General features: G+C 66.6%; 104 protein-coding genes and 4 tRNA genes (2 of these 108 cut by a window edge). 60 read left to right on the plus strand and 48 right to left on the minus strand.

What is annotated here, in order from left to right; all coding sequences use genetic code 11:
• Positions 1 to 567 carry the 3' portion of an outer membrane lipoprotein-sorting protein gene (locus OGL92_RS00525; protein WP_263138738.1) on the plus strand. Its footprint begins 270 nt before the window's first position, so 567 of the gene's 837 nt are visible here — the last part of the coding sequence; its start codon lies off the left edge, out of view; its stop codon occupies positions 565 to 567.
• An 18-nt stretch (positions 568 to 585) separates the two neighbouring features.
• Positions 586 to 3210, plus strand: coding sequence for an MMPL family transporter (locus OGL92_RS00530; protein ID WP_263138740.1), 2625 nt, complete (start codon positions 586 to 588; stop codon positions 3208 to 3210).
• Positions 3211 to 3339: 129 nt separating this feature from the next.
• Here OGL92_RS00530 and OGL92_RS00535 read toward each other — a convergent pair whose 3' ends face one another.
• From OGL92_RS00535 to metG, 10 genes are all read right to left on the minus strand, one after another.
• A complete protein-coding gene (locus tag OGL92_RS00535; RefSeq protein ID WP_263138742.1) occupies positions 3340 to 3750 on the minus strand; it encodes a MerR family transcriptional regulator in 411 nt (136 codons plus the stop codon).
• A 560-nt stretch (positions 3751 to 4310) separates the two neighbouring features.
• Positions 4311 to 4496, minus strand: a complete 186-nt coding sequence (locus OGL92_RS00540) for a hypothetical protein (protein WP_263138743.1) — start codon at positions 4494 to 4496, stop codon at positions 4311 to 4313.
• A gap of 107 nt (positions 4497 to 4603) precedes the next feature.
• Complete coding sequence (gene nth, locus OGL92_RS00545; RefSeq protein WP_263138744.1) at positions 4604 to 5242, minus strand: endonuclease III; 639 nt, start codon at positions 5240 to 5242, stop codon at positions 4604 to 4606.
• Positions 5239 to 5817: an Rnf-Nqr domain containing protein gene (locus OGL92_RS00550; RefSeq protein ID WP_263138747.1), complete on the minus strand. Its 579-nt coding sequence runs from the start codon at positions 5815 to 5817 to the stop codon at positions 5239 to 5241. The genes nth and OGL92_RS00550 overlap by 4 nt, the downstream gene beginning before the upstream one ends.
• Positions 5814 to 6398, minus strand: a complete 585-nt coding sequence (locus OGL92_RS00555) for an RnfABCDGE type electron transport complex subunit G (RefSeq protein ID WP_263138750.1) — start codon at positions 6396 to 6398, stop codon at positions 5814 to 5816. Before OGL92_RS00555 ends, OGL92_RS00550 begins: the two co-directional genes overlap by 4 nt.
• A complete protein-coding gene (locus OGL92_RS00560) occupies positions 6391 to 7413 on the minus strand; it encodes an RnfABCDGE type electron transport complex subunit D (protein ID WP_263138752.1) in 1023 nt (340 codons plus the stop codon). The genes OGL92_RS00555 and OGL92_RS00560 overlap by 8 nt, the downstream gene beginning before the upstream one ends.
• Positions 7394 to 8776 (minus strand): electron transport complex subunit RsxB, encoded by a 1383-nt coding sequence (gene rsxB / locus OGL92_RS00565; protein WP_263138758.1) that lies wholly within the window; start codon positions 8774 to 8776, stop codon positions 7394 to 7396. Before rsxB ends, OGL92_RS00560 begins: the two co-directional genes overlap by 20 nt.
• Positions 8773 to 9330, minus strand: coding sequence for an Rnf-Nqr domain containing protein (locus OGL92_RS00570; RefSeq protein WP_263138765.1), 558 nt, complete (start codon positions 9328 to 9330; stop codon positions 8773 to 8775). The genes rsxB and OGL92_RS00570 overlap by 4 nt, the downstream gene beginning before the upstream one ends.
• Before the next feature lie 129 nt (positions 9331 to 9459).
• The gene (locus OGL92_RS00575; protein ID WP_263138769.1) at positions 9460 to 10269 is read right to left on the minus strand and encodes a DUF4349 domain-containing protein; all 810 of its coding nucleotides are present in this window, start codon (positions 10267 to 10269) and stop codon (positions 9460 to 9462) included.
• 11 nt (positions 10270 to 10280) lie between these two features.
• Positions 10281 to 12326: a methionine--tRNA ligase gene (gene metG, locus OGL92_RS00580; protein WP_263138786.1), complete on the minus strand. Its 2046-nt coding sequence runs from the start codon at positions 12324 to 12326 to the stop codon at positions 10281 to 10283.
• Positions 12327 to 12503: 177 nt separating this feature from the next.
• On the opposite strand from metG, the gene apbC reads away from it, so the two are divergent.
• From apbC to OGL92_RS00665, 17 genes are all read left to right on the plus strand, one after another.
• Positions 12504 to 13595 (plus strand): iron-sulfur cluster carrier protein ApbC, encoded by a 1092-nt coding sequence (apbC, locus tag OGL92_RS00585; RefSeq protein ID WP_263138797.1) that lies wholly within the window; start codon positions 12504 to 12506, stop codon positions 13593 to 13595.
• Between the two features lie 270 nt (positions 13596 to 13865).
• On the plus strand, positions 13866 to 15635 hold the full coding sequence (locus tag OGL92_RS00590) for a thiamine pyrophosphate-requiring protein (protein WP_263138801.1): 1770 nt from the start codon (positions 13866 to 13868) through the stop codon (positions 15633 to 15635).
• Positions 15636 to 15731: 96 nt separating this feature from the next.
• Complete coding sequence (locus tag OGL92_RS00595; protein WP_263138805.1) at positions 15732 to 16388, plus strand: cytochrome c3 family protein; 657 nt, start codon at positions 15732 to 15734, stop codon at positions 16386 to 16388.
• A gap of 14 nt (positions 16389 to 16402) precedes the next feature.
• Entirely contained in the window at positions 16403 to 19312 is a 2910-nt protein-coding gene (locus OGL92_RS00600; protein WP_263138808.1) for a TAT-variant-translocated molybdopterin oxidoreductase, read from the plus strand.
• On the plus strand, positions 19305 to 20702 hold the full coding sequence (nrfD, locus tag OGL92_RS00605) for an NrfD/PsrC family molybdoenzyme membrane anchor subunit (protein ID WP_263138810.1): 1398 nt from the start codon (positions 19305 to 19307) through the stop codon (positions 20700 to 20702). Before OGL92_RS00600 ends, nrfD begins: the two co-directional genes overlap by 8 nt.
• On the plus strand, positions 20695 to 21222 hold the full coding sequence (locus OGL92_RS00610) for a DUF3341 domain-containing protein (protein ID WP_263138812.1): 528 nt from the start codon (positions 20695 to 20697) through the stop codon (positions 21220 to 21222). The genes nrfD and OGL92_RS00610 overlap by 8 nt, the downstream gene beginning before the upstream one ends.
• Positions 21219 to 21761, plus strand: a complete 543-nt coding sequence (locus tag OGL92_RS00615; protein ID WP_263138813.1) for a cytochrome c — start codon at positions 21219 to 21221, stop codon at positions 21759 to 21761. The genes OGL92_RS00610 and OGL92_RS00615 overlap by 4 nt, the downstream gene beginning before the upstream one ends.
• Positions 21758 to 22780 carry a hypothetical protein gene (locus OGL92_RS00620; RefSeq protein ID WP_263138816.1) on the plus strand — a complete coding sequence of 341 codons (1023 nt, stop codon included), beginning with the start codon at positions 21758 to 21760 and terminating at the stop codon, positions 22778 to 22780. Before OGL92_RS00615 ends, OGL92_RS00620 begins: the two co-directional genes overlap by 4 nt.
• Positions 22777 to 23184 (plus strand): hypothetical protein, encoded by a 408-nt coding sequence (locus OGL92_RS00625; protein WP_263138818.1) that lies wholly within the window; start codon positions 22777 to 22779, stop codon positions 23182 to 23184. Before OGL92_RS00620 ends, OGL92_RS00625 begins: the two co-directional genes overlap by 4 nt.
• Positions 23181 to 24002, plus strand: coding sequence for an SCO family protein (locus OGL92_RS00630; RefSeq protein WP_263138823.1), 822 nt, complete (start codon positions 23181 to 23183; stop codon positions 24000 to 24002). The genes OGL92_RS00625 and OGL92_RS00630 overlap by 4 nt, the downstream gene beginning before the upstream one ends.
• Positions 23999 to 24976: a cytochrome c oxidase subunit II gene (gene coxB, locus OGL92_RS00635; RefSeq protein WP_263138829.1), complete on the plus strand. Its 978-nt coding sequence runs from the start codon at positions 23999 to 24001 to the stop codon at positions 24974 to 24976. The genes OGL92_RS00630 and coxB overlap by 4 nt, the downstream gene beginning before the upstream one ends.
• Complete coding sequence (locus tag OGL92_RS00640; protein WP_263138832.1) at positions 24973 to 26601, plus strand: cbb3-type cytochrome c oxidase subunit I; 1629 nt, start codon at positions 24973 to 24975, stop codon at positions 26599 to 26601. Before coxB ends, OGL92_RS00640 begins: the two co-directional genes overlap by 4 nt.
• Positions 26588 to 27235, plus strand: coding sequence for a cytochrome c oxidase subunit 3 (locus tag OGL92_RS00645; RefSeq protein ID WP_263138835.1), 648 nt, complete (start codon positions 26588 to 26590; stop codon positions 27233 to 27235). The genes OGL92_RS00640 and OGL92_RS00645 overlap by 14 nt, the downstream gene beginning before the upstream one ends.
• Complete coding sequence (locus OGL92_RS00650; RefSeq protein ID WP_263138839.1) at positions 27232 to 27492, plus strand: hypothetical protein; 261 nt, start codon at positions 27232 to 27234, stop codon at positions 27490 to 27492. Before OGL92_RS00645 ends, OGL92_RS00650 begins: the two co-directional genes overlap by 4 nt.
• Positions 27493 to 27579: 87 nt before the next feature.
• A complete protein-coding gene (gene dcd / locus OGL92_RS00655; RefSeq protein ID WP_263138841.1) occupies positions 27580 to 28146 on the plus strand; it encodes a dCTP deaminase in 567 nt (188 codons plus the stop codon).
• Positions 28147 to 28261: 115 nt separating this feature from the next.
• Positions 28262 to 28486: a hypothetical protein gene (locus OGL92_RS00660; RefSeq protein WP_263139599.1), complete on the plus strand. Its 225-nt coding sequence runs from the start codon at positions 28262 to 28264 to the stop codon at positions 28484 to 28486.
• A gap of 65 nt (positions 28487 to 28551) precedes the next feature.
• On the plus strand, positions 28552 to 28785 hold the full coding sequence (locus tag OGL92_RS00665; RefSeq protein ID WP_263138844.1) for a hypothetical protein: 234 nt from the start codon (positions 28552 to 28554) through the stop codon (positions 28783 to 28785).
• Positions 28786 to 28830: 45 nt separating this feature from the next.
• On the opposite strand, the gene pdeM is transcribed toward OGL92_RS00665, so the two are convergent.
• The 8 genes from pdeM to OGL92_RS00705 form a co-directional block, all read right to left on the minus strand.
• Positions 28831 to 29565, minus strand: coding sequence for a ligase-associated DNA damage response endonuclease PdeM (gene pdeM / locus OGL92_RS00670; protein ID WP_263138845.1), 735 nt, complete (start codon positions 29563 to 29565; stop codon positions 28831 to 28833).
• Positions 29562 to 32093 carry a ligase-associated DNA damage response DEXH box helicase gene (locus tag OGL92_RS00675; RefSeq protein ID WP_263138847.1) on the minus strand — a complete coding sequence of 844 codons (2532 nt, stop codon included), beginning with the start codon at positions 32091 to 32093 and terminating at the stop codon, positions 29562 to 29564. The genes pdeM and OGL92_RS00675 overlap by 4 nt, the downstream gene beginning before the upstream one ends.
• 16 nt (positions 32094 to 32109) lie before the next feature.
• Positions 32110 to 33750, minus strand: a complete 1641-nt coding sequence (locus OGL92_RS00680) for an ATP-dependent DNA ligase (RefSeq protein WP_263138849.1) — start codon at positions 33748 to 33750, stop codon at positions 32110 to 32112.
• A complete protein-coding gene (locus OGL92_RS00685) occupies positions 33747 to 34772 on the minus strand; it encodes a ligase-associated DNA damage response exonuclease (RefSeq protein WP_263138851.1) in 1026 nt (341 codons plus the stop codon). The genes OGL92_RS00680 and OGL92_RS00685 overlap by 4 nt, the downstream gene beginning before the upstream one ends.
• 152 nt (positions 34773 to 34924) lie before the next feature.
• Complete coding sequence (locus OGL92_RS00690) at positions 34925 to 37468, minus strand: penicillin acylase family protein (protein ID WP_263138852.1); 2544 nt, start codon at positions 37466 to 37468, stop codon at positions 34925 to 34927.
• Between the two features lie 82 nt (positions 37469 to 37550).
• On the minus strand, positions 37551 to 38201 hold the full coding sequence (locus tag OGL92_RS00695) for a glutathione binding-like protein (protein ID WP_263138858.1): 651 nt from the start codon (positions 38199 to 38201) through the stop codon (positions 37551 to 37553).
• 174 nt (positions 38202 to 38375) lie between these two features.
• Positions 38376 to 38579, minus strand: coding sequence for an SEC-C metal-binding domain-containing protein (locus OGL92_RS00700; protein WP_263138871.1), 204 nt, complete (start codon positions 38577 to 38579; stop codon positions 38376 to 38378).
• A 3-nt stretch (positions 38580 to 38582) separates the two neighbouring features.
• Positions 38583 to 39080 (minus strand): LEA type 2 family protein, encoded by a 498-nt coding sequence (locus OGL92_RS00705; RefSeq protein WP_263138878.1) that lies wholly within the window; start codon positions 39078 to 39080, stop codon positions 38583 to 38585.
• A 113-nt stretch (positions 39081 to 39193) separates the two neighbouring features.
• Here OGL92_RS00705 and OGL92_RS00710 point away from each other — a divergent pair, with 113 nt between their 5' ends.
• Positions 39194 to 39751, plus strand: a complete 558-nt coding sequence (locus OGL92_RS00710; protein WP_263138882.1) for a hypothetical protein — start codon at positions 39194 to 39196, stop codon at positions 39749 to 39751.
• A 153-nt stretch (positions 39752 to 39904) separates the two neighbouring features.
• On the opposite strand, the gene OGL92_RS00715 is transcribed toward OGL92_RS00710, so the two are convergent.
• The 3 genes from OGL92_RS00715 to OGL92_RS00725 form a co-directional block, all read right to left on the minus strand.
• Positions 39905 to 41008, minus strand: coding sequence for a hypothetical protein (locus OGL92_RS00715; protein ID WP_263138889.1), 1104 nt, complete (start codon positions 41006 to 41008; stop codon positions 39905 to 39907).
• A gap of 136 nt (positions 41009 to 41144) precedes the next feature.
• Positions 41145 to 41606 (minus strand): YchJ family protein, encoded by a 462-nt coding sequence (locus OGL92_RS00720; protein ID WP_263138893.1) that lies wholly within the window; start codon positions 41604 to 41606, stop codon positions 41145 to 41147.
• A 5-nt stretch (positions 41607 to 41611) separates the two neighbouring features.
• Positions 41612 to 42109: a DUF6231 family protein gene (locus OGL92_RS00725; protein ID WP_263138895.1), complete on the minus strand. Its 498-nt coding sequence runs from the start codon at positions 42107 to 42109 to the stop codon at positions 41612 to 41614.
• Positions 42110 to 42294: 185 nt separating this feature from the next.
• Here OGL92_RS00725 and OGL92_RS00730 point away from each other — a divergent pair, with 185 nt between their 5' ends.
• Both OGL92_RS00730 and arfB read left to right on the plus strand, forming a co-directional pair.
• Positions 42295 to 43008 carry an OmpA family protein gene (locus OGL92_RS00730; protein ID WP_263138898.1) on the plus strand — a complete coding sequence of 238 codons (714 nt, stop codon included), beginning with the start codon at positions 42295 to 42297 and terminating at the stop codon, positions 43006 to 43008.
• A 111-nt stretch (positions 43009 to 43119) separates the two neighbouring features.
• Positions 43120 to 43533, plus strand: a complete 414-nt coding sequence (gene arfB, locus OGL92_RS00735; RefSeq protein WP_263138900.1) for an alternative ribosome rescue aminoacyl-tRNA hydrolase ArfB — start codon at positions 43120 to 43122, stop codon at positions 43531 to 43533.
• A 66-nt stretch (positions 43534 to 43599) separates the two neighbouring features.
• On the opposite strand, the gene OGL92_RS00740 is transcribed toward arfB, so the two are convergent.
• The 3 genes from OGL92_RS00740 to phhA form a co-directional block, all read right to left on the minus strand.
• A complete protein-coding gene (locus OGL92_RS00740) occupies positions 43600 to 44799 on the minus strand; it encodes an amino acid aminotransferase (RefSeq protein WP_263138902.1) in 1200 nt (399 codons plus the stop codon).
• Positions 44796 to 45152: a 4a-hydroxytetrahydrobiopterin dehydratase gene (locus OGL92_RS00745; protein WP_263138904.1), complete on the minus strand. Its 357-nt coding sequence runs from the start codon at positions 45150 to 45152 to the stop codon at positions 44796 to 44798. The genes OGL92_RS00740 and OGL92_RS00745 overlap by 4 nt, the downstream gene beginning before the upstream one ends.
• Positions 45153 to 45246: 94 nt before the next feature.
• Positions 45247 to 46032: a phenylalanine 4-monooxygenase gene (gene phhA, locus OGL92_RS00750; protein ID WP_263138906.1), complete on the minus strand. Its 786-nt coding sequence runs from the start codon at positions 46030 to 46032 to the stop codon at positions 45247 to 45249.
• A 268-nt stretch (positions 46033 to 46300) separates the two neighbouring features.
• Between phhA and OGL92_RS00755 the strand changes: the two genes are divergently transcribed.
• A complete protein-coding gene (locus tag OGL92_RS00755) occupies positions 46301 to 47866 on the plus strand; it encodes a sigma-54-dependent transcriptional regulator (RefSeq protein ID WP_263138911.1) in 1566 nt (521 codons plus the stop codon).
• A gap of 87 nt (positions 47867 to 47953) precedes the next feature.
• Here the strand turns inward: OGL92_RS00755 and OGL92_RS00760 are convergent, their stop codons facing one another.
• Together OGL92_RS00760 and OGL92_RS00765 are read right to left on the minus strand one after the other, a co-directional pair.
• The gene (locus OGL92_RS00760; RefSeq protein ID WP_263138917.1) at positions 47954 to 48415 is read right to left on the minus strand and encodes a DUF1456 family protein; all 462 of its coding nucleotides are present in this window, start codon (positions 48413 to 48415) and stop codon (positions 47954 to 47956) included.
• Between the two features lie 94 nt (positions 48416 to 48509).
• The gene (locus OGL92_RS00765; protein ID WP_263138923.1) at positions 48510 to 48875 is read right to left on the minus strand and encodes a DUF2892 domain-containing protein; all 366 of its coding nucleotides are present in this window, start codon (positions 48873 to 48875) and stop codon (positions 48510 to 48512) included.
• A gap of 194 nt (positions 48876 to 49069) precedes the next feature.
• On the opposite strand from OGL92_RS00765, the gene OGL92_RS00770 reads away from it, so the two are divergent.
• The gene (locus OGL92_RS00770; protein WP_263138925.1) at positions 49070 to 49378 is read left to right on the plus strand and encodes a hypothetical protein; all 309 of its coding nucleotides are present in this window, start codon (positions 49070 to 49072) and stop codon (positions 49376 to 49378) included.
• A gap of 75 nt (positions 49379 to 49453) precedes the next feature.
• On the opposite strand, the gene OGL92_RS00775 is transcribed toward OGL92_RS00770, so the two are convergent.
• The 7 genes from OGL92_RS00775 to puuE form a co-directional block, all read right to left on the minus strand.
• Positions 49454 to 50911 (minus strand): nucleobase:cation symporter-2 family protein, encoded by a 1458-nt coding sequence (locus OGL92_RS00775; RefSeq protein WP_263138928.1) that lies wholly within the window; start codon positions 50909 to 50911, stop codon positions 49454 to 49456.
• A gap of 272 nt (positions 50912 to 51183) precedes the next feature.
• Positions 51184 to 52536, minus strand: a complete 1353-nt coding sequence (locus OGL92_RS00780; protein WP_263138931.1) for a nucleobase:cation symporter-2 family protein — start codon at positions 52534 to 52536, stop codon at positions 51184 to 51186.
• 232 nt (positions 52537 to 52768) lie between these two features.
• Entirely contained in the window at positions 52769 to 53965 is a 1197-nt protein-coding gene (locus OGL92_RS00785; protein WP_263138934.1) for a urate hydroxylase PuuD, read from the minus strand.
• A gap of 46 nt (positions 53966 to 54011) precedes the next feature.
• A complete protein-coding gene (locus OGL92_RS00790) occupies positions 54012 to 54515 on the minus strand; it encodes an ureidoglycolate lyase (RefSeq protein ID WP_263138937.1) in 504 nt (167 codons plus the stop codon).
• Positions 54516 to 54558: 43 nt separating this feature from the next.
• Positions 54559 to 55554, minus strand: a complete 996-nt coding sequence (gene alc / locus OGL92_RS00795; RefSeq protein ID WP_263138940.1) for an allantoicase — start codon at positions 55552 to 55554, stop codon at positions 54559 to 54561.
• A 25-nt stretch (positions 55555 to 55579) separates the two neighbouring features.
• Positions 55580 to 56095: a 2-oxo-4-hydroxy-4-carboxy-5-ureidoimidazoline decarboxylase gene (uraD, locus tag OGL92_RS00800; RefSeq protein WP_263138946.1), complete on the minus strand. Its 516-nt coding sequence runs from the start codon at positions 56093 to 56095 to the stop codon at positions 55580 to 55582.
• The gene (puuE, locus tag OGL92_RS00805; protein WP_263138949.1) at positions 56092 to 57018 is read right to left on the minus strand and encodes an allantoinase PuuE; all 927 of its coding nucleotides are present in this window, start codon (positions 57016 to 57018) and stop codon (positions 56092 to 56094) included. Before puuE ends, uraD begins: the two co-directional genes overlap by 4 nt.
• Before the next feature lie 411 nt (positions 57019 to 57429).
• On the opposite strand from puuE, the gene uraH reads away from it, so the two are divergent.
• A complete protein-coding gene (uraH, locus tag OGL92_RS00810; protein ID WP_263138956.1) occupies positions 57430 to 57783 on the plus strand; it encodes a hydroxyisourate hydrolase in 354 nt (117 codons plus the stop codon).
• A gap of 81 nt (positions 57784 to 57864) precedes the next feature.
• Here the strand turns inward: uraH and OGL92_RS00815 are convergent, their stop codons facing one another.
• Together OGL92_RS00815 and OGL92_RS00820 are read right to left on the minus strand one after the other, a co-directional pair.
• Entirely contained in the window at positions 57865 to 58494 is a 630-nt protein-coding gene (locus tag OGL92_RS00815) for a LysE family translocator (protein WP_263138960.1), read from the minus strand.
• 57 nt (positions 58495 to 58551) lie between these two features.
• Positions 58552 to 59901: an NCS2 family permease gene (locus OGL92_RS00820; RefSeq protein ID WP_263138961.1), complete on the minus strand. Its 1350-nt coding sequence runs from the start codon at positions 59899 to 59901 to the stop codon at positions 58552 to 58554.
• A gap of 367 nt (positions 59902 to 60268) precedes the next feature.
• Here OGL92_RS00820 and OGL92_RS00825 point away from each other — a divergent pair, with 367 nt between their 5' ends.
• The 22 genes from OGL92_RS00825 (at position 60269) to OGL92_RS00930 (ending at position 83945) form a co-directional block, all read left to right on the plus strand.
• Positions 60269 to 61036 (plus strand): GntR family transcriptional regulator, encoded by a 768-nt coding sequence (locus OGL92_RS00825; protein ID WP_263138962.1) that lies wholly within the window; start codon positions 60269 to 60271, stop codon positions 61034 to 61036.
• Positions 61037 to 61294: 258 nt separating this feature from the next.
• The gene (acs, locus tag OGL92_RS00830) at positions 61295 to 63250 is read left to right on the plus strand and encodes an acetate--CoA ligase (protein WP_263138963.1); all 1956 of its coding nucleotides are present in this window, start codon (positions 61295 to 61297) and stop codon (positions 63248 to 63250) included.
• A gap of 1034 nt (positions 63251 to 64284) precedes the next feature.
• Positions 64285 to 65064, plus strand: a complete 780-nt coding sequence (locus OGL92_RS00835; protein ID WP_263138964.1) for an ABC transporter substrate-binding protein — start codon at positions 64285 to 64287, stop codon at positions 65062 to 65064.
• Positions 65065 to 65230: 166 nt separating this feature from the next.
• Positions 65231 to 65920, plus strand: a complete 690-nt coding sequence (locus tag OGL92_RS00840; protein WP_263138965.1) for an ABC transporter permease — start codon at positions 65231 to 65233, stop codon at positions 65918 to 65920.
• A gap of 16 nt (positions 65921 to 65936) precedes the next feature.
• Complete coding sequence (locus OGL92_RS00845; RefSeq protein WP_263138967.1) at positions 65937 to 66635, plus strand: ABC transporter permease; 699 nt, start codon at positions 65937 to 65939, stop codon at positions 66633 to 66635.
• A 13-nt stretch (positions 66636 to 66648) separates the two neighbouring features.
• On the plus strand, positions 66649 to 67761 hold the full coding sequence (locus OGL92_RS00850) for a succinylglutamate desuccinylase/aspartoacylase family protein (RefSeq protein ID WP_263138968.1): 1113 nt from the start codon (positions 66649 to 66651) through the stop codon (positions 67759 to 67761).
• Between the two features lie 28 nt (positions 67762 to 67789).
• Entirely contained in the window at positions 67790 to 68554 is a 765-nt protein-coding gene (locus OGL92_RS00855) for an ATP-binding cassette domain-containing protein (protein ID WP_263138971.1), read from the plus strand.
• 29 nt (positions 68555 to 68583) lie between these two features.
• Positions 68584 to 69570, plus strand: coding sequence for a transcriptional regulator ArgR (argR, locus tag OGL92_RS00860; protein WP_263138975.1), 987 nt, complete (start codon positions 68584 to 68586; stop codon positions 69568 to 69570).
• A gap of 458 nt (positions 69571 to 70028) precedes the next feature.
• Positions 70029 to 71246 (plus strand): aspartate aminotransferase family protein, encoded by a 1218-nt coding sequence (locus tag OGL92_RS00865; RefSeq protein WP_263138981.1) that lies wholly within the window; start codon positions 70029 to 70031, stop codon positions 71244 to 71246.
• Positions 71247 to 71359: 113 nt separating this feature from the next.
• Positions 71360 to 72376, plus strand: a complete 1017-nt coding sequence (gene aruF, locus OGL92_RS00870) for an arginine/ornithine succinyltransferase subunit alpha (protein ID WP_263138986.1) — start codon at positions 71360 to 71362, stop codon at positions 72374 to 72376.
• A gap of 103 nt (positions 72377 to 72479) precedes the next feature.
• Positions 72480 to 73520: an arginine N-succinyltransferase gene (astA, locus tag OGL92_RS00875; RefSeq protein WP_263138988.1), complete on the plus strand. Its 1041-nt coding sequence runs from the start codon at positions 72480 to 72482 to the stop codon at positions 73518 to 73520.
• Complete coding sequence (astD, locus tag OGL92_RS00880; protein ID WP_263138991.1) at positions 73517 to 74980, plus strand: succinylglutamate-semialdehyde dehydrogenase; 1464 nt, start codon at positions 73517 to 73519, stop codon at positions 74978 to 74980. The genes astA and astD overlap by 4 nt, the downstream gene beginning before the upstream one ends.
• A 109-nt stretch (positions 74981 to 75089) precedes the next feature.
• Positions 75090 to 76436 carry an N-succinylarginine dihydrolase gene (gene astB / locus OGL92_RS00885; RefSeq protein ID WP_263138994.1) on the plus strand — a complete coding sequence of 449 codons (1347 nt, stop codon included), beginning with the start codon at positions 75090 to 75092 and terminating at the stop codon, positions 76434 to 76436.
• A gap of 68 nt (positions 76437 to 76504) precedes the next feature.
• Positions 76505 to 76786 (plus strand): topoisomerase II, encoded by a 282-nt coding sequence (locus OGL92_RS00890; protein WP_263138995.1) that lies wholly within the window; start codon positions 76505 to 76507, stop codon positions 76784 to 76786.
• 38 nt (positions 76787 to 76824) lie between these two features.
• A complete protein-coding gene (astE, locus tag OGL92_RS00895) occupies positions 76825 to 77820 on the plus strand; it encodes a succinylglutamate desuccinylase (RefSeq protein WP_263138998.1) in 996 nt (331 codons plus the stop codon).
• A 116-nt stretch (positions 77821 to 77936) separates the two neighbouring features.
• Positions 77937 to 78935, plus strand: a complete 999-nt coding sequence (ltaE, locus tag OGL92_RS00900) for a low-specificity L-threonine aldolase (RefSeq protein ID WP_263139000.1) — start codon at positions 77937 to 77939, stop codon at positions 78933 to 78935.
• 163 nt (positions 78936 to 79098) lie between these two features.
• Positions 79099 to 81723, plus strand: coding sequence for an alanine--tRNA ligase (gene alaS / locus OGL92_RS00905; RefSeq protein ID WP_263139003.1), 2625 nt, complete (start codon positions 79099 to 79101; stop codon positions 81721 to 81723).
• Positions 81724 to 81854: 131 nt separating this feature from the next.
• A complete protein-coding gene (locus tag OGL92_RS00910) occupies positions 81855 to 83090 on the plus strand; it encodes an aspartate kinase (RefSeq protein WP_263139005.1) in 1236 nt (411 codons plus the stop codon).
• Positions 83091 to 83279: 189 nt separating this feature from the next.
• Complete coding sequence (gene csrA / locus OGL92_RS00915; RefSeq protein ID WP_090211452.1) at positions 83280 to 83465, plus strand: carbon storage regulator CsrA; 186 nt, start codon at positions 83280 to 83282, stop codon at positions 83463 to 83465.
• 62 nt (positions 83466 to 83527) lie between these two features.
• Positions 83528 to 83618: transfer RNA gene (locus tag OGL92_RS00920), tRNA-Ser, on the plus strand.
• A gap of 98 nt (positions 83619 to 83716) precedes the next feature.
• A tRNA-Arg gene (locus OGL92_RS00925) sits at positions 83717 to 83793 on the plus strand.
• A gap of 75 nt (positions 83794 to 83868) precedes the next feature.
• Positions 83869 to 83945, plus strand: a tRNA-Arg gene (locus OGL92_RS00930).
• Positions 83946 to 83984: 39 nt separating this feature from the next.
• Here the strand turns inward: OGL92_RS00930 and bamE are convergent.
• Positions 83985 to 84263 carry an outer membrane protein assembly factor BamE gene (bamE, locus tag OGL92_RS22195; RefSeq protein ID WP_263139014.1) on the minus strand — a complete coding sequence of 93 codons (279 nt, stop codon included), beginning with the start codon at positions 84261 to 84263 and terminating at the stop codon, positions 83985 to 83987.
• A 533-nt stretch (positions 84264 to 84796) separates the two neighbouring features.
• Here bamE and mgtE point away from each other — a divergent pair.
• The gene (gene mgtE / locus OGL92_RS00940; protein ID WP_263139017.1) at positions 84797 to 86239 is read left to right on the plus strand and encodes a magnesium transporter; all 1443 of its coding nucleotides are present in this window, start codon (positions 84797 to 84799) and stop codon (positions 86237 to 86239) included.
• Positions 86240 to 86295: 56 nt separating this feature from the next.
• Here the strand turns inward: mgtE and OGL92_RS00945 are convergent, their stop codons facing one another.
• The 3 genes from OGL92_RS00945 to OGL92_RS00955 all read right to left on the minus strand — a co-directional run bounded on the left by OGL92_RS00945 (position 86296) and on the right by OGL92_RS00955 (position 87616).
• Positions 86296 to 86622 (minus strand): Arc family DNA-binding protein, encoded by a 327-nt coding sequence (locus tag OGL92_RS00945; RefSeq protein WP_263139020.1) that lies wholly within the window; start codon positions 86620 to 86622, stop codon positions 86296 to 86298.
• 487 nt (positions 86623 to 87109) lie between these two features.
• Positions 87110 to 87295 carry a PA3371 family protein gene (locus OGL92_RS00950; RefSeq protein ID WP_263139021.1) on the minus strand — a complete coding sequence of 62 codons (186 nt, stop codon included), beginning with the start codon at positions 87293 to 87295 and terminating at the stop codon, positions 87110 to 87112.
• 84 nt (positions 87296 to 87379) lie between these two features.
• Positions 87380 to 87616: a hypothetical protein gene (locus OGL92_RS00955; RefSeq protein ID WP_263139023.1), complete on the minus strand. Its 237-nt coding sequence runs from the start codon at positions 87614 to 87616 to the stop codon at positions 87380 to 87382.
• A 676-nt stretch (positions 87617 to 88292) separates the two neighbouring features.
• Here OGL92_RS00955 and OGL92_RS00960 point away from each other — a divergent pair.
• Positions 88293 to 88367: transfer RNA gene (locus tag OGL92_RS00960), tRNA-Arg, on the plus strand.
• Between the two features lie 86 nt (positions 88368 to 88453).
• Here the strand turns inward: OGL92_RS00960 and OGL92_RS00965 are convergent.
• Positions 88454 to 90715, minus strand: coding sequence for a heavy metal translocating P-type ATPase (locus OGL92_RS00965; protein ID WP_263139582.1), 2262 nt, complete (start codon positions 90713 to 90715; stop codon positions 88454 to 88456).
• Positions 90716 to 90967: 252 nt separating this feature from the next.
• Between OGL92_RS00965 and cadR the strand changes: the two genes are divergently transcribed.
• The 3 genes from cadR to OGL92_RS00980 all read left to right on the plus strand — a co-directional run bounded on the left by cadR (position 90968) and on the right by OGL92_RS00980 (position 94273).
• Positions 90968 to 91417, plus strand: coding sequence for a Cd(II)/Pb(II)-responsive transcriptional regulator (gene cadR, locus OGL92_RS00970; RefSeq protein ID WP_263139026.1), 450 nt, complete (start codon positions 90968 to 90970; stop codon positions 91415 to 91417).
• 218 nt (positions 91418 to 91635) lie between these two features.
• Positions 91636 to 92877, plus strand: a complete 1242-nt coding sequence (locus OGL92_RS00975) for a glutamine synthetase family protein (RefSeq protein WP_263139584.1) — start codon at positions 91636 to 91638, stop codon at positions 92875 to 92877.
• 55 nt (positions 92878 to 92932) lie between these two features.
• Positions 92933 to 94273 (plus strand): MFS transporter, encoded by a 1341-nt coding sequence (locus tag OGL92_RS00980; protein WP_263139029.1) that lies wholly within the window; start codon positions 92933 to 92935, stop codon positions 94271 to 94273.
• On the opposite strand, the gene OGL92_RS00985 is transcribed toward OGL92_RS00980, so the two are convergent.
• The 4 genes from OGL92_RS00985 to flgA all read right to left on the minus strand — a co-directional run bounded on the left by OGL92_RS00985 (position 94270) and on the right by flgA (position 96857).
• A complete protein-coding gene (locus OGL92_RS00985) occupies positions 94270 to 95022 on the minus strand; it encodes a flagellar brake protein (RefSeq protein WP_263139586.1) in 753 nt (250 codons plus the stop codon). The two genes, OGL92_RS00980 and OGL92_RS00985, sit on opposite strands and share 4 nt — an antisense overlap.
• Before the next feature lie 75 nt (positions 95023 to 95097).
• Positions 95098 to 95565, minus strand: a complete 468-nt coding sequence (locus tag OGL92_RS00990) for a flagellar protein FlgN (protein WP_263139032.1) — start codon at positions 95563 to 95565, stop codon at positions 95098 to 95100.
• Positions 95566 to 95614: 49 nt separating this feature from the next.
• A complete protein-coding gene (flgM, locus tag OGL92_RS00995; protein ID WP_263139036.1) occupies positions 95615 to 95950 on the minus strand; it encodes a flagellar biosynthesis anti-sigma factor FlgM in 336 nt (111 codons plus the stop codon).
• 148 nt (positions 95951 to 96098) lie between these two features.
• On the minus strand, positions 96099 to 96857 hold the full coding sequence (gene flgA, locus OGL92_RS01000) for a flagellar basal body P-ring formation chaperone FlgA (RefSeq protein ID WP_263139045.1): 759 nt from the start codon (positions 96855 to 96857) through the stop codon (positions 96099 to 96101).
• A gap of 82 nt (positions 96858 to 96939) precedes the next feature.
• On the opposite strand from flgA, the gene OGL92_RS01005 reads away from it, so the two are divergent.
• Positions 96940 to 97872: a chemotaxis protein CheV gene (locus OGL92_RS01005; RefSeq protein ID WP_263139048.1), complete on the plus strand. Its 933-nt coding sequence runs from the start codon at positions 96940 to 96942 to the stop codon at positions 97870 to 97872.
• Between the two features lie 42 nt (positions 97873 to 97914).
• A complete protein-coding gene (cheR, locus tag OGL92_RS01010) occupies positions 97915 to 98742 on the plus strand; it encodes a protein-glutamate O-methyltransferase CheR (RefSeq protein WP_263139050.1) in 828 nt (275 codons plus the stop codon).
• Between the two features lie 82 nt (positions 98743 to 98824).
• Here cheR and OGL92_RS01015 read toward each other — a convergent pair whose 3' ends face one another.
• Complete coding sequence (locus OGL92_RS01015; RefSeq protein ID WP_263139053.1) at positions 98825 to 99295, minus strand: MaoC family dehydratase; 471 nt, start codon at positions 99293 to 99295, stop codon at positions 98825 to 98827.
• Between the two features lie 37 nt (positions 99296 to 99332).
• Complete coding sequence (locus tag OGL92_RS01020; protein ID WP_263139054.1) at positions 99333 to 100280, minus strand: alpha/beta hydrolase; 948 nt, start codon at positions 100278 to 100280, stop codon at positions 99333 to 99335.
• Positions 100281 to 100493: 213 nt separating this feature from the next.
• Here OGL92_RS01020 and fadD2 point away from each other — a divergent pair, with 213 nt between their 5' ends.
• The 6 genes from fadD2 to OGL92_RS01050 all read left to right on the plus strand — a co-directional run bounded on the left by fadD2 (position 100494) and on the right by OGL92_RS01050 (position 110307).
• Positions 100494 to 102182, plus strand: a complete 1689-nt coding sequence (gene fadD2 / locus OGL92_RS01025) for a long-chain-fatty-acid--CoA ligase FadD2 (protein ID WP_263139056.1) — start codon at positions 100494 to 100496, stop codon at positions 102180 to 102182.
• A 236-nt stretch (positions 102183 to 102418) separates the two neighbouring features.
• Entirely contained in the window at positions 102419 to 104107 is a 1689-nt protein-coding gene (gene fadD1, locus OGL92_RS01030) for a long-chain-fatty-acid--CoA ligase FadD1 (protein ID WP_263139058.1), read from the plus strand.
• Between the two features lie 602 nt (positions 104108 to 104709).
• Complete coding sequence (gene hrpA / locus OGL92_RS01035; RefSeq protein WP_263139060.1) at positions 104710 to 108933, plus strand: ATP-dependent RNA helicase HrpA; 4224 nt, start codon at positions 104710 to 104712, stop codon at positions 108931 to 108933.
• Positions 108934 to 108994: 61 nt separating this feature from the next.
• Complete coding sequence (locus OGL92_RS01040; RefSeq protein WP_263139061.1) at positions 108995 to 109348, plus strand: YkgJ family cysteine cluster protein; 354 nt, start codon at positions 108995 to 108997, stop codon at positions 109346 to 109348.
• Positions 109349 to 109753: 405 nt separating this feature from the next.
• Complete coding sequence (locus OGL92_RS01045; protein WP_263139067.1) at positions 109754 to 110014, plus strand: hypothetical protein; 261 nt, start codon at positions 109754 to 109756, stop codon at positions 110012 to 110014.
• The gene (locus OGL92_RS01050; RefSeq protein WP_263139075.1) at positions 110014 to 110307 is read left to right on the plus strand and encodes a LasR-specific antiactivator QslA; all 294 of its coding nucleotides are present in this window, start codon (positions 110014 to 110016) and stop codon (positions 110305 to 110307) included. The genes OGL92_RS01045 and OGL92_RS01050 overlap by 1 nt, the downstream gene beginning before the upstream one ends.
• Before the next feature lie 510 nt (positions 110308 to 110817).
• Here the strand turns inward: OGL92_RS01050 and OGL92_RS01055 are convergent.
• Positions 110818 to 111786, minus strand: coding sequence for a ribonuclease Z (locus OGL92_RS01055; protein WP_263139078.1), 969 nt, complete (start codon positions 111784 to 111786; stop codon positions 110818 to 110820).
• 41 nt (positions 111787 to 111827) lie between these two features.
• A protein-coding gene (locus OGL92_RS01060) for a DUF445 domain-containing protein (RefSeq protein ID WP_263139080.1) crosses the window boundary here: on the minus strand, positions 111828 to 112563 show its 3' portion. 542 nt of this gene lie beyond the right edge of the window; the window shows 736 of its 1278 coding nt (coding positions 543–1278); the start codon falls outside the window, past its right edge; it ends in the stop codon at positions 111828 to 111830.

The following is a 112563-nucleotide window of genomic DNA, read 5'->3' on the forward strand; positions in this document are numbered from 1 at the left end:
GCCTTCCACATCGAGAACCCCCACGAGGTGTTGGGCCAGGAGGACAGCCAGTGGATGTACCTGCCGGTGAGCCGCCAGACCCGGCGCATCTCCACCACCGACAAGCGCGGCTCCTTCATGGGCAGCGATTACTCCTACGCCGACCTGGACAAGACCCGGGTCAAGGATTACCGGCAGACCCTGGTCGGCGAGGAAAAGATCGCCGAGCGCGATTGCTACGTGATCGAGCGCGAGCCGGCGTCGCCGGAGGTGCTGTCGAAGACCGGCTACAACAAGCTCAAGGTGTGGATCGACAAGCAGAACTACCTGGTGATGCGCCAGGACTTCTATGACGTGAAGGGCGTGCTGATCAAGCAGATGCGCACCAAGCAGGTCGGCACCATCGACGGTATCGACAGCATCATGCTCAGCGAGACCGAGCACTTCATCAACGGCACCCGTTCGGAAATGCGCTTCAACCAACTGCAATACAACGTGCAACTGGACGACCGGCTGTTCACCCAGACCGCGATCCGCCGCGGCCTGAAGTCCGGCGACATACCGCAGTTCGCGGTTTCCTCACTGTAAGTTCCGGTACGGGCGACCATGGAAAGATATCTGGATCTAGTCGAACGCTACGCGCGGTTCATCATCTTCACCCTGTTGGTGATCACCGCGTATTTCACCTACGTGCTCGGCTCCCTGGCGACCGACACCAACCCCTACCTGCTCAAGGAAGACCACCCGGCGCGCAAGACCATCATCGATTTGCAGGGCCAGTTCACCGGCACCTTCGACTCGGTAATGGTGGCGCTGCACAACCCCGACGGCGTGTTCAACAAGGAAACCCTGAACGCGCTGTACTCGATGTCGCAATCGGCGCGCAAGGTGATCCTCAGCAACGCCGACGACGAGCGCGAACTGCGCCGCATCCTCGACCTGCACGGCGATGACGCGCCGGCGCGGGCGATGGCCGACGACATGCTCAAGGACGGCTTCACGCAGAACGACTACCAGCAGGCGAAGGCCCTGCGCGACCACGCCCGCAGCAAGGACTGGGACAGTCACGAGCAGAAGTTCCTGACCTTCCTCGCCGAACGGATCAACCCGATCCGCGAAATGGCCTCCATGGGCGACCTGGAGAACATCGTCCTCACCGACGACGGCGAACTGCTGATCCACAAGACCCTGCGCGCCTACGACATGGACCCCAAGGAGGTCGAGGCGGAAATCATGGACAACGAGCTGATGCTCGACGGCGTGGTTTCCCGCGACAAGACGGTCGCGCTGCTGGTCGCCGAGCTGGGCACCAAGCAGGACGACGCCGAGGCGCAACTGCGCGCCTACCAGATTTTCCGAGGCATCGTCGCCACCTACCAGACGCAGCATCCGGAGTTCAAGGACGAGGTGTTCATCGCCGGCATGCCGATCTTCATCGCCGCGCAGCAGGAAATCATCAACCACGACCTGGTGCTGCTGTTCCCGATCGTGTTCCTGCTGGTCACCTCGCTGCTGCTGTTCTTCTTCCGCAAGCCGCTCGGCCTGCTGTTGCCGCTGTTCAATATCCTGTTCTGCACCATCTGGACGCTGGGCCTGATGGCGCTGTGCAAGGTGCCGTTCGACCTGCTCACCAGCGTGCTGCCGGTGTTCCTCTTCACCATCTGTTGCGCCGACGCCATCCACATCATGGCCGAGTACTACGAGCAGAAGTTGGCGGGCAACAGCAACCGCGAGGCCAACCGGCAGACCATGCGCCTGATGGTGACGCCAGTGGTGTTGACCACGGTGACCACCATCGCCACCTTCGTGATCTCCACCACCACCAACATCGTCAGCATCCGCAACTTCGGCGTGTTCATGTCCCTCGGGCTGACCGCCGCGCTGATCATCTCCCTGCTGCTGATCCCGGCCTGGATTTCCCTCTGGGGGCGCGACGAGCCGCTGCGCAAGAAGGTGCACAAGGAGTCGATCATCTCGGTGCAACTGGTGCGCCTCTGCGCCTGGCTGATCACCCATCGGAAGAAGGTGCTGACGGTGTTGCTGCCGCTGATGGCGGTGCTCACGGTGCTGACCTTCTTCATCGACATCGAGGATTCCGGGATCGCCTACTTCAAGAAGGACAGTCCGGTACGGGTCTCCGACCAGTTCATCAACGCCCACGTCGCCGGTACCGCGCCGGGCTGGATCGCCATCGACAGCAAGACCCCGCGCGGCGTGCTGAACACCGACGTGGTCAAGTTCATCGATAAGCTCGACGCCTTCATCCGGGCCCAGCCGGACGTCAGCTACGGCTATTCGCTGGCGACCTACGTCAAGCGCATGAACCTGGTGCTGAACGACATGAACCCGGCCTACAAGCGGGTTCCGGACGCCAAGGAACAGGTCACCTCGGTCGATGAGGACGGTCGCCGCGAAACCTTCGAGGTGGATGGCAACGCCCTGATCGAGCAGCACGTGATGCTGTTCGAGAACGGCGGCGGTTCCGATCTGCACAACGTGCTCAACGCCGACTATTCCAAGGCCCTGACCCTGTACACCATGACGTCCTCGGTGGCCAGCGATTACCAGAGCCTGCTGGATCGCCTGGATGCCTGGCTGGCGGTGAACAAGCCGGCCAACCTGGAAGTCACCCACGCCGGCACCCCGGTGATCTGGACCGGCGTCCTGCAGGAAATCACCCGCGGCCAAGTGCTCAGCTTCACCCTGGCGACCCTGGTGGTGTCGCTGATGATGATGCTCTGGCTGAAGTCGGTGCGCCTGGGGCTGCTCGGCATGCTCACCTTGCTGGCCACCTCGGTGACCCTCTACGGCTGCATGTTCCTGTTGAAGATCCAGCTCAACATCGGCACCACGCTGGTGACCTTCCTGGTGGTGGGCGTGGTGGACTACGCGGTGCACCTGTTGTCGAGGATGAAGCTGCTGGTGCAGCAAGGCATGGACATCGACGCCTCGATCCTCCAGGCCATGCACAGCGTCGGCCGCTCCACCGTGGTCAACGTGGTGATCTTCTCGGTGGGCTTCATGGCGCTGCTGTTCTCCGAGTTCAAGCCAATCATCGATCTCGGTGCGCTGGTCGCCCTGGCGCTGTTCACCAGTGGCGTGATGACGGTCCTGGTGGTGACGCTGATCTCGCCCTGGTTCTTCGGCGCGATCATCGCCGAGCGAGACCGTGCCGGTGTGGTGCCGGCGCAACCCATCGTGCGACCGGGGGCCGGCGAGCTGCCCGTCTAATAAGACCCTTTGCTCCGCTGTACCTTGCCCACTGCTCGCGCAGTGGGCTTTTTTTCGCCTGCGTAAAAGGCGCCGAGGGCGCGCCGCCCGCTCAGCCGACGCATCGCGTCAGGCGAGCCAGCAGTCGCTTCAGGTCGTCAGGGTGGAATGGTTTTTTTCCTCTGCCTGGGCGGTATTGTTCAGGTGACATTCTTCCCGGGCGTCCTTGAGGTTTTCCTCGAAGTCCACCAGCCCTTCGTAGAGCTTGCGCATGCTGCTTATCTGGGTCAGGAGCTCCTGCTTCTTCCTCTGCACCTCGCGCTGCGCCAGCTCCCAGGGGAATTCCTGGCCGCTGTAGTCGCGAAGGATCTCCTGGAGTTCCTTGAGCCGGAAACCGAGCTGCTGGGCGCACTTGATGAAGCGCAGCACATCGACGCTTTCCTGGCTGTATATCCGGTACTTGCCCTCGCGCTGGGCTTGGGGGATCAGGCCGATTTCCTCGTAGTGACGGATGCTCTTGATCGTGGTGCCGGAGAGTTTGGCTGCTTTTCCTATGTACATGACGAATGCCGTTTTGCTGAAAATGAATCGGGTCGAACGGATAGGGGTTCGCGTCTCAGGGACATCGTGAGGGACGTGTGTGGTGGGGCGTTTTCCTCCATGAAGTGCTGGGTTCGCGACAATCTCGTCGCACCGCGCCGTACACGAGGTCGGCGCGGTCCATTGGCGTCTAGCGCCGAGTCTCGGCTAGGTCGTTCGGGTCGTGCCCGGATCGGGATGCGGATACGGCGGGTGCGCGGGCATGGCCTGTGCGGGACGTGCCGTGGGGCCATTGCAGAAGGGAAGTGCCATGGGATGTCCGTTCCTTGGTCGATGGGCTGGCAAGGCGTGCCATTGCGTCCGTTGCAGGTGTCCCGATTCGGACACGCGCGTTAAATACCCTATTCCGTGTAAGGGTACAGCCTGTTTTATGTTACGGGGTATGAATGGTTCTCAAATGAACGCTACCGATCGACACGTCGCCCCCTCGCGCTTCGACCTCGTCGCGCTCCACAAGGCGAAGAGCGCGCGCGTCGCGTCCCACAGGCCGCACAAGAAAAAGCCCCGCGTATGGCGGGGCTCTACAGGTCGAAATCGTAATCCGCCAGTTGCCGTTGTAAACGACGTTCCTCCAGCAGGTTGTCGATGACGCGGCGCTTGGTCAGGTTGGTCTTGGAAACCTCTACGGGTTTCTCCACCACCGCCTCGTCGGCGTCCTCGGCGACGAATTCGTCTTCGATCTCGATCTCGTCTTTGTCGGCGCTCATGGCATTCACTCCAGCTCACGGGGTGCTATTGGCGGACCTTATAGCGACAAAGCTGGAGAGCGTAAAAAAGATTTTTTCAATCGATCGACGAAAATTTTCCTCAAACTTCAATCGATGGCGGTCTTCTCGGGGTACTCGCAGAGGTCCTCGATCCGGCAACTGCCGCAGCGCGGCTTGCGGGCCTGGCATACGTAGCGGCCGTGGAGGATCAACCAGTGATGGGCGTCGAGGAGGAATTCCTTCGGCACGAACTTCAGCAGTTGGCGTTCCACCTCCAGCACGTTCTTCCCGGGGGCGATGCGGGTGCGGTTGCTCACCCGGAAGATGTGCGTGTCCACCGCCATCACCGGATGGCGAAAGGCGGTGTTGAGCACCACGTTGGCGGTCTTGCGGCCCACGCCGGGCAACGCCTCCAGGGCCTCGCGATCGTCCGGCACCTGCCCGCCATGGCGTTCGATGAGCAAGCGGCAGGTCTCGATGACGTTCTTCGCCTTGGCGTTGTACAGGCCGATGGTCTTGATGTACTCGGACAGCCCCTCCACACCCAGGGCGAGGATCGCCTCCGGGGTATTGGCCACCGGATACAGGCGCGCGGTGGCCTTGTTGACCCCGACGTCGGTGGCCTGGGCGGAAAGAATCACCGCGATGAGCAGCTCGAAGGGCGTGCTGTAGACCAGTTCGGTGCGGGGTTCGGGGTTGTCCTCCCGCAGGCGGCGGAAGATTTCGTAGCGTTTCGCGGCGTTCATGGCGTGTGGCTTTCGTTCGAAGACGTCAAGTGGTTGGCCAGGGCCAGCAACAGGCCCAGCAGGATGAAGGCGCCCGGCGCCAGGCTCAAGGGCGGCAGGCCGGCGAAGGGCAGGGCCAGGCCGGCATCGCGCGCCATGCCGAGCCAGCCGTTGCCGGCGAACAGGCTGCCGTGCCCCAGGCTTTCGCGGAGCAGGCCCAGCAACACTGCGAGCGCGGCGAAGCCCAGGCCGCTCTTCACCCCGGCGAAGGCGCCGACGGGGCGGGTCGCCAGTTGCAGGCAGGGCAGCGCCAGCAGGCCGAGGAAGGGACCGAGGGCCTGGCGTAGCGGATAGGCCCAGGCCTGCATCGCCAGGTCGACGAGGGCGACCAGGGTTCCCGCCAGCAGCAGGGCGGCGCCCCACTGCGCCGGGTCCGGCAGCCAGCGGCGCAGGAGCGCGAACAGCAAGCCGAAGCCACCGAATACCAGCACGCCGGCGAGGCCGAGGGCGATGGCCTTGCCGAGCAGGTCGGTGGCGCCGAGCAGGGGCGCGAGGGCCAGCCAGGGCGCCGTGGTCCACGCCGTCCAGCCTTTCATGGCGTTTCCCCGGCGAGCAGGCGTTCGCGGTGGGCGTCGAAGAAGCGCAGGGCGCGCTGCAAGGCCTGGCTCACCGCTTTCGAGGTGAGCGTGGCGCCGGCGATCTGGTCGACCCGGCCGCCTTCGGCGCGCAGTCGCCAATCGTCCGCGGACGTGCGGCCGAGGAAATCCCGTAGCCAGGCGCCCTGGCGCTCGAGGTCGGCGAGGCCGGCGGTCTCCCGTTGCGCCAGTACCCGGGCGCCGACCAGCCGGGCGTCGCGGTCGATCGCCACCCGCAGTTCGATGCGGCCTTCGTAGCCTTGCGCGGCGACCGGCAGCACCACCGCGACGGAGCGTCCGCCAAGGGTGGCGAGGTAGGCCGGGCGCGCCTCGCGGTTATCCAGCAGGCCGCCGGCGGCCAGGGCGATGGGCCGGCGCAGCGGATGGTTGTCGTAGCTGCCGGGCGGCAGCAGGTCGAGCAGGGCGCGCTCGGCGGCCGCCTGCCGCTGGGCCTCGATGCGGCCGTCGAGCCAACGGGCGGCGCCGACGCAGAGCAGCAGGCCGCAGAGGGCCACCAGCGCCAGGCCGGCGTACTTATGCATGCTCGCCCGCCTGGCGCCGTTCCAGGCGCTCCAGGGCCGGCACCGCCAGGTTCATCAGCAGGACGGCGAAGGCCAGGCCGTCCGGATAGCTGCCATAGGCGCGGATCAGGTAGGTGAGCAGACCGATCCCGATGCCGAACAGCAGGCGCGCGCGGGCGCCTCGCGGGGCGGTGACGGGTTCGCTGGCGATGAAGAAGGCACCGAGCATGCTCGCCCCGGTAAACAGGTGCAGCAGCGGCGAGCCGTGGGAGTCCGAACCGGAGCCATTCCAGCCGAACAGGCTGGCGACGAACAGTGCGCCCAGCACGCCCAGGGGAATCTGCCAGGCGATGACCCGACGCTTGAGCAGGTACAGCCCGCCCAGCAGAAAGGCCAGGTTGACTCCTTCGACGCCGCGCCCGCCGACCCGGCCGAACGCCGGGTCGCGCTGGAACAGTTCGTCGAGGGTCAGGCGGTCGTTGTGCTTGAGGCTGTCGAGCAGCGTGGCCTGGCTCCAGCCATCCACCGCCGGAGCGCCGAAACCGAAGACCTGCTGGCTGGCCGCCAGGGGGCTCCCGAAGGCATCGGGCGCGGGCCAGTGGCTCATCTGCGCGGGAAAGGCCACCAGGGCGAAGGCGTAGCCGAGCATCGCCGGATTCAACGGGTTCTGCCCGAAGCCGCCGAACAGTGCCTTGCCGAACAGGCTGGCGAATGCCGTGGCGCAGACGCTCAGCCACCAGGGCGAGCCGGCCGGCAGCGCGATCGCCAACAGCAGGGCGCTGACCAGGCCGCCGCCTTCGGCCAGCAGCGGCCTGCCGAACAGCGCCCGCTCGGCGGGCATTGGGCGCCGATGCCGCCAGTGGCGGACCAGGGCTTCGCAGGCCAGACCGCTGGCGAGGCACAAGATCAGTTGCAGCGGCACCGCCCAGCCGTACAGCCAGAACAGCGTCGCCAGGCCGGGCAGGCACGCCAGCGCCACGTCGCGCATCGCCGGGCGCGGGTCGAGGAGCAGGGCTTCAGGCCGGAGACTGGTCATGCAGGCGTCGTTCGGCTTCGGCCAGGCGCGCATGCGCCCTGGCCAGGGCGTCGGCATCCAGGGGATGGCGGTGCTGTTGGGCGCGGACTTCGGCGCGGGCGTAGGCCAGTTCGGTCTTCAGCGCGCGCAGCTCGGCGGGCATCGGCTGTTTGTCGATACGCTGCAGGCGCGGCGCCGGACGGCCACAGGCGTCCTCGGCGGCATGCAGCTCCCGCTCGGCGTCCGCCAGGGCGTGGCGCAGGCGCTCCAGTTCCGCGGCGGGCGCGGCATCCCGCTCGGCGCTGCGCAGCGCCGCGCGGCGGGTGAGCAGGGTCACCTTGGCTTTCTTCAGGTCCGCGTCGCCGGGCCCGCGGGGCGAGGGGGGGTGAAGCTGGCCGGCCAGGGCCTCGGCGCGCCGGGTCTCCTCTTCCAGGGCCTGGAGCTGCGCACGTTGCGCGGGGTCGGGCGTAGGGCCGAAGCGCTTGAGGGCCTTGAGCCATTGCGCGCGGCTCATGGCGGCGGCGATTCGCGCCTGTTTCGCGGCGTCGGGTGGGACGTCGGGCGCGACGGACGCGGCCACCGGCGGCGCCTGCTGAGCCTGTTCCCAGGCCTGCCGGGCGGCCCTGGCCGCCTCGCGCAGGGAGGCGACCTGGGCGGCCAGGGTCTCGCCGCCATGCTGCGCCCACTGCTTCTCGGCCTTGGCCAGCGCCACCTGAGCCATGGACGCTTCGATCTTCAAGCGCTTGAGGAGCGCGGAGGGCTCGGCGGCGACGCCCGGAATGCCTTGCCGCGCCTTGACCCGCGCCCGCGCCGCCTGCACCGCGTCGAGGGGCGCGTCCGCCGCCGTGGCGACGGGGGCCGTGCGGCGCAGCCGTTCCGCCCGGCGCCGCTGTTCTTCGCGTTGCAGGCGTGCCTGGCGGCGCTCGTAGCGTTCGCGGAAAAGGTCGGCCTGCTGGCGCTGTCGTTGCGCCTGCTCTGTCGGCAGCGGGAGCAGGTCGATGCAGTCCACCGGGCAGGGCGCCACGCAGAGTTCGCACCCGGTGCATTCCGCCGTGATCACCGTGTGCATCAGCCGCGCGGCGCCGACGATGGCGTCCACCGGGCAGGCCTGGATGCACTTGGTACAACCGATGCACTCGGCCTCGCGGATGAAGGCGATCTGCGCCGGGGTCGGCCCGTCGGGCGACTCCAGGGGCAGCGGCGGGCGGCCCAGCAGGCTCGCCAGGGCCTGGATGGTCGCCTCGCCGCCCGGTGGGCATTTATTGAGGGCTTCGCCGTGGGCGATCCCGACGGCGTAGGGTTTGCAGCCGGGATGGCCGCATTTGCCGCACTGGGTCTGCGGGAGCAACGCGTCGATGGCCTGGATGCGTTCGGCGCCGTTCATGCCGGTCCCCAGCCCTTGAAGCCGAGGAAGGCCAGGCCCATCAGGCCGGCCGCGATGAGGCGCAGCGGCACGCCCTGGAAGGGCGCCGGCACGTCGCCTGCCGCGCTGCGCGCGAGCAGGTCGGCGAACGCGCGCAGCACCAGCCAGAAGCCCAGCCCACCGCCCAGGCCGAAGGCCAGCGCCGCGGCGAAGCTCGCCGGGCTGGCCGCCTGCAGCAGAGCGCCGAGCCCGGCGCCGTTGGCCAGCAACGGCAGCCGGAGGCCCGCGGTCGGCCACGCCGGGCGCCAGCTTCGCAGCAGGCGCAGCACCAGGTTCGCCAGCAGGGCCAGCAGCGGCAGGGCGAACAGCGGTTGCAGGGCTTCCAGCGCCAGGGGCCGCAGCAGCAGGTGTTGCAGGGCCCAGCCCAGCGGCGCGGCGATGGCGATCAGCAGGGCGCCGGCCGGGCCGAGCACGGCGGCCGGGTCCTGGCGCAGCGAGTCGGCGGCGAGGGGCAGGCCTAGGACGAGGTTGCTGACCAGCGCGGCGCCGATCAGGGCAAGGAGGAAGTCGGTCATGCGCGCCCAGGAGGAGGAATCGCGAAGGTTCGGCCGGGCATTATCCGGGATGCGCCGGAACCGGTACAACCCGCATGCGCCGTCGTGCCGACCATCAAGGGCGATGGCTGCCGTCGCCCGGCGCGGACGTCATCGGCGCGGGCGGGTGGCCCGGCGCCAGAGCGCGCGGACCAGCAGGGCCAGGGGAAACAGCAGCAGGGCGAAGGGGATGCCGTAGCCGAGCAGGCCGAGCGCCTGGGCGGCGCCGTCGGCGAGGTTATCGAGCAGGCCATCGGCGGCGCGGGCGATGCGCTGCACGCGCCCGTCCGCCGCCGCGTCGGCGCTGAAGTCGAGGGTCAGCAGGTTGGTGGAGAGGCGCCGGCGTTGCTCGGCGGCGGTCTGTTCCAGGCCGGCGAGCTGGGTCTCCACGTCGGCGAGCTCGCGGGCCAGGGCGAGCATGTCGCTGACGCTCAGGTCGCGGCGCGCCTGATAGCCCAGCAAGGTCTCGCGCTGACGCTCCAGGCGTTCGCGCTGGCGCTGGTTGTCCTCCACCGCCTGGGCCAAGTCCTGGGCCCGGGTGCTGCGGCTTTCCAGCACGCCTTCGCCGGCGGCCAGGCCGACCAGTCCCTCGACGCCTTCTGGAACGACGCGCAGGCTCAGGCTGCCGGCGCGGTAGCGACCGCCGTGCTGTTCGACGCTCAACAGCGCGCAAGGCCCGAAGCGGTTCGTCACGCAGGCGTCGCGGGTCGCGGCCAGGCGCGGTTCGATGAGCGCCTCGGGCAGGCGGATGGCGACCCGATGCTCGTAGGCGAGGAAGGCCTCGGGGGCGCCGCGCTCGCCTTGCAGCGGCGCGGCGCCGCTGGCCGGTGCCTGCCGGTCGCCCTCGGAACAGCCGGCCAGGGCCAGCGCGACCAGCAGGGCGAACCCCGCGGCCAGGCGGCCCGGCGAAGGCGTGGCCATCGGGCGGCGGCCTACTTGACCCGTTGTCCGGGCTTGGCGCCGCTGTCCGGGCTGAGCAGATAGATCTCCTCGCCCCCGGGACCGGCGGCCAGCACCATGCCTTCGGAGACGCCGAACTTCATCTTGCGCGCCGCCAGGTTGGCGACGTACAGGGTCAGGCGGCCCTCCAGCGTGCTCGGGTCGGGGTAGGCACTCTTGATGCCGGAAAACACGTTGCGCTTCTCGTCGCCGATGTCGAGGCTCAGGCGCAGCAGCTTGTCCGCGCCCTCGACGAACTCGCACTTCTCGATCAGGGCGATGCGCAGGTCGACGGCGGCGAAGGCGTCGAAGGCGATCTCGGCGGCCAGCGGGTCCTTCTTCAGCTCGCCGTTGCCGTGCGTCTGGCCGGCACCGGCTTCGGCGGCGGCGAGGTCTTCCTTGGAGGCTTCGATCATGGCGTCGATTCTCGCGGGTTCGATGCGGGTCAGCAGGGGGGTGAAGGCGTTCAACCGGTGGTCGGCCAGGCGGGAGCCATGGTCGTCCCAGCTCAGCGGCGGCACGTCGAGGAAAGCCTCGGCGGCGGCGGCGAGCTTCGGCAGCACCGGCTTGAGGAAGATCACCAGTTGGCGGAACAGGTTGATGCCCAGGGCGCAGACGGCCTGCACCTCGGCCTGTTTGCCGTCCTGCTTGGCCAGGGCCCAGGGGGCCTTGTCGGCGATCCAGGCGTTGGCGCGATCGGCCAGGGCCATGATCTCGCGCATGGCGCGGGCGAAGTCGCGGGCCTCGTAGGCCTCGGCGATGGACGGCGCGGCTTCGGCGAACGCGGCGCTGAGCTCGGGTGCGGCGTCGCCGGCGACCAGCACGCCGGCATTGCCCTTGTGGATGAAGCCGGCGCAGCGGCTGGCGATGTTGACCACCTTGCCGACCAGGTCGGAATTGACCTTCTGCACGAAGTCCTCGAGGTTCAGGTCGAGGTCGTCGACGCCGCGGCCGAGCTTGCTCGCGTAGTAGTAGCGCAAGTATTCCGGGTCGAGGTGATCGAGGTAGGTGCGCGCCTTGATGAAGGTGCCGCGGGACTTGGACATCTTCTGCCCGTTCACCGTCAGGTAACCGTGCACGTTGATCGCGGTCGGCTTGCGGTAGCCGGCGCCTTCGAGCATCGCCGGCCAGAACAGGGCGTGGAAGTTGACGATGTCCTTGCCGATGAAGTGATACAGCTCGGCCGTCGAGTCCTTGCCCCAGAACGCGTCGAAGTCCAGCTCGGGGCGGCGCGCGCAAAGGTTCTTGAAGCTGGCCATGTAGCCGATCGGCGCGTCCAGCCAGACGTAGAAGTACTTGCCCGGCTCGCCGGGGATCTCGAAGCCGAAGTAGGGTGCGTCGCGGCTGATGTCCCATTCCTGCAGGCCGGCGTTCAGCCATTCGGCGATCTTGTTGGCCACCGATTCCTGCAGGGCGCCGCTGCGGGTCCAGCCCTCGAGCATCGCCTGGAAGTCCGGCAGCTTGAAGAAGAAGTGCTTGGAGTCCTTGAGCACCGGCACCGCGCCGGAGATGGCCGAGCGCGGGTCCTTGAGGTCGGTGGGCGCGTAGGTGGCGCCGCACTTCTCGCAGTTGTCGCCGTACTGGTCCTCGGCCGCGCATTTCGGGCAGGTGCCCTTGATGAAGCGGTCGGCGAGGAACATGCCTTTTTCCGGATCGAAGTACTGGGTCACCGAGCGTGTGGCGATGTGCCCGGCGTCGCGCAGCTTCAGGTAGATGGCGGCGGACAGCTCGCGGTTTTCCTCGGCGTGGGTCGAGTGGAAGTTGTCGAACGCCACGCCGAAGTCGGCGAAGTCGGCGCTGTGCTCGGCCTGCACGCCGGCGATCAGTTGTTCCGGGGTGATGCCTTCCTTCTCCGCGCGCAGCATGATCGCCGAGCCGTGGGCGTCGTCGGCGCAGACGTAGACGCACTGGTTGCCGCGCAGCTTCTGGAAACGCACCCACATGTCGGTCTGCACGTACTCGAGCATGTGGCCGAGGTGGATCGAACCGTTGGCGTAGGGCAGGGCGCTGGTGACGAGGATCTTGCGGGCTTCGGACATGGTGATCGGCTGCACGGGGAAACGAGGGAAGTCGGCAACTATATAGGCGCGAGCGTTTTTTTTCACCCGCGCCGGCGGCGCCGTTGCCGTGGCGATGTCCCCGCCAAGTCCGCGGCCTTTCCCGGGAAGCCCTGGGGTAGGATAGGCGCCTGTTTCGCTTAGCCTTCGGAGTGTCACATGAGTGCGATCACCCGCGCCGTGGTGGAAGCCACCCTGCGTCAGTACACCGATCCCCACCTCGACCAGGACCCGGTCAGCGCCGGTTGCCTGCGCGAGGTCGACATCCAGGGCAGCCGGGTCCGCGTGCGCCTGGAGCTGGGCTATGCCGCCGGGCTGTTCAAGAACGGCTGGGCGCAGACCCTGCGGATGGCCCTGGAAGGCCTCGACGGCGTGGACGCCGCCGAGGTCCAGGTGGACTGCCGGATCGAGGCGCACAAGGCCCAGGACCAGGTTCCGGCGCTGGCCAACGTGAAGAACATCATCGCCGTGGCCTCGGGCAAGGGCGGCGTCGGCAAGTCCACCACCGCCGCCAACCTGGCCCTGGCGCTGACCCGCGAGGGCGCGCGGGTGGGTATCCTCGACGCGGATATCTACGGCCCCAGCCAGGGCATCATGTTCGGCCTGCCGGAGGGCAGCCGTCCGCAGGTGCGCGACCAGAAATGGTTCGTGCCGCTGCAGGCCCACGGCGTCCAGGTGATGTCCATGGCCTTCCTCACCGACGACAACACCCCGGTGGTCTGGCGCGGGCCGATGGTTTCCGGCGCGCTGCTCCAGTTGATCACCCAGAGCGCCTGGGACGACCTCGACTACCTGGTGGTGGACATGCCGCCGGGTACCGGCGACATCCACCTGACCCTGGCGCAGAAGGTCCCGGTGGCCGGCGCGGTGATCGTCACCACGCCCCAGGACCTGGCCTTGCTGGACGCGAAGAAGGGCGTGGAGATGTTCCGCAAGGTGAACATCCCGGTACTCGGCGTGGTGGAGAACATGGCGGTGCACATCTGCTCCCACTGCGGGCACGTCGAGCACCTGTTCGGCGAGGGCGGCGGCGGCAAGCTGGCCGCCCAGTACGACGTCGACCTGCTGGCGTCGCTGCCGCTGTCCCTGGCGATCCGCGAGCAGTCCGACGGCGGCCGGCCGACCGCCATCGCCGACCCGGAAAGCCAGATCGCCATGATCTACCAGAACATGGCCCGCAGCGTCGGCGCGCGCATCGCCCAGGGCGGCCAGGCCGGCGCCATGCCGAACATCGTCATCAGCGACGATTGAGCCGTCGCGCCGGGCGCGGATCGCCGCGCCCGGCGCCGTTCTCCGGCCCGCAGGCATCCGCCGCGGGAACCGGCGAACCCATGCCGCCACCCGGGTTCCGGGCATTTCCTGCAACTATTTGTAACCCCGTCGAGTCCCTTCTAGCAGAGCGGGCAGCCGGTCGCGCGTTTCGCGGTTTCGCGATCCCGTCCCTGCCCAGCGGCTTCCCCGCCCCCGTGACGCCCGTCCGGCGCCGGCGCGGAAGGCCTTTCACCTGTCAGAGGAGGCAACATGAGCAAGACTGTCGGCGATCACCTGCTGGAACGGCTGAGCCAGTGGGGCGTCAAGCGGATCTTCGGTTACCCCGGCGACGGCATCAACGGCATCATGGGGGCGATGGGCCGCCACGCCGAGGACTTCGACTACATCCGCGTGCGGCATGAGGAAATGGCCGCCTTCATGGCTGGCGCCCATGCCAAGTTCACCGGCGAGGTCGGCGTCTGCATGGCCACTTCCGGGCCGGGCGCGATCCACCTGCTCAACGGCCTCTACGACGCGAAGATGGACCACATGCCGGTGCTGGCCATCGTCGGCCAGCAGGCGGCGTCCTCGCTGGGCAGCGACTACCAGCAGGAAGTCGACCTGCAGACGCTGTTCAAGGACGTCTCCGCTTACGTGGAAACCGTGGTCACCCCCGCGCAACTGCGCCACGTGGTCGACCGCGCGCTGCGCATCGCCATCGCTGAGCGGCAGATCGCCACGGTGATCATTCCCAACGACATCCAGCAGATGCCCGCGGTGGAAAGCCCGCCCCACGTCCATGGCAACGTGCTTTCCGGCACCGGGGTCCCCCAGCCGCGGCCCTATCCCCACGAGGAGGAATTGCTCAAGGCGGCGGAAATCCTCAACGCCGGCAAGAAGGTGGCGATCCTCGCCGGGGCCGGTGCGCTGGGCGCCCGCGCCGAACTCATGCAGGTTGCCGAGGCGCTGTCCGCCGGGGTGGCCAAGGCCCTGCTGGGCAAGGCCGCGCTGTCCGACGAACTGCCCTACGTGACCGGCTCCATCGGCCTGCTCGGCACCCGCGCCAGCTACGAGCTGATGAAGAAATGCGACACCCTGCTGATCGTCGGCTCGACCTTTCCCTATACCGAATTCCTCCCCGAGGAAGGCCAGGCCCGCGCGGTGCAGATCGACCTGCACGCGCGCAACCTCAGCATGCGCTATCCCATCGAGCAGTCGCTGCTGGGGGATTCCGCCGAGACCCTGCGCCGCCTGGTGCCGCTGCTCAAGCCGAAACGCCATGGCGCCTGGCGCCGGGGCGTGGAGAAGAACGTCGCGTCCTGGTGGAAGGAACTGGAAGCCAAGGCCATGGAGAGCGCCGAGCCGATCAACCCGCAACGGGTGTTCTGGGAGCTCTCGGCGCAGTTGCCGGAGGATGCCATCCTCTGCGGCGACAGCGGTTCCCATACCAACTGGTACGCCCGCGACATCCGCATGCGCGGCGAGATGATGGGCTCGCTGTCGGGCAAGCTGGCGACCATGGGCAGCGGCGTGCCCTATGCCATCGCCGCTAAGCTGGCGCATCCGCAACGACCGGTGATCGCCATCGTCGGTGACGGCGCGATGCAGATGAACGGCAATGCCGAGCTGGTCACCGCCCAGCAGTATTGGAAGCGCTGGAGCAGCCCGACCTTCATCGTGCTGGTGCTGAACAACCACGACCTCAACCAGGTGACCTGGGAACAGCGCGCCCTGGGCGGCGATCCGAAGTTCTCCGAGGCGCAGGACGTGATCGACTTCCCCTATGCGCGCTATGCCGAGATGCTCGGCTTCAAGGGCATCCGCGTGGACGATCCCGAACGGATCGCCGAGGCCTGGCGGGACGCGCTGGCCGCCGACCGGCCGGTGGTGATTGAGTTCGTCACCGACCCCAGCGTGCCGCCCCTGCCGCCGCACATCAGCCTAGAGCAGTCCAGGGCGCTGCTCGGCTCGATCCTGCACGGCGATCCCAACACCTGGGACGTGATCAAGCAGAGCGCCAAGCAATTGCTGTCGCGCTGAGCCCTGCGCGGGCGGCCAGCGCGGTCGCCGGTCGGCACGTGCCGGGGTTGAGCCCCGGCGCTTTTCACGGACGCCACTGTTCAAGGTCATGAGGCGATGGCACAGATTTTCAGCCGCGCGGCTGACACCTGGTTTCGCGTCGCCATGCTCGTCACCCTGGGGGGACTCATCGGCGTGTTCATCGTCGCCCTGCTGTTGGAGCGCTCCGACTACCAGACCGGCCGCGGCTGGGTGGTCCGGCAACCGGTGCCGTTCAGCCACCAGCACCACGCCGGCGCGCTGCGGATCGATTGCCGCTACTGCCACGCCGGGGTGGAGGACTCGCCACGCGCGGGTTTCCCGCCGACCCACACCTGCATGAGCTGCCATTCGCAACTCTGGACCCAGGCCGACATGCTCGCGCCGGTGCGCCGCAGCTTGGAGGAAAATCGGCCGCTGCGCTGGAACCGGGTGGTGGCGTTGCCCGACTACGTGTATTTCCAGCACGACGTACACGTGCGGTCGGGGGTCGGTTGCGTCAGTTGCCACGGCCAGGTCGAGCGCATGCCGCTGTTGCACAAGGCGGAGCCGCTGAGCATGAGCTTCTGCCTCGATTGCCACCGCGACCCGGCGCCGCGCCTGCGCCCGCCCGAGGCGGTCACCGACATGGACTGGCACACCGACGAGGATCGCCGTCAGCTCGGCGAACGCCTGATGCGCGAACGCCACATCGATCCCGCGCGGCTCACCTCCTGCGGCGTCTGTCACCGATGAGCGGGGCAGGGGACATGCCCTTCGACTTCGCCGCCTTGCGCGGGGAGCTCGCAGGCCAGACCGGCAAGACCTACTGGCGCAGCCTGGAAAGCCTGGCGCGGCGCCCGGAGGTGCAACACCTGCTGGAGGCGGAATTCCCCGGCGCCGCGCCGTTGCTGGACCGCCGTCGCTTCCTGCAACTGATGGGCGCGTCCCTGACGATGGCCGGGCTGAGCGCCTGCGGCGAGACCCCCGAGCAGGCGGTGCCCTACGTCGAGCAACCGGAAAACCTGATTCCCGGCAAGGCGCTGTGGTACGCCAGCGCCGTGCCCTTCGCCGGCTACGCGCAGCCGATCCTGGGCAAGACCCATGCCGGGCGCCCGACCAAGCTGGAAGGCAACCCCGAGCATCCGGCCGCGGCTGGCGCCTGCGACGCCTTCACCCAGGCGGCGATCCTCCAGCTCTACGACCCCGACCGCTCCCAGGCGCCGCGCTACAAGGGCCGCGAAAGCAACTGGGCGGCCTTCCACCGGGCGATGGCCAACCACCTGCCGCGGCTCGACGCCGTCCAAGGCCGTGGCCTGCACCTGCTCTGCGGCGCGAGTTCCTCGCCGACCCTGCAACGCCAGCTCGACGCCTTGCGCCGCCGCTGGCCCGAGGCGCGCCTGTACCACGGCGAAGCCTTCGCCGAGACGCCGCGCTACGCCGCCAGCCGCGCGGCCTTCGGGCGTGCCCTGGACACCCGCCTGCGCCTGGAGAACGCCGAGGTGCTGCTGTGCCTGGACGACGACCTGCTCGGCCCGGGGCCGCGGCAGACCCTGCACCAGCGCGGCTGGGCGCAGCGCCGGCGCGCGGCGGCGACTGGGCAGGGCGAGGCCTCGCTGTTCGTGGTCGAGGCGCTGCCCAGCCTGACCGGCGCGGCGGCCCGCGATCGCCTGCGCCTGGCGCCGTCGCAATGGCCGGACCTGGCCCTGGCCCTGGCGCAAGCCCTGGGCGAACCCCTGGCGGGCGAGCCGCGCCTGGACCCGGCGCAACGCGCCTGGATCGCCCAGGTCGCCGGGCGCCTGGCCGCGCACCCGGGCCGCGGCCTGATCAGCGCCGGCACGGGCACGCCCGAGGCGGTGCAGGCCCTGGCGCACCGGCTCAACCAGCGCCTCGGCAACGTCGGCCACAGCCTGGACTACGCCGAGCCGCTGCTGCTCGGGCATGCCGGCGAGCAACCCTGGGAAAGCCTACAGAGCCTCACCCGACGGATGCAGCGCGGCGAGGTGGAAAGCCTGCTGCTGCTGGATTGCAACCCGGTCTATGGCGCGCCGGACGAACTCGACTTCAGCGCCGCCCTGCAACGCGTCCCGCTGCGCCTGCACGCGGGTCTTTACTACGACGAAAGCGCCGCCCACTGCCATTGGCACCTGCCGATGAGCCACGCCCTCGACAGCTGGAGCGACGCCCGCGCGGTGGACGGCAGCCCGTGCATCCAGCAGCCCTTGGTGCGCCCGCTGTACAGCGCCCGCTCGTTGCACCAGATCCTCGCCGCCTGCCTCGGCGACGGCGAGGCCGACGGGCTGAGCCTGGTCCGCGAGACCTGGCGCGAGCAGGACGACGCGGCCTGGCGCGCCGGCGTGGCCCGTGGCTTCCTCGGCGGCGCGGCGCCGGCGCTACAGGTGGCGAGCGCCGCGCCGGTGGCGCTCGCGCCCAGCGCGGCGGCGCAGGCCCTGGAGTTGCAGATCCGTCCCGACCCCTGCATCTGGGACGGCCGCTTCGCCAACCTCGGCTGGTTGCAGGAACTGCCCAAGCCGATCAGCAAACTCACCTGGGACAACGTGGTCGGCGTATCGCCAGCCCTGGCGGCCCGCTACGGCCTGGCCAACGGCGATCTGCTGGAGGTCAGCCTGGACGGCCGCCGTCTGCGCGGCCCGGCCTGGATCGAACCGGGGCAGGTCGACGAGGTGATCGCCCTCTACGCCGGCTACGGGCGCAGCCGCGCCGGACGGGTCGGCAACCGGCTCGGCTACCGTGCCGCGACCTTGCTCGACGCGGCGGGCCGCGGCGAGCGCCAGGGCGCGCGGTTGGCGCCCACCGGCGAGCGCACCCTGCTGGCCAGCACCCAGACCCACCACCTGCTCGACAGTGCGTCGCCGATCCGCAGCCTGAGCCGGGCCGAGGCCGCCGCGGCGGCGCCACCGGCCGAGGAGCCGCCGACCCTGTACCGCTCGGCCGCGCCGGTCGGACCGCAGTGGGGCCTGCTCATCGACCTGGACCTCTGCACCGGCTGCAACGCCTGCGTCACCGCTTGCCAGGCGGAGAACAACATCGCCGTGGTCGGCAAGGAGCAGGTCGCCGCCGGGCGCGCCATGCACTGGCTGCGGGTCGACCACTACTACGAGGGCACGCCGGAGGCGCCGCGCTCGGCGTTCCAGCCGGTGCCCTGCATGCACTGCGAGCAGGCGCCCTGCGAGACCGGCTGCCCGGTCAGCGCCACCGTGCACGGGCCGGACGGCCTCAACGAGATGGTCTACAACCGCTGCATCGGCACCCGCACCTGCTCGTCCTTCTGCCCCTACAAGGTGCGCCGCTTCAACTGGTACGACTGGAACGCCAAGGACCTGCCGGCGCAGCAGGCGCAGCGCAATCCCAACGTCAGCGTGCGCGGGCGCGGGGTGATGGAGAAATGCACCTACTGCATCCAGCGCATCAGCGAGGCGCGCATCGAGGCGGAAAAGGCCGACCGCCCGCTGGCCGACGGCGAGGTGCGCACCGCCTGCCAGCAGACCTGCCCGGCCGAGGCGATCCGCTTCGGCGACATCGCCGACCGCGCCAGCGCGATCAGTCGCGCGCGCGACTCGGTACGCCACTACGCCCTGCTGGAAGAGCTCAATACCCGCCCGCGCACCACCTACCTGGCGCGCCTCGACGAGGGGTCGGAGGCCGGCGAGGATGCATGAGCCGCGTTCCCGCGACCTGCCGCCGGCGGGGCCGCCGTTCCACGCCACCGCGCACTTCCTCCCGGCCGACCTCAGCGACCAGGAGGTCTCGCGGCGGGTGCTGGACGTCGCCCACGCCTTTCCGCGCCCGCGTGCCTGGTGGTGCCTGTTCGGCCTCGGCGGCGTGCTGCTGGGCATCTACCTGCTGGCGGTGATCGTGCTGTTCTGGCGCGGCGTCGGGGTCTGGGGCAACAACACCCCGGTGAACTGGGCGTTCGACATCCTCAACTACATCTGGTGGCTGGGTATCGGCCATGCCGGCACCTTCATCTCCGCCTTGCTGTTGCTGCTCGACCGGCCCTGGCGCAACTCGTTGAACCGCCTGGCCGAGTTGATGACGCTGATGGCGGTGGTCTGTGCCGGGCTCTACCCGATCCTCCACCTGGGCCGGCCCTGGCTGTTCTACTGGACCATGCCCTATCCCAACAGCATGGGCCTGTGGCCGCAGTTCAAGAGCCCGACCGCCTGGGACATGTTCGCCGTGCTGACCTACCTGTCGGTGTCGCTGATGTTCCTCTACCTGGGCGCCTTGCCGGATTTCGCCGCCGCCCGCGACCGTTCGCGGCGGCGCTTCGCCCAGCTCGCCTATGGCCTGCTGGCCTTGGGCTGGCGCGGTTCGTCCCGCCACTGGGAACACTGGCGGCGCGCCTACCGGGCCATCGCGTTGCTGGCGGTGCCGCTGGTGTTCGCCGTCTCCGGCGGCTATTCGTTCCTGATGGCGCTGGGCGTCCAGGCCGGCTGGCACTCCACGGTGTTCCCGCCGTACTTCGTCGCCGGCGCGGTGTTCTCCGGTTTCGCCCTGGTGGCGCTGATCGCCATCGGTCTGCGCTGGCTGTTGCGCATCGAGATGCTGATCACCCCGCGTCACCTGGACATGCTCGGGCGCCTGCTGCTGGCCACCGGCTGGCTGACCTCGTACGGCTACTTCGCCGATGTGTTCATGGCCTTCTACTCGGGCGACCGCCACGAGATCGAGGTGACCCTGGCACGCCTCGCCGGGCCCACCGCCTGGGCCTTCTGGCTGGCCATCGGCTGCAACGTGGGGCTGTTGCAGGCGCTCTGGTGGCGCCGCGTGCGGCAGAGCCCGGCGGCCCTGGCGGCGGTCGCCGTGGCGGTGCTGGTGGGCATGTGGGCGGAGCGTTTCATGCTGCTGATCACCCCGCAGACCAGCGATTTCCTGTTGTCCTCCTGGCGCGGCTACACGCCATCGGTCTGGGAGTGGGCGCTGTTCCTCGGCAGTTTCGGCGTGTTCATCGTGCCTTTCAGCCTGTTCATCCGCTTCGTGCCGATGGTCTCGGCGTTCGAGGTCAAGCAGGCGCTGCACCGCGCGCGGGAGGTCGGGCATGACTGAGCCGCGCGGCGGGCTGCTCGCCGAATTCGCCGATCCGCGTGGCCTGGTGGACGCGGCACGGGCCGCCCGCGCCCAGGGCTACCGTCGCCTGGAAGCGTTCAGCCCGTTCCCCCTGGAGGAACTGGAAGGCGTGCTCGCGCCGCGCGATCGCCGGGTGTCCTGGATCGCCTTCGCCGGCGGTTCGTTCGGCGTGGCGCTGGGGCTGTTCATGCAGGTCGGCGGCAGCCTGGACTACCCGCTGAACATCGGCGGCCGGCCCCTGGTGGCGCTGCCGTCCTTCGTGGTAGTGAGCTTCCTGCTCGGGGTGTTTTTCGCCGCCGCGTCCGCCGTGCTGGGCATGCTGCTGCTGTGCCGCTTGCCCTTGCTGCATCACCCGCTGTTCGACGGCGAGGCCTTCGCCCGCGCCTCGGACGACCGGTTCTTCCTGCTGATCGAGGCCAGCGACCCGGCGTTCGACCCGCAGGCCACGGCCGCCTGGCTCGGCGAGCGCGCCCTGAGCGTCAGCGAGGTGACCGCGTGACCCGCCTGCGCCTGCTCTGCCTGGGCTTGACCGCGACGCTGCTGTGCGCCGGCTGCGACGACATGAGCCGCCAGCGCAAGGCCAAGGACCAGGCGCCCAGTGCATTCTTCCCCGATGGCAAGGTCGATCAGGCGCCGCCGCCCGGCACGGTGTCCCGCGAGCAGGCCGCCCGCGACGCCGCGCTGGCGCAGCGTCCGCCGCTGGACGCGGCCTTGCTGGCGCGCGGCGCCGAGCGTTACCGGATCTACTGCGCGCCCTGCCATGGCTTGGCCGGGGACGGACACGGGCTGGTGGTGGCGCGTGGCTTCCCGGCGCCGCCGGCGTTCACCGAAGAACGCCTGCGGCAGGCGCCGGACCGACACGTCCTGGAAGTGATCGCCAATGGCTACGGGCAGATGTACGGCTACGCGGCGCGGGTGCAGCCCGCCGATCGCTGGGCGATCGTCGCGCACATCCGCGCCCTGCAACTGAGCCAGCACGCACCGGTCGCGGAATTGCCGGCGGCGCAGCGCGATGCCTTGCGGGAGGTGGCGCCATGAAGGCCGCCTGGCGCCGTTCGTGCCTGGGCTTCGCCGGCCTGAGCCTGGCGATCCTCGCCCTGGTCGCCTGCTGGCACCCCGCCGCCGCGGCGGCCGGCGGCCTGGTCGGCCTGGTGGTCGGCTCGGCCCTGCCATTGGGTAGCCTGCTGCTGGCGCTGTCCTTACCCCTGGTGGACGGCGCCTGGCGCGACACCCTGGGTCCCGGCCTGCGGCGCGGCATGACCGGCCTGCCCGGGTTGTCGCTGATGGGCCTGCCGGTGTGCCTGGGGCTGGGCCTGCTCTACCCCTGGGTCGGCCAGACCGCCGAGGGCTTCCGCGGCGTCTATCTCAGCCCGTCGGCCTTCGTGGTGCGCCAACTGCTCTACCTGGCCGCCTGCCTGGGCCTGTGGCGCCTGGCCCTCGACGGCCAGCCACGGCGCTGCGGGCTGGGGGCGATCGCCCTGGTGCTGGTGTCGACCCTGGCCGCCTACGACTGGCTGATGGCCCTGGACCCACGCTTCCTGTCGACCCTGTTCGGGCTGTTGCTGATCGTGCGCCAGTTGCTCGCCGCCCTGGCGTTCGCCGGCCTGCTGGCCCTGGCGACGCGGCCCCTGGCGCGCCCCGAGGTGCTGCGCGGCTTGCTGCTGGCCGGCCTGTTGCTGTGGCTGTACCTGCATTTCATGCAGTACCTGATCGTCTGGTCGGTGGACCTGCCCGACGAAATCCGCTGGTACCAACGGCGCTCGGGGGCGGGTTGGGGCGGAGTGGGTCTGCTGCTGGGCCTCGGCCAGATACTGCTGGCCGCGGCGCTGGGCTCGCCCTGGGGCACGCGGCCCGGGGTGCTGCGCTTCGCCTGCCTGGGCCTATTGCTCGGCGGTCTGCTGGAAGCGCTCTGGCTGGTGTTGCCGGCCCTGGGCGATGCGGCCGGAGGCGCGCTCCCGGTCGCCCTCGGCCTGCTGGCCAGCCTCGGCTACGCGGCGCTGTTGGTGGCGCTGGCGCTTGGCCGGGATACGCGAGAACGAACGAAGGAGTATCGATGAGCGAGCCACGGGTCGATCCGCTTTCCCTGGCGCAAGGCCACGAACGGCAGGATGCCGAGCCCCGCGCGATCCTGCTGGCGGCGACGCTGATCCTCGTCGCGCTGCTGGCCACCGCGGTCGGGGTCGCCTATATGCTCGACGGCCTGCGCGTCCAGGACGAGCGGGCGCAACCGCCCCTGACCGACCTGGAAAGCGAGCGCCTGCGCGCCCCGGAACCGCGCCTGGAGGCCGACCCGGTGGCCGCTGGCCAGGCCCTCGCCCATCGCGCCGAACGGCGCCTGCAAGGCTACGGCTGGGTCGACCGGGCCGCCGGGGTGGCGCACATTCCCTTGTCCCAGGCGCAGGCCCTGTTGCAGGCGCGCGGCTGGCCGAACCCGGCGAAAACCCGCGAGGAACGGCGATGAACGGCCGTAGGCTGCGTGCCTGGATCGTCGCCGTGGCACTCGGCGTGCTGGCCTTATCGGCCCGGGCGGCGCCGGTGTTCGATCCTTTCACCGAAGTGGGCATCGATGCCCAGCGGCGCGGCGAGCGGATTGCCACGGCCGCGCGCTTCACCGACCAGGATGGCCGCTCCGTGGTCCTCGGCGAACTGCTGGACATCCGGCCGGTGCTGCTGGTGCCGGTCTATTACCGCTGCCCGAACGTCTGCGGCCCGGCCCTGGCGACCCTGTTCAACATGCTGGCCAACGTGTCCTATCGCGCGGGAGTGGACTACCAGGTGATCGCCTTCAGCTTCGACCCCGCGGAAACCCCCGAGGACGCCCGTCGCGAACAGGAACGTCTGGCCAAGCGCTGGCCGCAGCTGGCGCGAGCCGAGGGCGTGCGCTTCCTCACCGGCGCGGCGGCGGACAGCGAGGCGCTGGCGGCGGCCATCGGCTTCCGCTATCGCTACGACCCCGACCTGAAGCAGTACGCCCATGCTTCGGCGGTGGCGGTGCTCACCGCCGATGGCCGGCTGTCCCGCTGGCTCTACGGGCTCGGCTATCAGCCCACCGACCTGCGCCTGGGCCTGACCGAAGCCGGCCAGGGCAAGCTGGGCAGCCTCGGCGAGCAGTTGTTGCTGCTCTGCTATCACTACGACCCGCAGAGCGGCACCTACAACAGCCTGGTGATCCACCTGCTGCAAGTGGGCGGCGTCGGTACCGCCCTGGCGCTGGCGGTGTTCATCGGCGTCACCCTGCGCCGCGAGCGGCGCGCGCCGGACGAGGAGGGCGGCCGATGAGCCTCGACCGCTTCGTCAGCCTGTGGCCCGAACAGGGCTCCCATTACGCCGAGCAGGTGGACTGGCTGGTGATCGGCTTCACCGGGATGATGGCGCTGTTCGTGGTGCCGGTGTTCGTGTTCCTGTGGATCTTCGTCTTCCGCTATCGGCGCGGCCGCGCGGCCCTGCGCGATCACCGCCCGGACGGCAGCCTGAAGGTGGAAATCACCTGGATGCTGCTGCCCTTCATCGGTGCCCTGGTGCTGTTTGTGTATTCCGCGCGGCTGTTCTTCGAGGCGCGCACGCCGCCGGCCGACGCCCTGGAGATCCAGGTCACCGCCAAGCAATGGATGTGGAAGTTCCAGCACCACGGCGGCCAGCGGGAGATCAACACCCTGCACGTGCCGGCCGAGCGCGCGGTGAAGCTGACGATGATCTCCGAGGACGTGATCCACAGCCTGTTCCTGCCTAGCCTGCGGGTGAAGCAGGACGTGTTGCCGGGACGCTACACGCAGATGTGGTTCCAGGCCGAACGCCCCGGCACCTACGACCTGTATTGCGCGGAGTATTGCGGCACCGACCATGCGGCCATGGGCGCGCGCCTGGTGGTGCTCAGCCCGAGCGACTACCAGCGCTGGCTGGAAGGCGCCGGCGACGCGCCGAGCCTGGCCGCCCAGGGCGAGGCGCTGTTCCGCCAGTTCGGTTGCAGCGGCTGCCACGCCGTCGCCTCGGTGACCCGCGCGCCGCCGTTGCAGGGCCTCTACGGCCGCAGCGTGGCCCTGGCCGACGGCAGCCGGGTGGTCGCCGACGACGCTTACCTGCGCGACAGCATCCTGCTGCCGCAGAAACAGGTGGTGGCCGGCTATGCGCCGGTGATGCCGACCTACACCCACGTGATGGACGAGGAAGCGGTGGCGCGTCTGGTGGCCTACATCCGCTCGCTGGCCGACACCCCTCCCGACCCGAGCCCGCCCCATACCGAGGACCCGCAATGACCCCGACCCCGGCGACCCTGCCCGAAGCGCCGCGCAGTTACCTGGACGCCAGCCACGGCCTGCGCGCCTGGCTGTTCAGCGTCGACCACAAGCGCATCGCCGTGCTCTACATGTTGGCGGTGACATTCTTTTTCTTCGTCGGCGGCTTGGCCGCCAGCCTGATCCGCATCGAACTGGTCACCCCGGAGGGCGACCTGCTCACCGCCGATGGCTACAACCGCGCCTTCACCCTGCACGGGGTGATCATGGTCTGGTTCTTCCTGATCCCCTCGATTCCCTCGGTGTTCGGCAATTTCCTCGTGCCGTTGATGATCGGCGCGCGGGACCTGGCGTTCCCGCGGCTGAACCTGATCAGTTGGTACCTGCTGATGGGCGGCGGCCTGTTCACCCTGCTGGCCCTGGTGCTGGGCGGGGTGGATACCGGCTGGACCTTCTACACGCCGCTGTCGACGATGTTCAGCAATGGCCACGTGGTGGCGGTGATCTGCGGGGTGTTCGTCGCCGGGTTCTCGTCGATCCTCACCGGGATCAACCTGATCGTCAGCATCCACACCCTGCGCGCGCCGGGGATGACCTGGTTCCGCCTGCCGCTGTTCGTCTGGTCGATGTATGCCACCTCGATCATCCTGGTGCTGGCCACCCCGGTGCTGGCGATCACCCTGGTGCTGGTGGCGGCCGAGCACCTGTTCGGCATCGGCGTGTTCGACCCGCGCCTGGGCGGCGATCCATTGCTGTTCCAGCACCTGTTCTGGTTCTACAGCCACCCGGCGGTGTACATCATGATCCTGCCGGCGATGGGTGTGGTCAGCGAGCTGATCACCGCCTCGGCGCACAAGCGCATCTTCGGCTACCGCTTCGTGGCCTTCTCCAGCATCGCCATCGCGATCATCGGCTTCATGGTCTGGGGCCACCACATGTTCGTCGCCGGGCAGTCGATGTACGCCAGCATGGTGTTCTCCCTGCTCAGCTTCCTGGTGTCCATCCCCTCGGCGATCAAGGCCTACAACTGGACCGCGACCCTGTACAAGAGCGACCTGACCGTCCACGCGCCCTTCCTCTTCGCCCTGACCTTCATCGGCCTGTTCATCGTCGGCGGGGTGACCGGGCTGTTCCTCGCCCTGCTGGCGGCGGACCTGCACGCCCATGACACCTACTTCGTGGTGGCGCACTTCCACTACATCATGGTCGGCGCGGCGGTGGCCGGGTACTTCGGCGCGCTGCACTTCTGGTGGCCGAAGATCACCGGGCGGATGTATCCGGAGCTCTGGGGGCGGATCGCCGCGGTGATGATCTTCTGCGGCTTCAACCTGACCTTCTTCCCGCAGTTCCTGCTGGGCTACCTGGGCATGCCACGGCGTTACCACAGCTATCCGGCGGACTTCCAGTTCCTCCACGTGATGTCCTCGGCGGGCGCCTCGATCCTGGCGGTGGCCTATGCGCTGCCGGTGTTCTACTTGATCTGGTCGCTGCGCTACGGCCAGCGCGCGGCGGTGAATCCCTGGGGCGCGGCGGGGCTCGAGTGGCGCACCGCGTCGCCGCCGCCGGAGCACAACTTCACCCGCCCGGTGGTGGTGGACTTCGAGGCCTACGACTATTCGCCCGAGGCTTCCCGTGAGCCGCTCTGAGGCGCGGCCCGCCGAGCCGTTCGCGAGCCTCGCCCAGCAGGGCGAGGCCGACCGCCTGGGCATGTGGCTGTTCATCGCCAGCGAAATCATGATGTTCGGCGGCCTGCTGCTGGTGATCTGGTTCTACCGCCTGGCCCATCCGCAGGAAGTGGCCGAGGCCCTGGCGTCCATGCATTGGCTGCTGGCCAGCGGCAACACCGCCTTGCTGCTCAGCGGCAGCCTGTGCATGACCCTGGCCCTGGCCGCCGCCCGGGCCGGCGAGGCGCGGAGGCTGATCGGCTGGCTGCTGGCGGCGGCCGTGCTCGGGGCGGGCTTCCTGGTCGGCAAGTCGGTGGAATACACCCAGGAGTACCACGAAGGGCTGTTGCCCGGCTTCGGCCTGGAGTCGCCCTTGCAGGCCGGCGCGGCGCGTCTGTTCATGAACGTCTATTTCACCGCCACCGCCCTGCATGGCGTGCACATCCTGGTGGCGGTGGCCCTGGTCCTCGGCCTGGCGGCGCGAACCTGGCGCGGTGGCCTGGTGTTTCCGCAACGGGCGATCAGCGTGGAGATGATCGCCCTCTACTGGCATGCGGTGGACCTGATCTGGCTGTTCCTCTATCCCTCGCTGTACCTGGCGGGGAGGGGCGCATGAAGCGCCGGGCGTGGCTGGCTTACCTGTGCCTGCTGGCACTGCTGCTGGTGCAGATGGCGCTGGCTGGAGGGCTGAAGCCGGCCCCGGCGCTGCCGATCATGCTGCTCGCCGGCGTCCAGGCGCTGGTGCTGCTGCTCGGGCTGGTGGAGCTGCGCGCCAGTTCGGCGTTGGTGCGGGTGTTCGCCCTGGCCAGCCTGTTCTGGCTGCTGCTGATGTTCGCCATCACCCTCGGCGAACTGCTCACCCGCCAGCCCTGAACCCGCCGGGCGATGCGCTTTGCCGCACCCGGCGCATCCCGGTAAGATTCGCCCTCATCTTTTCAGCCGCCTCTCAGGACGCCCGCCATGAGCATCAAATCGGACAAGTGGATTCGCCGCATGGCCCAGGAACAGGGAATGATCGAGCCCTTCGTCGAGCGCCAGGTGCGCACCGAGGGCGCCGAGCGGCTGATTTCCTACGGGGTGTCCAGCTACGGCTACGACGTGCGCTGTGCCGACGAATTCAAGGTGTTCACCAACATCCACTCGGCCACCGTCGACCCGAAGAACTTCGACGAGCGCAGCTTCGTCGACGTCAAGGGACCGGTGTGCATCATCCCGCCGAACTCCTTCGCCCTGGCGCGCACCGTCGAGTACTTCCGCATTCCGCGCAACGTCTTGACCATCTGCCTGGGCAAGAGCACCTACGCGCGCTGCGGGATCATCGTCAATGTCACGCCGCTGGAGCCGGAATGGGAAGGCCACGTGACCCTGGAGTTCTCCAACACCACCACCCTGCCGGCGAAGATCTACGCCAACGAGGGTGTCGCGCAGATGCTCTTCCTCGAGTCTGACGAGGCTTGCGAAGTCTCCTACAAGGACCGCGGCGGTAAGTATCAGGGACAGACCGGTGTAACCCTGCCGAAGACCTGAGCGCGCCGCCCGGCGGGAGCCGACGAATAACCGGAATTATTCGCCGCCCGCGGTGCTCTACCGACGGTACCCATGAAAACCGGCACATGCTGGATAACTGTCGGAGGATCGGCGAATGAGCATCACAGGGATCGAACAAAACCTGCCAGGCATCGGCCTGGCCCAGATGGGCCTGATCGCGGGCCTGTTTCAATGCGCGAACGATTCGGTTCTGCTGGAGGGCGGCATCCCCGGCCAGCCCGGCCCGGACGGTCCCAGCGAACCCGGTGTGCCGGACCAGCCCTTCGAACCGGGCGTGCCCACCGAGCCCGACCAGCCGCCCCCGGCTCCGGTCGTCTGAGCCCGTTCGCCACGGACGCTCTTTTCGGAGCGTCCGTCCCCTCGAAGTCGCAGTAAGGAATTCCGATGAGCCTATGGAAAATCGCCTACAGCCAGGACAACAGCACCCAGGTGTTGGAAACCGAGCTGTCGCACAAGCCGGAAATGGCCGAGGCCGCCGAACTGGTGCTGAAATCGGTGCTGAAGAAGGGCGAGCTGGGTGAGAAGAAGGTCAACGACGTACCCGACGACCACCCCGAGCCCACCATCGCCCGCCTGGAAAAGCACGGGATCGTGATCACCGGCATCACCCAGGATTGACCCTGCGGCGGCTCGCCCTCTCGGGCCGCCCTTCGCCGTAACCCTTCACCGCCCGCCGCGTTCTTGCGCTTCTTCTCCCCGCTCTTCCTGCGGCGCCGTTGCCGCCTGCCGTCGCCCCCCCGTGCCCGCCACCTGCCACACGCCGCCATCCCCCACCACGTAGAGCATCCGTCCGCTTAGCGCGTCTACCGCCATGCCGCCGGTGAAATCGCCGAAGGCCGGCAGCAGGAGCAGGCCGTCGTCGAGGCAGAAGCACGGCAGGCGCAGGCGCTGGCGGCCGCGGCCTTCGAGGCGGTAGACCGGATGCAGGTGACCGGCGAGAACCCGCCGGCCGGGGCAAGGGTGGGGTTCGTGCTGCAGGGCGAAGGGGCCGAGCAGATAGGGCTCGGCGAGGGTCTCGATGGCCAGCGCGGCCGGGGGGTCGCCGGCGCGTTTGTCGTGGTTGCCGCGTACCAGGCGCATCTCCAGCCCCGCGTGGCGCGCGCGCCATTCGGCGAGAGCGGCCAGGGTCGCCGGCGCGCGGGATTCCCGCGCGTGCAGGAAGTCACCGAGGAAGATCACCTGGCTGCACGGGTAGGTCGCGAGCAAAGCGTCCAGGCGGCGCAGGTTGGTGGCGGTGGTGCCATGGGGCACCGGTTGGCCCAGGCGGCGATAGGCCGCGGCCTTGCCGAAATGCGCGTCGGCGATCAGCAGCGCGCGCCGCGCCGGCCAGTAGATCGCCTTGTCGGCCAGCAGCCAGAGTTCCTCGCCATCGAGGGCGATGGCCTGGTGGGCGTTCATCCGCGCTTCCGCGTGGTGGGTTCGGGCGCCGGGCTGGACAGCGGGTCGGTGGCTTCGGGGCCGGCCGCCCGTTCCAGGTCGCGCACCATGCGCGCGATGCGGTCGGCGAGCTTTTCCGAACTCATGCTTTCGCGGAAGCGCTCCACCAACAGCGGAAAGCCCAGCGGGGTGGGCCGCTTGATCGGCCGCACCAGCAAGTGGCGCTCGCGCAGGCGCGCCAGGCTTTGTTCCAGGCGATCCAGTTCCAGCTCCTGGCGCAGCACTTCTTCCTGGGCCTGGCCGAGCAACAGGTTATCCGGGTCGTACTGCTTGAACACGTCGAAGAACAGCCCGCTGGACGCCTGCAACTGGCGGGCGCTCTTGTTCGCCCCGGGGAAGCCGGAGAACACCAGCCCGGCGATCCGCGCGATCTCGCGGAAGCGCCGCCGCGCCAGCTCGCCGGCGTTGAGGCTGGCGAGCACGTCGTGCAGCAGGTCCTTGGCCTCGAACAGCGCCGGGGTGAGCAGGTTCGACCAATCCACCTCGGTCGCCGAGAGCAGCTCCAGGCCGTAGTCGTTGACCGCGATGGAGAAGGTCAGCGGCCGCTCCCGGGCCAGGCGCCAGGCCAGCAGGCTCGCCAGGCCGAGGTGCACGTGGCGGCCGGCGAACGGATAGAGGAACAGGTGCCAGCCCTCGCGGGACTTGAGCACCTCGGCGAGCAGGTTGGCCTCGTCGGGCAGCGCCGACCAACCCTGTTGCAACTCCAGCAGCGGACGCACCAGGCGCATCTCGGCGCTGGCGTACTCGCCGCGGGCGGCGGCGCCCAGCTTGGCCACCACGGCATCCGCCAGCTCGCTGGAAAGTGGCATGCGCCCGCCGTTCCAGCGCGGTACCGCGGCCTTGCGGGTGGCGGCGCGGCGGACGTAGACGGTCATGTTCTCGACCCGCACCAGTTCCAGGGTACGCCCGGCGAAGAGAAAGCAGTCGCCGGGCCGCAGGCGCGCGATGAAGCCTTCCTCGATGCTGCCCAGGGCGCCCCCGGTGCCGCCCTTGCTCCAGTACTTCACGTTCAGGCTGGCGTCGCTGACGATGGTCCCCACGCTCATCCGGTGGCGCCGCGCCAGGCGCGGGTCGGGAACCTGCCAGAGGCCGTCGGCATCCGGCTCGACGCGACGGTAGTCGGGGTAGGCGGTGAGCGAATGGCCGCCGTGGCGGACGAACGCCAGCGCCCAGTCCCATTCGGCCTCGCTCAGGTCGCGGTAGGCCCAGGTGGTGCGCACCTCGGCGAAGAGTTCCTGCGGACGAAAGCCGCCGCCCAGGGCGATGCTGACCAGGTGCTGCACCAATACGTCCAGCGGCTTGTGCGGCGAATGCCGCGCCTCGATCTGCCGTGCCGCCACGGCGTCGTGGGCGGCGGCGGCTTCCACCACTTCCAGGCTGTGGGTAGGCACCAGGGTGACCCTCGACGGTCGCCCCGGGGCGTGGCCCGAGCGGCCGGCGCGCTGCATCAGGCGGGCCACGCCCTTCGGCGAGCCGATCTGCAGCACCCGCTCCACCGGCAGGAAGTCCACGCCGAGGTCGAGGCTGGAGGTGCAGACCACCGCCTTCAGGCGACCTTCCTTGAGCCCCAGCTCGACCCAGTCGCGGACTTCCCGGGCCAGGGAGCCGTGGTGCAGGGCGATCAGCCCGGCCCAGTCGGGTCGCGCTTCCAGCAACGCCTGGTACCAGACCTCGGACTGCGAGCGGGTATTGGTGAACACCAGGGAGGTGGCGCTGCTCTCCAGCTCGGCGATCACCTGGGGCAGCATGCGCAGGCCCAGGTGGCCCGCCCAGGGAAAGCGCTCCAGGCTGTCGGGCAGCAGGGTATCCACCCGCAGGTCCTTGGGCGTCTGGCCCTGTACCAGGCGGCCGCCGCCCTCGGGCAGCATCACCTCCAGGGCGTGGGCCTGGTTGCCGAGGGTGGCGGACAGGCCCCAGACGATCAGGTGCGGGTTCCACGCCCGCAGGCGTGCCAGGGCCAGTTGCAGTTGCACGCCGCGCTTGTTGCCGAGCAGTTCGTGCCATTCGTCCACCACCAGCATGCGCAGCGCCCCGAAGGCTTCGCGGGCATCGGCGCGGGTCAGCAGCAGGGTCAGGCTTTCCGGCGTGGTGATCAGGGCGCTGGGCAGCTTGCGCGACTGCCGCGCGCGTTCGGCGCTGCCGGTGTCGCCGGTGCGCAGCCCCAGGGTCCAGGGGATGTCCAGTTCGGCGAGGGGGGCTTCCAGGGCCCGCGCGGTATCCGCCGCCAGGGCGCGCATCGGGGTGATCCAGATCAGGCTCAGGGGCGCGGCGGCGGGTTTGCGGCTGCGCGGCTTGCCGGCGGCGGTGAGCGCCGGCGTCGGGCGGGCGAAGCGGTTCAGCGCGGCCAGCCACACCGCGTAGGTCTTGCCGGCGCCGGTGGTGGCGTGGAGCAGGCCGGACTCGCCGCGCTTCACTGCGGCCCAGACTTCTTTCTGGAAGGCGAAGGGTTTCCAGCCGCGCCCGGCCAGCCAGGACGAGCCCAGGCTCATTCCGCGCGGGGCCCGCTCATTGCAGGAGATCCTGCAGGGTCGCCAGGGTGTCGGCATCTTCGATGCCCTTGTCGTGGCGCCAGCGCAGCATGCGCGGGAAGCGCACGGCGACGCCGCTCTTGTGTCGCTTGGACAGGGCGATGCCCTCGAAGCCCAGTTCGAACACCAGGCTCGGGGTGACGCTGCGCACCGGGCCGAATTTCTCCACGGTGGTCTTGCGCACGATGGCGTCCACCTTGCGCATTTCCTCGTCGGTGAGCCCGGAATAGGCCTTGGCGAAGGGCACCAGGCTGCGCGCCGAGGCGCCCGGCGCGGCGTCCCAGACGGCGAAGGTGAAATCGGTGTAGAGGCTGGCGCGGCGTCCATGGCCGCGCTGGGCATAGATCAACACGGCGTCGACGCTGAAGGGGTCGATCTTCCATTTCCACCAGACGCCCATGTCCTTGGTGCGGCCTACCCCGTACAGCGAGTCGCGGGCCTTGAGCATCATGCCCTCGACACCCAGGCTGCGGGAGGCTTCGCGTTGTCGCGCGAGGTCTTCCCAGTCGTCGCCGATCAGCAGCGGCGAGGGCGACAGCAGGGGACTGGCGCAAGCGGCGAGAACTTTTTCCAGGGCGTCGCGGCGTTCCTGCTGGGTACGGTTGCGCCAATCCTCGCCGCCGAATTCAAGCAGGTCGTAGGCGAGCATGCGCACCGGCACGTCCTCCAGCAGCTTGCGGCTGAGGGTCTTGCGCCCGATGCGTTGTTGCAGGAGCGCGAAGGGCTGCACCCGATCGTCTTTCCACACCACCAGCTCGCCGTCGATCACCGTGCCGTCGGGCAGTGGGTCCAGCAGCTCGTGGAGCTCGGGAAAGCGCTCGGTCACCAATTCTTCGCCCCGCGACCAGATCCACAGGCGTCCGTCGCGCTTCACCAACTGCGCGCGAATGCCGTCCCACTTCCATTCCACCAGCCAGTCCTGTGCCGGGCCGAGCAAGGCTTCGAACTGCGCGTGGGGGGCTTGCAGGGCGTGGGCCAGAAAGAACGGATAGGGCTGGCCGCCGCGCTGGGCGTGTTCGCTGGCGGATTCGGCGGCGATCAGGCGCAGGTAGCCGTCGGCGCTGGGCCGGTGCGACAGGTCGGTGTAGCCGACCAGGCGTTGCGCGACACGTTTGGCGTCCAGCCCGGCCAGGGAGGCCAGGGCACGGGTCACCAGCAGCTTCGACACACCGACGCGGAAGGCGCCGGTGATCAGCTTGATGCAGACCATCAGGCTCTGCCGGTCGAGCTGCCGCCAGAGCGGCGGCAAGCGCTCGGCCAGCTCCTCCGGCGGGCGGCCGCGCAGCGGCAGCAGGTAATCCTCGACCCAATGGGCCAGGCCCGCCTCGCTGCGGTGGTCGCTTTCCGGCAGCAACAGGGCGATGGTCTCCGCCAGGTCGCCGACCGCTTGGTAGCTTTCCTCGAACAGCCACTCCGGCAGGTCGGCGGCGGCTACCGCCAGTTCCCGCAGCAGACGCGTCGGGACCATTTGCCGGGGCCGGCCTCCGGCGAGGAAATACACCGCCCAGGCGGCGTCGGCGGGTGCCGCGTCGCGGAAGTAGTCCTGCATGGCGGCGAGCTTGGCGTTGCTCGAGGTGGTGGCGTCCAGGCGCGCATAGAGGTCGGCGAAGGCTTTCATCCGGCGTCGACCTCCTGCTTCGGGTCTTCGCTTTCCTCGTCGTCGCCGTACTCGGTGGCGAAGCCCTGGGCATCCAGGCCGCGCTCGCGCAGGTAGCGCACCAGCACGTTGACCGAGCCGTGGGTGACCATCACCCGCTCGGCGCCGGTCTGTTCGATGGCCCACAGCAGGCCGGGCCAATCGGCGTGGTCGGAGAGCACGAAGCCGCGGTCCACCCCGCGCCGGCGGCGGGTGCCGCGCAGCATCATCCAGCCGCTGGCGAAGGCATCCGAATACTCGCCGAAGCGGCGCATCCAGGTGCTGCCGCCGGCCGAGGGCGGCGCCAGGATCAGCGCCTGGCGCAGGGCCGGGTCGGCCTTCTTGAAGTCGCCGGCATACTGGGTGGCGGGCAGCCGCACGCCGCCTTCGCGGTACACCTGGTTCAGCGGTTCCACCGAACCATGGGCGAGGATCGGGCCGATGCTCGCGTCGATGCCGTGGAGGATGCGCTGGGCCTTGCCGAAGGCGTAGCAGAACAGCACGCTGGCGCGGCCCTCGGCCTGGTTCTGACGCCACCAGGCGTCGATCCCGGCGAAGATTTCCGCTTGGGGTTGCCAGCGGTAGATCGGCAGGCCGAAGGTGGATTCGGTGATGAAGGTGTGGCAGCGCACCGGCTCGAAGGGGGTGCAGGTGCCGTCGGCCTCCACTTTGTAGTCGCCCGAGGCGACCCAGACTTCGCCCTGGTATTCCAGGCGCACCTGGGCGGAGCCGAGCACATGGCCGGCCGGGTGGAAGCTCAGCCGCACGCCGTGGTGATCCAGGCTCGCGCCGTAGGGCAGGGTCTGCAGGTCGATGTCGGCGCCCAGGCGGGCGCGCAGGATACCTTCCCCGGGCGCCGCCGCCAGGTAGCGTACGCTGCCGCCGCGGGCGTGGTCGCCGTGACCGTGGGTGATGACCGCGCGCTCCACCGGTCGCCAGGGATCGATGTAGAAATCGCCGGGGGGGCAGTAGAGACCTTCGGGGCGGGCGATGACCAGATCCATAGGGGCGCCAGAAAAGGGGGCATGTTGCTATGAGCCCCGTGGCGCTGGCTAAGTTCGGCCTGTTCGCCGGCCGGCGCGGCGCGCGAAGCCAGGGACGGCCGCGCGCTCCGCGACACCCGCCGGTCCGCGCCGGCGGGTGCGCGGACCCTGGTTCAGGTCCCCGGCACCAGGATCAGGCGCTTGCTGCCATAGACCTTGTCGAGGTTCTCCGGCTTGAACGGGAAGCTCATGTAGCGGCCCTTGAGCCAGGCGTCGATGCCGTCCGCGTAGTGCCCGCTGGCCGGGTTGCCGGATTGGCCGGAGCTGTTCAGGCCGAGCATCGGCTCGTCGCGGTTGAAGTCGACGATCAGGCGCATCGCCGGGATCAGCCAGGTGTCGGCTTCGGCGGCGCCCCAATGGTAGGCGGCGACGTCCAGGGTGGTGTGGTCGCCGCCCGCCGGGTAGGGGCCGCGGTCGAGGTAGTCGCGCAAGGCGCGGATACCGGCGCGCTGGGTCGTGCTCATATAGGGCGCCAGGCGGCTGCTGTCGGAGACCCAGGTGTAGCGGTGCAGTTTGCCCCACTGCCAGGCCTTGCGGTCGCTGCCCAGGCGGGCTTCCAGGTCGTCGACGGTGGCGGCCAGGCTGCGCGCGAGGATCGTCGGCTTGTCTTCCTTCTGCGGCGTGCGCACGTCGTCCCAGAACGGGCTGTCGGGGCGTCCGAGCAGGTGGTCGGCCTGGGCCGAATAGGACAGGTCGGACGCCTGCATCAGCGCCTGCCAGGCCGGGCTGTCGTCCGGGCCCAGTTCGTCGAGGAAAATCTGCCGCGCGCTCTCCCGGAGGAACTGGGCGTAGACCGCGGCATCCGCGGAATTCGGCGCGAGCCGGCCGTCGAAGGCCAGCAGCCGCTGCAGCGCTTCGCGCGCCTTGCCGCGTGCGTCCGCCGGCAGGCTGCCAATCGCCTGTTGCAGGGGCTTCGCCATGCTCGGGTCCTGCAGCATCGCCTTGAGCTTGGCGGCGAACAGGGTGGTCTTGTCGTACTGCATGGCGATGGTGCTGGCGGTGTCCTGCTTGCCGCCGCCCGCCAGTTGCGCGATGCGTTCGGCGCGCTCCGGGTAGTGCCATGAGTTGGACAACTGCACGCCGTAGCCGCCGCTCACCGTGCGCTGGTTGGCGGTGCCCAGCCAGCCCTGGGGCGGGTCCTGGTCGTAGGGGTAGAGCATCGGGTCGGCATAGCCGTCCCAGTCGTAGCGGCCGTCCCAGCCGGGGGAGGGCAGCAGGCCCGTGCCCTCGCGGCGGTTCGGGTAGCGCCCGGTGACCTGCCAGGCGATGTGCCCGGCGTCGGCGTAGAGCATGTTCAGGCCACTGGAGCGAATCTCGCGGGTGGCCTCGTGGGCCTTGTCCACCGACTGCGCGCGTGACAGGTCGAAGAAGGCGTCGAGGCTCTTGTCCGCCTCGAAGGACATGCTCTGCAGGGCGATCCCCAGGCCGCTCTTCAGGCTCAAGGGTTGCAGCGGGTGCTTGCGTTCGCCGAGTACCGAGTTGAGCAGGGGGCCGTGGCGGGTTTCCAGGATGGTTTCGCGGATCGGCCGTTCGCCCCTGATGAAGAAGGTCTCGTGGCGTTCGACGGTGGGTTGCCAGGTGCCGTCGGCGAGGTAATAGGTGCGGTTGCCCTGGCGCTTGAGTTTTTCCAGGAACAGGTCCTGGTTGTCCCCCATGACCATGGTCATGCCCCAGGCCAGCTTGCCGTTGAACCCGGCGACGATCGCCGGCACGCCGGCCAGGGTGATGCCGGCGGCCTGGTACTTGGGCGAGCGCAACTGCACGTAATTCCACACCGAGGGCATCGACAGCGGCAGGTGGGTGTCGTTGGCCAGGATGCTCTTGCCGCCGCGGCTGCGCTGGGGCGCGATGGCCCAGTTATTCGACGCGGCCACTCCGAGCATGTCCAGGCTGGCGATCTGCCCGGCCACCTGGTCCAGGGCGGCGAGCCCGGGCATTTGCCCGCCGAGGTCGACGCCCTTGAGCTTGGCCGCTTCCTCGAAGGGCAGGGGCTCGTCGGGGTAGGTGGGGAACAACCAGCCCAGCTTGTCGGCCCCGACCTTCTGCGCCAGTACCAGGGAGGCCAATTCTTCCTGGAGGTTGACCGACAGGCCGAAGTTCAACAGGCAGAACAACATGACCGAATCTTCCGCCTTCCAGTAGGCCGGGCGGTAGCCGGCCTCGGCCAGGTCCATCGGCAACTTGTCGCGGTAGCGGAACAGGTAGGCGTTGACCCCGCGGGCATACACGTCGAAGAACTGCTTCAGGCGCGGCGAGGCGTTCTTGTAGAGCACCTCGGCGTTTTTCTTCAGGTTCACCGCGCGCATGAAGCGGTCGATTTCCAGCACCCCGGGGCCGGCCAGTTCCGCCAGGCGGCCCTCGGCCATCAGGCGCATGCCGACCATCTGGCTCAGGCGGTCGCTGGCGTGCACGTAGCCGAGGGTGAACAGCGCGTCGTAGAAGGTGTTGGTCTCGATCAGCGGCATGCCCAGCGCATTGCGCCGGACCACCGCGGTCTGCGCCAGACCCTGGATACGGAAGCTGCCCTGGTCGGGCGCCACGCTGGCCGCGTAGCGGTCCTCGACCAGGGATTGGCAACCGCTGAGGGCGACGGCGCCGGCGAAGGCGGCGGCACCGGCGAAGCGCGGGAAAACACGCGTGAGGGCGGGCGGAACCATGCTGCGGACTCTCCTGAAAGGGGCAGCGGGGGAAGCGCGCTACGTTAGTCAGCCCCCGCGTGCCGCGCAAGCGCCGCCGCGGCTACTTTTTCGCCGCCTCGGGATTGATCCGGGCGACCAGGGCATAGGCGCGGACGGTGGCCGGGCGCGCCTTGATCCCTTCGAACCAGCGCTTGAGATGGGGAAAGTCGTCGAGATTCTGTCCTTGCCATTCGTGGGAGACGATCCACGGGTAGATCGCCATGTCGGCGATGCTGTAGTCGGCGCCGGCGACGAACTCGCGATCGCCCAGGCGCTTGTCCAGCACGCCGTAGAGGCGCGCGGTCTCGTCCACGTAGCGCTTGATGGCGTAGGGAATCTTCTCCGGCGCGAAGCGGGCGAAGTGATGGTTCTGGCCGGCCATGGGGCCGAGGCCGCCCATCTGCCAGAACAGCCATTGCAGGACTTCCTCGCGGCCGCGCAGGTCCTGGGGGATGAACGCGCCGGTCTTGTTCGCCAGGTACAGCAGGATGGCGCCGGACTCGAACAGGCTCAGTGGCTCGCCGCCGTCCGCCGGCTCGTCGTCGACGATCGCCGGGATCTTGTTGTTCGGCGAGATCTTCAGGAAATCCGCCTGGAACTGCTCGTTCTTGGAGATGTTGATCGGATGGATGCGGTAGGGCAGGCCGCTTTCTTCGAGGAACAGGCTGATCTTGTGGCCGTTGGGGGTGGTCCAGTAGTACAGGTCGATCATCGAGGTCTCCACGGAGCGGGGGGCGGTGGGGTCGGATTTCGCCGACGGGTCTTGGAGTGACCCGGGCGGAACCCCTGGAGTTCAGCGGGGCGGCCCCGGCGAGCCGTTCGCGCGCCAGGGCCGCACTGGCGGATCGGGGGCGTCAGGCGCGGAGCGCCCGACGCGACGGCGGGTTCAGGCCGCGCAGCACTTCTTGAACTTCTGCCCGCTGCCACAGGGACAGGGATCGTTGCGACCGACGTCCTTCAGCGGATTGCGGGTCGGCTCGAGGGGCGCGTGGTTGCAGTGCGGACCGTGCACGTGGCCCGGGTGGCCATGGTCGTGCTCGTGGTGATCGTGGTTGCAGTCGGGTCCGTGTACGTGGGGCGTCTGGCTCATGGGTCACTCCGGGATGAACGAACCGGGGATTATCTCGCCATTCCGCCGTAGCTGCACGTACTTGCCGAACAGCAGGCCGGTCCTGATTTCGCCCTGGAGGCGGTATTGCACCGGTTCGTCGGGTCTTTCCAGCAGCTTGACGATGTAGCGCATGTGCCGCCACAGGTTGGTATGCACCGGCACGTCGAACACATGGCGGCCATTGGCGGGCACGGTGAACCAGGCGTCGGACTCGCCGGAAGCCAGCTTCACGTCGTTGAGGTAGACGGTGTAGACCAGGCCGCGCACCGGCAGGCTGACGTCATTGGGGTTGTCGACGCGAAAACGCAGGAGGAATTCCTGCTCCACCAGCCTGGCTTTCACGACTTCGACCTTGAGCAGTCGGACATCGGGCTCGACGAAATCGCCGGTGAACCAGGTGGAACATCCCGACAGGCCCGAGAAGGCGCCTAACAACATGAATAGGCTGAGAATTCTTATCGTTTGCGCCTGAAAAAACATTCCAATACTCCAACCGAGGCTCCAGTGTAACAATCAACCGCTCCGCTGCAACGTGTTGTGGGGCTAAAAAAACCTGCGCCATACTGGGCGAGGATTCGGACAGGAGTGTGACCATGAGCCGCTACGAGATCGCCTTTTCCGGGCAGCGGGTGCCCGGTGCCCAGGAAGACGTGGTAAAGGCCAATCTGGCCAAGTTGTTCCAGGCCGATGCGCAGCGCATAGCCTTGCTGTTTTCCGGGCGGCGTATCGTGATCAAGAGCAATCTGGACGCGGCTTCCGCGGAAAAATACCGGGCGACGCTGGAGCGCGCCGGTGCCCTGGTCGAGGTGGTCGATCTCGACCAGCGGATGGAGGTGGAGGACGTCGAGCTGGCACCGCCGCCCGCCGAATTGCCGGCCCGGCCCGCCGCCGCTACCGACGGCGCGGCGCCCCGCCCATTGATCGTGGCGCCACGGGACGAATACATGGCGGCCTTCGCCGAAGTCCAGGCGCCGGATTTCGGTATCGCCCCGGTGGGCGAGGATCTGCAGGACCGCAAGCCCGAGGCGCGGGCGCCGCAGCTGGACCTGTCGGCGTTCAGCCTGGCGCCGGTCGGCAGCGACATGGGCCAGGCGAAGTCCGGCCCCGCCGCCCCGCCGCCGGACGTTTCCCATCTGAAGTTGCAGGACTGAACGCATTTCCATCGCTTGTCGCCAGCCTCGCGCTGCGGCAGCCGGGGCGTTCCTCGCCCCCTAGTGTATTCGCCGTGCGACCGGCCTAGCGGCGTCGCACGGCGCCTTCGATGCACGGCTCGATCCGTACCCGCTTCCACGTGCCCGTCTGCCCTAGCCGGCGCACTTGGCCTTCGCCTGTTCTTCGGTGAGCGAGCGGATCGAGGTGTAGAACAGCGCGCAGCTCCGCGCCTTCTGGGTCACCTGCCATTTCTGCGTGCAGCCGGTCAGCACCTGCCCCGGCGCCTGGCCGGGTTGCTGGCCCATGCCGGCCTGCCAGCAGGCGGCGGTGAGATCCTGGCCCATGACCTTCAACCCGGCGTCGTCGGCCTTCTGCGGGTCGTCGTCGTAGTTCTCCGGGTCGGCGGCGTACCAGATGTAGCTGGGATGGTTGGCGCCGAGCACCGCCACCTCGGCGCCCGGGGTCGGGCTGATCTGCGCCAGGCCGAGCACCTTGACGGTGGCGCCGTACTGCTGTTTCAGCCAACTGCGCACCGGACTGCCGAAGGCGATCATCGGCAACGCGTCGGCACCCTGGCCGCGGGTGATCTGGGCGACCATTCGGGTCTGGTAGTCGGTGAAGTACCCATAGATGCCTTCAAGGTCGCCGCCGGCGCTGGCGGGCGCGGCGATCGGCGCGATGTCGACGATGGTCTGGAACGCGGCCGTGCGCGCGGGCGGCACGCCGTTCTCGACGAGCAGGTCGGCCCAGCGGTCGGTGGTCTTGGACTCCAGGTAGTCCTGCGCCTGGGTCAGCGAGTAGTCCGGCGGGAAGTGCAGCAGTTCGACGCTGCGGCGGTTCTCCAGGGCCATGCCCAGCGGCAGGAAGAAATACCAACTGTATCGCCACTTGCCGTCGGCGTTCAGCCTGCTGGCGCCCTGGAAGGCCAAGTCGCCCGCTTGCAGCAACTCGGCGAGGGGCCGGCCGTAGTCGGCTGGCACGCCGGTGAAGTTCGCGTAGAGGCCGTTGCCGTCGCGGCCCACCTTGACCTGCGCGCTGTCGTAGCCGTCGCGTGCCAGGCTTTGTCCCAGGTAATGCTCCACGGTCTGCTCCAGCGTCCAGTCGCGGTAGCAGATCACGTTGCAATTGTTGGGGTAGGCGAACAGCCGGGTGACCCGCTCGCTGCTGCCCAGGCTGACCTGGATGTCGGCGGCCCGGGCCTCTTCCGCCACGGTCAGGGTCGCCAGGCTGACGGCGACCAGGGTGAGGATGCGCATGTGACTCTCCTGTCTGGGATTGCGCCGTGCGGCGTCGGCGCGGGAAACCTGTCCAGCCCGGCGCGGCCCTTTTCTGCATCTGGGGAATGGGCGTCCGGCCCGGATGGATTTCTACACTCAAGCAGGCTTTGGCGTTTTAGAGAAAGGCGGCGCAGCATTTTTTGAATTTCTGCCCGCTGCCGCAGGGGCAGGGATCGTTGCGGCCAGCCTTGAGCGGCACGGTGGGGTCGAGGAAATACCAGTGCCCGTCCCGGCGGACGAAGGCGGAGCGCTCGCGGTGGGCATGCTCGCCCTGGCCATCGTGCCAACGCGCGGTGAAGGTGACGAAGGCGTGGTCGTCCAGGGGCTCGTGGCGCTCCACCTCCAGGCCGAGCCAAGTGCTCTGCGCGCTCCAGGCGGCGATGGCGGCGCGGTCGAGGCCGGGTCGTTGCGCCGGCAGGGTGCTGGCCAGCAGGTAATCCACTCGCCCCAAGGCATAGGCGCTGTAGCGCGAGCGCATCAGGGCCTCGGCACTGGCGGCCGGTTGCCCGGCGTGCAGGCGCCCGCAGCAGTTTTCCAGCGTTTCGCCGCTGGCGCAGGGGCAACTCGGGGAAGGCATCGGATTCACCACCAGTATTTGCCGAAGTTTTCCGGGTTGGCCCAGAACCTGGCGTTCAGCCAGTCCGGGGTCTGCTTGTAGTCGCGCAGGTCGTAGGTGAACAGGTGCAGCACCTGGTCGTCGCGCCGGAAGCGCTCGCTGGCTTGCAGGGCGAGGCCGTAGAAATCGGTTTCCTGCCAGCCGCAGGCCTGCAGGTCGGCGAGTACGGCGATGCGGCTGGCGTTGAGGTTGCGGATGCCGCCCAGCAGCTCCAGGCCGCTGCGCTTGGGCAGGTGTTCCAGGCAATCGGCGACCACCGCCAGGTCGAAGCGCTGCGCAGCGATGTCGAGCGGCAAGCGATCCGCCGGGGTGCGCGCCAGGCGGCAATCCGGATGGGCCTGTTGGAACGCCTGCACCGCGGGAATCTCGCTGGCGCCGACCTGCAACAGGCGGGCCGGCGCGTGGTGATCGAGCAGGGCGGCCAGCGCCTGTTGCGGAGTACGCGGGGAGAAGCTTTCGTTCATCGTGGAACCTCTGCGTGAAACCCGGGGACTAATTTTCGATCCCGTATGGCACAGGGCCAGTTCTTCGTCCGGCGCCCGTGGATCCGACGAGTCTCGCTGCGATCCTCCCGCGTTTCGCGGGCGTTGCGACCGAGTACTCCATTCCAGTGTCGGCGCTGGTGCCGATCGTACCAAGGAGAACACCTATGAGTATGTTACGGAACGCGGTACCGCTCGTGTTGATGACGGGCTTCCTGACCGGTTGCGCGGGGTTGCAGAAAACCGATTGGCCGACCTGCGCCGCGGTGGGCGGTGCCGGCGGCGCAGCCCTGGGCGCCATCGAGAGCACCGCCTGGGCCGGCGGCGGCGCGCTGTACGGCGGCGCCATGGCGGCGGCCTATTGCTGGGTGCACGGCGACGGCGACGCGGATGGCGATGGCGTACCGGACAGCCGCGACAAGTGCCCGGATACCCCGCCGCACACCCGGGTCGACGCCAGCGGCTGCCCCTTGACCCCGCCGCCGGCACCGGTCGCCGAGGAACCGGTGGTGGAAGAGGTCGTGGTGGTCAAGGAAGAGACCATCGTCGTGCGCGACATGCTGTTCGGCTTCGATTCGGCCACCCTGGCGCCGCGTGACCAGACCAAGCTCGACGAAATCGCCCAGCGCCTGCGCCGCGAGGCGCCCGAGTCGCGCCTGACCATCACCGGGCACACCGACAGCGTCGGCAGCGATACCTACAACCAGAAGCTGTCCGAGCGACGCGCGCGTTCGGTGGCCAATTATCTGGTCAGCCACGGCGTGCCCCAGGGCAGCATCGCCGGTGTGAGCGGCGCGGGCGAGCGCCAACCGGTCGCCGACAACGGCAGCGAGGAAGGCCGGGCACAGAATCGCCGGGTGGAAATCTTCATCCAGCGTTGAGCCCTCAGGGGGCGCCACGTCGCCCCCGCTTCGTTCCGTCCGGGCAGGGAAACGCCCGGCGGAGCGCCGCGAGGGTTATCCTGCAGGCCCTTCATCCGTACGTACCCCGTCATGCTGGAAATCTCCAACAGCGTCCTGCTCCCCGATCAGGAAATCGAATTGACCGCCATCCGCGCCCAGGGCGCCGGTGGGCAGAACGTCAACAAGGTTTCCAGCGCGCTGCACCTGCGTTTCGACATCCAGGCCTCGTCGCTGCCGGATTTCTACAAGGAACGCCTGCTGGCGTTGCGCGACAGCCGCATCAGCCGCGAGGGCGTCATCGTCATCAAGGCCCAGCAATACCGCACCCAGGAACAGAACCGCGCCGACGCGCTGGAACGCCTGGCGGAGCTGATCCGCAGCGTGGCCAAGGTGGAGAAGGCGCGTCGCCCGACGCGGCCGACCCTGGGTTCGAAGCGGCGGCGACTGGAGAGCAAGACCAAGCGCGGCACCCTCAAGGCCGGGCGCGGCAAGGTGGACTACTGAGGCCGCTGAGGTCTTCGGCGAAAAAAAAGCCGGCCCGAAGGCCGGCAGGAAGAGGGTTCTTTCCAGTCAGTCGCATACCGCGGCGATGGCTCGCGCGAGGTCGCCCAGGCGCCTTTCGTCCAGCCCGGCCAGGTTGGCGCGGCCGCTGCCCACCATGTAGACGTTGGAGGCTTCGCGCAGCCGGGCCACCTGCGTGGGGCTGAGCCCGGTGTAGGAGAACATGCCCCGCTGCGCGCCGATGTGGGCGAAGCGCTCCGCCAGGCCGAACGGTTGCAGAGCCTCCACTAGCCCCAGACGGAGGTTGGCCACGCGCTGGCGCATGGCGTCGAGCTCCTGCCTCCACAGGCGTTTCAAGGCCTCGTCGCCGAGGATGGTGGCGACCACCGCGGCGCCGTGGGCCGGCGGCGTCGACCAGAGGTTGCGTGCCAGGAAGGCCAGTTGGCTGCGCACATCCAGCAGGCTCCGCTCATGCTCGCTGCGCACGATCAGGGCGCCGGTGCGCTCGCGATACAGGCCGAAGTTCTTCGAGCAGGAGCTGGTGATCAGCGTCTCCGGCAGGGTGTCGGCGAACAGGCGCACCGCCCAGGCGTCCTCCTCCAGCCCATCGCCGAAGCCCTGGTAGGCGAAGTCCAGCAGCGGCAGCAGTTCCCGCGCACGCACCACGTCCAGTACCCGCCGCCAGTCCTCCTGGCTCAGGTCGAAACCGGTGGGGTTGTGGCAGCAGGCGTGCAGCAGCACCACGTCGCCCTGGGGGATGCGCTCCAGCCCGGCGAGCATCGCCTCGACATCCAGGCGGTTGTCGCGGTCGACGTAGGGGTAATGGCCGACGGCGAGGCCGGCGGCGGCGAACAGGGTCTCGTGGATCGGCCAGGTCGGGTCGCTGAGCCAGATGCCGCGTCCGGGCAGGGTTCGCGCGATCAAGTCGCCCGCCAGGCGCAGCGCCCCGGTGCCGCCCGGAGTCTGGGTGGCACCGGCGAGGCTGCGGGCGATCAGCGGCGAATCGTCGCCCAGGACCAGCGCCAGCAGGCCCTCGGCGAACGCCGGGTCGCCGTGGCCGCCGATGTAGGTCTTGGTGGTCTCGCGCTCGAGCAACTGCTGTTCCGCGCGCTTCACCGCCTGGGGGATGGGTGTCAGGCCCTGGGCGTCCTTGTATACCCCGACGCCCAGGTCGAGCTTGGCCGGGTTGGGGTCGGCGCGAAAGGCTTCCATCAGGCCGAGGATCGGATCGCCGGGAATGCGCTCGACGGCGGCGAAGTGCCGGCTCATTTACGGCCTTCCGCGGCAGCCGCGACCTCGTCGGTGCGCGCCGCCATGACCAGGTCGTTGCGGTGCAGGCCCTTGATCGAGTGGCTCCACCAGGTGACGGTGACCTTGCCCCACTCGGTCAGCAGGCCCGGATGATGGCCTTCGGCCTCGGCGATCGCGCCGACGGCGTTGGTGAAGGCCAGGGCATGCTTGAAGTTCTTGAACAGGAAGAGTCTTTCCAACTGCATGATGCCGTCGCGGACTTCGATGTTCCATTCGGGGATCTGCTTGATCAGCACGGCCAATTCTTCGTCGCTCACCTTGGGCGCGTCGGCGCGGCAGGCTTCGCAATGGGCTTGGTTGAGAGCGGTCATGGGTACTCCTGGATCGAGGTGGAAGCGGTTCGGCCGCGGGGGAGCCGAACGCGCCGAGGCGGCGGCCGCGCGGGCCGCCGCGGCGGTGGATGGATCAAGCGGCCTTGGGCGGAAAGCGCGGCGCGTGCAAGCCCAATTGGGTGGCCTGGCGGACCAGCGCCATGATGTCCTCATGGGCCAGGTCGAACAGCCGCTTCAGCTCCGGCAGCACGAAATATACCGGTTGCAGGATATCGATGCGGTAGGGCGTGCGCATCGCCTCCAGCGGATCGAAGGCCTGGTGGACCGGCTCCTCGGACAGGCTGTAGAGAGTTTCCTTGGGCGAGGAGAGGATGCCGCCGCCGTAGATGCGCCGGCCTTGGGAGGTTTCCGTCAGGCCGAACTCGATGGTCATCCAGTACAGCCGGGCGAGATAGACCCGCTCTTCCTTGCTCGCCTGCAGGCCCAGCTTGCCGTAGGTGTGGGTGAATTCGGCGAACCAGGGGTTGGTCAGCAGCGGGCAATGGCCGAAGATTTCGTGGAAGATGTCCGGCTCTTGCAGGTAGTCCAGTTCCTCCGGGGTACGGATGAAGGTGGCCACCGGGAATTGCTGGCTGGCCAGCAGTTCGAAGAATGTCTGGAACGGGATCAGCGCCGGTACGCGGGCGACGCGCCAGCCGGTGGCGGCTTGCAGTACGCGGTTGATCTCGTCGAGTTGCGGAATGCGGTCGTGGGGCAGGCCGAGCTGTTCGATGCCATCCAGGTATTCCTGGCAGGCGCGGCCTTCGAGCAGTTTGAGTTGGCGGGTGATCAGGGTATTCCACACCTGATGTTCGGCTTCGGGGTAATCGATGAAGCCCGACTCGTCGGGTTGGCGAGCCACGTATTGCGTGGTTTTCATTCGGCCTCCTGCTCGGTCGCAATGCCGTAGCGCGTTGTTGTTGTCGGACCATGAATAACCGCATGCCAGGCGGTTCCCAAGAGGCCCGAGCGCGGGGTGCTGCCATGGGCGTCCGACGAATCGTAAAGAATGCCTTACGAAAGCCCGCAGCTCCAGGCGGATCGCCTTGCCGGCGCGTCGATTCGTCACATATTCTTGACGAAAAAAACGGGTCGCCTTGCGAAACGGACCCGCCCAGCCCTCTATAACGACAACATGGGCCCGCCTGATGCGTATCAAAGTCCATTGCCAGAACCGCGTGGGTATCCTCCGCGACATCCTCAACCTGCTGGTCGACTACGGGATCAACGTCGCCCGCGGGGAAGTCGGGGGCGAGCAGGGGAATGCCATCTACCTGCACTGTCCCAATCTGATCAACCTGCAATTCCAGGCCTTGCGGCCGAAGCTGGAGACCATCCCCGGCGTCTTCGGGGTGAAGCGCGTCGGACTGATGCCCAGCGAGCGCCGCCACCTGGAGCTGAACGCCTTGCTCGGCGCCCTGGACTTCCCGGTGCTGTCCATCGACATGGGCGGCTCCATCGTCGCCGCCAACCGGTCCGCCGCCCAGTTGCTCGGGGTCCGGGTCGACGAGGTGCCGGGGATTCCGCTGTCGCGCTACGCCGAGGACTTCGACCTGCCGGAACTGGTGCGTGCCAACAAGTCGCGGATCAACGGCCTGCGGGTGAAGGTGAAGGGCGACGTGTTCCTCGCCGACATCGCGCCCTTGCAGTCCGAGCACGACGAAAGCGAGGCGCTGGCCGGCGCGGTCCTCACCCTGCACCGCGCCGACCGCGTCGGCGAGCGCATCTACAACGTGCGCAAGCAGGAGTTGCGCGGCTTCGACAGCATCTTTCAGAGTTCGCGGGTGATGGCCGCGGTGGTGCGCGAGGCGCGGCGCATGGCGCCCCTGGATGCGCCGCTGCTGATCGAAGGGGAGACCGGCACCGGCAAGGAACTGCTCGCCCGCGCCTGTCACCTGGCCAGCCCGCGCGGGCAGTCGCCGTTCATGGCGCTCAACTGCGCCGGCTTGCCGGAGTCCATGGCCGAGACCGAGCTGTTCGGCTATGGCCCCGGCGCCTTCGAAGGCGCGCGCCCGGAAGGCAAGCTCGGGCTGCTGGAACTCACCGCCGGTGGCACCCTGTTCCTCGATGGCGTGGGGGAAATGAGCCCGCGGTTGCAGGCCAAGCTGTTGCGTTTCCTGCAGGATGGCTGCTTCCGCCGGGTGGGCAGCGACGAGGAGGTGTACTTGGACGTGCGGGTGATCTGCGCCACCCAGCTCGACCTGTCCGAGTTGTGCGCCAAGGGGGAGTTCCGCCAGGATTTGTATCACCGCCTCAACGTGCTGTCGCTGCACATCCCGCCGCTGCGGGAATGCCTCGACGGCCTGCCGCCGCTGGTGGATCACTTCCTCGACCAGGCCAGCCGGCAGATCGGCTGCCCGCTGCCCAAGCCCACGCCCCAGGCGCTGGAGCGCCTGGGGCGGTACCACTGGCCGGGCAACGTCAGGCAACTGGAGAACGTGCTGTTCCAGGCGGTTTCCCTCTGCGAAGGCGGCACCGTGAAGTCCGAGCACATTCGCCTGCCCGACTATGGGGCGCCCCAGCCGCTGGGCGACTTTTCCCTGGAAGGCGGGCTGGACAGCATCGTCGGGCGCTTCGAGAAAGCCGTGCTGGAGCGCCTGTACGCCGATCATCCGAGCAGCCGGCTGCTGGGCAAGCGGCTGGGGGTTTCCCATACGACGGTAGCCAACAAGCTGCGCCAGCATGGCATCGGCAAGGAGGAACCCTTGGGTTAGCGATCTGGCCGGGAGGGGAATACGGGCTCGGCGACTATAACGAAAAGGCGGCCCGCCGTAGGCCGCCTTTTCCGTGCCGGGCGAAGATCAGCCGCGCAGGCGCAGGGTGAGTCCCTTGAGGAAGTGGCGCAGCACCTGGTCGCCGCACTCACGATAGTTCTTGTGGCCTTTCTTGCGGAACAGGGCGTTGAGCTCCGGTTTGTTCATCGGCAAGCCGGCGTCTTCGAGGATGGCGTGCATGTCTTCGTCCTTGAGTTCGAACGCCACCCGCAGTTTCTTCAGGATCAGATTGTTGCTCACCGGCAGTTCCATCGGGTGAGGCGGGCGGCTGTCGTCGCGGCCGCGCTTGAAATAGATCAAGCCATCGAGGACATGGGCCAGCGTCTCGTCTTCGCACGGCTGGAAGCCGGGCTGATCGTCCTGGCGCAGGTAGGCGCTCATCTGCGCCTCGCTGATCGGATGATCCGCCAGCGCTGCGATTTCGCCCAGTTTGGCATCGCTGACATCCAGCAGATAACGCAGGCTTCGCAGTACATCGTTGTGGGTCATGACATCTCTCATGCTGGCGCCGGACGGGGTCCGGCGGCATTGCAGGGGTGGACGCGGGGGCGGTTGGCCGGTCCGTGGAGGGACCGGCCCCGTTTCAGGCGCCGGATGCCGCGTCCTTGATGGTCGCCTTGACGGCGTCCTTGGCGCTCGCGCCGACCGCCTTGGCGTCGTCGCGGAGCTTTTCCAGATTGCGTCCGGCATCGTCCAGCTTGTTACGCAGTTGACCGACTTCCTGACGCGCCTCGGCGAGGAACGCCTTGGTCTTGCTGTGGCCGGAGAAGCCGCGCTTCACCGCCACGCCGCCGAGGGCCAGTTGCAACAGGCCGCCGATACCGCCGCGGCTCAGGCCCTTGCCGATCAGGATGAAGCCACCGGCGATGGAAGCCGCGCGCTCCCAGCCATACAGATGGCCGGGTGCGGTGTCGTCGAGAAGATCCTGCTGGGAATTCGGGGTACTCATAAGCTGCTCTCCAGGAATGGGTGACTTAAAAAGTGACTGCCGGCGCGCCCAGCTGTTCAGCCTGAATCGCAGTTTTCGATATCCGGCGCCGCTCGTCCCATGGACTCCATCCCCGGGGCAACCAATGGATAAGCCGTGTTGCCCAAGGCTTATCCGCGCCTCGAGCAGGCGCCTCGGCGAATCGGAGGTCGACCATGCGTCATACCCTGCTTGGAATGTTGGGCGCCATGGCGCTGGTATGGGGAGGCGCGTCGTGGGCCCAGGACGGGCCGCTGCCGATCGTGCGCGGCGCCGGCTCGCCCGGCACCGCGACCCCGCAGCCCTATGGCCAGCCGCGAATCCAGCCGTTGCCGCGCACGCCCAGCGGCAACCCGCCGCTGCTGCGCGACGGCGGTCGGGTCGAGGATCTGGAGCGGCAACGCGACCAGCCCCTGGCCTCGCCGCAACGCAGCCCGCAACCGGACCGTGGCGCCACGCCGCCGCAGACGCATTCGGACGAGTGAGCGCGGCCGGAGGCGCCTTCGCGCGGGTTCGCGTCAGCGCGCGGAACCGCCCCGGTCGGGCGCCGCGCGCGTCGATCAGCGGCTGAGCCTGGAGGCGCCGGCAGCCGGTTCTTCGCGAGGCTCGGCGTCCTGCAGGACCTCGATCATCGAGGCCTCCGGTTCGAAGGGGTTTTCCTCGCCTTCGACCAAGTCTTCCGGCAGGAACAGGTTGAGCAGGATGGCGCTGAAAGCCCCCACGGTGATGGGCGAGTCGAAGATGTTATGCAGGGCGCCGGGCAGCGCGTTCAGGACTTCCGGCACCGAGGCCACGCCCAGGCCCAGGCCCAGCGAAATCGCCACCACCAGCATGTTGCGCCGGTGCAGCCCGGCCTCGGAGAGAATCTTGATCCCGGCCACCGCGACGGTGCCGAACATGATCAGGGTGGCCCCGCCCAGCACCGGCTTGGGCATCAATTGCAGCACCGCGCCGACCATCGGGAACAGCCCGAGCAGCACCAGGATCGCCGCGATGAAATAGGCGACGTAGCGGCTGGCGACCCCGGTCAGCTGGATCACCCCGTTGTTCTGCGCGAAGGTCACCATGGGCATGCTGTTGAACACCGCCGCCATCGCCGAATTGAGGCCGTCGGCCAGCAACCCCGAGCGGATGCGTTTCACGTACAGCGGGCCCTTCACCGGTTGCCGGGAAATCATCGAGTTGGCGGTCAGGTCGCCGGCCGCTTCCAGCGGCGTCACCAGGAAGATCACCGCGATGGGGACGAAGGCCAGCCAGTCGAAGGAAAACCCGTACTTGAAGGGAATGGGTAGGCTCACCAGCGGCACCTGGGGCATCTGCGCGAAATCCACCTTGCCCAGCAGCCAGGCAACGGCGAATCCCAGGCCAAGGCCGATGATGATCGCTCCCAGGCGCAACACCGGGACGTCGAAGCGGTTGAGCACCACGATGGTGACCAGCACCAGGCCGGCGAGCCCGAGGTTGCTCAGGGCACCGAAGTCCGCGGCGCCGAACCCGCCGGCCATGTCGGTGACCGCCACCTTGATCAGCGACAGGCCCATCAGGGTGATGATGGTGCCGGTCACCACCGGGGTGATCAGCTTGCGCAGCTTGCCGATGCACTGGCTGAAGGCCACCTCGACGAAGGCCGCGCAGAAGCACACGCCGAACAGCGTGGAAAGGATTTCGTCGGTCCCGCCGCCCCGGTTCTTCACCAGGAAGCCGGCGCTGAGGATCACGCTGAGGAAGGCGAAGCTGGTGCCTTGCAGGCACAGCAGCCCGGCGCCGATCGGGCCGAAGCGGCGGGCCTGGACGAAGGTACCCAGGCCGGAGACGAACAGCGCCATGCTGATCAGGTAGGGCACCTCGCTCTGCAGGCCGAGGGTCCCGCCGACGATCAGGGTCGGGGTGATGATGCCGACGAAGCTGGCCAGCACGTGTTGCAGCGCGGCGAACACCGCCGCGCTGAAATGCGGACGGTCTTCCAGGCCATAGATCAGGTCGGAGGGACGGGTGGGGGGAAGGTCGGGTGCACTCATATCGAAGCCTGCCTGTTGTTGTTCTCGGTCGTGGGCTTGCGCGAACCGGGCTGACGCGCCGGCGTTCCACTCGCTCGGGATGAGCGGGAAGGACTGGACCGGACTATATCAGCCTGTGGACACTGTAAAAGACAAATAGCCATTGGATTGTGTACAAAAACGTCGCCGACGGACTTGGACCGCCGCCCGGCGCTCGAGTCGGGCGCGGATTGTCGCTTCCACGCCCGCCGACGCCAAGGGCCAGATGCGCGGCCGCAGGCGCCCAGGGCGAGTCAGGGGTCCGGGTGGACGATGCAGGGCTGCACCCGATCCTTCTCGGCGAAGATGTTGAACAGCAGGTTCAGCGCCATGGCGCTCAGCGTCGCCAGGGCGATGCCGCTGTGGGTGATCGGCTCCAGCCAGTGCGGCAGATGGGCGAGGAAGTCCGGGCGGACCACCGGCGCCATGCCGATGCCGAGGCTGACCGCCACCAGCAACTGGTTGCGCCGGTCGCCGATGTCCGCCTGCTGGAGGATGCGGATGCCGGTGGCGGCGACCATCCCGAACATGGCGATGCCGGCGCCGCCGAGCACCGCCGGGGGGATCGAGGCGACCAGGAAGGCCGCCTTGGGCAGCAGGCTCAGCGCCACCAGGATCGCCCCGGCGGTCACCGTGACGTAGCGGCTGCGGACCCCGGTCATCTGCACCAGGCCGATGTTCTGGGCGAAGGAGGAATGGGTGAAGGTATTGAAGAACCCGGCGATCAGCGACGCGCCGGCGTCGCAGAGCAGGCCGCGGCGCAGGTCGGCGGGGGTGACCGGTCGCTCGGTGATGCTGCCGAGGGCGAGGAACATGCCCGAGGATTCGACGAACACGATCACCACCACCAGGCACATGCCCAGCACCGGCGCCACGCCGAAGGTCGGCAGGCCGAAATGCAGGGGTTCGACGACGCGCAACCAGGGCGCCTGCTCCAGGCCGCCGAGGTCGACCATGCCGAGCAGGCCGGCCAGCGCGTAACCGGCGACCATGCCGATGAGCACCGCGACGTTGACCCAGAATCCGCGCAGGAAGCGATTCACCAGCAGGATGGTGGCGAGCACCAGGGCGGCCAGGGTCAGGTGGTGCAGCGAACCGAAGGCGCGTGCGCCGCTGCCGCCGCCGGCCCAGTTGACCGCGACCGGGAACAGCGTGAGGCCGATGGCGGTGATCGCGGTGCCGGTCACCAGGGGCGGGAAGAAGCGCGTCACCTTGCTCATGAAGGGCGCCAGCAGCAGGCCGAAGAAGCCGGCGGCGATGGTCGCGCCGAAGATGCCCTGCAAGCCGACCCCGGGCATCCCGGCCATGGCCACCATGCTGCCGACCGCGGCGAAGCTGGCGCCCATCATCACTGGCATGCGGATGCCCAGCGGGCCGATACCCAGCGACTGCACCAGGGTGGCGAGCCCCGCCACCAGGAGGTCGGCATTGATCAGGAAGGCGGTTTCCTCGCGGGACAGCCCGGCCGCCTGGCCGACGATCAGCGGGACCGCCACGGCGCCGCCGTACATCAGCAGCACATGTTGCAGGCCCACCAGCAGCAATTGCAGCAACGGGGGACGGATTTCGGCGCGGGGGGCGGCGGAGCGTTCGGCGTCCTGGGTCATGCGGCACCTCTTTTTTTATTGTCGGGTGGACGCCCAAGCCCGCCTCCATGGCAGACGCTCGCAAGGGCGCCGTCCGGTTATACCGGTGCGCTGTAACCGATTCAATTGTTTTTTGTATACATATTCTCGGGTATTTGCATGCGTTATCTGTCCCTCGCTTGCCAGCGAATCCGCCTATCCAGAGACAAAAAAGCCCGCTGAACGCGGGCGAGGGTGAGCGGGGGCATCCGCCTCAGTCGAGGTGCGCGCCCTTGGCGATCCAGGCGCCGAGCAGGTCGCGTTCCTGCTGGGTCATCTGGGTGATGTTACCCAGCGGCATGATCGGGTTGGTGACCGCCTGAGCCTGGATCTTCGGCGCCAACTGCTGGATCTGCTGCGGGGTGTCGAACATCACGCCGGCCGGCGCGCTGGCGAACAAGGGGCTGCTGGGCTTGGCCGAATGGCAGACGCTGCAGCGTTCGTGGATCACCGCCTCGACCTGGGCGAACTCGCTCTTCGGCGTGGCCGCGCTCGCCGTGGCGGCGGGCGCGGCGCTGCGGTCGGTACCGGTGACGAAGGCCAGGCAGAGCATGCCGAGCGCGCCCACCGGCAGCGCCCAGGCGAACTTCTGGCTGCCGTGGCGGGTGTTGAAGTAATGCCGGATGAGCACTGCGATCACCGCCAGCGCGGCGAGGATCAGCCAGTTGTAGGGGCTGCCGTAGGTGCTGGGGAAATGGTTGCTGATCATGATGAACAGCACCGGCAGGGTGAAATAGTTGTTGTGCCGCGAGCGCAGCAGGCCCTTGGCCGGCAGCGCCGGGTCCGGCGTGCGCTGCTCCTCGATGGCGCGTACCAGAGCGCGTTGCGCCGGCATGATGATGCGGAACACGTTGCCGACCATGATGGTGCCGATCAGCGCGCCCACGTGGATATAGGCCGCGCGCCCGCTGAACACCCGGCTGAAGCCCCACGCGGCGAACACGATCAGCAGGAACAGGACCAGGCCGAGCAGGGCAGGGCGCTTGCCCAGCGGCGAATCGCAGAGCAGGTCGTAGACCAGCCAGCCGAGCAGCAGCGAGCCGAGGCCGATGGCCACCGCGGCGGCGGGCGACAGGTCGCTGCCGGGGGCGATCAGGTAGAGGCTCGGGTTGAGGTAGTAGACCACCAGCAACAGGGCGAAGCCGGATAGCCAGGTGCTGTAGGCCTCCCACTTGAACCAGTGCAGGGTCTCCGGCATCCGTGGCGGCGCCAGCTTGTACTTCTCCAAGTGATAGATGCCGCCGCCATGGATCGCCCAGAGGTCGCCGGACAGACCGTCGCGCGGATTGCGCCGGTCCAGATGGTTCTCCAGCCAGACGAAGTAGAAGGAAGCGCCGATCCAGGCGACGCCGGCGATCATATGGATCCAGCGAATGCTCAGGTTCAGCCACTCGGTCAGGTGTGCGTCCACGGTCGGTACCTCGTTCCCGGAGCCGGCACGGCGGCCCGGGCCTTTCTTATGGGTGGGGGGCGAGGAGGAGCTGGTCGTCCTCGGCGAAGACGTGTTCGTCGCAGTTGTTGCCCGGACCGCTACGGTCGACCACCAGGAAGTCGTCCTGGGCGTCCAGCGCCAGCACCGGGTGGTGCCAGACGCCGCGGTGGTAATTGACCCCTTGCCGGCCATCGCTGACGAAGGCGCGGATCTGCTCCGCCAGGGGCGCCGGGCCGGGCGGCGCCACCACGATCAGGAAAGGGCGGCCGTGCAACGGCATGAACGCCTGGCTGCCCAGGGGGTGGCGCTCCAGCATGCGCAGGGTCAGCGGCATCGGCAACGCTTCGGCGCGAAAGATGCTGATGATCGCGCGGTCCTCGGGCTGCGCGGTCTCGACGCTGGCCAGGCGGTGGTAGCGGCGGGTGGAGCCGTTGTTGATCAGGTAGAAGTCGCTGCCTTCGATTTCGATCACGTCACCGAAGGCGGCGAACGCCGCCTTGGTCAGGGGCTCGGGTATCAGTGTGCGCATGCTGGACGGTTCCGCTGGCGGGTTTCTCGGAGCGCGGCCGGCCTCACCGGGCGACCTTGCCGAACAGGCGCAGGCGGCTGACGCCGCCGTCGGGGAACACGTTCAGGCGCACGTGGGTAACGGGCCCGAGCGCGGCGATCTGCTCGACGAACTGGTGTTCCTGGTGCATTTGCAGTTTCTGGCTGGGCAACAGCTCGCGCCAGAACAGGCTCTGGGTCTCGATCTGGCTGTCGGTGCCGCCCTTGACGAAGGCCGCCTGGATCGAGCAGCTGTCCGGGTAGTTGCCCTTGAAATGCAGGGTATCGACGACGATGCGTTCGATCACGCCGGGATGGCCGAGGGCGATGATCACCCAGTCGTTGCCCGGGGTGCGCCGCCGCGCGGTTTCCCAGCCGTCGCCCATGTTCACGCCGCGGCCCGGGTTGAGCAGGTTGCCCATGCGCCCGAAATGCTCGTCGGAGCAGGCCAGCGCGCGGCCGCCGTTGAGCGCCGAGGCCAGGTCGAGGCTTTCCTCGCCGGGCTGGGTCGACCAGTCGCGGTGGGGGATGCCGTAGACCCGCAGGCGCGCGACGCCGCCATCCGGATAGATATTGAAGCGCAGGTGGGTCCAGGGACGCTCGTCGGCGATGGCGTGGTAGTGGTGGCTGTTGCCCTGCAGCTCGACGGCCGGCAGGACTTCGCTCCAGAGAGTGGCCTCGTCCGGATCGCCCTCGGCGATGAAGCAGGCCTCCAACGAGGCGGAAGGCGGGTAGTTGCCGGTGAAGAAGCGCGTGTCGATGTCCACGCCCTTGATCGAGCCGGGTACGCCGAGGCGGATCACCGTGTGGTCGTAGCCCTCGAAGCGCTTGCGCCGCGACTCCCAGCCGTCCATCCACTTGCCATTATCGTCGTAGACGCCTTCTTTCCATTCCGGCTCGGTGGGTTGCAGCATGCGGTCGACCGCGGCGAACCAGTCGTCGGTAACGGAAAGGGCGCGGGTGCCGAGGCGGGCGTCGGCGAGGTTGAGGTACTTCTCGAAGGGAGCGGCGTAGGCTTTCATGCAAGGTCTCGTCGGATGGGGGCGGTTACAGCGCCTGCAGGCGGAACAGCGCGATCTTGTTGATTTCCGCCAGGGCGCGGGCGAATTCCTGCTCGGGCGTGTGGTGGATGCGTTCCTCGAACGCGGCGAGGATCGCGTGCCGGTCGCTGCCCTTCACCGCCATGATGAAAGGAAAGCCGAACTTGGCTTTGTAGGCCTGGTTGAGGGCGGTGAAACGGGCGAATTCGTCCTCGCTGCAGGCATGGATGCCGGCACCGGCCTGCTCGGCGGTGGAAGCGGCGGTCAGCTCGCCGCGCACCGCGGCCTTGCCGGCCAGGTCCGGGTGGGCGTTGATCAGCGCCAGTTGCTCGGCGGGCGACGCGGCGAGCAGCACCTCGGCCATCTGTGCCTGCAGCGCGTCGATATCGTCGAAGCGGGCCTTGTCGCCCTGCTCGAAGGTGCGTGCGGCGACCCAGGGCGAGTGTTCGTAGATGTCGGCGAAGGCGGCGACGAAGGCGTCGCGGTCCAGTCGCGAGGGAGTCAGGGTCTGGAAGCGGCTCATGTCCGTGGGCCTCCGTGGGGATGGGTCGCATGCCAGTGGCGGGCGATGTCGACACGGCGGGCGAACCACACCCGCTCGTGGCCCTTGGCGTATTCGATGAAACGTTGCAGCGCGGCCAGGCGCGCGGGCCGCCCCAGCAGGCGGCAATGCATGCCGATGGACAGCATTTTCGGCGCTTCGGCGCCCTCGGCGTAGAGCACGTCGAAGGCATCCTTGAGGTAGGTGAAGAAGTCGTCGCCGCTGTTGAAACCCTGCACCTGGGTGAAGCGCATGTCGTTGGTATCCAGGGTATAGGGGATCACCAGGTGCGGCTGGCCCGGGGTGCTCTCGGGGTCCCAGTAGGGCAGGTCGTCGTCGTAGGTATCGGAGTCGTAGAGGAAACCGCCTTCCTCGCGCACCAGGCGGCGAGTGTTGGGTCCGGTGCGGCCGGTATACCAGCCCAGGGGCCGCTCGCCAGTGAGCTCGGTGAGAATGCGCACGGCTTCCCGCAGGTGGGCGCGTTCCTGCGCCTCGTCCATGTACTGGTAGTCGATCCAGCGGTAGCCGTGACTGCAGATTTCGTGGCCGGCGGCGACCATGGCGCGGATCACCGCCGGGTTGCGTTGCGCGGCCATGGCCACGGCGAACACCGTGAGCGGGATATCGTGGCGGGCGAACAGCCGCAGCAGGCGCCAGACCCCGGCGCGGCTGCCGTACTCGTAGAGCGATTCCATGCTCATGTGGCGCACGCCCTGGAGCGGCTGGGCGGCGACCATCTCGGAGAGGAAGGCCTCGGACTCACTGTCGCCGTGCAGGATGCTGCGCTCCCCGCCTTCCTCGTAATTCAGCACGAAGGACAACGCGATGCGCGCCTCGCCCGGCCAGCGCGGATGGGGAGGACTGTCGCCATAGCCGATCAAGTCGCGGGGGTAGTCAGCGTTCACTGCGGATTTCCTTCATCGAAGAGGCGCTCGGCGCGGACACGCCGGCGACTGGAATGGAAAGATTGTATACAAAATGCAGAACGCTTTGTAAATCCTCCTTTTTACTCGCCTTGCCGGGACAGACTGGGCAAGCAATCCTGCAATAAATCTGCCTGTTCGCTTGGGGTTGGCGTAAGCCCGCGAGGGCGGCATTCGGGGGCATAGCCGGCGATACGCAGCGCACCGAGAACGTGCGGCGAGCAGCGGGGCAGAAGATTTGTGTACAGGTTAATTGGTTTTTGTCTTCATTTTTTGCTGCGTGCTATGCTCGCGGCTCACCCCGCCGGCCCCTGGGGCCATGGCTTTTCACGTCACGAGGAGGAGCGGCTCGCGGCGGTCGATGCGTCGGCCACCCCTTGAGCCCAGCGCACGATGGGACGATTGACCACACATGTCTTGGATGCCGCACACGGCTGCCCCGGGAGCGATATCGAGATCGAGCTGTTCCGGGTCGAGGGCGACGCCCTGCAACGCCTGGTGCGGGCGCGGACCAATCAGGATGGCCGTTGCGACAGCCCGCTGCTGCAAGGCGAGGACTACCGACCGGGGGTCTACCAGTTGCACTTCCACGCCGGCGATTACTTCCGCGCCCGCGGCCTGACTTTGGCCGAACCGGCCTTCCTCAATGTGGTGGTGCTGCGCTTCGGCCTCGCCGCCGGGCAAGAGCATTACCACGTGCCCTTGCTGGTTTCTCCCTACGCCTACTCCACCTATCGCGGCAGTTGACCGGTCGGCCGCACTGCGCATCGGCCCGTCCTGGCGACGGGCTTTCATGGGACTGGACCGTGCCTCGGCGGCCCCCAGATGCTAGCGGCTGAGCAGGGAAGCGCTGCCCGCGCCCGCGAACAGGCCGGCACTGACCCGGTTGAACCAGACCTGGCCCCTGCCGGAGCGCAGATAGCGCGCCGCACCCCGCGCGCCCAGGCCGTAGGCCAGCTTGCACGCCAGGTCGAGCAGCGCCCAGGTGGCGATCATGCTGGCCAACTGGCCGGCCAGCGGGCGCCCGGCGTCGATGAATTGCGGCAGGAAGGCGGCGAAGAACAGGATGTCCTTGGGGTTGCTCGCGCCGAGCGCGAAAGCTTTCCAGAATAGGGCGCGGAAGCCGGGCAGGGCGGGCGTTTCCAGCTGCGCCGGGGTGGCGCCGGCGCCGCGGCGGGACTCGCGCCAGCTCTGCCAGGCGAGGTAGAACAGGTAGAGCGCGCCTATCAGCTTGAGCACCCCGAAAACCCGTTCCGAAGCCAGCAGCAGGGCGCCCAGGCCCAGGGCGGATGCGCTGAGCAGGCAGAGAGAGGCGCTGACGCCGCCGAGAAATGCCGGCAGCGAGCGGCGCAGGCCGTAGTTCAGGCTATTGCCGACCATCAACAATGACAGCGGGCCGGGGATGAGGATGACGATCAGCGCCGCGCCGCTGAACAGCAGCCAGGTTTCCAGGTTCATGGGGACTCCGGGTGATGAGGGGAGAGCGCGGCGGGGTGTCGCCGTCCCGTGCGAACCTTACAGGAAGACGAACTTGGCGACGAAGATCGCGCAGAGCACGTAGAGGCTCGGCGAGATGTCGGCGAACTTGCCGGTACAGGCCTTCATCGCCACGTAGGTGATGAAGCCCAGCGCGATCCCGTCGGCCACCGAAAAGGTCAGCGGCATCATGATCACCGTGACGATCGCCGGAATGCTCTCGGTGTGGTCCACCCAGTCCAGGTGCGCCAGGCCGCCCATCATCAGCATCGCCACGTAGATCAGCGCGCCGGCGGTGGCGTAGGCGGGGATCATCCCGGCCAACGGGGCGAAGAACATCGCCAGGACGAACAGCGCGGCCACGGTCACCGCGGTCAGCCCGGTGCGCCCGCCGACGGCCACCCCGGCCGCGCTCTCCACGTAGCTGGTGACCGGTGGAACACCCAGCAGGCCGCCGACTACGCTGGAGGCGCTGTCCGCTTTCATCGCCCGCGAGAGGTTCTCGATCCGCCCGTCCTCGCCCACCAGGTTGGCACGTTGCGCCACGCCCATCAGCGTGCCCGCGGTATCGAACATGTGCACGAAGAGGAACGCCAGGATCACGCTGATCATGCTCACGTCGAAGGCACCGGCCACATCCATCGCCAGGAAGGTCGGCGCCAGGCTCGGCGGCAGGGCGAACACCCCGGCGAAGTGGACCAGCCCCAGGCCCCAGCCGATCAGCGTGACGGCGAGGATGCTGATCAGGATGCCGCCGAACACCCGGTGGTATTCGAGCACGGCGATTGCCAGGAAGCACAACGCCGCCAGCAGAGGGCCGGCGGCGGTGAGATCGCCCAAGCGCACCAGGGTGGCCGGGCTGGCGACCACGATGCCGGCTGTCTTCAGGCCGATCAGCCCGAGGAACAACCCGACCCCGGCCCCCATGGCGTAGCGCAGGCTGGGCGGGATGCTGTTGAGCAGCCATTCGCGGATGCGCGAGAAGGTCAGCAGCATGAACAGCAGGCCGGAGAGGAACACCGCGCCCAGGGCGACCTGCCAGCTGTAGCCCAGGGTACCGACGACGCTGTAGGTGAAGAAGGCGTTGAGCCCCATGCCCGGCGCGAGCCCCACCGGCCAGTTGGCGTACAGCCCCATCAGCAGGCAGCCGAGGGCCGCCGCCAGGCAGGTGGCGACGAAGGCGGCGCCGTGATCCATGCCGGCGTCGGCCATGATGTTGGGATTGACGAAGATGATGTACGCCATGGTGATGAAGGTGGTCAGGCCGGCGGTCAGCTCGGTCTTCGCCGTGGTGCCGTGGACGCTCAGCTTGAACAGGCGCTCGAGCAGGCCGCGCGTGGGCGTCGGGGCGGGCTGCGCCGACGCTCGTTCTTCTCGGGTACTGTCCACGATGGATGTTTCCTCTTCTTATTGGCGTCGGGGGGGTGGCATCGGAAGCCATGGCCTGACCTTGGGGTCAGGATCGTGCGCAATGGATTATGCTTTTGTATACAAATAAATCAAATACTGTTTCTGGTCCTGTGGCCGGGCTTCGTGCCGCCGGCCGCCGCCGGGCCATCCAGCCCTGTGGTCCTGTAAGCGCGCCGCCAGGCGGAAGGTTGGGCGCCGGCCCTAGGGGCGGACGGGCGTCCGCCTGCGGGTCGGCGTTCCCCCGCTTGTGTACAATGCCGGCTTTCTCCACGCCGGCCGGGCGTTCCTTCGCCAGCGGCCTGAGCTATAAGAGGCGTGGAATGGATCGAACTGGAAAACGGGAACGATGAGCCAACAGTTGCCCCTCAAGAAGCAGCCGCGCGCCGGCAAGAGCACGCGCAGCGGGACGCAGGACGACGTGGTCTATGCGCACATCTTCGATGCGATCCTGGAGCAGCGCCTGGCGCCCGGCACCAAGCTGAGCGAGGAGGCCTTGGGCGAGATCTTCGGCGTCAGCCGTACCATCATCCGGCGGGCCCTGTCGCGGCTCGGCCACGAGGGCGTGGTGCTGCTGCGGCCCAATCGCGGCGCCGTGGTGGCCAGCCCGAGCGTCGACGAGGCGCGGCAAATCTTCTACGCGCGGCGCTTGGTGGAGCGGGCGATCACCGAGCTGGCGGTGGAGCACGCGACGGCCGAGCAACTGGCCGACCTGCGCCAGATGGTGAGCGAGGAGCAGGCATGCTTTTCCCGCGGCGACCGTGGCGCCGGCATTCGCCTGTCCGGCGAATTCCACCTGAAGCTCGCCGAGGCGGCGCGCAACGCGCCGCTGATCGGCTTCCAGCGCAGCCTGGTGTCGCAGACCTCGTTGATCATCGCCCAATACGAAAGCGGTGGGCGCTCCCATTGTTCCTACGACGAACACAACCGCCTGATCGACGCCATCGAGTCGCGTGACGCGGCCCTGGCGGTGAGCCTGATGATGCACCACATGGACCACATCGACGGCAAGCTGAACCTCGACGAAGAGGGCGCCTCCGACGACCTCCATGCCGTGTTCTCCCACCTGCTGCAAGGCAAGAAGAAGGGCGGCCGCGCGGGTATCGAACCCGCCTGAGTCCCCTCGGCCCGCTCGGCGGCGCTCCGTTTATCGCGTCGCTGCCGGTCTGGACGCCTCCAGGTTCCCCGCCGACTAAGCTGATCACCGAACGCGGGCTTTACAGCGTCCGGGTTCCTCGTCGCGTTGCAGCCGTTTCGACCGGTAAGACCATGGTCGAATGGTTGCGCGTGGCCGTCATGGCTACAAATGAACCCACGCGAAATCTGCGTTTCCTACAAGAACAATTCAGTACAACGACTCAGCCGAGGTAATCCCATGAGTGCCGCTTCCCTGTATCCCGTACGCGCCGAGGTGGCTGCCCAGACGCTGACCGACGAAGCCACTTACAAGGCGATGTACCAACAATCGGTGATCAACCCCGACGGCTTCTGGCGCGAGCAGGCCCAGCGCCTCGACTGGATCCAGCCGTTCACCAAGGTCAAGCAGACGTCCTTCGACGATCATCACGTCGACATCAAGTGGTTCGCCGACGGCACCCTCAACGTGTCCTACAACTGCCTGGATCGTCACCTCGAGGAGCGCGGCGACCAGTTGGCGATCATCTGGGAAGGCGACGACCCGTCCGAAGAGAAGAGAATCACCTACCGCGAACTGCACGAGCAGGTCTGCAAGTTCGCCAACGCCTTGCGCGGCCAGGACATCCACCGCGGCGACGTGGTGACCATCTACATGCCGATGATCCCGGAGGCGGTGGTGGCGATGCTCGCCTGCGCGCGCATCGGCGCGATCCACTCGGTGGTGTTCGGCGGCTTCTCGCCCGAAGCGCTGGCCGGACGGATCATCGATTGCAAGTCGAAAGTGGTGATCACCGCCGACGAGGGCCTGCGCGGCGGCAAGAAGACCCCGCTCAAGGCCAACGTCGACGACGCCCTGACCAACCCGGAAACCAACAGCGTGCAGAAGGTCATCGTCTGCAAGCGCACCGGCTCCGAGATCAAGTGGAACCAGCACCGCGACATCTGGTTCGAGGACCTGATGAAAGTGGCCGGCAGCGTGTGCGCGCCGAAGGAGATGGGCGCCGAGGAAGCGCTGTTCATCCTCTATACCTCGGGCTCTACCGGCAAGCCCAAGGGCGTGCTGCACACCACCGCCGGCTACCTGCTGTACGCCGCGCTGACCCATGAGCGGGTATTCGACTATCGCCCCGGCGAAGTCTACTGGTGCACCGCCGATGTCGGCTGGGTCACCGGCCACAGCTACATCGTCTACGGCCCGCTGGCCAATGGCGCCACCACGCTGTTGTTCGAGGGCATCCCGAACTACCCGGACATCACCCGCGTCGCCAAGATCATCGACAAGCACAAGGTCAACATCCTCTACACCGCGCCTACCGCGATCCGCGCGATGATGGCCCAGGGCAAGGCGGCGGTCGAAGGCGCGGACGGTTCCAGCCTGCGCCTGCTCGGTTCGGTCGGCGAGCCGATCAACCCGGAAGCCTGGCACTGGTACTACGAAAGCGTCGGCCAAGGCCGTTGCCCGATCGTCGACACCTGGTGGCAGACCGAGACCGGCGGCGTGCTGATCAGCCCGCTGCCCGGCGCCACGGCGCTCAAGCCGGGCTCGGCGACCCGCCCGTTCTTCGGCGTGCAGCCGGCGCTGGTGGACAACCTCGGCAACATCATCGAAGGGCCCGCCGAGGGTAACCTGGTGATCATCGACTCCTGGCCCGGGCAGGCGCGCAGCCTGTACAAGGACCACGACCGCTTCGTCGACACCTACTTCAAGACCTTCAAGGGCATGTACTTCACCGGCGACGGCGCGCGCCGCGACGAGGACGGCTACTGGTGGATCACCGGCCGCGTGGACGACGTGCTCAATGTTTCCGGGCACCGCATGGGCACCGCCGAGATCGAAAGCGCGATGGTCGCCCATCCCAAGGTGGCCGAGGCCGCGGTGGTCGGCGTGCCCCACGACATCAAGGGCCAGGGCATCTATGTCTACGTCACCTTGAACAGTGGCGAGGAATATTCCGAGACCCTGCGCCAGGAGCTCAAGGCCTGGGTGCGCAAGGAAATCGGGCCGATCGCCGTGCCGGACGTCATCCAATGGGCGCCCGGCCTGCCGAAGACCCGCTCGGGCAAGATCATGCGGCGCATCCTGCGCAAGATCGCCACCGCCGAATACGACTCCTTGGGTGACATCTCCACCCTGGCCGACCCGGGCGTGGTGCAGCATTTGATCGACACCCACCGCGACATGCAGGCCGCCTGATCCGCGCCGACCGACCCGCCTCCGTTCCCCGGAGGCGGGTTTTTTCATGCCCGTTCAGTCCCAGGCTTCGATCAGCACCACCTCGACCTGCGTCGACCCGGAGGCCGGGCGTACCTCCAGGGTCACCTCGCGTGCGCCTTCGATGAACCGGCCGGGTTCCACCTCCTGGAACGCCTGTGCGTGCAGCTACGTTTCCATGGGATCCAGCACCTGTGCCGGTGACGCCTGGGCGCCATAGCCGAGGGTTACCACAGCCGGCTTCGGGCCATCCGCCGCGCTATGGCGATAGCGCGCACTCGTCCCTTCAGTCGGGAGGGTTCGAAGCGGGTCGGGTGTCAGCAGCCAATGCTCCAGCGAGTCTCCGCCATATCTTCATCCAGCAGAGAAGCTATACCGTCCGAGGCCTACCAGCCTCAGCAGGGCCGAAACAGGGCCGCTTTTCATCGGATGGCTTCCATCAAAGATCATGCTGGCCGGTCTCCGCTCATTCGAAAGAATGATCTGGACATTGCTTGTGGGCGCGGGAGCACAAAACCGACATGTCGGGTCGGTGCGCCGGAAAGCGATAAAGCCTGCTCATGTGAGGGTTCCACACAGACGAATATCGGGATTGGGCGTATGCCCAAAGCGAGGTGAAAAGGTAACGTTCACCCCGAAAACGCCCCGTTTTCGTTTCTTTCCGAGGGTTTTCAACGGGTCATGAAAAAATGAATCTTGTTTTAACCTATTGTTTCCAAATATAAAGAGAATTACCGGCGCAGATATTGCTTTATTCCAGGGTTGCGCTGCGTGTCTTATCGGTCATATTTTGCCTGGCCTGTCAATATGCCTGGGCTGTCGTCCAGAGTCTTTTGTAATTACTTGTCGCATTGAGGAAATATCGGCTTTCGGGCTGTCGCTAGAATGCGGACACTCAGCCGCAGCCCGGCTGCGCGCGCGATAGGCGCGGCAGTCGATACTCCCTACAATTCAGCGCGGCGGGCCTCGATCCTCGTCTGCCATCGAATTCAAAGCCAATCGAACGGAGTCACAAGATGAAGAAGATCCTGCTTCTAGGCGCCCTGGCGCTGTCGGTGCTGTCGCCGCTGACCATGGCCGAGGACGCCAAGCCGCTGCGCATCGGCATCGAAGCCGCCTATCCACCGTTCGCCTACAAGACGGCCGATGGCCAGATCGCCGGGTTCGACTACGACATCGGCAATGCGCTGTGCGCCGAGATGAAGGTCGAGTGCAAATGGATCGAGCAGGAGTTCGATGGCCTGATCCCCGCGCTGAAAGTACGCAAGTTCGACGCCATCCTGTCCTCCATGTCCATCACCGACGAGCGCAAGAAATCCGTCGACTTCACCGGCAAGTACTATTCCACGCCGGCCAAGCTGGCGATGAAGGCCGGCACCGAGATGAAAGACCCGCAGACCGACCTGAAAGGCAAGAAGATCGGCGTCCAGCGTTCGTCCATCTATGACCGTTATGCCACCGAGGTCTTCGTGCCGTCTGGCGCCGAAGTGGTGCGCTACAGCTCGCAGAACGAAGTCTTCCTGGACCTGGCCTCGGGTCGCCTCGACGCCACCCTGGCCGATTCGGTGAACATCGACGACGGCTTCCTCAAGACCGATGCCGGCAAGGGCTTCGCCTTCGTCGGGCCGGACTTCACCGACGAGAAATATTTCGGCGAAGGCCAGGGCATCGCGGTGCGCAAGGGCGACAAGGCACTGGCGGACAAGATCAGCGCGGCGATCCTCGCCATCCGCGCCAACGGCAAGTACAAGGAAGTCCAGGACAAGTACTTCCAGTTCGACGTTTACGGCAAGTAAGCGTCCGGCATTCGAGCAGCAGTTCCCGCTCCGGCCCCGCCGGGGCGGGCGAGGGTGAGGCGGGCCCGATGCGGGCCGTCACCGTGTTTCCCGCCAGGACTCATGAGCGCCGCGCTGCCTTGGGCTTTCCGTCCCTCAAACACCTCATTTCCGAGGACTCGACATCATGCTGAACGGTTACGGCGCGACCATCGTCGAGGGGGCCTGGCTCACCCTGACGCTGGCGCTTTCTTCCATGGCGGTCGCCATCCTGCTGGGCCTGATCGGCGCCGCGTTCAGGCTGTCGCCGCTGCGCTGGCTGGCGCTGCTCGGCGAGACCTATGCCACGGTGGTCCGCGGCATTCCCGACCTGGTGCTGATCCTGCTGATCTTCTATGGCGGCCAGGACTTGGTGAACCGGGTGATGCCGTTGTTCGGCTACGACGATTACATCGACCTCAACCCGTTCGCTTCCGGCGTCTTCACCCTGGGCTTCATTTTCGGCGCCTACCTCTCGGAAACCTTCCGTGGCGCCTTCATGGCGATCCCGCGCGGGCAGGGCGAGGCGGGCGCCGCCTACGGCATGAGCGGCATGCAGGTGTTCTTCCGCATCCTCGTGCCGCAGATGATCCGCCTGGCGATCCCCGGCTTCACCAATAACTGGCTGGTGCTGACCAAGGCCACCGCGTTGATTTCGGTGGTCGGCCTGCAGGACATGATGTTCAAGGCGAAGAACGCCGCCGATGCCACCCGTGAACCCTTCACCTTCTTTCTGGCGGTCGCCGGGCTTTACCTGGTGTTGACCAGCGTGTCGCTGCTGGCCTTGCGTTACCTGGAAAAACGCTATTCCGCCGGTATCAAGACGGCGGAACTATGAGCCGGGGAGCCGACCTATGATTTTCGATTACACCGTCATCTGGGGCAGCCTGCCGCTGTACTTCGGCGGCGTCCTGGTGACCCTCAAGCTGCTGGCGATCTCCCTCGCGTGCGGGCTGTTGGTCGCCGTCCCGCTGGCGTTGATGCGCGTCTCGCGGCAGCCCCTGGTCAATCTTCCGGCCTGGCTGTACACCTACGTGATCCGCGGTACGCCGATGCTGGTGCAGCTGTTCCTGATCTACTACGGCTTGGCGCAATTCGCCGTGGTGCGCGAGAGCGCGCTCTGGCCCTACCTGTCGAACGCCACGTTCTGCGCCTGCCTGGCTTTCGCCGTGAACACCAGCGCCTACACCGCGGAAATCCTCGCCGGCAGCCTGAAGGCCACGCCCCACGGCGAGATCGAAGCGGCCAAGGCCATGGGCATGTCGCGCGGCAAGCTGTACCGGCGCATCCTGTTGCCTTCGGCCCTGCGCCGGGCACTGCCGCAGTACAGCAACGAAGTCATCATGATGCTGCACACCACCAGCCTGGCGTCCATCGTCACCCTGGTGGACATCACCGGTGCCGCGCGCACGGTCAACTCCCAGTACTACCTGCCGTTCGAGGCGTTCATCACCGCGGGTGCGTTCTACCTGTGCCTGACCTTCGTGCTGGTGCGCCTGTTCAAGCATGCCGAGCGCCGTTGGCTGGCCTATCTCGCGCCGCGCAAGGCCTGAGGGAGCGAGCCCCATGCAACGCATCGACCGCGACCTGCCCTGGACCTGCCCCGGCACCCGACGCCAGCTCAGCCTGTTCCGCTTCGGCAGCGGCCCGCGCAAGGCCTATATCCAGGCTTCGCTGCATGCCGACGAGTTGCCGGGCATGCGCGTGGCGGTGGAGCTGAAGCGGCGCCTGCGCGAGCTGGAAAGCCAGGGTCGCCTGCGCGGCGTGGTGGAACTGGCGCCGGTGGCCAACCCGATCGGCCTGGGCCAGGTGTTGCAGGGTGTGCACCAGGGGCGTTTCGAGCAGGGCAGCGGGAAGAACTTCAATCGCGATTTCTTCAACCTGGCCGATGCCGTCGTACCACTGGTCGGTGACCGCCTGGGCACGGATACGGCGGCCAACGTGGCGCTGATCCGCGAGGCCATGCGCGCCGTGCTGCACGCCTTGCCCCCAGCGACCTCCGAGCTGCAGGGCCTGCAGCGCCTGTTGCTCGAGCACGCCTGCGACGCCGATGTGGTGCTCGACCTGCACTGCGATTTCGACGCCGTGACGCATCTGTATGCGCTTCCCCAGCAATGGCCGCAGTGGCGCTCCCTGACCGCGCGCCTGGAGGCTGGCGCGGTGCTGCTGACCGAGGATTCCGGTGGCTATTCGTTCGACGAGGCCTGTTCCATGCCCTGGTTGAACCTGTCCCGGCGTTTCGCCGAGGCGGCGATCCCCCTGGCCTGCCTGGCGGCGACCCTCGAACTGGGCGGCATGGCCGATACCGGGCCGGCGCAGGCCGAGGCGAGCGCCGAAAGCATCCTGGCGTTTCTCGCCGAGCAGGGTCTGCTCGATGGCGAATGGCCGAGGGTGCCCGAGGTCTGCTGCGAAGCGACGCCCTTCGAAGGGGTGGAGCTCGTCTATCCGCCCCATGCCGGTGTGGTGAGTTTTCTCCGCCCGGTGGGCGCCCGGGTCGCGGTCGGCGAGCCGCTGCTGGAAGTGATCGACCCGCTGGACGACCGTCATACTCTGGTTCGCGCCTCGGTGGACGGCGTGCTGTACGTACGCGAGCGCACGCGTTTCGCTCAACCCGGCCGCTGGCTGGCCAAGGTGGCCGGCCGACATCCCATTCGTCACGGACGCCTGCTGAGCGACTGATTTCTCCGCTTTCTTGAGAGCCCATACCATGTACAAACTCGAAGTCCAGGACCTGCACAAGCGCTACGGCAGCCACGAAGTGCTCAAGGGCGTGTCCCTGGCCGCCAGGGCCGGCGATGTGATCAGCATCATCGGCTCCAGCGGGTCCGGCAAGAGTACCTTCCTGCGCTGCATCAACATGCTCGAGCAGCCCCATGGCGGCAAGATCCTACTCAATGGCGAGGAGCTGAAGCTGGTGCCGAACAAGGACGGCGCGCTCAAGGCGGTGGACGCCAAGCAGTTGCAGCGCATGCGTTCGCGGCTGGCGATGGTGTTCCAGCACTTCAACCTGTGGTCCCACATGAGCGCGCTGGAAAACGTCATGGAGGCGCCGGTGCACGTGCTCGGCGTCCCCAAGAAGGAGGCGCGGGAGAAGGCCGAGCACTACCTGGCGAAGGTCGGCGTGGCCCATCGCAAGGATGCCTTCCCGGGGCATATGTCCGGCGGCGAGCAGCAGCGCGTGGCCATCGCCCGGGCCCTGGCGATGGAGCCGGAGGTCATGCTGTTCGACGAACCCACTTCGGCGCTCGACCCGGAGCTGGTGGGCGAGGTGCTCAAGGTGATACGCGACCTGGCCCAGGAAGGGCGCACCATGGTGGTGGTCACCCATGAGATGGGCTTCGCCCGCGAGGTATCCAACCAGTTGATCTTCCTGCACAAGGGCCTGGTGGAGGAGGTGGGTTGCCCGAGGGACGTGCTGGCCAATCCGAAATCGGAACGCTTGCAGCAATTCCTTTCCGGCAGTCTCAAGTAAGTGCCGAATCTACGGCTAGAATGCCAGCCATGACCGCGCCCGCCCAACGAATCGGCTTCCTGCTGTGGCCCGCTACCCGGGCCGTGACCCTGGCCCTGGCCGAGGAAGCCCTGCGCGTCGCCCGGCGTTTGCATGCCGACGCCTGCTACGAATTGACCTTCCTGCATGCCGAGCCCCTCGCCGACGGCGCCTGGGGGTTGCCCGGGGAAGCCTGGAACGGTCGCCTGGAGGGCTTGCAACGGATCTTCCTGGTCGCCGACGAACCGGTCACCGCGGTCGCTCAGCCCCTGGCGGGCGTGCTCAAGCAACTGGTGCGCGGGGGCTGCGTGATCGGCGCCCTGTCCGCCGGGGTCTACCCCCTGGCCCAGCTCGGCCTGCTCGACGGCTATCGCGCCGCGGTGCACTGGCGCTGGCAGGACGACTTCACCGAGCGCTACCCGAAGGTGATCGCCACCAGCCACCTGTTCGACTGGGATCGCGATCGGCTCAGCGCCTGTGGCGGGCTGGCGGTGCTCGACCTGTTGCTGGCGTTGCTGGCCCGCGACCACGGCGCGGAGTTGGCCGGCGCGGTCAGCGAGGAGCTGGTGGTGGAGCGCATCCGCGAAGGCGGCGAACGCCAGCGCATCCCCTTGCAGAATCGCCTCGGTTCCAGCCATCCGAAGCTGACCCAGGCCGTGCTGCTGATGGAAGCGAACATCGAGGAGCCCCTGACCACCGACGAGATCGCCCAGCACGTCTGCGTTTCCCGACGCCAGTTGGAGCGCATCTTCAAGCAATACCTCAATCGCGTGCCGAGCCAGTATTACCTGGAACTGCGCCTGAACAAGGCGCGGCAAATGCTGATGCAGACCAGCAAGTCGATCATCCAGATCGGGCTGTCCTGCGGGTTTTCGTCGGGGCCGCACTTTTCCAGCGCCTACCGCAATTTCTTCGGCGTCACTCCGCGCGAGGATCGCAACCAGCGGCGCGGTGGCAGCGCCTTCGAGGGCGGTTCCTCGGTGGTGGAGCGCGGCTGAAGCCTCGCCCGGCGTTCACTCGGTAGGCCGAGATATATCGGTCGGATCGTCCCGTCTTAGGCCCTGCCTGGCGGCAGTGCGCCAGCTCGGTCGCTCGGTCCCGGTTCGCTCGGTTTTTCGCATCACGCGCAACCGGCTGTGCCTTCAAGGCTGCGAATATTTTCGCGCGTCGAAGCGGTACCCGGACTCCACCCGCAGCCTTAGACAGGGCTTCTTTGGGTCTTTGTAAGAAAGCCGATACTTCCCCGTGATTAGTGTGGAGAAAATTTGCCAGGCTTGCGCCGAAACCATGCCGGAGCGTTTAGACTGCGCCATTCCGACGCTTTATGTCGCATTGCCATAAGCCGCGGAAAATCACGGGTTGCCGCTATAAGAAGTTGTCGCATGGCGGCAATGACGGCTCCTGTGCAGTCCCTACAATCCTTTCATCGATAGCCGTTCAAGGCAGGAGAAACCCGATGTCTGTTGAGCATGCCGCGGTGCAACGCGCCGATTTCGACCAGGTGATGGTTCCCAACTACGCGCCCGCCGCCTTCATTCCGGTGCGCGGCCAGGGTTCGCGCGTCTGGGACCAGGGCGGTCGAGAGCTGGTCGACTTCGCCGGGGGCATCGCCGTGAACACCCTGGGCCACGCCCATCCGGCGCTGGTGAAGGCCTTGACCGAGCAGGCCAACGCCCTCTGGCACGTATCCAACGTGTTCACCAACGAGCCGGCGCTGCGCCTGGCAAAGAAACTGGTGGACGCCACCTTCGCCGAGCGGGTGTTCTTCTGCAACTCCGGCGCCGAGGCCAACGAGGCCGCGTTCAAGCTGGCGCGTCGGGTCGCCCACGATCGCTTCGGGCCGGAGAAGTACGAGATCATCGCCGCCTCGAACAGCTTCCACGGGCGCACCCTGTTCACCGTCAGCGTCGGCGGTCAGCCCAAGTACTCCGACGGTTTCGGGCCGAAGATCCAGGGCATCACCCATGTGCCCTACAACGACCTGGAGGCCCTGAAGGCCGCCCTCTCCGACAAGACCTGCGCAGTGGTGCTGGAGCCGATCCAGGGCGAGGGCGGTGTGTTGCCGGCCGAGCGCGCTTACCTCGAAGGTGCCCGCGCGCTTTGCGACGCCCACGATGCGTTGCTGGTGTTCGACGAGGTACAGACCGGAATGGGGCGCACCGGCTCGCTGTTCGCCTATCAGCATTACGGCGTCACCCCGGACATCCTTTCCAGCGCCAAGAGCCTCGGCGGCGGTTTCCCCATCGGGGCGATGCTGACCACCGACGCGCTGGCCAAGCATCTCGCCGTCGGCACCCACGGCACCACCTACGGCGGCAACCCGCTGGCATGCGCGGTGGCCGAGGCGGTGATCGACGTGATCAACACGCCGGAGGCGCTCGATGGCGTCAAGGCACGCTCGGAGCAGTTCATGCAGCGCCTGCGCCAGATAGGCGAGCGCTACGGCCTGTTCAGCGAAGTGCGCGGCCTCGGCCTGCTGATCGGCTGCGTGCTCAGCGACGCCTGGAAGGGCAAGGCCAAGGACGTCCTCAACGCCGCCGAGAAAGAGGCGCTGATGATCCTCCAGGCCAGCCCCGACGTGGTGCGCTTCGCGCCCAGCCTGGTGATCGAACAGGCGGACATCGAAGAGGGCTTGGCGCGTTTCGAGCGCGCGGTGGCCAAACTGACTCAATAGGTCGTCGGCGCGCCGCGCCGACCCTATCCCCGTTCATGCGTGAACCGGCGCGAGCCGGTTTTCTCCGGACAGCCCACGGGCGGCCCGGAGCTTTTCTTGAAAGGAGTGGCACCATGCTGGTGATGCGCCCTGCGCAAATGTCCGACCTGGCCGATGTTCAGCGTCTGGCTGCGGACAGTCCGGTCGGTGTCACTTCGCTGCCCGACGACGCCGAGCGGTTGAAGGACAAGATCCTCGCTTCCGAGGCCTCGTTCGCCGCGGAGGTCAGCTTCAACGGCGAGGAGAGCTACTTCTTCGTCCTCGAGGACACCGCCAGCGGTCGCCTGGTCGGGTGTTCCGGGATCGTCGCTTCCGCTGGCTACTCCGAACCCTTCTACAGCTTCCGCAACGAAACCTTCGTTCACGCCGCCCGCGAACTGAAGATCCACAACAAGATCCATGTCCTGTCGCTCTGCCACGACCTCACTGGCAACAGTCTGCTGACCAGTTTCTATGTCGAGGCGCCGCTGGTGAACACCGTGCACGCCGAGCTGAACTCCCGCGCGCGCCTGCTATTCGTGGCCAGCCATCCGGAACGTTTCGCCGACGCGGTGGTGGTGGAGATCGTCGGCCACAGCGACGAACACGGCGACTCGCCGTTCTGGGATGCGGTCGGGCGCAACTTCTTCGATATGAACTACGCCGAGGCCGAGCGCCTCTGCGGCCTGAAGAGCCGGACCTTCCTCGCCGAGCTGATGCCGCATTACCCGATCTACGTGCCGCTGCTGCCGGATTCCGCCCAGGAAGCCATGGGCCAGGTGCACCCGCGGGCGCAGATCACCTTCGATATCCTGATGCGCGAGGGTTTCGAGACCGACCACTACATCGACATCTTCGATGGCGGCCCGACCCTGCACGCGCGCACCTCGGGCATCCGCTCCATCGCCCAGAGCCGCGCGGTGCCGGTGCGCATCGGCGAACTGGCCAAGGGCGGCCGGCCGTACCTGGTGAGCAATGGCCTGTTGCAGGACTACCGCGCCGTGGTGGCGGAGCTGGACTGGGTGCCCGGCAAGCCGGTCATGCTGTCCCTGGAAACCGCCGAGGCCCTGGGTGTCGGCGAAGGCGCCAGTGTGCGCCTGGTAGCGGTTTGATTCCTTTTGTCGCGGGCCTCGAGCACCCCCTGGGGCGGCCCGCGACAGCCCTTCTTTCAGCTGTGGCGAAGGCCTGCGGCGTGAAACCCATCCGGAGGATGTCATGATCGTTCGTCCCGTACGCAGTGCCGATTTGCCGGCGCTGATCGAGCTGGCGCGCAGCACAGGCGCGGGCTTGACCACCCTGCCGGCCAACGAGGAGCGTCTCGCGCACCGGGTCGGCTGGGCGGAGAAGGCCTTCGCCGGCCAGGCCGACCGGGGCGATGCGGACTACCTGTTCGTCCTCGAGGACGATGCCGGCCGGGTCGTCGGCATTTCCGCGATCGCCGGCGCCGTCGGCTTGCGCGAGCCCTGGTACAACTACCGGGTCGGCTTGACCGTGAGCGCGTCTCAGGAGTTGAAGATCTACCGCGAGATTCCCACGCTGTTCCTGGCCAACGACCTGACCGGCAACTCCGAGCTGTGCTCGCTGTTCCTGCACGCGGACTACCGCAGCGGCCTCAATGGCCGCCTGCTGTCGAAGGCGCGCTTCCTGTTCATGGCGGAATTCCGCGAGCTGTTCGGCGACAAGGTGATCGCGGAGATGCGTGGCATGTCCGACGCGGACGGCCGTTCGCCGTTCTGGGAAAGCCTCGGCAGGCATTTCTTCAAGATGGAATTCAGCCAGGCCGATTACCTCACCGGGGTCGGCAACAAGGCTTTCATCGCCGAGCTGATGCCCAAGTTTCCGCTCTATACCTGCTTCCTCTCCGAGGACGCGCGGGCCAGCATCGGTCGCGTTCACCCGGACACCGAACCGGCCCTGGCGATGCTCAAGGCCGAGGGCTTCAACTATCAGGGCTACGTCGACATCTTCGACGCCGGTCCGGCCATCGAGGCGCCCACCGGGGCGATCCGCGCGGTGCGCGACAGCCAGGCGCTGGTCCTGGCGATCGGCACGCCGGGCGACGACGCCGAGCCCTACCTGATGCACAACCGTAAACGCGAGGATTGCCGGATCACCGTCGGCACCGCGCGCATGGCCGCCGGCACCCTGGTGGTCGACCCGGCCACCGCCAAGCGTCTGCAACTCGGCGCCGGCGCCCAGGTCCGCGCGGTACCGCTGTCGGCGCGATCGCTGCAGGAACAGGAGACGAGTCGATGAGCACGCACTACATCGCCGGCCAGTGGCAGGCCGGGGAGGGCGAAGCCCTGGAATCCCTGAACCCGGTGACCCAGGCGTTCGTCTGGCAGGGCCGTGCCGCTTCCGCCGCGCAGGTCGATGCGGCGGTGCGGGCCGCGCGTGCGGCCTTCCCGGGCTGGGCGCGGCAAACCCTGGACCAGCGCATCGGCGTGCTGGAACGTTTCGCCGTGGCCCTCAAGGCGCATGCCGACGAGTTGGCGCGCTGCATCGGCGAAGAGACCGGCAAGCCGCTGTGGGAAGCGGCAACCGAAGTGACCAGCATGGTCAACAAGGTCGCCATCTCGATCCAGAGCTACCGCGAGCGCACCGGCGAGAAGCACGGCGTGCTGGGCGATGCCAACGCCATCCTGCGCCACAAGCCCCATGGCGTGGTGGCGGTGTTCGGGCCCTACAATTTCCCCGGGCACCTGCCCAACGGGCACATCGTGCCGGCGCTGCTGGCGGGTAACGCGGTGCTGTTCAAACCCAGCGAGCTGACCCCCAAGGTCGCCGAGCTGACCCTGAACTGCTGGGTCGAGGCCGGCTTGCCGGCGGGCGTGCTCGGCCTGCTGCAGGGCGCTCGCGACACCGGCATCGCCCTGGCCGCCCACGACGGCCTCGACGGCCTGTTCTTCACCGGCTCCAGCCGCACCGGCCACCTGCTCCACGAGCAGTTCGCCGGGCACCCGGACAAGATCCTGGCCCTGGAAATGGGCGGGAACAACCCGCTGGTGGTCGACCAGGTGCAGGATCTCGATGCCGCCGTCTACACCATCATCCAGTCCGCGTTCATTTCCGCCGGCCAGCGCTGCACCTGCGCGCGGCGCCTGCTGGTGCCCCGCGGCGAATGGGGCGACCGGCTGCTGGAGCGCCTGGCCGCGGTCAGCGCCACCTTGGCAGTCGGCGCCTACGATGCCCAGCCGGCCCCTTTCATGGGCTCGGTGATTTCCCTGGCGGCGGCCGAGCAGTTGCTCGAGGCCCAGCGCCAACTGATCCGCCAGGGCGCCGTCGCCCTGTTGGAAATGACCCAGCCGCGTTCGGGCGCGGCTCTGTTGACAGCGGGCATCCTCGACGTCAGCGCGGTGGCGCAGCGCCCCGACGAAGAGTTCTTCGGCCCGCTGTTGCAGGTGATCCGCTACGGCGAGTTCGATGAGGCCATCCAATTGGCCAATACCACTCGCTATGGCCTGGCGGCCGGCCTGCTGTCCGATTCGCGGGCGCGTTACGAGCGTTTCCTGCTGGAGAGCCGTGTCGGCATCGTCAACTGGAACAAGCAGCTCACCGGCGCCGCCAGCAGTGCGCCGTTCGGCGGCATCGGCGCCTCGGGCAACCATCGCGCCAGCGCCTATTACGCGGCCGACTATTGCGCCTATCCGGTGGCTTCCCTGGAAAGTGAAAGCCTGGCCCTGCCGGCGACGCTGAGCCCGGGTGTGCGCCTGTGACTTCATCCACGCCGGCCCAGGGAAGCGATCGCCGGCGTTTTCTTCACTGCCGTTTCGCCGCCGTATCGGCGGCCCATGCCAACACGACTGAGCCCTGGGGAGCCTTGCGATGAGCGCCTATGAAGTGAATTTCGACGGTCTGGTCGGCCCGACCCATAACTATGGCGGGCTGTCCTATGGCAACGTCGCCTCCCAAAGCAACAGCCAGGCCGTGTCCAGCCCGAAGGATGCCGCCAAGCAGGGGTTGGCGAAAATGAAGGCCCTGATGGAGATGGGTTTCCGCCAGGGCGTATTGGCCCCGCAGGAGCGCCCGGACGTCGCGGCCCTGCGCCGCCTGGGCTTTTCCGGCACCGACGCGCAGGTGGTGGAGAAAGCGGCGAAGACCGCGCGGCCGCTGCTGGCGGCCTGCAGCTCGGCTTCCAGCATGTGGACCGCCAACGCCTGTACCGTCAGCCCCAGCGCCGACACCGCCGACGGCCGCGTGCATTTCACCGCCGCCAACCTGAACTGCAAGTTCCACCGCAGCATCGAGCATCCGACCACCAGTCGCATCCTCGCCGCCATGTTCGCCAACGACAAACACTTCGCCCACCACCCGGCGCTGCCGGCGGTGGCCCAGTTCGGCGACGAGGGCGCGGCCAACCACACGCGCTTCTGCAAGGACTACGGCGCTGCCGGCGTGGAGTTCTTCGTCTTCGGCCGTAGCGCCTTCGATGCGCGCTTCCCCGAGCCGCAGCGCTATCCGGCGCGGCAGACCCTGGAAGCCAGCCAGGCGGTCGCACGCCTGCACGGCCTCGACGAGGCCGGCGTGGTCTATGCCCAGCAGAACCCGGCGGTGATCGACCAGGGGGTGTTCCACAACGACGTGATCGCGGTGGGTAACGGCGAGGTGCTGTTCCATCACGAGGACGCTTTCCTCGACAGCGAACGCGTGCTGGCCGAGTTGCAGGACAAGCTGGGCCGCCGCGGCGGCCGCTTCGTCGCGGTGAAGGTGCCGCGCGCCGCGGTGACGGTGGAGGACGCGGTGCGTTCCTACCTGTTCAACAGCCAACTGCTCAACCGCGCCGAAGGCGGCATGCTGCTGATCGTCCCGGAAGAGTGCCGCAACAACGAGCGGGTCTGGGCCTACCTGTCGCAGTTGACCGCCTCCGGCGGGCCGATCCGCGAGGTCAAGGTCTTTGACCTCAAGCAGAGCATGCAGAACGGCGGCGGACCGGCTTGCCTGCGCCTGCGGGTGGCGCTCGACGAAACCGAGCTGGCCGCGGTCAATTCCCAGGTGATCCTCACCCCGGCGCTGTACGACAGCCTCACCCAGTGGGTCGACCGGCATTACCGCGACCGCCTGACGGAAAATGACCTGGCTGACCCGCAGCTGCTGGTCGAATGCCGCGGCGCATTGGATGAGCTGACCCAAATCCTTAAACTGGGCGCGGTTTATCCTTTCCAAATCGACTGAGGCCGCCGGTCGTGGCCCGGAACCGGCGACATCGCCGTCCGGGCCGCGCCTGCCGCCAGGAGCCTGTAATGAGCGATGCCCTGCAACTGATTCTCGAAGACACCGACGGCACCCAGCTGGAAACCTCCTGTACCCGCTTCGCGGTGGTCTGGCAAGGCCGCGAGGTCTGGATCCAGCAGGCCGGCAACGGCCAACTGTTGATCGGCGTGGACGTGGAGGAAGGCGATAGCGAATACGCCAACCTGCTGCTGCGCCCGCTGGCCACCAACCTGGTCAGCCTGCAACTGGAAATGGAGCCGGCTGAGGACGGGGACGACGAACACGTCCACGGCCCCGACTGCAATCACTGAGCCGCGACCCGAGACTCGACGCCGTGCCGGAGAACCCCATGCTTGCCCTTGGCAAACTGCTTGAACTGACCCTGGCCGGCCGCGAGCCGACCGAGAAGATTCAACTGACCGCCGGTGGCGCGCGCCTGCACTGGCTGGCCGAGGGCGCGCTGGAAGTCAGCCCCCCCGCCACGCACGACAGCGGTTTCGACCTGTTGCTGTCCGCGGGCATCCATGGCAACGAAACCGCCCCCATCGAACTGCTCGACCGGCTGCTGCAAGGCATCGCCCGAGGCGAACTCAAACCCCGTGCGCGGGTGCTGTTCCTCCTCGGCAATCCCGCGGCCATGCGCCGTGGCGAGCGTTACCTGGAGCAGGACATCAACCGCCTGTTCAACGGACGGCATGCCGAATCCAGCGGGTTCGAGGCGCTCCGCGCCAACGAGTTGGAACGCCTGGCCGCCGCCTTTTTCGGCAAGCCGCAGCGCCAGCGCCTGCACTACGACCTGCACACCGCCATCCGCGGTTCGAAGATCGAGCAGTTCGCGCTCTATCCGTACAGCGAGGGCCGGACCCATTCGCGCGCCGAGCTGGCGCGGCTGCGGGCGGCCGGAATCGAGGCGGTGCTCCTGCAGAGCAAGCCCGGGATCACCTTCAGCGCTTACACCTACGCCCAGTTGGGCGCGGAAGCCTTCACCCTGGAACTGGGCAAGGCACGCCCCTTCGGGCAGAACGGTGCGGTCAACGTCGAGCGCCTGGAATCGCGCCTGCGGCACCTGATCGCCGGCGACGAACCGGCCATCGACGCCGGGGATCTCGAAGGCTTGCAGGTGTTCTCGGTGGCGCGGGAGATCATCAAGCGCAGCGAGGGCTTCCGCCTGCACCTGCCGGACGATATCGAGAACTTCAGCGAACTGCCGCTGGGTTCGTTGCTGGCGGAGGACGGCGGTACCCGCTGGCTGATCGAAGAGGCCGGCGCACGGATCATCTTCCCCAATCCCAAGGTGAAGAACGGCCTGCGGGCCGGCATCCTCATTGTTCCGACCACCTTCTAGAGGCCGCGCCGGGCTCGCCAGCCCGGCAGCGCTGCGGACTCTCCGGGCAGCCATCGCCGCTTGTGACCGTGCCAGCGCCGCCTTAGGATCGGGGGCCTGCCGCCAAGGAGAGTCCCGTGAACCCGATCGACCTGCGTAGCGATACCGTCACCGAACCCACGCCCGGCATGCGCGACGCCATGTCCCGTGCCGAGCTGGGCGACGATGTGTACGGCGAAGACCCCACGGTCAACCGCCTGGAAGCCAGTCTGGCCGAGCGACTGGGATTCGCCGCCGGGCTCTTCGTACCCAGCGGCACCATGAGCAACCTGCTGGCGCTGATGGCCCATTGCGAACGCGGCGACGAGTACATCGTCGGCCAACAGGCGCACACCTACAAATACGAAGGCGGCGGTGCCGCGGTGCTCGGCTCGATCCAGCCGCAACCCCTGGAGGGCGAGGCCGACGGCTCGCTCGACTTGCGCAAGGTCGAGGCGGCGATCAAGGCCGACGACTTCCACTTCGCGCGAACCCGTCTGCTGGCCCTGGAAAACACCATGCAGGGCAAGGTCCTGCCGCTGGAATATCTGGCCGCCGCGCGGGAACTGACCCGCCGCCGCGGTCTCGCGCTGCACCTGGACGGCGCCCGGTTGTTCAATGCCGCGGTCAGGTCGGGCCTCGAGCCGAGCGTGATCGCCGGCCATTTCGATTCCGTATCCGTCTGCCTCTCCAAGGGCCTGGGCGCGCCGGTCGGCTCGGTGCTCTGCGGCGATCCCGAACTGATCGACAAGGCGCGCCGGCTGCGCAAGATGGTCGGCGGCGGCATGCGCCAGGCGGGCGTCCTCGCCGCGGCCGGGCTGTACGCCCTGGACCGGCAGGTGGAGCGACTGGCGGAGGACCACGCCAATGCCGAGCGCCTCGGCGAAGGCCTGCGCGGGCTGGGCTACGAGGTCGAGCCGGTGCAGACCAACATGGTCTACGTGGAGGTCGGCCCGCGGATCGCCGCGCTCAAGGCGCACCTGCGCGAGCAAGGCATCCTGATCACCGCCGCCCCGCGCCTGCGCCTGGTCACGCACCTGGACGTCGGCGCGGACGCCATCCCCCGGGTGATAGAGGCATTCGCCACGTTCCATTGAACGCGGGTCGAGGGGGCATCGCTCCGCCGCGGCGGATTGTCCGCCCCGATTGCCCCTGCGTCCGTCCACCCCTATCGTACAAAGGCACTACCCGGCAGGCGCCGGGCCGATATAATGCGGCCCTTTGCCGGCGAACCGTGGCCGCCATTTTCTGGAAAAATCAATGAAAAGCGCAGAAATCCGTGAAGCCTTCCTCCGCTTCTTCGAAGAGAAGGGGCACACCCGAGTCGCGTCCAGCTCGCTGATCCCGGGTAACGATCCCACCCTGCTGTTCACCAATGCCGGCATGAACCAGTTCAAGGACTGTTTCCTCGGCCTAGAAAAGCGCACCTACACCCGCGCCACCACCAGCCAGAAGTGCGTGCGTGCCGGCGGCAAGCACAACGACCTGGAAAACGTCGGCTACACCGCCCGTCACCACACCTTCTTCGAGATGCTCGGCAACTTCAGCTTCGGCGACTATTTCAAGCGCGACGCGATCAATTTCGCCTGGGAATTCCTCACCGGCGACAACTGGCTGAAGCTGCCCAAGGACAAGCTCTGGGTCACCGTTTACGCCAGCGATGACGAGGCCTACGACATCTGGACCAAGGAAGTCGGCGTGCCCGCCGAGCGTATGGTGCGGATCGGCGACAACAAGGGCGCGCCCTACGCCTCGGACAACTTCTGGGCCATGGGCGACACCGGGCCCTGCGGTCCTTGCACGGAAATCTTCTTCGATCACGGCGAAGGCATCTGGGGCGGCCCGCCGGGCTCGCCCGAGGAGGACGGCGACCGCTACATCGAGATCTGGAACAACGTGTTCATGCAGTTCAACCGCACCGCGGACGGCGTCATGCACGCGCTGCCGGCACCGAGCGTGGACACCGGCATGGGCCTGGAGCGCATCAGCGCGGTCATGCAGCACGTGCATTCCAACTATGAAATCGACCTGTTCCAGAACCTGCTGAAAGCCTCGGCGGAGGCCATCGGCTGCGTCAACGACGATGCGCCTTCGCTGAAGGTCGTGGCCGACCATATCCGCTCCTGCAGCTTCCTGATCGCCGACGGCGTGCTGCCGTCCAACGAAGGCCGCGGTTACGTGCTGCGGCGGATCATCCGGCGCGCCTGCCGGCACGGCAACAAGCTGGGCGCCAAGGGGGCCTTCTTCCATCGGATTGTCGCGGCCCTGGTGGCCGAGATGGGCCAGGCGTTCGCCGAGCTGGCCCAGCAGCAGGCCCATATCGAGCGCGTGCTGAAGACCGAGGAAGAGCAATTCGCCAAGACCCTGGAGCAGGGCCTGAAGATTCTCGAGCAGGACCTGGCCGGTCTGCAGGGCTCGATCATCCCGGGCGACCTGGTGTTCAAGCTCTACGACACCTACGGCTTCCCGGTGGACTTGACCAACGATATCGCCCGCGAGCGCAATCTCACCCTCGACGAGGCCGGTTTCGAGCGGGAAATGCAGGCCCAGCGCGAGCGCGCCCGCTCCGCCAGCGCCTTCGGCATGGACTACAACAGCCTGGTCAAGGTGGACGGCGACACGCAATTCATCGGCTACACCGCCACGACCGGCACCGCCCACGTCGTCGCGCTGTTCAAGGACGGTCAGGCGGTGGATGCGCTCGGTGAAGGCGAGGAGGGCGTGGTGGTCCTCGACCGCACGCCTTTCTACGCCGAGTCCGGCGGCCAGATCGGCGACAGCGGCTACCTGGAAGGCACCGGCGTTCGCTTCGAGGTCAGCGACACCAACAAGGCGGGCGGCGCCTACCTGCACCACGGCGTGGTGGCCAGCGGCCGCCTGAGCAAGGGCCAGCCGGTAACCACCGAAGTGGCGGCGGGTGTACGTGGCGCCACCGCGCTCAACCATTCCGCCACCCACCTGTTGCACGCGGCGCTGCGCCAGGTGCTCGGCGACCACGTGCAGCAGAAAGGCTCGCTGGTGGACAGCCAGCGCCTGCGGTTCGATTTCAGCCATTTCGAAGCGATCAAGCCGGAGCAGCTACGCGCCCTGGAGGATATCGTCAACGCCGAAATCCGCAAGAACAGCGAGGTCGAGACCGAGGAAACCGACATCGACAGTGCCAAGCAGAAGGGCGCCATGGCGCTGTTCGGCGAGAAGTACGGTGACCAGGTGCGGGTGCTGAGCATGGGCGGTGGTTTCTCGGTGGAGTTGTGCGGGGGCATCCATGCTTCGCGTACCGGCGACATCGGCCTGTTCAAGATCGTCAGCGAGAGTGGCGTGGCCGCCGGCGTCCGGCGCATCGAGGCGGTCACCGGCGCGGCCGCGCTGGCCTACCTGAATGCTGCCGAGGACCAGGTGAAGGAAGCCGCTTCGTTGCTCAAGGGCAGTCGCGACAACCTGCTGGACAAGGTGTCCGCGGTGCTCGAGCGCAACCGCCAGCTGGAAAAGGAGCTGGAGCAACTCAAGGCGAAGGCGGCCAGCGCGGCGGGCGACGACCTTGCCGGTTCAGCGGTGGAGGTGAAGGGCGTCAAGGTCCTGGCCAAACGCCTCGACGGTCTGGATGGCAAGGCCCTGCTGGCGCTGGTCGACCAGTTGAAGAACAAGCTCGGCAGCGCGGTGATCCTGCTGGGCGGGGCGTTGGACGGAAAAGTGGTGCTGGTGGCCGGGGTGACTCCTGACCTGACCGGCAAACACAAGGCCGGCGACCTGATGAAACAGGCGACCGCTGCGGTCGGCGGCAAGGGCGGCGGGCGTCCGGACATGGCCCAGGGCGGCGGTACCGAGATCGACAAGCTGGACGAGGCATTGGGCCTGGCCCGTGCGTTCGTCGAGTCCGCCCCGTAACGTCCCGAAACCGGGCCGGCGCTGCGCCGCCGACCCGGACGATCGCGTCGAAGCCTGTGTGTACGAGCCTTGGCAGTCCTGTCGAGTTGGATGTTTAATGAGCGCCCTTCGAGGGTTTAGGCGGCATTGAAATGGCTTTGATCGTACAAAAGTTTGGAGGCACTTCGGTCGGCACTGTCGAGCGCATCGAACAGGTGGCCGAGAAAATCAAGCGTTTCCGCGAGGGTGGCGACGACATCGTGGTGGTGGTTTCCGCCATGAGCGGCGAGACCAACCGGCTCATCGAGCTCGCCAAGCAGATCGACGATCAGCCGGTGCCCCGCGAGCTGGACGTCATGGTCTCGACCGGCGAACAGGTGACCATCGCCTTGCTGGCCATGGCGCTGATCAAGCGCGGCGTCCCGGCCGTATCCTTCACCGGCAACCAGGTGCGGATCCTCACCGATAGCGCGCATAACAAGGCGCGTATCCTGCAGATCGACGATCATCGCCTGCGTACCGAGCTCAAGGCCGGGCGAGTGGTGGTCGTGGCCGGTTTCCAGGGCGTCGACGAGCACGGCAACATCACCACCCTGGGCCGGGGCGGTTCCGATACCACCGGCGTGGCGCTGGCCGCGGCGTTGAAGGCCGACGAGTGCCAGATCTATACCGACGTGGATGGGGTCTACACCACCGATCCGCGGGTGGTGCCGCAGGCCCGGCGCCTGACCAAGATCACCTTCGAGGAAATGCTGGAAATGGCCAGCCTCGGCTCCAAGGTGCTGCAGATCCGTTCGGTGGAGTTCGCCGGCAAGTACAACGTCCCGCTGCGCGTGCTGCACAGCTTCCAGGAGGGGCCGGGCACCCTCATTACCCTTGATGAAGAGGAATCCATGGAACAGCCGATCATCTCCGGCATCGCCTTCAATCGCGACGAAGCCAAGCTGACCATCCGTGGCGTGCCGGATACGCCCGGCGTGGCGTTCAAGATCCTCGGCCCGATCAGCGCCGCCAACATCGAGGTGGACATGATCGTGCAGAATGTCGCCCACGATAACACCACCGATTTCACCTTCACCGTGCACCGCAACGACTATCTCAACGCTCAGCAAGTGCTCGAGCGGACCGCCCGGGAAATCGGCGCGCGCGAAGTCAGCGGCGACACCAAGATCGCCAAGGTGTCCATCGTCGGGGTCGGCATGCGTTCCCATGCGGGCGTCGCCAGCCGGATGTTCGAAGCCTTGGCGAAAGAAAGCATCAATATCCAGATGATCTCCACCTCGGAGATCAAAGTCTCTGTGGTGATTGAAGAAAAATATCTGGAGCTGGCGGTTCGCGCCCTGCACACTGCCTTCGAACTGGATGCACCTGCCCGCCAGGGCGAGTGAGTCGAGCATCATCGAAAGGCGCGCTCAACGCCGCGCCTTTCATCCTTTTTGGCCGGCATGGGTGGAACTTTCTTTTTGCCGACGCTGGTCAATACTGGGGGGAGGTCTCCAGGGTTCGGGCTGCACGGCGACCTTCACCTTCTTATTTGCAGACTGTTGTTCTGAACTGTAATCCGTGAGGAGAAAGGAATGCTGATTCTAACTCGCCGGGTCGGAGAGACCCTGATGGTGGGTGACGATGTCACTGTCACCGTATTGGGCGTGAAAGGTAATCAGGTGCGCATTGGCGTAAATGCCCCCAAGGAGGTGGCTGTGCACCGCGAAGAAATCTACCAACGTATACAGAAAGAGAAAGGCGAAGAACCAAGCCACTAATTTTTCTCAAATTTTTGGCTTTGCAAACGGGGAAAACATGGTTATCATGCGCCCCGTGTTGCGGAGAGGTGGCCGAGTGGCCGAAGGCGCTCCCCTGCTAAGGGAGTACACCTCAAAAGGGTGTCGGGGGTTCGAATCCCCCCTTCTCCGCCATATTCGCCTTATAGGGATCGGTCGATCGGCCAGCGAAATGCAAGTTTCGCGAAGCGCTTGACCCGCAGATTCAACTCCCTATAATGCGCACGCTCAGCGCACTCGTAGCTCAGCTGGATAGAGTACCCGGCTACGAACCGGGCGGTCAGAGGTTCGAATCCTCTCGAGTGCGCCATATTCGGAATGGCTTGCAGCGATGCAAGCCATTTTGTTTCAACCAGAGGCGGTCTGGTATACAAATACCCACCATGCACTCGTAGCTCAGCTGGATAGAGTACCCGGCTACGAACCGGGCGGTCAGAGGTTCGAATCCTCTCGAGTGCGCCATCTCCGAAAGGCCTGCAGCGATGCAGGCCTTTCGCGTTTTCAGCGTTTGCCTTTCACGCAACCGGCCTCGTCGAAATTCACCGTCTGCTGTTTGCCGTGTTTTTCGCTGTACTGGTAGCGGACCTGCCCATCTTTCCCGCTGACCTTATCGGGTTTCCCCAGGACGCTTTCGACCTCCGCTCGGGTCATGCCGCTGCGGATCTCATGGCGCACCATTGCGCGTCTGCGTTCGTTGTCTTCCAGGTCCGCACCGCAGGTACGTTCACGGCGTAACCCGACTATATGGCCACCGGGCGAATTTCTTTCGTGCTTCTGCACCTTACCACCTGGCCTGCTGCTTCGTGGCGTGCGTGAAGTCGATCGCGAAACGCCGCTGGGGGACGGGTTATCCGCCCGCTGCAACGACTGCGCGTGCGTTGTGGGGCATCCCTGTTCGGTAAAGGTGAGGTGGCCGCTCGTATCCTCGCAGCGGTACACGGTGGTGGCGAGACAAAACGCGGGGTGGAGCGAAAGGGCGCAGAACGCTGCGCGTAGCCATCCAAGCATAAGAACGTCCTCCATGACGAACCCGGATCAAGTTAGACGATTTCTACGGATTCGCCAGCCAAGCGATCACCTCGTGCCGATGCACTAGAGCGGCTCTCAGAATTGGGCTGCAACTGGTTGTTCTATCCGCGATTTTGGTTCGCGAACGGCCTGTGGGGGGTGTATTATTCGTGGGTCAGCCCCGCCGGGGCTCATGGACCCCCACCATGGACTTACCCAGTAGTAACTCAATTTCTCGATCACTGAATCGCGTACTGACTGATTGATCCTCTTTGGCGTGTCCGCCACTGGGGGTGGAGCGCGCTATGACTGAAGTAGAAGCCAAAAAGCCGCAAGAAAGTCTGCAGGATCGCCTGGCCCAGGTGGTCGAACTGCTGCATCGCCAAAAGCTCGTAGAAGATCTCACGCACCGCCAGGAAGGTCACCACCACGAACGCGTGGAAAACCTGGTGCACCGACAGAATCTCGTCGAGTTGCAACGCAAGCTCGACGAGCTGCACCCCGCCGATATCGCTCACATCCTCGAAGCGCTCCCGCTGCATGATCGTCTGACCTTGTGGCAGTTGGTCCAGGCGGAGCGGGACGGCGATATCCTGCTCGAAGTATCCGACGCCGTTCGTGAATCGCTGATCGCCGACATGGATGATCACGAGTTGCTGGCCGCAGCCAAGGATATGGATGCCGACGAGTTGGCGGACCTGGCGCCGGAGCTGCCCCGGGATGTCGTGCTCGAGCTCATGGAGACGCTGGACGCGCAGCAGCGCGAGCGTGTGCGCTCCGCCTTGTCCTATGACGATGACCAGATCGGCGCGCTCATGGACTTCGAAATGGTCACGATCCGCGAGGAAGTCAGTCTCGAGGTCGTGCTGCGTTATTTGCGTCGCTTGAAGGAGCTGCCCGGGCACACGGACAAATTGTTCGTAGTCGACTACGACGGTGTGCTCAAGGGGGTGCTGCCGATCAAGCGCCTGCTGGTCAACGACCCGGACAAGCAAGTGGGCGACGTGATGGCCAACGACCCGGTCAGCTTCCATCCGGATGAAGACGCCTACGATGCCGCTCAGGCTTTCGAACGCTATGACCTGATTTCCGCACCGGTCGTGGATAAGGGGGGAAGGTTGATTGGCCGTCTCACCATCGACGAAATGGTCGACCTGATCCGCGAGGAAAGCGAAAGCGAAGTCCTCAATATGGCGGGTCTTCGCGAAGAGGAAGATATCTTCGCCTCGGTCTGGAAGTCGCTGAGAAACCGCTGGTCGTGGCTGGCGGTGAATCTGATCACCGCGTTCATCGCCTCGCGGGTAATCGGTCTTTTCGAGGGCTCGATCGAACGGCTGGTCGCCTTGGCGGCATTGATGCCGATCGTCGCGGGCATCGGTGGCAACTCGGGCAATCAGACCATCACCATGATCGTCCGGGCCATGGCGCTCGATCAGGTGGGGACGGGCAATACCAAGCGCCTGGTACGCAAGGAACTCGCTGTTGCGTTGCTCAATGGCCTGATCTGGGGAGGCGTGATCGGTATCGTGGCCTTTTATCTCTACGACAGCTGGTCCCTGGGTGTCGTCATGACGGCGGCGATGACCTTGAACCTGCTGCTGGCGGCCCTGATGGGTGTATTGATCCCCATGACCTTGGTCAGGCTGGGGCGAGATCCCGCGATGGGTTCCAGCGTGATGATCACCGCGATGACGGATAGCGGCGGATTTTTCATTTTCCTGGGGCTGGCTACCCTGTTCCTTCTCTAAGGGCACCCCATGAAAAAGCCGGCCCTAGGGCCGGCTTTTTCATGTCGAACGTCTGTTCAGGCTTCGGCGGTTGCAAGCTCCGCATCGTGTGCGATCAAAGCAACCAGCGCATTCTGCTGGCGTCTAGAGAGTTGACGGAACCGCTGCAGAAGCTCGCGTTCGTGCAGGGAGAGCTCGGGGCTGTCCAGGCGTAACGCCATGCCTTCTTCCAGAGCACCTTCCTGAAGCATGCTTTGCTCGAGGCGGGCGATGATTTCTGAGTTCATGCTGCGGTGGTGGTTGCGGGCCACATCGGCAATGCGCTCACGCATGCCTTCAGGCAGGCGAACAACGAATTTATCAGCCGTACGACTGGAATAGATAGCCTGTTTCATAGGGCGCATACATTAACCGGTTAGTTCAGGAAGCGATGCTAGCGATGAGCTGCAAGATGATCACCGTTTCGACCACCATCAGCCACAACCGTTCAACTAACCTCGCGATTGGCTCCAAAAACGCGTTTTATTGCCAAATAACGGTTTATTGACGCCAAATGTACGTGGAATTGTGGTCTGTATAGAGGCATTTTGCTAGCACCAATCATCTGATTTGAGATGCACTAGACAGAACGAGCGTACCAAAATTCCGTGGCAGCCAAGTCTATGGGCAGATATGTCGCTTAGGCATAAAGAAGTTTTTTTTAGGCTTAATCTGCAAAGGTCATCACGTGAATAGCGAGTAACGATGCGTCCAAATGCCATCAGGTACTTTAGATCACACCAACGTTACAACGGCTTTAAACAGTATTCCCGGATGAAAGGTCGCAAGGTACAGGAAATCGCGGAGGGCTCTAGACAGGGTCAATCGGGCAGATGCTGCTGCAGGCGAGGATTACCGGAGGACTGGATCGAATTTGATCTTTCTACCTGCTGCGAGCGCCAAGAAGAAAAGTATGGAAAATGAGGCCACCGCAACGGTTCCCAATGTGTCGACCCATTCCGCTTGCAAGGGAGACAGGGCAAGCGAAGCGGCGGTGAGAACAGTCAGAGTCAGAAACAGAAAGGCTGATTTCGACATGTCGCACTCCTGGATAGCGTGTTCAATAAGGACGTCCTGGGTCTGTAAAGTGCTGCATCCTTGTCAGCAGGGGTCTTTTTCTGTTTAAAAGACAAAGCGGCCTTCGTGCTTGTCTTGCCATGCCTGGATGTTCACGTCGGACGTATGAGCCTTCGCGGGCGACAGAGAGGCATGGCGGACGTTCAGCGGCGCGACATCGGCGCGGGCCTCTTGAAGAAGGCGATGTGCTTGGACTTGGGTGATCTCCTGGGAAGGCGAAAGGACCACACCGGCCAGCAGAGTGAAGATCATTGCACCTGCCAGGGAAAGAACTGCGTTCATGGTGGGTCTCCGTTTCAGCTCATCGTAGGTTGAGTCTGATAGAGCAGAAGGCGTGCCAGTTTTTTTTAGTAAAAAACTCCTTATTTATCAATAGCATAAAAAACAAAACGGCTATCTGGTCAGTGCACTTTGCACGAGGGTGATTTTCCCCCATTGCATTTTGCAATGCAGGTGTAGTGGCCCGATGAAGGTTAGTTCCCTTGCGTTGGAAAAAGCAGAAAAAAAGATCGAGAGCCGTTCCGGCTAGCGCTTCACCGGTGTCTCAGGGAATTCTAGTTGCCTGTCGATCCTCTCGTCTTTCGAGCGCGAAGGGCCCGCTCTGCCCGAGCAGATGAATACGGGCAGCCACTGGGCATGGATGCACGATAAGGGCGTTGCCTTATGGCCGCTTGGCAAGCATTGCGTGCGTAAAGGGGTGGCTGCATCGGTTGGAAGCCCCATCGACTCAACATGAACGATGCCGTGTAGGCTTGCTCGAAAAGGTCGACAAGCCGCTGTTCCGATATCGTTCTTGCCGAATGCCTCAATGAGGCTCTCGTCTCGGCGGGCCTTAATGAGCGCGAGCAGTCCGCGGAGTCCGTTGCCTGGATGAAGTGGTAGCGAGAGCGGCATGACAAATGTCGGCGCGGTCGTTAACATGCCGCCCGGCGCCATCATCCTCCTGGCGCCTAGGCGAGTCCCCTTAGTTCAATGGATAGAATAAGCCCCTCCTAAGGGCTAGATGCTGGTTCGACTCCAGCAGGGGACGCCATCCTTCCTGGACACTTTATCCCCGTGCTCGTTTATCGTCCGGCCATTGCCCAGGTCGGTCCGATGCTGATCGCGAACTTGCGCGGCCTAGTCCCTCAACAGTCGCAACCCGTTGAACACCACCAGCAAGCTGACGCCCATGTCGGCGAACACCGCCATCCACATGGTCGCTTCGCCCGCGAGGGTGACCGCCAGGAAGATCGCCTTGATGCCCAGCGCCAGGGCGATGTTCTGCCGCAGCAGCCTGCCCGTGCGTCGCGAAAGGCGGATGAATTGCGGAATCTTGCGCAGGTCATCGTCCATCAAGGCGACGTCAGCGGTCTCGATGGCGGTGTCGGTGCCCACCGCGGCCATGGCGAAGCCGATCTGCGCACGCGCCAGGGCTGGCGCATCGTTGATGCCGTCGCCGACCATCCCGACGTGCCGTCCCTGCTCCTGCAGCGCCTGTACGGTGGCGCGTTTGTCGTCAGGCAGCAGGTCGCCGCGCGCCTGGTCGATGCCGGCTTCGGCGGCTATGGCGGCTGCGGTATGGGCGTTGTCGCCGGTCAGCATCAGGGTCTCGACGCCCAGCGCATGCAGTTCGGCGATGGCTTCGCGACTCGATGCCTTGAGGGTGTCGGCGACGGCGAATAGGCCCAGGGTACGGTTCTCGTCGCAGAGCGCCACCACGGTCCGGCCCAGGCGCTCCAGGCGTTCCAGCTCGGCCTCGATCTCCGCCGAGCAAAGCCCCAGGGACTCCACCAGCCGGTGGTTGCCGAGGTGGTAGCGTTTCCCCTCGATCACGCCACGCACGCCATGGCCGGGCAGGGCGGCGAATTCTTCCACGGCCTGAGGCGGCGCCTCGCTGGCGCGAGCCACGGCCTTGGATACCGGGTGGTCGGAACGGCTCGCCAGGCTGGCGGCCAGCGCCTGTACGGCTTCCCCGTCGCCACTCAGCGGGACGAAGTCGGTCAGCACCGGTTTGCCGTGGGTGAGGGTGCCGGTCTTATCCAGCGCGAGGCAGTCCAGGGTGCGGCCGCTTTCGAGGTAGACCCCGCCCTTGATCAGGATGCCCTTGCGAGCGGCCGCCGCCAGGCCACTGACGATGGTCACCGGTGTGGAGATCACCAGGGCGCAGGGGCAGGCCACCACCAGCAGGACGAGGGCCCGGTAAAACCAATCGAACCAGCCGGCTGAGAACAGGAGCGGCGGCAACACGGCGACGGCGAGCGCGAGGAGGAACACCGCGGGGGTATAGATGCGCGAGAAACGATCGACGAAGCGCTGGGTGGGCGCGCGCGCGCCTTGCGCCTCTTCCACCGCCTGGATGATGCGCGCCAGGGTGCTACTGCCGGCAAGGGCGGTGACGCGGAATTCCAGGGCGCCTTCCTGGTTGATGGTCCCGGCGAACAGAGCATCCCCAGGTTTCTTCTCCACCGGCAGGCTTTCCCCGGTGATCGGTGCTTGATCCACCGTAGAGTTGCCGCTCAGCACTTCGCCATCGAGGCCGATGCGTTCGCCCGGGCGCACCCGCACTCGCGCGCCCATGGCGACACCGGCGACTTCCACCTCCAGCCAAGCGCCATCCGTCTGCTGCACCGTGGCGCGTTCCGGCGTCAGCTCGAGCAGGCCGCGGATCGCCCGGCGCGCGCGATCCAGCGAGTAGGCTTCGATGCGCTCGGCCAGGCTGAACAGCACCATCACCATGGCCGCTTCCGGCCATTGGCCGATCAGCACGGCGCCGGTCACGGCGATGCTCATCAGCGCATTGATGTTCAGGTTGAAATTCTTCAGGGCGATCCAGCCCTTGCGATAGACGCCCAGGCCGTTGGAAAGGATGGCCACCAACGCCAGTCCGGCGACCACCCAATCCGGCGCCGCCTGGGTGAAATGCACCAGCTCGGCGGCTATCGCCGTCACCGCGCCCAAGGCCAGGGGCCACCAGGGCTTGGCGGCGGGTACCGCGACCGGAGTTTCGACGCCTTCGGATTCGAGCCTGGGTTCGAAGCCGAGTGCGCGGATCGCCGCCAGCGCGGCTTCCAGGGATTGTGGCCCGTGTTCGAAGCTGATCACCCGTTGCAGCAGGTTGAACTCCAGGTTATCGATGCCGGGCAAGTGCGTGAGGGCATCGCGTATCAGCCGCTCCTCGGTGGGGCAGTCCATCTGCTCGATTCGCACGCGGGCGCGGCCATCGGCCAGAGGCTCGGCGCGCAGGCCGAGGGCAGCGATGGCGTCGACGATGGGTTGTGGCTGCGGCAGCTCATGCCAAACCCCGAGGGTACGTTGCAGCAGGTTGAACTCGAGACGCTGCACGCCCGGCATCTTTTCCAGGCTGTTCTGGATCAAGGTCTGTTCGGTGGGACAATCCATTTGCTCGATGCGGAAGCGGCTGACCCGGGAGCCACGGGGGCCGACCCCGGTTTCGGGGGACTGCGCTTCCACGTTCGCCTGGGAGGGCCCAGGCTCTCGAGGGTCATGGTCATGGTCATGGTCATGGTCATGGTCGTGTGAATGGGTGTGTCGGTTGCCTTGCATATCCATGGAGAAGTCTCGGTGTCTACCCTGTTGCGCAGTGGACACCCTGTAGCCACTATAGGGTCAAGCATTCCTTGGAGGCGCCACATGAAGATCGGTGAATTGGCTCGACTGACCCATTGCCAGGTGGAAACCATTCGTTACTACGAGCGGGAGGGATTGCTGGCGGCGCCGATGCGCAGCGAAGGCAACTATCGGGTCTACGACGACAGCCATACCGAGCGCCTCACGTTCATCCGCAACTGCCGCTCCCTGGACATGACCCTCGAGGAAATCCGCAGTCTACTGGCGCTGCGCGATCGTCCGCGGCAGAGCTGCGAGGCAGTAAACGACCTGGTGGACGAACATATCGAGCATGTGCGCGCGCGCATCCTCAGCTTGCAGGCACTGCAGGAGCAATTGGTGGAGCTACGCGGGCGTTGCAACGAGGGTGGTCCGGGCGAACCCTGCGGCATCCTGCAAAGGCTGAACGTCAGCGGTGGCGTGGCCAGCCTGGAAGGCGAAGGGTCCCACGTCGGTAACAGCCATGGCCATTGATTCCCGGTGACGCAGTTGCCAACGTGGGTGTCGCTCCCGTGCTTGAAATCTTGAACAAGTGATGCGTATTTTGTTCGCGCCGTCGTTTCGGCGGTTGCCAACAAGGATAAGAAGTCATGACTACCGATGGCCGCAGCCCACTCGCCGAGCGATTGGCCGGCATTGACGAAATCGAATGCGTTACCCCTGACCTGAACGGCGTGCCTCGCGGCAAGGTGATGACCGGGGAGGGATTCCTCAGCGGGCGCCGCCTGCAATTGGCCCGCGGCGTGCTGCTGCAGTGCATCATGGGCGGCTACCCGCCGGCGCGTTTCTACGGCAGCGACGACGGCGACCTAGCTCTGGTGGCCGACCCCGCGCAGATTCACGTTTTGCCTTGGAGCGAGACCCCCCGGGCCCTGGCGATCTGCGACGGCGTGGAACTGGACGGCATGCCTTCCGGCCTATCCACCCGCTGCCTGCTCAAGGACGTGGTCCGACGTTACGCCGAGCATGGCTGGCAGCCGGTGGTGGCGACCGAGCTGGAATTCTTCGTCTTCGCACCGAATGCCGATCCCCATCAGCCCTTCCAGCCGCCGCTGGGGCTGGACGGGCGCCGCGAGGATGGCTGCTCGGCGTTCAGCGTGGCGTCCAACAATGGCTTGCGTCCGTTCTTCGACGAGGTCTATCGCTGCATGGCCGCCCTAGGTCTGCCGCGCGATACCTTCATGCATGAAATGGGCGTCAGTCAGTTCGAGATCAACCTCTGGCACGGCGACCCGCTGTTGCTCGCCGACCAGACCTTCCTGTTCAAGCACATGCTCAAGGAAGTCGCGCTCAAGCATGGCCTGACGGTGGTCTGCATGGCCAAGCCGCTGGCGAAGACACCCGGTAGTTCGATGCACATCCACCAGAGCGTGGTGGAGAAGGGTAGCGGTCGCAACATCTTCAGCGATGCCAACGGCGAGGCCTCCGCCGCGTTCCGGCACTTCATCGGCGGCCAGCAGGCGGGAATGGCGGATCTCACCTTGCTGTTCGCGCCCAACATCAATTCCTATCATCGCCTTTGCAGTCCCTACGCCTCGCCCAACAACGCGTGCTGGTCCCATGACAACCGTGCGGCGGGGTTGCGGGTGCCGGCCAGCGGGCCGGAAGCGCGGCGCCTGGAAAACCGCCTGCCGGGCGCCGATGCCAACCCCTACCTCGCCATCGCCGCCAGCCTGGCTGCGGGCCTCCATGGCCTCGAGCATGAACTGGAGCCGAGCGAAGCGATCCAAGGGGAGTTCGAGGTGCCCGACGCGCTCAGCCTGCCGTGCACGCTGTTCGATGCCATCACGCGTTTGAAACGCAGCCAGTTGGCCCGTGATCTGTTCGGCCATGAGTTCATCGAAGGCTACATCGCCGCCAAGGCGATGGAATTGAGCAGTTTCCTCGACGAAATCACACCATGGGAGCGGCGCGTACTCGCGGCCCAGGCGTGAAGCACCGGCGGACCCTCGGGTCCGCCGGACTCTCAGCGGTCTTCCTGGAGTTTCGATGCCAACTCTCGTGGCTTTTCGTGCGCTGTATTTCGCCACCCTGATGATGCTGATCGGTTCCGGTCTGCTCAGTACCTACCTGGCGTTGCGCCTGGCCGCCGATCACGTGGACGGTCTATGGGTGGGCGCCTTGATGGCATCCAATTACATCGGGCTGGCGCTCGGTGGCAAGCTCGGGCATCGCTTGATCGGCCGGGTCGGCCATATCCGCGCCTACGTGGCGTGCGCCGGGGTCGTCACGGCAGCGGTGTTGGGCCATGGGTTGATCGACTGGCTGCCAGCGTGGCTGTTCCTGCGCATGCTGGTCGGCGTGGGCATGATGTGCCAGTACATGGTCATCGAGAGCTGGCTGAGCGAACAGGCGGAAGCCAGCCAGCGCGGCAAGGTATTCGCCGGGTACATGGCGGCGTCCTACCTCGGACTGATCCTCGGCCAGTTGGTCCTGGTGGTGCACCCGGGTCTCGGTCTCGAGCTGCTGATGCTGGTGGCGTTGTGCTTCGCGCTGTGCCTGGTGCCTGTGGCAGTGACCCGCAAGATCCACCCGGCGCCATTGCGACCGGCGCCCCTGGAGCCGCGGTTTTTCTTCAAGCGGGTCCCGCAATCCCTGACCACCACCCTGGTATCGGGGTTGGTGATGGGCTCCTTCTACGGCTTGGCGCCCTTGTATGCCAACGCCCAGGGGCTGGCCAACGAAAAGGTTGGCCTGTTCATGGGGACCTGCATCTTCGCCGGGCTGCTGGTGCAGTGGCCCTTGGGTTGGCTGTCCGATCGAAAGGACCGGGCCTTGCTGATCCGTATCGCGGCGATTTTGCTGGCGCTGGCGGCCTTGCCGCTGGCATTGATGCCGAGGGTACCCGTGGAGTGGCTGCTGCCTTTGGGCTTCCTGGTGAGCATGCTGCAGTTCTCCCTGTACCCATTGGCGGTGGCCTTCTCCAACGACCATGTCGAAGCGGAGCGGCGCGTGTCGCTGACCGCGATGCTGCTGATCACCTTCGGCGTGGGCGCCAGCATCGGCCCCCTGTTGTCGGGCATGCTGATGAAATGGGTGGGGCCGAACCTGCTCTACGCTTTCATCAGTTTCTGCGGTGTGATTCTGGCGTTACGCGTCCATCCGGGGGCGGTGACCGGTTTGCATCGGGTCGACGAGGCGCCCCTGCACCATGTGCCCACTCCCGACAGCATGACCAGTTCGCCGCTGGTGGCGGCGCTGGATCCTCGGGTGGACGAGCAGGACGTTCAGCAGCAGATGCAGGGCGGCGGCGATTCGCCTGGGACGCCGGCGGTGGATGCCACGGAGCCGTCGCCCCCTGGAGGCAATGAAAAGGGGAGGGACGTCTAGAAGTCGTCCTTCTCGGTGCGCCGCGCTTCACGTTGCAGTTGATAGACGAAGCGCTCGACATTGCGTTGCTCGAGCCCGCTCATGCCGTGGAAGCGGGTACCGGCGAAGGTGACGTCGAGCTTGGCGTCGTATTGGGCATGGCGTAGCTCGATGGGGGTCATGATGTTGCCGAACGGCATCTGGATGAACAACCGCTCGTAGACCGCACCGTTGTGCAGGCGACCGCTGACGTCGCCAGGGAAACGCAACTTGCAGCCGGTTGCGGAGATATCCAGCAATTGGCCCTTGATAGGCGTGGAGAGCTTGTCGCCACTCAACTCCACGCTCACCAGTTGGCCCGGCACCATGGTGGCCCGGTAGGCGTTGCGCCGCTGGTGATAGATCATCTCGGCGGGCACCGGGCACCAATAGCAACGGGCCCCTTCGAGCTCGCCCAGCTCTACGGGCTGCTCGCAATCCCAGGCCATCCTCACCCCATCGTGGAAGGCCTCGACGTGGAAATGCTCGCCGCTCTTTAGGAAGCGCTCGCCATCGTTAGGGATCATCTCGTCCAGAGCCATTACACCGCGATCACGATCGATATCCACCAGATAGCTCTGGAAGCGCTGGTTGCGCTCATGGAAGACGACGATCAACGGGTCATGGTTTTGCTGGAGCTGACGCAGATTGGCGTAAATCTCCACCGGCGTTTTCAAGACCTTCGGTGGTTGAGGGCCATTTCCCTCGGCGAATGGATTCGGCACTTCCAGGGCTCTCCAAGCACAGCATGCGAAAGCACTGGAATACCGGCGTGCGTCGGTATGTCCTCTGTGCTCTTGTTGTTATCAGGCCTGGCTGAGCGGGCGCTGCTGGGCGATTTTAGCGGCACCGCCCCGGCTATCATAGAGGTTGGGCGTCTCCGTGCCGCGCAAAATACCCAGAATACTGCCGACTACCAATTGATTGGCGCGAATGAGCTGGCCGTTCCGCTGATTGGCATTCTGGCAACGTTCCAGCAGTTCGCTCAATTCGCGGCTGCGGCCAAGCAGTTCGTCGCCTTTCGGCGAGCGTTCCGCGAGCGCCTGCAGTCCGGTCAGGTCCGGGCTCAGTTGAAGACTCAGCAGGAGTTGGCTGCGCTGCGACCCGTGTTCGTCGAGTTGAGCGAGCAAAGGACGTTTGTTCGAGAGAATGCTTTCGAGGCGAGGAAGGTCGCGCTTTTCGAGGGCGTCGAGCTCATCCTCGATCAGGGCGAGCAGGGACTGCGCGTGTCCGATGTCGTCGGTGAACAGCTGGAGCAGAGTGATATCTTGCATGGCGGGCTCTGGGGATTGGGCGTCCAACACCCCCAGCGCAGCCCTAGGACTAGCGCTGGGATTCTAGATTGAGCAGCTTGCTGGCGACACGCTGACTATCGACCTGATAACTGCCGTCCGCAACCGCTTGTTTGAGCTGGGCGACGCGTTCCTTGTCGACGGCGGGCAGATCGCGCAGCTTGTCAGTGACTTTCTGCAACTGCTGAGCCTCGTTGCTGAGCTGCACGGTCTCGCCACCCTGGGCTTTCTCCGCCACGGCCTGGCTCGAGCCCTGCGAAGACTTGCTGGTAGCGGCTTCGTTGCGGCCGCTGGACTGGGTGGAACCTGCACGGCCCGAGCCGGCGGGCGAGGTGGCATTGTTCAGCCGGTTGAAGTCGATGACCATGATGTGAAACCTCGGACAGGGTTTGGACGCTTGCCTAGCTTTTCGGCTGTGTCGGGGAATACTTTAGGGAAGAAAGCGTGACTTGTTTGGCAAATTGTCCGTAGTGACCGTTTAACGTCGCCACAGCCATACCTTACAAAATCCATGCCTACATCGCCACTTCCACTTGTCCCGCCTCGATGACCCGCGCCTTCACAACCCGTTGCGAATTCAAGTTACGTACGCGGATTTGCTGGCCCGGTGCTCCATCGGAAAGGGCTTCTCCGGGCATGCGCACGTTGACCTTGGAGTTCTTCGCGGTGATGACCACTTGATCGCCCTTGCGCACCACCTCGGCCAATTGCAAGTGGGCCGGTGTGACGATCTGGTCGGGCAGCAGCGCGCGGGTCAATTTCGAGTTATCGGCTTGCAACGGATCCGTCAGATACCCCTGGTTCAACAGGCCGACGTCCCGTTCGGCGAGCACCACGTCGCCCGGTGCAACGAGGCTCTCGCGCTTGAGGGGGCGGGTCGCGACCAGCACGCTGCGATACAGCCGCACCTGGGCGGGGACGAATACCGTCCAGGGCGAGGCGCCGTCGCAGCGAACCCGAACCGTCACCCTGCCCAGGGGCTGGGCAGGGCTTTCCAGGGTGGTCGTCAATTCTTTGTCGCACAATGGTAAACGCAACCGAGGATCGATCGGGTTCACCGTGACTTCGCTGCGACCTTCTATCGCGCTTCTCTGCAGGTAATCCTCGACCATTACCTCAAGAAAGCCTTGAGTGGCGCCGATAAGCTGTTCGGGCGACGTGATGTCCGCGCCATCGGCGTAGCTATAGCCTACGCTGCATAAAGCAGGTAAAACTGCCAGTAGCCAGCCAGCTTTGGCGGATGCGCGTCGTAAAAGTGTCGTAATCCTGTTCATGAAGAGTTGAATAGCAAGGCTCGTGCCGCCTGCTAAGCTATGGGCAGTGCGTCGGTGACCTACAAAAAGTGAGGGACTTGGCATGGCGGGTGTATTGGATTCAGTTAACCAGCGCACACAACTGGTTGGGCAGAACCGCCTGGAATTGCTGCTGTTTCGCCTCGACGGTAATCAGTTGTACGGGATCAACGTATTCAAGGTGAAGGAGGTGCTTCAGTGCCCCAAGCTCACCATCATGCCGAAATCCAGTCCTGTGGTCCGTGGCGTCGCGAATATCCGCGGAGGCACGATCCCGATCCTCGATCTGTCCATGGCTACCGGCCGGGTCGGTCTGGACGATCTCAAGAATAGCTTCGTCATCATCACCGAATACAACACCAAGGTGCAGGGTTTCCTGGTGCGCTCCGTCGAGCGCATCATCAACATGAACTGGGAGGAGATCCATCCGCCACCCAAGGGAACCGGTCGCGACCACTATCTGACGGCAGTGACGCGGGTCGACAAGCAGCTCGTGGAAATCATCGACGTCGAGAAAATCCTGGCCGAGGTGGCGCCGCAATCGGAAGTGATTTCCGAAGGCGTCATCGACGTGGAATCTCAGGCGAAGGCGGTGACCAAGCGCGTGCTCATCTGCGACGACTCCTCGGTCGCACGCAAGCAGGTGGTGCGTTGTCTGGAGACGGTGGGGGTCGAGGTCACGGCGTTGAACGACGGTCGCGAAGCCTACAACTATCTATTGAAGATGGTGGAGGAGGGCAAGGCGCCCGAGCGGGAGCTGCTGATGCTCATTTCCGACATCGAGATGCCGGAAATGGACGGCTATACGCTCACCGCCGAGATCCGTGGCGACCCGCGCATGCAGAAATTGCACATCATCCTGCATACCTCGTTATCCGGTGTGTTCAACCAGGCGATGGTGAAAAAGGTGGGGGCGGATGACTTCCTCGCCAAGTTCAAGCCTGACGAACTCGCGTCCCGTGTGATCGAGCGTATCAAGGTAACGGACGGGAGCTGAGGGCTTGGCTCCCGTAAAGCACATGATTGGAGAGATGGCCTAGTGTCTTCGGGCAATTTGGATTTCGAGCAATTTCGGACCTTCCTGGAAAAAACCTGCGGCATTCTGCTGGGCAGCAACAAGCAGTATCTGGTGTCCAGCCGTCTCAACAAGCTGATGGAGCAGCAGGGCATCAAGACCCTCGGCGAGTTGGTGCAGCGTATCCAGAGCCAACCCCGCGGTGGCCTGCGCGAGCAGGTCGTGGATGCCATGACGACCAACGAGACCCTGTGGTTTCGCGATACCTATCCGTTCGAGGTATTGAAGACCCGGGTACTGCCCGAACTGATCAAGGCCAATCCCGCCCAGCGCCTGCGTATCTGGTCGGCAGCGAGTTCTTCTGGGCAGGAGCCCTATTCGCTATCGATGGCCATCGACGAGTTCGAGAAGACTAACCTCGGCCAGCTCAAGGCGGGTGTGCAGATCGTCGCCACCGACCTATCGCCTTCCATGCTCGCGGCCTGCAAGTCGGGCGAGTACGACAGCCTGGCCATGGGGCGCGGTCTGTCCCAGGAGCGCCTGACCCGGTACTTCGATCCGAAGGGCCCGGGTCGATGGGCGGTGAAGCCGGCGATAAAGAGCCGCGTCGAGTTCCGCGCCTTGAACCTGCTAGACAGCTACGCCAGTTTGGGCAAGTTCGACATCGTGTTCTGCCGCAACGTGCTTATCTATTTTTCCGCCGATGTGAAGAAGGACATCCTGACGCGCATTCATGCTTCGCTGAAGCCCGGCGGTTATCTGTTCCTCGGCGCTTCCGAGGCGCTCAATGGCTTACCCGAGCTTTACCAGATGGTTCAGTGCAGTCCAGGGATCATCTACAAAGTCAAATGAGCCCGGTTCGCCGGGCCTGGAAGGAAAAAGGGAAGCTTCGGCTTCCCTTTTTCGTATCCGTTCCACCCATCGCCGGGGCGGATCAGCCGATGCTGATGGGAGGAAGCTCCGCCAGTTCGATGCTCAGCGCTTGCTTGGGTGCGAGCACTTCGGCTTCGCCATCCACCACTTGTTCATCGTTCTGGTTGAAGACCCGGGTAGCGATGCGCACGCGGTTTTTCGGCAGCTTCTCCAGCACTTCCAGATCCACGCGCAGACGATCGCCCAGTTTGACCGGCCGGGTGAAGCGAAGGCTCTGGCCCAGATAGATGGTGCCCGGTCCCGGTAGTTCGCAGGCGATGGCCGCGCTGATCAGGGCGCCGCTGAACATGCCGTGGGCGATGCGCTCCTTGAAGAGGGTGCCCGCCGCGTAATCGGCGTCCAGGTGGACCGGGTTGCGGTCGCCGGAGACCGCGGCGAACAGTTGGATGTCGCGTTCTTCCACCTGCTTCTCGTAGGTCGCGGCCTGCCCGACCTCGAGTGTGTCGTAGGTGAAGTTGCTGACGTGGGTCATCTGAATCTCCTGTATGGGAAAGACGCCGTCGCGCCCATCAGTTGGGCATGATGCATTGGCGGCGATGGGAGAGCGTGGCCTCGAGCCAGCCCAGCAAGTCGAGGGTCACTTCCTCGCGGACGGTTTCGTTGAGCAGTTCGTGGCGTGCTGCGGGGTAGACGCGCAGACGTACGTCGCGGACACCCGCCTCGCGCAATGCGCCGGCCAGCGCATGGAGGCGCTTGCCCGCACTCACCGGGTCGCGCTCGCCGCCGATGACCAGCAGCGGCAGGTCCGGATCGATCTGCGCCAGGTGGGTCGGCGGCGTGATGTCCTGCAAGCCTTCGAACAGATCGATCCAGAGCTGGGTCGTGCAGTCGAAGCCGCACAGCGGGTCCTCGACATAGGCGTCGACCTCCCGCGGATCGCCGCTCAGCCAGTCGTAGGCGGTCCTCGCGGGTTTGAACGCGTCGTTGTAGGCGCCGAAGGTCAAGCGCTGGATCAGCCGGCTACGGCCCAGCGGGCCGAGGCGCCAGCGTTCGAAACGGGCGATCGCCGCGGCAATCTCGTAGAGGGTCGTCGACTGGTAGTTGGAGCCGGACAGGATCGCGCCTTGCAGGCTGCAACTGTGCTGCATCAGGTAGGCCTGGCCGATGTAGCTGCCCATGCTATGGGCGAACAGGAAGATCGGTGTTTCCGGGTGGGCCTGGCGAATATGGTGATTGAGGCTGGCCAGGTCGCCCACGACCTTCTGCCAGCCGTCCCGATCGGCGAAATGACCGAGTACGCTTTCGCGCGCGGTCAGGCCATGGCCGCGTTGATCGTGGGCATACAGGGCGAAGCCGGCATTCACCAGGGCCGCGCCCAGGCGCTGGTAGCGGGCGCTGTGCTCGGCCATGCCGTGGGCCGCCATCACCACGCCGCGCGGTGGCGCATCGGGGGACCAGTGGTTGACGTGGAGCCGGGTTTCATCGCTGGCGCTCAGCCAAAAAGCTTCGTGGCGCATGGCGGGTCCTTTTGCCGGGATGTGGCGGCATTGTAGAAGCTGGGTCGTGGATTGCCCATTTATCGCAATCGCTCGCCCCGCCGTTGGCGTGATCGGAGATTCACGCGATCAATGAGGCCGCCACGAGTATTTGCCTACCGACGGCGACCTGCTAAGTTCCGGGCATTCCCGCCGAGCGGGCCAGACATTTTCCGGGCCACGAGGACAATAACAATGCAACCCGATTTCTGGAACGATAAACGGCCTGCGGGCGTCGCCAACGAGATCGACACTAGTGCCTACCGCTCGGTGGTCGAGGTGTTCGAGCGGTCCTGCAAGCGCTTCGCCGACCGCCCGGCGTTCAGCAACCTCGGGGTGACCCTCAGCTACGCCGAGCTGGAGCGGCTCTCCGCCGCCTTCGCCGCCTACCTGCAGGAACAGACCGACCTGCGCCCCGGCGACCGCATCGCCGTGCAGATGCCGAACATCCTGCAATACCCCATCGCCGTCTTCGGCGCGCTGCGCGCCGGACTGGTGGTGGTCAATACCAACCCCTTGTACACCGCCCGCGAGATGCGCCATCAGTTCAAGGACGCCGGGGTCCGGGCGCTGGTCTACGTCAACCTGTTCGGCAAGCTGGTGCAGGAGGTGCTGGGCGACACCGAGATCGACTACCTGATCGAGGCGCGCATGGGCGACATGTTGCCGGCGCCCAAGGGATGGCTGGTCAATGCCGTGGTGAAGCATCTGAAGAAGAGGGTGCCCGACTATCGCCTGCCCCAGGCGGTGTCGTTCAAGAGCGCCTTGCGCCAGGGGCGCGGCCATGGCCTGAAGGCGCCGCGGATCGGCCTCGACGACGTGGCGGTGCTGCAATACACCGGCGGCACCACCGGCGTGGCCAAGGGCGCGATGCTCAGCCACGGCAACTTGGTGGCGAACATGTTGCAGGTGGACGCCTGCCTCTCGCAGCTCGGCCCGGACGGCCAGCCGTTGATGAAGCAGGGGCGGGAAGTGATGATCGCGCCGCTGCCGCTGTACCACATCTATGCCTTCACCGCGAACTGCATGTGCATGATGCTCAACGGCAATCACAACGTCCTGATCACCAATCCGCGCGACATCGGCGGCTTCATCAAGGAGCTGGGCAAGTGGAAGTTTTCCGCGCTGCTCGGTCTGAACACCCTGTTCGTCGCCCTGATGGATCACCCCGCGTTCAAGGACCTGGATTTCTCCCACCTCAAACTGACCAATTCCGGCGGTACCGCCCTGGTCAAGGCGACGGCCGAACGCTGGAAGGCGCTCACCGGCTGTTCCATCGTCGAAGGCTACGGCCTGACCGAAACCTCGCCGGTGGCCAGCTCCAACCCCTACGGCGATGCGGCGCGGCTCGGCACCGTGGGCATCCCGGTACCCGGCACCGCGTTCAAGGTGATCGACGACGCGGGCAATGAGCTGCCCTTCGGCGAACGCGGCGAGCTTTGCATCAAGGGCCCGCAGGTGATGAAGGGCTACTGGCAGCGGCCCGACGCCACCGCGGAGGTGCTGGATGCCGAGGGCTGGTTCAAGTCCGGCGACATCGCGGTGATCGATCCCGATGGCTACGTGCGCATCGTCGACCGTAAGAAGGATATGATCATCGTCTCCGGTTTCAACGTGTATCCCAATGAAATCGAGGACGTGGTGATGGCCCACCCGAAGGTGGCCAGCTGCGCCGCGATCGGCGTGCCGGACGAGCGTTCCGGCGAGGCGGTGAAGCTGTTCGTGGTACCGCGCGAGGCCGGTCTTTCGGTGGAGGAGCTCAAGGCCTACTGCAAGGCCAATTTCACCGGCTACAAGGTCCCCAAGCAGATCGTGCTCAAGGCGTCGCTGCCCATGAGCCCGGTAGGGAAAATCCTGCGCCGCGAACTGCGCGACAACGCCTGAGGGCGCGTGCCAGGGCGCTTTCCGGCGGCCCTGGTGGTTTCCTTGGGGTGTGACCGAAATATTTTTTTCGGTCACTTTGGTGACTGGTTGGCCCCTGTTTGGCGCTAGGCGCCCTCTGGCAAAGCTGCTAATCTCGGCGCGTTTTTGCCCCATGGCGGGCGGAAAACCGCGCAGAACACAAAAAACAACCGCCCTCGCGGCGGTGAAGATTAGCTGTTGCTTAGGAGTGGGCTTCCATGATCGAAAATTTCTGGAAGGACAAATATCCAGCAGGCGTACCTGCCGAAATCGACGCCGACAAGTATCCGAACATCCAGTCGGTCTTGAAAGAGTCCTGCCAACGCTTCGCCGACAAGCCTGCCTTCAGCAACCTCGGCAAGACCCTCAACTACGGGGAGCTTTACCGTCTCTCCGGTGAATTCGCCGCTTACCTGCAACAGCATACCGACCTGCAACCGGGCGACCGCATCGCCGTGCAGATGCCGAACGTCCTGCAATATCCGGTCGTCGTATTCGGTGCCATGCGCGCCGGTCTGGTGGTGGTGAATACCAACCCGCTGTACACCGTGCGGGAGATGGAACACCAGTTCAACGATTCCGGCGCCAAGGCGCTGGTGTGCCTGGCCAACATGGCGCACCTGGCCGAAGACGTACTGCCCAAGACCGGTGTCAAGCACGTGATCGTCACCGAGGTCGGCGACCTGCTGCCGCCGCTCAAGCGCCTGCTGGTCAACAGCGTCGTCAAGTACGTGAAGAAGATGGTTCCGGCCTATCACCTGCCGCAGGCCGTGAAGCTCAACGACGCCATGGCCCTGGGCCGTGGCAAGACCCCGCGCGACGCCCAGCCCCAGGCCGACGACGTGGCCGTGCTGCAATACACCGGCGGCACCACCGGCGTGGCCAAGGGCGCGATGCTGACCCATCGCAACCTGATCGCCAACATGCTGCAGTGCAAGGCGCTGATGGGCGCCAACCTCAACGAAGGCAGCGAAATCCTCATCACCCCGCTGCCGCTCTACCACATCTATGCCTTCACCTTTCACTGCATGGCGATGATGCTGACCGGCAACCACAACATCCTCATCACCAACCCGCGGGACCTGCCCTCGATGGTGAAGGAGCTGTCGCGCTGGAAATTCACCGGTTTCGTCGGCCTCAACACGCTGTTCGTCGCCCTCTGCCACAGCGACGACTTCGTGCGCCTGGATTTCTCCGCGCTGAAGCTCACCCTCTCCGGCGGCATGGCCTTGCAACTGGCCACCGCCGAGCGTTGGAAGGAAGTCACCGGTTGTGCCATCTGCGAAGGCTTCGGCATGACCGAGACCAGCCCGGTGGTCTCGGTGAATCCCTTCCAGGCGATCCAGCTCGGCACCATCGGCATCCCGGTCCCCTCGACCCAGTGCAAGGTGATCGACGACCAAGGCGTGGAACAGCCCCTCGGCTCCATCGGCGAATTGTGCGTGAAGGGTCCGCAGGTGATGAAGGGCTACTGGCTGCGCCAGGATGCCACCGACGAAATCCTCGACGCCGAGGGCTGGTTGAAGACCGGCGACATCGCGGTGATCCAGGACGACGGCTACCTGCGCATCGTCGACCGCAAGAAAGACATGATCCTGGTCTCCGGCTTCAACGTTTATCCCAACGAGCTGGAAGACGTCCTGGCGACCCTGCCCGGTGTGTTGCAGTGCGCCGCCATCGGCGTGCCGGACGAGCGCTCGGGCGAGGCGATCAAGATGTTCGTGGTGACCAAGCCCGGCATCAGCCTGACCAAGGAGCAGGTGCTCACGCACATGCGCGCCAACCTCACCGGCTACAAGATGCCCAAGGCCGTGGAGTTCCGCGACGCCCTGCCAACCACCAACGTCGGCAAGATCCTCCGCCGCGAACTGCGCGACGAAGAGCTGAAGAAGCTGGGCAAGAAGTAAGCCCGGCGCCTCCCTCGAAGCCCCGCCCCGCGCGGGGCTTTTTCGTTTCGCTCCAGCCGATCCGCAAGCGCCCGGGACGCGAACATCCGCACCTGCCACCGCCCTGCGTAGGGTGGATGACCGCAGTCATCCACCGATGCGGCGCTTGGTGGATAAGCTCGGGGCTTATCCACCCTACGGTGAACGCTCCGTGGGAGGTGAGGGTCGCGTAGGGTGGATGACCGAAGTCATCCACCGATGCAGCGCTTGATGGAGAAGCTCGGGGGCTTATCCACCCTACGGTGAGCGCCCCGTGGAAGGTGAGGGCCGCGTAGAGTGGATGACCGCAGTCATCCACCGATGCGTGGGTTTGGAGGATAAGCTCGAGGTTTACCCACCCCAGGGCGAGCCCTATCCAGGACGGATGTTGCCGTTCTCCCTCCAAGGCCCGGCGCCCCGGCCACGCCCTCTTCGACGCCACCTGAGCGCATCGGCCTAGCCATCGAGGACGCGCCCTGCATCGTGTCTCCCGGCGCCGCCGCATCGGCACGGCCACCGCCGCAGGGTAGGGCGCGCAGGACAAATCTGCGACAATCGCGGCTTATTCGAATCGCCGAGCCCCGATGACCGACTCCATTTCCACGCCCGATGACCTGCTCAGACACCTCGACCGCGCGCTGATCGTCGATCGGCACCGCCTGCGTCGCCAGCTCCATGAGTTGCACAAACAGGCCGTACCGGACGAGAAGCGCCTGGCGCAATGGGTCGAGCGCTTCCAGGCCTCCTGCGCCAAGGTCGAGGCGCGCCGCGCCAGCGTGCCGAGGATGCGCTACGACGACCAGTTGCCCATCGCCGCCAAGCGCGACGAGATCAAGGCGGCGCTGGAGAAGCATCAGGTCCTGGTGATCGCCGGCGAGACCGGTTCCGGCAAGACCACCCAGCTCCCGAAGATCTGCCTGGAAATCGGCCGCGGCCAGCACGGGCTGATCGGTCATACCCAGCCGCGCCGTCTGGCCGCGCGCAGCGTCGCCACCCGCGTCGCCGAGGAAATCGGCACACCCTTGGGCGAACTGGTCGGCTACCAGGTGCGTTTCGAAGACCAAAGCAGCGACAGCACCCTGATCAAGCTGATGACCGACGGCATCCTGCTCGCCGAAACCCAGCACGACCGTTACCTGGAGCGCTACGACACCCTCATCGTCGACGAGGCCCACGAGCGTTCGCTGAACATCGATTTCCTCCTCGGCTACCTGAAGACCCTGCTGCCGCGTCGCCCGGACCTGAAGGTGATCATCACCTCGGCGACCATCGACCTGGAGCGCTTCAGCCGGCACTTCGGCGGGAACGGCCTGCCCGACGCGCCCATCGTCGAGGTCTCCGGGCGCACCTATCCGGTCGACACCTGGTACCGCCCGCTCGCCGCCGAGACCGACGAGGACGGCAACCGCGTCGAGGAAGACCTCTCGGTGGACCAGGGCATCCTCGCCGCGCTGGAGGAAATCGCCACGTTCGAGCGCAGCGAGGGCAAGCGTCCCGGCGACGTGCTGGTGTTCCTCCCCGGCGAACGGGAAATCCGCGACGCCGCCGAGATGCTGCGCAAGGCCAACCTGCGCTTCACCGAAGTGCTGCCGCTGTACGCGCGGCTGACCCCGGCGGAGCAGCAGAAAATCTTCCGGCCGATGGCCGGGCGCAAGATCGTCCTCGCCACCAACGTCGCGGAAACCTCGCTCACCGTGCCCGGCATCCGCTACGTGATCGACAGCGGTACCGCGCGGATCAGCCGCTACAGCTACCGGGCCAAGGTCCAGCGCCTGCCCATCGAGGCGGTGTCCCAGGCCAGCGCCAACCAGCGCAAGGGCCGTTGCGGCCGGGTCGAGCCGGGTATCTGCGTGCGCCTGTACAGCGAGGAGGATTTCCTCGCCCGCCCGGCGTTCACCGACCCGGAGATCCTGCGCACCAACCTGGCGGCGGTGATCCTGCAGATGCTCCACCTGCGCCTCGGCCAGATCGAAGACTTCCCCTTCATCGAGCCGCCGGACGGCAAGGCCATCAGCGACGGCTTCAACCTGTTGCAGGAGCTTTCGGCGGTCAATCGCGAGAACCAACTGACGCCGCTCGGCCGCCAGCTGGCGCGCCTGCCGGTGGACCCGCGGCTGGGCCGGATGCTGCTGGAAGCGGCGCAGCTGGGCAGCCTGGAAGAGGTGCTGATCGTCGCCAGCGCGCTGTCGGTGCAGGACGTGCGCGAGCGCCCGGCCGACCGCCAACAGGCCGCCGACCAGGCCCACGCGCAGTGGAAGGACGTGGACTCCGACTTCGCCGCGCTGATCAACCTCTGGCGCGGTTTCGAGGAAAAGCGTCAGGCGCTGGGCTCCAATCCGCTGCGTACTTGGTGCCGGAAGAATTTCCTCAACTACCTGCGCCTGCGCGAATGGCGCGACGCCCATCGGCAACTCACCCTCATCTGCCGCGAGCTGCAACTGTCGGGCAAGAGGCCAGGCAAGGCGGACGGCTCCGGCCATCCACCCTACGAAGGTGGTACGGACCGTAGGGTGGATAACGCCGCAGGCTTATCCACCTCGAGGGCGACGAGCAAGGCGGATGGCTCCGGCCACCCACCCCACGAAGGTGGTGTGGATCGTAGGGTGGATAACGCCGCAGGCTTATCCACCGCACAAGCGGCGCAGGCGCCCCAGGCGACCCGCGATACCAAGGTCAACGTGATCGCCCGGCAGCAGGCCGAGCAGACCGAGGCCGCCCAGCGCGCGAAAGACTATGCCGCCGTGCACAAGGCGATCCTCTCCGGCCTGCTCAGCCAGATCGGCCAGAAGACCGAGGAGGGCGACTACCTGGGCGCTCGCCAGCGGCGTTTCTGGGTGCACCCGTCCAGTGTCATCGGGCGCAAGCGCCCCGCTTGGATCATGGCCGCCGAACTGGTGGAAACCACCAAACTGTTCGCCCGCATGGTGGCGAAGATCGAGCCGGACTGGATCGAGCCGCTGGCCGCGCACCTGGTCAAGACCAACCACTTCGAGCCCCATTGGGAGAAGCGGCGTGGCCAGGTGGTCGCCTTCGAGCAGGTCACCCTCTACGGGATGATCGTGGTCGGCCGTCGCCCGGTGCACTACGGGCCCTTCGACCCGCCGGTGGCGCGCGAGCTGTTCATCCGCGAGGGCCTGGTGCGCGGCGAGATCAACAGCCGTGCGCGTTGCCTGTCGGCGAACCGCGAGTTGCTCGAGCGTCTCGACGAACTGGAGGCCAAGGCGCGCCGCCGCGACATCCTCGCCGACGAGGAAACCCTATTCGGCTACTACGAGGCGCGCATCCCCCAGGACATCTACCAGGCCGCCAGTTTCGAGACCTGGTACAAGCGCGAGCGCACGAAGGATCCGCAATTGCTGATCATGCGCGAGGAAGACGTGCTCGCCCGCGAGGCCAGCGAAGTCACCGCCGCGCAGTACCCGGACAGCCTGCACATCGGCGAACTGGAATTGCCCCTGGATTACCACTTCGAGCCCAACCACCCGCGCGATGGCGTGACCCTGCGGGTGCCCGCGCCGCTGCTGCCGCAACTGCGTGGCGAGCGCCTCGACTGGCTGGTGCCCGGCCTGCTGGAAGCCAAGGCGGTGGCGTTGGTGCGCAACCTGCCCAAGGCGGTGCGCAAGAACTTCGTGCCGGTGCCGGACTTCGTCCGCGCCGCGCTGGCCAAGGTGGCCTTCGGCGAGGGCGCGCTGCCCGAGGCGCTGGGCCGCGAGCTGCAACGCATGACTGGCGCCCGTGTCGCCGAGGATGCCTGGGCGGAAGCCGCCGTCCAGCTGGAGAACCACCTGAAGATGAACATCGAGGTGGTCGACGCCCGGGGCAAGTTCCTCGGCGAAGGCCGCGACCTGGCCGAACTCACCGCCCGCTTCGCCGAGGCCAGCCAGGCCGCCCTGGCCATTCCCCAAGCGCAGAAACAGCAGGGCCCGGTGCAGGCCAAGGCGTTCGCCGAAGTCGCCGAGAAAACCCAGCAGAAGGTCGCCGGACTGTCGATGACCGTCTACCCGGCACTGGTGGAGGCCAGCGGCGCGAACGCCGAGGGCGAGCGCGGCATGGTCAAGGAGGGCCGCTTCCCGACCCAGGCCGAGGCCGACTACCAGCATCGCCGTGCCCTGCAACGCCTGCTGCTGCAACAACTGGCCGAGCCGGCCAAGTACCTGCGCAACAAACTGCCGGGGCTGACCGACCTGGGCCTGCTCTATCGCGACCTGGGCCGCGTCGACGCGCTGGTGGAGGACATCCTCCTCGCCAGCCTCGACAGCTGCGTGCTCGACGGCGAGGCGCAACTGCCGCGGGACGGCGCCGCCCTCGCGGCCCTGGCCGAGAGGAAACGCGGCGGCTGGAGCGAACACGCCGAGCGCCTGGCCAAGCTGGTGCTGGACGTCCTCAAGCTCTGGCACGGCCTGCAAAAGCGCTTCAAGGGCAAGATCGACCTGGCCCAGGCCGTCGCCCTGAACGACATCAAGGCGCAACTGGGCAACCTGGTCTACCCCGGTTTCGTCCGCGACACCCCGGCCGAATGGCTGCGCGAATACCCGCGCTACCTCAAGGCGGTGGAGCAACGCTTCGACAAGATCGCCGCGCAATTGCAGCGCGATCGCGTCTGGTCCGGCGAACTGGCCGGCTACTGGGAGCAGTACCAGGCACGCCTGGCCAAGCACGCCCAGGAAGGCAAGCGCGACCCCAACCTGATGCTCTACCGCTGGATGCTGGAGGAGTACCGCGTCTCGCTGTTCGCCCAGCAACTGGGTACCCGCGTGGCGGTGTCGGACAAGCGCCTGAGCAAGCAATGGAGCGCCGTGGAAGCCTGACCCGTCAGGCCTTCGCGTTGGCGCCGCCCGCACTTTTCGAGCGAAACAGAGAACCCGATCCATGAGTTGCACCCGTCGCCAGATCGACCACCTGCGCCTGCAAATCCCCAGCTTCGCCTGCGTGCCCGGCTGCCACGACTGCTGCGGGCCGGTCACCGCGTCGTCCGAGGAAATGTCGCGCCTGCCGGTGAAGAGCGACGCCGAGCACGACGCTGCGCTGGCCGAACTCAATTGCGTCCACCTCGGCCCCCAGGGTTGCGAGGTATACACCCAGCGCCCGCTGATCTGCCGGTTGTTCGGCACCACCGCGAGCCTGCCCTGCCCACGCGGCCGTGGCCCGGAAACCCCCACCGAGCCCCAGGTCGAGCGGCAGGTGCATCGGCTGATCGCCACCACCCGGCAGGTGTTGGTCTAGGCCCACGGGCTCGGGCTCGGGCCGCCCAGCCTTGTCCCTGCCCGACCTCACAGGGTAGAGTGCCGCCGTCACGGTCAATCCCGTGACCGGGTGTGGTAACCCGAGCACTTCACGAAGGCGCGGTAGCGCCATAGCCGAGAGCGGGCGCTTTTTTGTTGCCCGTTGCTTTCTCGCGCATCTATGGCGGGCCGTGTGAGGCGGGCTTCGGCTCGGCCGGCGTTCCTTCGTGAGCCGGTTTACCACCCTTGCACGGTCCGCCTCCATTCCGTGTGGTAACGGATGGAACGCGGCTCCTTAAACCACGAAGGAGCATAAGGAAAATGCGCTATCCCCCTTTTATCCGCGGGCACCTCCCCGTCGGTTGCACGCTTTGCCTGTCCACCGCCTCCGTCCCGGAGGTCCGCCATGGCTGATTTCGGTCGCAACGTCATTCCTTTCCCCTTGCGGATTCCGCCGCGCGAACGCGCCCGGGCGGAGGATTATCCGTATCAGATCGAAGCGGAGTTGCACCTGGCCATCCTGCTCCGCCACCTGGGCACGCTGGAGCCTGCAGAGGGCGAGGCGGCGACGCTGGAGGCCAGGGACTTCCGCATGCTGCGGGCGCGGGCCAAGGAGATGGCGGTGTTGTTCCGCTGCGCCGTCGCCCAGGTGCGGGAGCGCGGATGATGCGCCGGGCCGTCCGCTGCCAGTTGCCTGGCCACGACGACCAGCCGGGCGCCGAGATCGACCTGCCAGTGAAGTGCCAGTCGAGCTTCACCCAGGGTGTCGCCTGCGCCAATGCCTGGCTGGACGACCGGAACGCCGGCTGGCTATGGGCCGGGTTGATCGCCGAACGCGATTGCCTGCCGCGCGCGATACAGCGCCGGGCGTTCGAGATCGGTTTTCTCAGCCGCGTGCACCAACGCCTGTGTTCGCCCCGGGGCGGCGGACACCTGACCAGGCGGGTGCGCGACCCCTAGCGCCCGCGCGCGCCGAGCCATACTGGTGGATGAAAAGAGCGTCATCCACCCTACGGGTATTCCACCCGCGGAGTGGGACGAATCGTAGGGTGGATGGCGCTTCACCCATCCACCACCGAGCCGCATCGGTGGATGAAAAGGCCGTCATCCACCCTAGGGTATTCCACCCGCGGAGTGGGACGAACCGTAGGGTGGATGGCGCTTCATCCATCCACCGCCACGCCATATCGGTGGATGAAAAGAGCGTCATCCACCCTAGGGTATTCCACCCGCGGAGTCGGACGAATCGTAGGGTGGAGGGCGCTTCACCCATCCACCGCCGGGCTGCATCGGTGGATGAAAAGAGCGTCATCCACCCTACGGGTATTCCACCCGCGGAGTGGGACGAATCGTAGGGTGGAGGGCGCTTCACCCATCCACCGCCGGGCTGCATCGGTGGATGAAAAGGGCGTCATCCACCCTACGGATTCCACCTGCGGAGCCAAGACGCATCGTGTGGGCCGGGCGATTTCATCCCTTCGTTTCGACCTGTTCCAACAGCCCCTGCTTGTCCAGCCGCAGGCGCAGGAAGTCCTCCGCCAGGAACAGCCGGCCCGGGTACGCCGCCGCGGCTTCGGCGCGGATGTCGTCGATGCACGGGGTGCGCCTGGGGTCGGCCTGGTAGCGGGCGCTGAAATGGGTGAGGACCAGGTTGGGCAGGCCCACCGACTCGGCGAAAGCCGCGACGCGGGCGGCGCTGCTGTGGCCGTAGTCGGCACGGGCGTCTTCGGCGACGGCCCGGGTGTAGGTGGCTTCGTGGACCAGCACATGGGCGCCCTGGCAGGCATCGCCGAGCAGGTCGGGGCGGTCGTTGTCGCCGGCGATCACCACGCAGCGCGGCGGACGGGTGCAGCGCTGGTAGTCCTCGGCGCGCAGCGGGCGGCCTTCATGGACGACGTCGAGGCCACGGGCCAGTTGCCCCCAGAGCGGCCCGCGAGGAACGCCGTCGCGTTCCAGGCGGGCGATGTCGAGCAGCGGGTCGGGACGCGCCTCGGTGAAGCGGTAGGCGTAGCTGGGCACCCGGTGGGAGAGCGCGACGGCCTCGACGCGCAGGTCGTCGTGGCGCCATTCGCCAAGGCCCTCGGTGGCCTGGAAGTCGAGGGCGAAGGGCAGGTGGGCATGGCTCATCCGCAGGCTGGCGCGGACCCATTCCTCGATGCCCCGGGGCGCGACGATGGGCAGCGCGCGGGTTCGGCCGAGCAGGCCGGCGCTGGCCAACAGGCCGGGCAGGCCGAAGCAATGGTCGCCGTGGACGTGGGTGATGTGGATCGCCCGCAGCGCCTGCAGTGACAGCGGCGTGCGCAGCACCTGGTGCTGGGTGGCTTCGCCGCAGTCCACCAAATGCCAACCCTTGCCGGCCGCTTCCAGCAGCGCCAGCCCGCTGACGTTGCGGGCGCGAGTCGGGGTTCCAGAGGAAGTGCCGAGGAACAGCAGGTCCATGTTCAGGCTCCGGGATCATGTGGGGTCGGGCGCGGGCGGGTTCATCCGGCCAGCCACCGGGTCAGTCCATGGAGCGTCAGGCCGACCAGCCCGCCGACCAGGGTGCCATTGATGCGGATATATTGCAGGTCCTTGCCGACGCTCCGTTCCAACTGCGCCACCAGTTCGCGGCTTTCCCATTGCTCCACCCGTTCGGCGATGTAGTCGCCGATCCGCCGCCGGTAGCGTTCCAGCAGCGCGGGGGTTGCGGCCAGCAAACGGTCGTCGATCCAGCCGCGCATGGCCGCGTCGCCCGCGAGGGCATCGCCCAGGCCACGGGTCAGCGCCACGATACGCCGGCCGATGCGCGAGTCGTCGCGCGCCAGGTCGCTGCGCAGCCAGCCGGTCAGTTCCTGCCAGAGGCCCTGGATGTAGGCGGTAGCGGCCGGATGTTCCAGGACCTGGGCGAGCAGGCGTTCGACCTCCAGGCGGTACGCCGGGTCGTGGCGCAGCCGGTCGATGTAGCCGGCCACCTGTTCGTCGAAGCGCTGGCGCAGGGGGTGCGCGGGATCGCCGGCGACCTCCGCGATCAGCGCCGAGAGGCCTTCGACCACCTTGGTCGCCGACCAGCCGCCGACTTTGTTGCTCAACCCCAGGTAGCGCAGCGTGTGGATTTCCGCAGTGATGGCGCGGGCCACCAGCGCGCGGGTCTCCTCGTCGCGCAGCAGGGTGTCGAGCTTGCCCAGTACTTCGTCGAGCAGCGCCTGGTGGCGGCCTTCGGCGGTGAGTATCTCCAGC

The organism is Pseudomonas sp. RIT-PI-AD, assembly GCF_025642785.1.
Lineage (GTDB): Bacteria > Pseudomonadota > Gammaproteobacteria > Pseudomonadales > Pseudomonadaceae > Pseudomonas_T.

Excerpts from the sequence above, each read along its gene's own strand:
- OGL92_RS00530 (WP_263138740.1), top strand. The coding sequence starts at position 586 with ATGGAAAGATATCTGGATCTAGTCGAACGCTACGCGCGGTTCATCATC.
- OGL92_RS00535 (WP_263138742.1), bottom strand. The coding sequence starts at position 3,750 with ATGTACATAGGAAAAGCAGCCAAACTCTCCGGCACCACGATCAAGAGC.
- OGL92_RS00540 (WP_263138743.1), bottom strand. The coding sequence starts at position 4,496 with ATGAGCGCCGACAAAGACGAGATCGAGATCGAAGACGAATTCGTCGCC.
- nth (WP_263138744.1), bottom strand. The coding sequence starts at position 5,242 with ATGAACGCCGCGAAACGCTACGAAATCTTCCGCCGCCTGCGGGAGGAC.
- OGL92_RS00550 (WP_263138747.1), bottom strand. The coding sequence starts at position 5,817 with ATGAAAGGCTGGACGGCGTGGACCACGGCGCCCTGGCTGGCCCTCGCG.
- OGL92_RS00555 (WP_263138750.1), bottom strand. The coding sequence starts at position 6,398 with ATGCATAAGTACGCCGGCCTGGCGCTGGTGGCCCTCTGCGGCCTGCTG.
- OGL92_RS00560 (WP_263138752.1), bottom strand. The coding sequence starts at position 7,413 with ATGACCAGTCTCCGGCCTGAAGCCCTGCTCCTCGACCCGCGCCCGGCG.
- rsxB (WP_263138758.1), bottom strand. The coding sequence starts at position 8,776 with ATGAACGGCGCCGAACGCATCCAGGCCATCGACGCGTTGCTCCCGCAG.
- OGL92_RS00570 (WP_263138765.1), bottom strand. The coding sequence starts at position 9,330 with ATGACCGACTTCCTCCTTGCCCTGATCGGCGCCGCGCTGGTCAGCAAC.
- OGL92_RS00575 (WP_263138769.1), bottom strand. The coding sequence starts at position 10,269 with ATGGCCACGCCTTCGCCGGGCCGCCTGGCCGCGGGGTTCGCCCTGCTG.
- metG (WP_263138786.1), bottom strand. The coding sequence starts at position 12,326 with ATGTCCGAAGCCCGCAAGATCCTCGTCACCAGCGCCCTGCCCTACGCC.
- apbC (WP_263138797.1), top strand. The coding sequence starts at position 12,504 with ATGAGTGCGATCACCCGCGCCGTGGTGGAAGCCACCCTGCGTCAGTAC.
- OGL92_RS00590 (WP_263138801.1), top strand. The coding sequence starts at position 13,866 with ATGAGCAAGACTGTCGGCGATCACCTGCTGGAACGGCTGAGCCAGTGG.
- OGL92_RS00595 (WP_263138805.1), top strand. The coding sequence starts at position 15,732 with ATGGCACAGATTTTCAGCCGCGCGGCTGACACCTGGTTTCGCGTCGCC.
- OGL92_RS00600 (WP_263138808.1), top strand. The coding sequence starts at position 16,403 with ATGCCCTTCGACTTCGCCGCCTTGCGCGGGGAGCTCGCAGGCCAGACC.
- nrfD (WP_263138810.1), top strand. The coding sequence starts at position 19,305 with ATGCATGAGCCGCGTTCCCGCGACCTGCCGCCGGCGGGGCCGCCGTTC.
- OGL92_RS00610 (WP_263138812.1), top strand. The coding sequence starts at position 20,695 with ATGACTGAGCCGCGCGGCGGGCTGCTCGCCGAATTCGCCGATCCGCGT.
- OGL92_RS00620 (WP_263138816.1), top strand. The coding sequence starts at position 21,758 with ATGAAGGCCGCCTGGCGCCGTTCGTGCCTGGGCTTCGCCGGCCTGAGC.
- OGL92_RS00625 (WP_263138818.1), top strand. The coding sequence starts at position 22,777 with ATGAGCGAGCCACGGGTCGATCCGCTTTCCCTGGCGCAAGGCCACGAA.
- OGL92_RS00630 (WP_263138823.1), top strand. The coding sequence starts at position 23,181 with ATGAACGGCCGTAGGCTGCGTGCCTGGATCGTCGCCGTGGCACTCGGC.
- coxB (WP_263138829.1), top strand. The coding sequence starts at position 23,999 with ATGAGCCTCGACCGCTTCGTCAGCCTGTGGCCCGAACAGGGCTCCCAT.
- OGL92_RS00640 (WP_263138832.1), top strand. The coding sequence starts at position 24,973 with ATGACCCCGACCCCGGCGACCCTGCCCGAAGCGCCGCGCAGTTACCTG.
- OGL92_RS00650 (WP_263138839.1), top strand. The coding sequence starts at position 27,232 with ATGAAGCGCCGGGCGTGGCTGGCTTACCTGTGCCTGCTGGCACTGCTG.
- dcd (WP_263138841.1), top strand. The coding sequence starts at position 27,580 with ATGAGCATCAAATCGGACAAGTGGATTCGCCGCATGGCCCAGGAACAG.
- OGL92_RS00660 (WP_263139599.1), top strand. The coding sequence starts at position 28,262 with ATGAGCATCACAGGGATCGAACAAAACCTGCCAGGCATCGGCCTGGCC.
- OGL92_RS00665 (WP_263138844.1), top strand. The coding sequence starts at position 28,552 with ATGAGCCTATGGAAAATCGCCTACAGCCAGGACAACAGCACCCAGGTG.
- pdeM (WP_263138845.1), bottom strand. The coding sequence starts at position 29,565 with ATGAACGCCCACCAGGCCATCGCCCTCGATGGCGAGGAACTCTGGCTG.
- OGL92_RS00675 (WP_263138847.1), bottom strand. The coding sequence starts at position 32,093 with ATGAGCCTGGGCTCGTCCTGGCTGGCCGGGCGCGGCTGGAAACCCTTC.
- OGL92_RS00680 (WP_263138849.1), bottom strand. The coding sequence starts at position 33,750 with ATGAAAGCCTTCGCCGACCTCTATGCGCGCCTGGACGCCACCACCTCG.
- OGL92_RS00685 (WP_263138851.1), bottom strand. The coding sequence starts at position 34,772 with ATGGATCTGGTCATCGCCCGCCCCGAAGGTCTCTACTGCCCCCCCGGC.
- OGL92_RS00690 (WP_263138852.1), bottom strand. The coding sequence starts at position 37,468 with ATGGTTCCGCCCGCCCTCACGCGTGTTTTCCCGCGCTTCGCCGGTGCC.
- OGL92_RS00695 (WP_263138858.1), bottom strand. The coding sequence starts at position 38,201 with ATGATCGACCTGTACTACTGGACCACCCCCAACGGCCACAAGATCAGC.
- OGL92_RS00700 (WP_263138871.1), bottom strand. The coding sequence starts at position 38,579 with ATGAGCCAGACGCCCCACGTACACGGACCCGACTGCAACCACGATCAC.
- OGL92_RS00705 (WP_263138878.1), bottom strand. The coding sequence starts at position 39,080 with ATGTTTTTTCAGGCGCAAACGATAAGAATTCTCAGCCTATTCATGTTG.
- OGL92_RS00710 (WP_263138882.1), top strand. The coding sequence starts at position 39,194 with ATGAGCCGCTACGAGATCGCCTTTTCCGGGCAGCGGGTGCCCGGTGCC.
- OGL92_RS00715 (WP_263138889.1), bottom strand. The coding sequence starts at position 41,008 with ATGCGCATCCTCACCCTGGTCGCCGTCAGCCTGGCGACCCTGACCGTG.
- OGL92_RS00720 (WP_263138893.1), bottom strand. The coding sequence starts at position 41,606 with ATGCCTTCCCCGAGTTGCCCCTGCGCCAGCGGCGAAACGCTGGAAAAC.
- OGL92_RS00725 (WP_263138895.1), bottom strand. The coding sequence starts at position 42,109 with ATGAACGAAAGCTTCTCCCCGCGTACTCCGCAACAGGCGCTGGCCGCC.
- OGL92_RS00730 (WP_263138898.1), top strand. The coding sequence starts at position 42,295 with ATGAGTATGTTACGGAACGCGGTACCGCTCGTGTTGATGACGGGCTTC.
- arfB (WP_263138900.1), top strand. The coding sequence starts at position 43,120 with ATGCTGGAAATCTCCAACAGCGTCCTGCTCCCCGATCAGGAAATCGAA.
- OGL92_RS00740 (WP_263138902.1), bottom strand. The coding sequence starts at position 44,799 with ATGAGCCGGCACTTCGCCGCCGTCGAGCGCATTCCCGGCGATCCGATC.
- OGL92_RS00745 (WP_263138904.1), bottom strand. The coding sequence starts at position 45,152 with ATGACCGCTCTCAACCAAGCCCATTGCGAAGCCTGCCGCGCCGACGCG.
- phhA (WP_263138906.1), bottom strand. The coding sequence starts at position 46,032 with ATGAAAACCACGCAATACGTGGCTCGCCAACCCGACGAGTCGGGCTTC.
- OGL92_RS00755 (WP_263138911.1), top strand. The coding sequence starts at position 46,301 with ATGCGTATCAAAGTCCATTGCCAGAACCGCGTGGGTATCCTCCGCGAC.
- OGL92_RS00760 (WP_263138917.1), bottom strand. The coding sequence starts at position 48,415 with ATGACCCACAACGATGTACTGCGAAGCCTGCGTTATCTGCTGGATGTC.
- OGL92_RS00765 (WP_263138923.1), bottom strand. The coding sequence starts at position 48,875 with ATGAGTACCCCGAATTCCCAGCAGGATCTTCTCGACGACACCGCACCC.
- OGL92_RS00770 (WP_263138925.1), top strand. The coding sequence starts at position 49,070 with ATGCGTCATACCCTGCTTGGAATGTTGGGCGCCATGGCGCTGGTATGG.
- OGL92_RS00775 (WP_263138928.1), bottom strand. The coding sequence starts at position 50,911 with ATGAGTGCACCCGACCTTCCCCCCACCCGTCCCTCCGACCTGATCTAT.
- OGL92_RS00780 (WP_263138931.1), bottom strand. The coding sequence starts at position 52,536 with ATGACCCAGGACGCCGAACGCTCCGCCGCCCCCCGCGCCGAAATCCGT.
- OGL92_RS00790 (WP_263138937.1), bottom strand. The coding sequence starts at position 54,515 with ATGCGCACACTGATACCCGAGCCCCTGACCAAGGCGGCGTTCGCCGCC.
- alc (WP_263138940.1), bottom strand. The coding sequence starts at position 55,554 with ATGAAAGCCTACGCCGCTCCCTTCGAGAAGTACCTCAACCTCGCCGAC.
- uraD (WP_263138946.1), bottom strand. The coding sequence starts at position 56,095 with ATGAGCCGCTTCCAGACCCTGACTCCCTCGCGACTGGACCGCGACGCC.
- uraH (WP_263138956.1), top strand. The coding sequence starts at position 57,430 with ATGGGACGATTGACCACACATGTCTTGGATGCCGCACACGGCTGCCCC.
- OGL92_RS00815 (WP_263138960.1), bottom strand. The coding sequence starts at position 58,494 with ATGAACCTGGAAACCTGGCTGCTGTTCAGCGGCGCGGCGCTGATCGTC.
- OGL92_RS00825 (WP_263138962.1), top strand. The coding sequence starts at position 60,269 with ATGAGCCAACAGTTGCCCCTCAAGAAGCAGCCGCGCGCCGGCAAGAGC.
- acs (WP_263138963.1), top strand. The coding sequence starts at position 61,295 with ATGAGTGCCGCTTCCCTGTATCCCGTACGCGCCGAGGTGGCTGCCCAG.
- OGL92_RS00835 (WP_263138964.1), top strand. The coding sequence starts at position 64,285 with ATGAAGAAGATCCTGCTTCTAGGCGCCCTGGCGCTGTCGGTGCTGTCG.
- OGL92_RS00840 (WP_263138965.1), top strand. The coding sequence starts at position 65,231 with ATGCTGAACGGTTACGGCGCGACCATCGTCGAGGGGGCCTGGCTCACC.
- OGL92_RS00845 (WP_263138967.1), top strand. The coding sequence starts at position 65,937 with ATGATTTTCGATTACACCGTCATCTGGGGCAGCCTGCCGCTGTACTTC.
- OGL92_RS00850 (WP_263138968.1), top strand. The coding sequence starts at position 66,649 with ATGCAACGCATCGACCGCGACCTGCCCTGGACCTGCCCCGGCACCCGA.
- OGL92_RS00855 (WP_263138971.1), top strand. The coding sequence starts at position 67,790 with ATGTACAAACTCGAAGTCCAGGACCTGCACAAGCGCTACGGCAGCCAC.
- argR (WP_263138975.1), top strand. The coding sequence starts at position 68,584 with ATGACCGCGCCCGCCCAACGAATCGGCTTCCTGCTGTGGCCCGCTACC.
- OGL92_RS00865 (WP_263138981.1), top strand. The coding sequence starts at position 70,029 with ATGTCTGTTGAGCATGCCGCGGTGCAACGCGCCGATTTCGACCAGGTG.
- aruF (WP_263138986.1), top strand. The coding sequence starts at position 71,360 with ATGCTGGTGATGCGCCCTGCGCAAATGTCCGACCTGGCCGATGTTCAG.
- astA (WP_263138988.1), top strand. The coding sequence starts at position 72,480 with ATGATCGTTCGTCCCGTACGCAGTGCCGATTTGCCGGCGCTGATCGAG.
- astD (WP_263138991.1), top strand. The coding sequence starts at position 73,517 with ATGAGCACGCACTACATCGCCGGCCAGTGGCAGGCCGGGGAGGGCGAA.
- astB (WP_263138994.1), top strand. The coding sequence starts at position 75,090 with ATGAGCGCCTATGAAGTGAATTTCGACGGTCTGGTCGGCCCGACCCAT.
- OGL92_RS00890 (WP_263138995.1), top strand. The coding sequence starts at position 76,505 with ATGAGCGATGCCCTGCAACTGATTCTCGAAGACACCGACGGCACCCAG.
- astE (WP_263138998.1), top strand. The coding sequence starts at position 76,825 with ATGCTTGCCCTTGGCAAACTGCTTGAACTGACCCTGGCCGGCCGCGAG.
- alaS (WP_263139003.1), top strand. The coding sequence starts at position 79,099 with ATGAAAAGCGCAGAAATCCGTGAAGCCTTCCTCCGCTTCTTCGAAGAG.
- OGL92_RS00910 (WP_263139005.1), top strand. The coding sequence starts at position 81,855 with ATGGCTTTGATCGTACAAAAGTTTGGAGGCACTTCGGTCGGCACTGTC.
- csrA (WP_090211452.1), top strand. The coding sequence starts at position 83,280 with ATGCTGATTCTAACTCGCCGGGTCGGAGAGACCCTGATGGTGGGTGAC.
- mgtE (WP_263139017.1), top strand. The coding sequence starts at position 84,797 with ATGACTGAAGTAGAAGCCAAAAAGCCGCAAGAAAGTCTGCAGGATCGC.
- OGL92_RS00945 (WP_263139020.1), bottom strand. The coding sequence starts at position 86,622 with ATGCGCCCTATGAAACAGGCTATCTATTCCAGTCGTACGGCTGATAAA.
- OGL92_RS00950 (WP_263139021.1), bottom strand. The coding sequence starts at position 87,295 with ATGTCGAAATCAGCCTTTCTGTTTCTGACTCTGACTGTTCTCACCGCC.
- OGL92_RS00955 (WP_263139023.1), bottom strand. The coding sequence starts at position 87,616 with ATGAACGCAGTTCTTTCCCTGGCAGGTGCAATGATCTTCACTCTGCTG.
- OGL92_RS00965 (WP_263139582.1), bottom strand. The coding sequence starts at position 90,715 with ATGGATTGTCCCACCGAACAGACCTTGATCCAGAACAGCCTGGAAAAG.
- cadR (WP_263139026.1), top strand. The coding sequence starts at position 90,968 with ATGAAGATCGGTGAATTGGCTCGACTGACCCATTGCCAGGTGGAAACC.
- OGL92_RS00975 (WP_263139584.1), top strand. The coding sequence starts at position 91,636 with ATGACCGGGGAGGGATTCCTCAGCGGGCGCCGCCTGCAATTGGCCCGC.
- OGL92_RS00980 (WP_263139029.1), top strand. The coding sequence starts at position 92,933 with ATGCCAACTCTCGTGGCTTTTCGTGCGCTGTATTTCGCCACCCTGATG.
- OGL92_RS00990 (WP_263139032.1), bottom strand. The coding sequence starts at position 95,565 with ATGCAAGATATCACTCTGCTCCAGCTGTTCACCGACGACATCGGACAC.
- flgM (WP_263139036.1), bottom strand. The coding sequence starts at position 95,950 with ATGGTCATCGACTTCAACCGGCTGAACAATGCCACCTCGCCCGCCGGC.
- flgA (WP_263139045.1), bottom strand. The coding sequence starts at position 96,857 with ATGAACAGGATTACGACACTTTTACGACGCGCATCCGCCAAAGCTGGC.
- OGL92_RS01005 (WP_263139048.1), top strand. The coding sequence starts at position 96,940 with ATGGCGGGTGTATTGGATTCAGTTAACCAGCGCACACAACTGGTTGGG.
- OGL92_RS01015 (WP_263139053.1), bottom strand. The coding sequence starts at position 99,295 with ATGACCCACGTCAGCAACTTCACCTACGACACACTCGAGGTCGGGCAG.
- OGL92_RS01020 (WP_263139054.1), bottom strand. The coding sequence starts at position 100,280 with ATGCGCCACGAAGCTTTTTGGCTGAGCGCCAGCGATGAAACCCGGCTC.
- fadD2 (WP_263139056.1), top strand. The coding sequence starts at position 100,494 with ATGCAACCCGATTTCTGGAACGATAAACGGCCTGCGGGCGTCGCCAAC.
- fadD1 (WP_263139058.1), top strand. The coding sequence starts at position 102,419 with ATGATCGAAAATTTCTGGAAGGACAAATATCCAGCAGGCGTACCTGCC.
- hrpA (WP_263139060.1), top strand. The coding sequence starts at position 104,710 with ATGACCGACTCCATTTCCACGCCCGATGACCTGCTCAGACACCTCGAC.
- OGL92_RS01040 (WP_263139061.1), top strand. The coding sequence starts at position 108,995 with ATGAGTTGCACCCGTCGCCAGATCGACCACCTGCGCCTGCAAATCCCC.
- OGL92_RS01045 (WP_263139067.1), top strand. The coding sequence starts at position 109,754 with ATGGCTGATTTCGGTCGCAACGTCATTCCTTTCCCCTTGCGGATTCCG.
- OGL92_RS01050 (WP_263139075.1), top strand. The coding sequence starts at position 110,014 with ATGCGCCGGGCCGTCCGCTGCCAGTTGCCTGGCCACGACGACCAGCCG.
- OGL92_RS01055 (WP_263139078.1), bottom strand. The coding sequence starts at position 111,786 with ATGGACCTGCTGTTCCTCGGCACTTCCTCTGGAACCCCGACTCGCGCC.